At 43.7% G+C, this 115,343-nt stretch carries 90 protein-coding genes, 2 tRNA genes and 3 rRNA genes (2 of these 95 running past the window's edge); 47 read left to right on the top strand and 48 right to left on the bottom strand.

Annotated features, from left to right (window positions below; translation table 11 throughout):
* The 4 genes from ACXACS_RS04935 to ACXACS_RS04950 all read right to left on the bottom strand — a co-directional run.
* Positions 1 to 14: the 5' end (the start) of an MBL fold metallo-hydrolase gene (locus tag ACXACS_RS04935; RefSeq protein WP_474804741.1), read on the bottom strand. 628 nt of this gene lie to the left of the window's left edge; only the first 14 of its 642 coding nucleotides appear in the window; its start codon is at positions 12 to 14; the stop codon falls past the left edge of the window.
* Between the two features lie 3 nt (positions 15 to 17).
* A complete protein-coding gene (locus tag ACXACS_RS04940) occupies positions 18 to 1,352 on the bottom strand; it encodes an APC family permease (RefSeq protein WP_474804745.1) in 1,335 nt (444 codons plus the stop codon).
* On the bottom strand, positions 1,349 to 3,049 hold the full coding sequence (locus ACXACS_RS04945) for an amidohydrolase (protein WP_474804748.1): 1,701 nt from the start codon (positions 3,047 to 3,049) through the stop codon (positions 1,349 to 1,351). The genes ACXACS_RS04940 and ACXACS_RS04945 overlap by 4 nt, the downstream gene beginning before the upstream one ends.
* Positions 3,050 to 3,169: 120 nt before the next feature.
* Entirely contained in the window at positions 3,170 to 4,210 is a 1,041-nt protein-coding gene (locus ACXACS_RS04950) for a serine/threonine dehydratase (protein ID WP_474804751.1), read from the bottom strand.
* Between the two features lie 204 nt (positions 4,211 to 4,414).
* Between ACXACS_RS04950 and ACXACS_RS04955 the strand changes: the two genes are divergently transcribed.
* Together ACXACS_RS04955 and ACXACS_RS04960 are read left to right on the top strand one after the other, a co-directional pair.
* Entirely contained in the window at positions 4,415 to 7,393 is a 2,979-nt protein-coding gene (locus ACXACS_RS04955; RefSeq protein WP_474804754.1) for a putative bifunctional diguanylate cyclase/phosphodiesterase, read from the top strand.
* Positions 7,394 to 7,404: 11 nt separating this feature from the next.
* On the top strand, positions 7,405 to 7,779 hold the full coding sequence (locus ACXACS_RS04960) for a PH domain-containing protein (RefSeq protein ID WP_118492099.1): 375 nt from the start codon (positions 7,405 to 7,407) through the stop codon (positions 7,777 to 7,779).
* Positions 7,780 to 7,866: 87 nt separating this feature from the next.
* On the opposite strand, the gene ACXACS_RS04965 is transcribed toward ACXACS_RS04960, so the two are convergent.
* On the bottom strand, positions 7,867 to 10,080 hold the full coding sequence (locus ACXACS_RS04965; RefSeq protein ID WP_474804758.1) for a S9 family peptidase: 2,214 nt from the start codon (positions 10,078 to 10,080) through the stop codon (positions 7,867 to 7,869).
* 70 nt (positions 10,081 to 10,150) lie between these two features.
* Between ACXACS_RS04965 and ACXACS_RS04970 the strand changes: the two genes are divergently transcribed.
* From ACXACS_RS04970 to ACXACS_RS05005, 8 genes are all read left to right on the top strand, one after another.
* Positions 10,151 to 10,774 carry an NAD(P)H-binding protein gene (locus ACXACS_RS04970; RefSeq protein ID WP_474804761.1) on the top strand — a complete coding sequence of 208 codons (624 nt, stop codon included), beginning with the start codon at positions 10,151 to 10,153 and terminating at the stop codon, positions 10,772 to 10,774.
* A gap of 108 nt (positions 10,775 to 10,882) precedes the next feature.
* Positions 10,883 to 11,716, top strand: coding sequence for a tRNA1(Val) (adenine(37)-N6)-methyltransferase (locus tag ACXACS_RS04975; protein ID WP_474804764.1), 834 nt, complete (start codon positions 10,883 to 10,885; stop codon positions 11,714 to 11,716).
* Positions 11,717 to 11,729: 13 nt separating this feature from the next.
* The gene (locus ACXACS_RS04980) at positions 11,730 to 12,218 is read left to right on the top strand and encodes a YgjV family protein (RefSeq protein WP_474804767.1); all 489 of its coding nucleotides are present in this window, start codon (positions 11,730 to 11,732) and stop codon (positions 12,216 to 12,218) included.
* A gap of 292 nt (positions 12,219 to 12,510) precedes the next feature.
* Positions 12,511 to 13,083 carry a hypothetical protein gene (locus tag ACXACS_RS04985; RefSeq protein ID WP_474804770.1) on the top strand — a complete coding sequence of 191 codons (573 nt, stop codon included), beginning with the start codon at positions 12,511 to 12,513 and terminating at the stop codon, positions 13,081 to 13,083.
* Positions 13,061 to 15,286 carry a UDP-forming cellulose synthase catalytic subunit gene (gene bcsA / locus ACXACS_RS04990; protein ID WP_474804773.1) on the top strand — a complete coding sequence of 742 codons (2,226 nt, stop codon included), beginning with the start codon at positions 13,061 to 13,063 and terminating at the stop codon, positions 15,284 to 15,286. Before ACXACS_RS04985 ends, bcsA begins: the two co-directional genes overlap by 23 nt.
* Positions 15,283 to 17,559, top strand: a complete 2,277-nt coding sequence (locus tag ACXACS_RS04995; protein ID WP_474804776.1) for a cellulose biosynthesis cyclic di-GMP-binding regulatory protein BcsB — start codon at positions 15,283 to 15,285, stop codon at positions 17,557 to 17,559. Before bcsA ends, ACXACS_RS04995 begins: the two co-directional genes overlap by 4 nt.
* A complete protein-coding gene (locus tag ACXACS_RS05000; RefSeq protein ID WP_474804779.1) occupies positions 17,553 to 18,659 on the top strand; it encodes a family 8 glycosyl hydrolase in 1,107 nt (368 codons plus the stop codon). The genes ACXACS_RS04995 and ACXACS_RS05000 overlap by 7 nt, the downstream gene beginning before the upstream one ends.
* Complete coding sequence (locus ACXACS_RS05005; RefSeq protein ID WP_474804782.1) at positions 18,656 to 21,121, top strand: cellulose synthase subunit BcsC-related outer membrane protein; 2,466 nt, start codon at positions 18,656 to 18,658, stop codon at positions 21,119 to 21,121. Before ACXACS_RS05000 ends, ACXACS_RS05005 begins: the two co-directional genes overlap by 4 nt.
* 33 nt (positions 21,122 to 21,154) lie before the next feature.
* Here ACXACS_RS05005 and ACXACS_RS05010 read toward each other — a convergent pair whose 3' ends face one another.
* From ACXACS_RS05010 to ACXACS_RS05030, 5 genes are all read right to left on the bottom strand, one after another.
* Positions 21,155 to 22,471 (bottom strand): choice-of-anchor A family protein, encoded by a 1,317-nt coding sequence (locus ACXACS_RS05010; RefSeq protein ID WP_474804785.1) that lies wholly within the window; start codon positions 22,469 to 22,471, stop codon positions 21,155 to 21,157.
* Between the two features lie 183 nt (positions 22,472 to 22,654).
* Positions 22,655 to 23,065 (bottom strand): ExbD/TolR family protein, encoded by a 411-nt coding sequence (locus tag ACXACS_RS05015; RefSeq protein ID WP_014950746.1) that lies wholly within the window; start codon positions 23,063 to 23,065, stop codon positions 22,655 to 22,657.
* A 142-nt stretch (positions 23,066 to 23,207) separates the two neighbouring features.
* Positions 23,208 to 23,996, bottom strand: a complete 789-nt coding sequence (locus ACXACS_RS05020; RefSeq protein WP_474804788.1) for a CLCA_X family protein — start codon at positions 23,994 to 23,996, stop codon at positions 23,208 to 23,210.
* Positions 23,997 to 24,022: 26 nt separating this feature from the next.
* A complete protein-coding gene (gene fldB, locus ACXACS_RS05025) occupies positions 24,023 to 24,559 on the bottom strand; it encodes a flavodoxin FldB (RefSeq protein WP_474804791.1) in 537 nt (178 codons plus the stop codon).
* Between the two features lie 17 nt (positions 24,560 to 24,576).
* Positions 24,577 to 26,457: a metallophosphoesterase family protein gene (locus ACXACS_RS05030; RefSeq protein ID WP_474809209.1), complete on the bottom strand. Its 1,881-nt coding sequence runs from the start codon at positions 26,455 to 26,457 to the stop codon at positions 24,577 to 24,579.
* A gap of 248 nt (positions 26,458 to 26,705) precedes the next feature.
* On the opposite strand from ACXACS_RS05030, the gene ACXACS_RS05035 reads away from it, so the two are divergent.
* On the top strand, positions 26,706 to 27,827 hold the full coding sequence (locus ACXACS_RS05035) for a hypothetical protein (protein ID WP_474804794.1): 1,122 nt from the start codon (positions 26,706 to 26,708) through the stop codon (positions 27,825 to 27,827).
* A gap of 104 nt (positions 27,828 to 27,931) precedes the next feature.
* On the opposite strand, the gene msrA is transcribed toward ACXACS_RS05035, so the two are convergent.
* A complete protein-coding gene (msrA, locus tag ACXACS_RS05040; protein ID WP_474804797.1) occupies positions 27,932 to 28,477 on the bottom strand; it encodes a peptide-methionine (S)-S-oxide reductase MsrA in 546 nt (181 codons plus the stop codon).
* 258 nt (positions 28,478 to 28,735) lie between these two features.
* Here msrA and ACXACS_RS05045 point away from each other — a divergent pair, with 258 nt between their 5' ends.
* The 3 genes from ACXACS_RS05045 (at position 28,736) to ACXACS_RS05055 (ending at position 31,597) form a co-directional block, all read left to right on the top strand.
* Positions 28,736 to 29,131, top strand: a complete 396-nt coding sequence (locus tag ACXACS_RS05045; protein ID WP_474804800.1) for a thiol-disulfide oxidoreductase DCC family protein — start codon at positions 28,736 to 28,738, stop codon at positions 29,129 to 29,131.
* Complete coding sequence (locus tag ACXACS_RS05050) at positions 29,121 to 29,846, top strand: SDR family NAD(P)-dependent oxidoreductase (RefSeq protein WP_474804803.1); 726 nt, start codon at positions 29,121 to 29,123, stop codon at positions 29,844 to 29,846. Before ACXACS_RS05045 ends, ACXACS_RS05050 begins: the two co-directional genes overlap by 11 nt.
* A 329-nt stretch (positions 29,847 to 30,175) precedes the next feature.
* Positions 30,176 to 31,597, top strand: coding sequence for a sodium-dependent transporter (locus ACXACS_RS05055; protein WP_474804806.1), 1,422 nt, complete (start codon positions 30,176 to 30,178; stop codon positions 31,595 to 31,597).
* Between the two features lie 207 nt (positions 31,598 to 31,804).
* Here the strand turns inward: ACXACS_RS05055 and ACXACS_RS05060 are convergent, their stop codons facing one another.
* On the bottom strand, positions 31,805 to 32,617 hold the full coding sequence (locus ACXACS_RS05060; protein WP_474804808.1) for an NAD-dependent epimerase/dehydratase family protein: 813 nt from the start codon (positions 32,615 to 32,617) through the stop codon (positions 31,805 to 31,807).
* Positions 32,618 to 32,848: 231 nt separating this feature from the next.
* Entirely contained in the window at positions 32,849 to 33,688 is an 840-nt protein-coding gene (locus ACXACS_RS05065) for a DUF2884 family protein (RefSeq protein WP_474804810.1), read from the bottom strand.
* 341 nt (positions 33,689 to 34,029) lie between these two features.
* Here ACXACS_RS05065 and ACXACS_RS05070 point away from each other — a divergent pair, with 341 nt between their 5' ends.
* Entirely contained in the window at positions 34,030 to 34,221 is a 192-nt protein-coding gene (locus ACXACS_RS05070) for a hypothetical protein (protein ID WP_014950735.1), read from the top strand.
* A gap of 75 nt (positions 34,222 to 34,296) precedes the next feature.
* Here ACXACS_RS05070 and ACXACS_RS05075 read toward each other — a convergent pair whose 3' ends face one another.
* Genes ACXACS_RS05075 through ACXACS_RS05085 form a run of 3 tightly spaced genes read right to left on the bottom strand, consistent with a single transcriptional unit; the run spans position 34,297 to position 37,499 of the window.
* Positions 34,297 to 35,691, bottom strand: a complete 1,395-nt coding sequence (locus ACXACS_RS05075) for a mechanosensitive ion channel family protein (protein WP_474804814.1) — start codon at positions 35,689 to 35,691, stop codon at positions 34,297 to 34,299.
* A gap of 3 nt (positions 35,692 to 35,694) precedes the next feature.
* Positions 35,695 to 36,588: an acyltransferase gene (locus tag ACXACS_RS05080; protein ID WP_474804817.1), complete on the bottom strand. Its 894-nt coding sequence runs from the start codon at positions 36,586 to 36,588 to the stop codon at positions 35,695 to 35,697.
* Positions 36,585 to 37,499 carry an acyltransferase gene (locus tag ACXACS_RS05085; protein ID WP_474804820.1) on the bottom strand — a complete coding sequence of 305 codons (915 nt, stop codon included), beginning with the start codon at positions 37,497 to 37,499 and terminating at the stop codon, positions 36,585 to 36,587. Before ACXACS_RS05085 ends, ACXACS_RS05080 begins: the two co-directional genes overlap by 4 nt.
* Positions 37,500 to 37,612: 113 nt before the next feature.
* On the opposite strand from ACXACS_RS05085, the gene fghA reads away from it, so the two are divergent.
* On the top strand, positions 37,613 to 38,455 hold the full coding sequence (gene fghA, locus ACXACS_RS05090; RefSeq protein WP_474804823.1) for an S-formylglutathione hydrolase: 843 nt from the start codon (positions 37,613 to 37,615) through the stop codon (positions 38,453 to 38,455).
* 135 nt (positions 38,456 to 38,590) lie between these two features.
* Here the strand turns inward: fghA and ACXACS_RS05095 are convergent, their stop codons facing one another.
* The 4 genes from ACXACS_RS05095 to ACXACS_RS05110 are packed head-to-tail and all read right to left on the bottom strand — an operon-like array spanning position 38,591 to position 43,540.
* Positions 38,591 to 40,711 (bottom strand): putative bifunctional diguanylate cyclase/phosphodiesterase, encoded by a 2,121-nt coding sequence (locus ACXACS_RS05095; RefSeq protein WP_474804826.1) that lies wholly within the window; start codon positions 40,709 to 40,711, stop codon positions 38,591 to 38,593.
* Positions 40,712 to 40,720: 9 nt separating this feature from the next.
* Positions 40,721 to 41,206: a Rab family GTPase gene (locus ACXACS_RS05100; RefSeq protein WP_474804829.1), complete on the bottom strand. Its 486-nt coding sequence runs from the start codon at positions 41,204 to 41,206 to the stop codon at positions 40,721 to 40,723.
* An 18-nt stretch (positions 41,207 to 41,224) separates the two neighbouring features.
* Entirely contained in the window at positions 41,225 to 42,985 is a 1,761-nt protein-coding gene (locus tag ACXACS_RS05105; RefSeq protein ID WP_474804831.1) for an OmpA family protein, read from the bottom strand.
* A gap of 3 nt (positions 42,986 to 42,988) precedes the next feature.
* Positions 42,989 to 43,540 carry a hypothetical protein gene (locus tag ACXACS_RS05110; protein ID WP_474804833.1) on the bottom strand — a complete coding sequence of 184 codons (552 nt, stop codon included), beginning with the start codon at positions 43,538 to 43,540 and terminating at the stop codon, positions 42,989 to 42,991.
* Between the two features lie 658 nt (positions 43,541 to 44,198).
* On the opposite strand from ACXACS_RS05110, the gene dusA reads away from it, so the two are divergent.
* From dusA to ACXACS_RS05160, 10 genes are all read left to right on the top strand, one after another.
* Positions 44,199 to 45,221, top strand: a complete 1,023-nt coding sequence (dusA, locus tag ACXACS_RS05115) for a tRNA dihydrouridine(20/20a) synthase DusA (RefSeq protein ID WP_474804835.1) — start codon at positions 44,199 to 44,201, stop codon at positions 45,219 to 45,221.
* 192 nt (positions 45,222 to 45,413) lie between these two features.
* Positions 45,414 to 45,698: a hypothetical protein gene (locus ACXACS_RS05120; RefSeq protein WP_474804837.1), complete on the top strand. Its 285-nt coding sequence runs from the start codon at positions 45,414 to 45,416 to the stop codon at positions 45,696 to 45,698.
* Between the two features lie 344 nt (positions 45,699 to 46,042).
* Complete coding sequence (gene pspA, locus ACXACS_RS05125; protein WP_474804840.1) at positions 46,043 to 46,711, top strand: phage shock protein PspA; 669 nt, start codon at positions 46,043 to 46,045, stop codon at positions 46,709 to 46,711.
* A 62-nt stretch (positions 46,712 to 46,773) separates the two neighbouring features.
* Positions 46,774 to 46,974: a PspC domain-containing protein gene (locus ACXACS_RS05130; protein ID WP_025254029.1), complete on the top strand. Its 201-nt coding sequence runs from the start codon at positions 46,774 to 46,776 to the stop codon at positions 46,972 to 46,974.
* Positions 46,974 to 47,336, top strand: coding sequence for a hypothetical protein (locus tag ACXACS_RS05135; RefSeq protein WP_474804843.1), 363 nt, complete (start codon positions 46,974 to 46,976; stop codon positions 47,334 to 47,336). The genes ACXACS_RS05130 and ACXACS_RS05135 overlap by 1 nt, the downstream gene beginning before the upstream one ends.
* A 156-nt stretch (positions 47,337 to 47,492) precedes the next feature.
* Entirely contained in the window at positions 47,493 to 48,485 is a 993-nt protein-coding gene (locus ACXACS_RS05140; RefSeq protein ID WP_474804845.1) for a DUF2333 family protein, read from the top strand.
* Positions 48,486 to 48,488: 3 nt separating this feature from the next.
* Positions 48,489 to 49,244, top strand: a complete 756-nt coding sequence (locus ACXACS_RS05145; protein WP_474804847.1) for a TIGR04219 family outer membrane beta-barrel protein — start codon at positions 48,489 to 48,491, stop codon at positions 49,242 to 49,244.
* 199 nt (positions 49,245 to 49,443) lie between these two features.
* On the top strand, positions 49,444 to 51,267 hold the full coding sequence (locus ACXACS_RS05150; protein ID WP_474804849.1) for an assimilatory sulfite reductase (NADPH) flavoprotein subunit: 1,824 nt from the start codon (positions 49,444 to 49,446) through the stop codon (positions 51,265 to 51,267).
* Positions 51,267 to 52,988 carry an assimilatory sulfite reductase (NADPH) hemoprotein subunit gene (cysI, locus tag ACXACS_RS05155; protein ID WP_474804851.1) on the top strand — a complete coding sequence of 574 codons (1,722 nt, stop codon included), beginning with the start codon at positions 51,267 to 51,269 and terminating at the stop codon, positions 52,986 to 52,988. Before ACXACS_RS05150 ends, cysI begins: the two co-directional genes overlap by 1 nt.
* The gene (locus tag ACXACS_RS05160) at positions 52,978 to 53,724 is read left to right on the top strand and encodes a phosphoadenylyl-sulfate reductase (protein WP_474804853.1); all 747 of its coding nucleotides are present in this window, start codon (positions 52,978 to 52,980) and stop codon (positions 53,722 to 53,724) included. The genes cysI and ACXACS_RS05160 overlap by 11 nt, the downstream gene beginning before the upstream one ends.
* On the opposite strand, the gene ACXACS_RS05165 is transcribed toward ACXACS_RS05160, so the two are convergent.
* Positions 53,721 to 54,626 (bottom strand): TIGR03899 family protein, encoded by a 906-nt coding sequence (locus ACXACS_RS05165; protein WP_474804856.1) that lies wholly within the window; start codon positions 54,624 to 54,626, stop codon positions 53,721 to 53,723. The two genes, ACXACS_RS05160 and ACXACS_RS05165, sit on opposite strands and share 4 nt — an antisense overlap.
* A 142-nt stretch (positions 54,627 to 54,768) precedes the next feature.
* On the opposite strand from ACXACS_RS05165, the gene ACXACS_RS05170 reads away from it, so the two are divergent.
* On the top strand, positions 54,769 to 56,994 hold the full coding sequence (locus ACXACS_RS05170; RefSeq protein WP_474804858.1) for a bifunctional diguanylate cyclase/phosphodiesterase: 2,226 nt from the start codon (positions 54,769 to 54,771) through the stop codon (positions 56,992 to 56,994).
* On the opposite strand, the gene ACXACS_RS05175 is transcribed toward ACXACS_RS05170, so the two are convergent.
* A complete protein-coding gene (locus tag ACXACS_RS05175) occupies positions 56,991 to 57,569 on the bottom strand; it encodes a uracil-DNA glycosylase family protein (RefSeq protein ID WP_474804860.1) in 579 nt (192 codons plus the stop codon). The two genes, ACXACS_RS05170 and ACXACS_RS05175, sit on opposite strands and share 4 nt — an antisense overlap.
* 113 nt (positions 57,570 to 57,682) lie before the next feature.
* Between ACXACS_RS05175 and ACXACS_RS05180 the strand changes: the two genes are divergently transcribed.
* Complete coding sequence (locus ACXACS_RS05180; RefSeq protein WP_025254039.1) at positions 57,683 to 57,988, top strand: hypothetical protein; 306 nt, start codon at positions 57,683 to 57,685, stop codon at positions 57,986 to 57,988.
* A gap of 54 nt (positions 57,989 to 58,042) precedes the next feature.
* Here the strand turns inward: ACXACS_RS05180 and sthA are convergent, their stop codons facing one another.
* Positions 58,043 to 59,464, bottom strand: coding sequence for a Si-specific NAD(P)(+) transhydrogenase (gene sthA, locus ACXACS_RS05185; RefSeq protein ID WP_269918392.1), 1,422 nt, complete (start codon positions 59,462 to 59,464; stop codon positions 58,043 to 58,045).
* A 247-nt stretch (positions 59,465 to 59,711) separates the two neighbouring features.
* A complete protein-coding gene (locus ACXACS_RS05190; RefSeq protein ID WP_474804863.1) occupies positions 59,712 to 60,839 on the bottom strand; it encodes an acyl-CoA desaturase in 1,128 nt (375 codons plus the stop codon).
* 340 nt (positions 60,840 to 61,179) lie between these two features.
* On the opposite strand from ACXACS_RS05190, the gene fabR reads away from it, so the two are divergent.
* Positions 61,180 to 61,773: an HTH-type transcriptional repressor FabR gene (fabR, locus tag ACXACS_RS05195; RefSeq protein ID WP_461853095.1), complete on the top strand. Its 594-nt coding sequence runs from the start codon at positions 61,180 to 61,182 to the stop codon at positions 61,771 to 61,773.
* Between the two features lie 135 nt (positions 61,774 to 61,908).
* A complete protein-coding gene (locus ACXACS_RS05200; RefSeq protein ID WP_474804866.1) occupies positions 61,909 to 62,199 on the top strand; it encodes a DUF1330 domain-containing protein in 291 nt (96 codons plus the stop codon).
* 22 nt (positions 62,200 to 62,221) lie between these two features.
* Here the strand turns inward: ACXACS_RS05200 and trmA are convergent, their stop codons facing one another.
* Positions 62,222 to 63,319 (bottom strand): tRNA (uridine(54)-C5)-methyltransferase TrmA, encoded by a 1,098-nt coding sequence (trmA, locus tag ACXACS_RS05205; RefSeq protein ID WP_474804868.1) that lies wholly within the window; start codon positions 63,317 to 63,319, stop codon positions 62,222 to 62,224.
* A 190-nt stretch (positions 63,320 to 63,509) separates the two neighbouring features.
* On the opposite strand from trmA, the gene ACXACS_RS05210 reads away from it, so the two are divergent.
* Positions 63,510 to 64,826, top strand: a complete 1,317-nt coding sequence (locus ACXACS_RS05210) for a DUF5610 domain-containing protein (RefSeq protein WP_474804870.1) — start codon at positions 63,510 to 63,512, stop codon at positions 64,824 to 64,826.
* Between the two features lie 75 nt (positions 64,827 to 64,901).
* Here ACXACS_RS05210 and ACXACS_RS05215 read toward each other — a convergent pair whose 3' ends face one another.
* Entirely contained in the window at positions 64,902 to 65,366 is a 465-nt protein-coding gene (locus ACXACS_RS05215) for an RNA recognition motif domain-containing protein (protein ID WP_269918397.1), read from the bottom strand.
* Positions 65,367 to 65,856: 490 nt separating this feature from the next.
* On the opposite strand from ACXACS_RS05215, the gene ACXACS_RS05220 reads away from it, so the two are divergent.
* The 5 genes from ACXACS_RS05220 (at position 65,857) to rrf (ending at position 71,124) form a co-directional block, all read left to right on the top strand.
* Positions 65,857 to 67,389 (top strand): 16S ribosomal RNA (locus ACXACS_RS05220).
* A 78-nt stretch (positions 67,390 to 67,467) separates the two neighbouring features.
* Positions 67,468 to 67,543 (top strand) — tRNA-Ala (locus tag ACXACS_RS05225).
* Positions 67,544 to 67,586: 43 nt separating this feature from the next.
* Positions 67,587 to 67,663: transfer RNA gene (locus ACXACS_RS05230), tRNA-Ile, on the top strand.
* Between the two features lie 349 nt (positions 67,664 to 68,012).
* Positions 68,013 to 70,888 (top strand): 23S ribosomal RNA (locus ACXACS_RS05235).
* A 120-nt stretch (positions 70,889 to 71,008) separates the two neighbouring features.
* Positions 71,009 to 71,124, top strand: a 5S ribosomal RNA gene (rrf, locus tag ACXACS_RS05240).
* The 16S, 23S and 5S rRNA genes sit together here with 2 tRNA genes alongside, the layout of an rRNA operon.
* 117 nt (positions 71,125 to 71,241) lie before the next feature.
* Here the strand turns inward: rrf and ACXACS_RS05245 are convergent.
* The 3 genes from ACXACS_RS05245 to ACXACS_RS05255 form a co-directional block, all read right to left on the bottom strand.
* Positions 71,242 to 72,981: an AMP-binding protein gene (locus ACXACS_RS05245; RefSeq protein WP_474809210.1), complete on the bottom strand. Its 1,740-nt coding sequence runs from the start codon at positions 72,979 to 72,981 to the stop codon at positions 71,242 to 71,244.
* Between the two features lie 354 nt (positions 72,982 to 73,335).
* A complete protein-coding gene (locus ACXACS_RS05250; RefSeq protein ID WP_474804873.1) occupies positions 73,336 to 73,914 on the bottom strand; it encodes an EF-hand domain-containing protein in 579 nt (192 codons plus the stop codon).
* Between the two features lie 256 nt (positions 73,915 to 74,170).
* Entirely contained in the window at positions 74,171 to 76,540 is a 2,370-nt protein-coding gene (locus ACXACS_RS05255) for a DNA polymerase II (protein WP_474804875.1), read from the bottom strand.
* 445 nt (positions 76,541 to 76,985) lie between these two features.
* On the opposite strand from ACXACS_RS05255, the gene ACXACS_RS05260 reads away from it, so the two are divergent.
* A complete protein-coding gene (locus tag ACXACS_RS05260) occupies positions 76,986 to 78,017 on the top strand; it encodes an MBL fold metallo-hydrolase (protein ID WP_474809211.1) in 1,032 nt (343 codons plus the stop codon).
* On the opposite strand, the gene ACXACS_RS05265 is transcribed toward ACXACS_RS05260, so the two are convergent.
* From ACXACS_RS05265 to ACXACS_RS05290, 6 genes are all read right to left on the bottom strand, one after another.
* Positions 78,014 to 79,291: a sensor histidine kinase gene (locus ACXACS_RS05265; protein WP_474804877.1), complete on the bottom strand. Its 1,278-nt coding sequence runs from the start codon at positions 79,289 to 79,291 to the stop codon at positions 78,014 to 78,016. The two genes, ACXACS_RS05260 and ACXACS_RS05265, sit on opposite strands and share 4 nt — an antisense overlap.
* A complete protein-coding gene (locus ACXACS_RS05270; RefSeq protein ID WP_474804879.1) occupies positions 79,291 to 79,875 on the bottom strand; it encodes a chemotaxis protein CheX in 585 nt (194 codons plus the stop codon). Before ACXACS_RS05270 ends, ACXACS_RS05265 begins: the two co-directional genes overlap by 1 nt.
* A complete protein-coding gene (locus tag ACXACS_RS05275; protein ID WP_474804881.1) occupies positions 79,872 to 80,237 on the bottom strand; it encodes a response regulator in 366 nt (121 codons plus the stop codon). The genes ACXACS_RS05270 and ACXACS_RS05275 overlap by 4 nt, the downstream gene beginning before the upstream one ends.
* A 250-nt stretch (positions 80,238 to 80,487) precedes the next feature.
* The gene (locus ACXACS_RS05280; protein ID WP_474804883.1) at positions 80,488 to 81,666 is read right to left on the bottom strand and encodes a pyridoxal phosphate-dependent aminotransferase; all 1,179 of its coding nucleotides are present in this window, start codon (positions 81,664 to 81,666) and stop codon (positions 80,488 to 80,490) included.
* 19 nt (positions 81,667 to 81,685) lie between these two features.
* Positions 81,686 to 82,507 carry a sulfite exporter TauE/SafE family protein gene (locus ACXACS_RS05285; protein ID WP_474804885.1) on the bottom strand — a complete coding sequence of 274 codons (822 nt, stop codon included), beginning with the start codon at positions 82,505 to 82,507 and terminating at the stop codon, positions 81,686 to 81,688.
* Between the two features lie 118 nt (positions 82,508 to 82,625).
* A complete protein-coding gene (locus ACXACS_RS05290) occupies positions 82,626 to 85,220 on the bottom strand; it encodes a TonB-dependent receptor plug domain-containing protein (RefSeq protein WP_474804886.1) in 2,595 nt (864 codons plus the stop codon).
* Positions 85,221 to 85,618: 398 nt separating this feature from the next.
* Here ACXACS_RS05290 and ACXACS_RS05295 point away from each other — a divergent pair, with 398 nt between their 5' ends.
* Positions 85,619 to 86,599, top strand: a complete 981-nt coding sequence (locus ACXACS_RS05295) for a LysR family transcriptional regulator (protein WP_474804887.1) — start codon at positions 85,619 to 85,621, stop codon at positions 86,597 to 86,599.
* Positions 86,600 to 86,643: 44 nt separating this feature from the next.
* On the opposite strand, the gene ACXACS_RS05300 is transcribed toward ACXACS_RS05295, so the two are convergent.
* Positions 86,644 to 87,351 (bottom strand): endonuclease/exonuclease/phosphatase family protein, encoded by a 708-nt coding sequence (locus ACXACS_RS05300; protein WP_474804888.1) that lies wholly within the window; start codon positions 87,349 to 87,351, stop codon positions 86,644 to 86,646.
* Positions 87,339 to 89,555: a VTT domain-containing protein gene (locus ACXACS_RS05305; RefSeq protein WP_474804890.1), complete on the bottom strand. Its 2,217-nt coding sequence runs from the start codon at positions 89,553 to 89,555 to the stop codon at positions 87,339 to 87,341. The genes ACXACS_RS05300 and ACXACS_RS05305 overlap by 13 nt, the downstream gene beginning before the upstream one ends.
* Before the next feature lie 252 nt (positions 89,556 to 89,807).
* Between ACXACS_RS05305 and ACXACS_RS05310 the strand changes: the two genes are divergently transcribed.
* Positions 89,808 to 91,550, top strand: coding sequence for a PAS domain S-box protein (locus ACXACS_RS05310; protein ID WP_474804892.1), 1,743 nt, complete (start codon positions 89,808 to 89,810; stop codon positions 91,548 to 91,550).
* Between the two features lie 75 nt (positions 91,551 to 91,625).
* Here ACXACS_RS05310 and ACXACS_RS05315 read toward each other — a convergent pair whose 3' ends face one another.
* A complete protein-coding gene (locus tag ACXACS_RS05315; protein ID WP_474804894.1) occupies positions 91,626 to 92,222 on the bottom strand; it encodes a porin family protein in 597 nt (198 codons plus the stop codon).
* A 510-nt stretch (positions 92,223 to 92,732) separates the two neighbouring features.
* Between ACXACS_RS05315 and katG the strand changes: the two genes are divergently transcribed.
* Together katG and ACXACS_RS05325 are read left to right on the top strand one after the other, a co-directional pair.
* Complete coding sequence (katG, locus tag ACXACS_RS05320) at positions 92,733 to 95,033, top strand: catalase/peroxidase HPI (protein ID WP_474804896.1); 2,301 nt, start codon at positions 92,733 to 92,735, stop codon at positions 95,031 to 95,033.
* 119 nt (positions 95,034 to 95,152) lie between these two features.
* Positions 95,153 to 95,719, top strand: coding sequence for a hypothetical protein (locus tag ACXACS_RS05325; protein WP_474804898.1), 567 nt, complete (start codon positions 95,153 to 95,155; stop codon positions 95,717 to 95,719).
* 52 nt (positions 95,720 to 95,771) lie between these two features.
* Here the strand turns inward: ACXACS_RS05325 and ACXACS_RS05330 are convergent, their stop codons facing one another.
* Positions 95,772 to 97,097 carry a mechanosensitive ion channel family protein gene (locus tag ACXACS_RS05330; RefSeq protein WP_474804900.1) on the bottom strand — a complete coding sequence of 442 codons (1,326 nt, stop codon included), beginning with the start codon at positions 97,095 to 97,097 and terminating at the stop codon, positions 95,772 to 95,774.
* Positions 97,098 to 97,739: 642 nt separating this feature from the next.
* Complete coding sequence (locus tag ACXACS_RS05335; RefSeq protein WP_179984532.1) at positions 97,740 to 98,471, bottom strand: FadR/GntR family transcriptional regulator; 732 nt, start codon at positions 98,469 to 98,471, stop codon at positions 97,740 to 97,742.
* 372 nt (positions 98,472 to 98,843) lie between these two features.
* Between ACXACS_RS05335 and ACXACS_RS05340 the strand changes: the two genes are divergently transcribed.
* From ACXACS_RS05340 to ACXACS_RS05360, 5 genes are all read left to right on the top strand, one after another.
* Positions 98,844 to 101,072 carry a polysaccharide lyase 6 family protein gene (locus ACXACS_RS05340; protein ID WP_474804903.1) on the top strand — a complete coding sequence of 743 codons (2,229 nt, stop codon included), beginning with the start codon at positions 98,844 to 98,846 and terminating at the stop codon, positions 101,070 to 101,072.
* 84 nt (positions 101,073 to 101,156) lie between these two features.
* Positions 101,157 to 102,083 carry a sugar kinase gene (locus tag ACXACS_RS05345; protein ID WP_474804905.1) on the top strand — a complete coding sequence of 309 codons (927 nt, stop codon included), beginning with the start codon at positions 101,157 to 101,159 and terminating at the stop codon, positions 102,081 to 102,083.
* Between the two features lie 89 nt (positions 102,084 to 102,172).
* Positions 102,173 to 102,784, top strand: a complete 612-nt coding sequence (gene eda / locus ACXACS_RS05350) for a bifunctional 4-hydroxy-2-oxoglutarate aldolase/2-dehydro-3-deoxy-phosphogluconate aldolase (RefSeq protein WP_474804907.1) — start codon at positions 102,173 to 102,175, stop codon at positions 102,782 to 102,784.
* A gap of 174 nt (positions 102,785 to 102,958) precedes the next feature.
* On the top strand, positions 102,959 to 104,149 hold the full coding sequence (locus tag ACXACS_RS05355; protein ID WP_474804909.1) for a hypothetical protein: 1,191 nt from the start codon (positions 102,959 to 102,961) through the stop codon (positions 104,147 to 104,149).
* Complete coding sequence (locus ACXACS_RS05360; protein ID WP_474804911.1) at positions 104,149 to 104,568, top strand: hypothetical protein; 420 nt, start codon at positions 104,149 to 104,151, stop codon at positions 104,566 to 104,568. The genes ACXACS_RS05355 and ACXACS_RS05360 overlap by 1 nt, the downstream gene beginning before the upstream one ends.
* Before the next feature lie 13 nt (positions 104,569 to 104,581).
* Here the strand turns inward: ACXACS_RS05360 and ACXACS_RS05365 are convergent, their stop codons facing one another.
* Entirely contained in the window at positions 104,582 to 105,907 is a 1,326-nt protein-coding gene (locus tag ACXACS_RS05365) for a putative bifunctional diguanylate cyclase/phosphodiesterase (RefSeq protein WP_474804913.1), read from the bottom strand.
* The gene (locus ACXACS_RS05370) at positions 105,901 to 106,677 is read right to left on the bottom strand and encodes a HAMP domain-containing protein (protein WP_474804915.1); all 777 of its coding nucleotides are present in this window, start codon (positions 106,675 to 106,677) and stop codon (positions 105,901 to 105,903) included. The genes ACXACS_RS05365 and ACXACS_RS05370 overlap by 7 nt, the downstream gene beginning before the upstream one ends.
* 409 nt (positions 106,678 to 107,086) lie before the next feature.
* Between ACXACS_RS05370 and ACXACS_RS05375 the strand changes: the two genes are divergently transcribed.
* Positions 107,087 to 108,535: a DEAD/DEAH box helicase gene (locus tag ACXACS_RS05375; RefSeq protein ID WP_474804917.1), complete on the top strand. Its 1,449-nt coding sequence runs from the start codon at positions 107,087 to 107,089 to the stop codon at positions 108,533 to 108,535.
* A gap of 121 nt (positions 108,536 to 108,656) precedes the next feature.
* On the opposite strand, the gene ACXACS_RS05380 is transcribed toward ACXACS_RS05375, so the two are convergent.
* The 6 genes from ACXACS_RS05380 to ACXACS_RS05405 all read right to left on the bottom strand — a co-directional run.
* Positions 108,657 to 109,475 (bottom strand): thioredoxin family protein, encoded by an 819-nt coding sequence (locus ACXACS_RS05380; RefSeq protein ID WP_474804919.1) that lies wholly within the window; start codon positions 109,473 to 109,475, stop codon positions 108,657 to 108,659.
* A gap of 101 nt (positions 109,476 to 109,576) precedes the next feature.
* Positions 109,577 to 110,401, bottom strand: coding sequence for a 2-keto-4-pentenoate hydratase (locus ACXACS_RS05385; protein WP_474804921.1), 825 nt, complete (start codon positions 110,399 to 110,401; stop codon positions 109,577 to 109,579).
* A gap of 8 nt (positions 110,402 to 110,409) precedes the next feature.
* Positions 110,410 to 111,165, bottom strand: a complete 756-nt coding sequence (locus ACXACS_RS05390) for an SDR family NAD(P)-dependent oxidoreductase (protein WP_474804923.1) — start codon at positions 111,163 to 111,165, stop codon at positions 110,410 to 110,412.
* A gap of 293 nt (positions 111,166 to 111,458) precedes the next feature.
* Positions 111,459 to 113,030: a sensor histidine kinase gene (locus tag ACXACS_RS05395; RefSeq protein ID WP_474804925.1), complete on the bottom strand. Its 1,572-nt coding sequence runs from the start codon at positions 113,028 to 113,030 to the stop codon at positions 111,459 to 111,461.
* Positions 113,030 to 113,686, bottom strand: coding sequence for a response regulator (locus tag ACXACS_RS05400; protein WP_474804927.1), 657 nt, complete (start codon positions 113,684 to 113,686; stop codon positions 113,030 to 113,032). Before ACXACS_RS05400 ends, ACXACS_RS05395 begins: the two co-directional genes overlap by 1 nt.
* Positions 113,687 to 113,899: 213 nt before the next feature.
* Positions 113,900 to 115,343, bottom strand: the 3' portion of a protein-coding gene (locus tag ACXACS_RS05405) for a S8 family serine peptidase (protein ID WP_474804929.1). 1,079 nt of this gene lie beyond the right edge of the window; 1,444 of the gene's 2,523 nt are visible here — the last part of the coding sequence; its start codon lies off the right edge, out of view; it ends in the stop codon at positions 113,900 to 113,902.

Below are 115,343 nucleotides of genomic sequence, written 5' to 3' on the forward strand. Positions count from 1 at the left end.
ACTTGAATTTCCACTGTTTAACCTTTTAATGTTTTATTTCTAAAAAGCGCGAAATAAAGCAGCGCGCCAATCGCTAATTCACCTAATAAAAATAGCCATGCGTTAGTAGACGATTGTGCAATAGACCATGCGCAAACCGCTAATGCAGCAAAGGGTATCAAACGTTTTAAAGGGTTTATAGCGTTAGCGGATGAGCCTGTAGAACTCCCTCGTAAATAAGCCCTCTGCGCTTTCATTAGCACCACTACACACATTGCATATACTACTAGCCGCGCCAGCACGCTTGAAATTGCTAGCCATACAAAACTGCCGGTAAGTGCCATGGTCCCGGCAAAAATCCCCAATATCGTTATGGAAACGGCTGGGGTAGCAAAGGTCGAGTGAATCTCTCCTAGCCTATGTCCTAGTCTACCTGGAATAAGCGACTGCCGCGCCATAGAAAACGTAAGCCGAGAGGTAGATATCATATTCGCCAACAAATTACCGGCAACCGACACCACGGCAGTAAATGTCATAACAAGCGCCCCGGTTTCGCCAAATATCACATTAGCAAGAGCAATAAGAGGAGCGCTATCAGGCTTTGCAGGCCCTACGGTATGCCAATAAAGCCACTGCACGCAAAAGTAGAATATGGCAATGCCTGAAACCGTAAGCATCAACGCCCGAGGGATGGTCTTTTTCGGTGAATTAGTCTCGCCGCTGGTTACCACTACCGTTTCAAAACCAATAAAGGCGTAAAGTGTAAGTAAAGCACCTGCAGATATAGTGTCGAATGCAGGTACAACGGTAGCCGAAGAGCTTGTCAGCGCAGTAGAAAAATCCAGCTGCCAATAACCCACAGCAATAAGCGCCACAAAAGGCACGAGTTTTAGCACCGATATAGTATCTAGCGAACGCATAGCGGCCTTAAGACCAACAATATTTACTACAATTAATGCTGTTGTCAGCCCTATAATCGCAAATGACTTGCCTGCGTTTGCATTGAGTTCGGGCCAAATATAGCCGGCGTATAGCAACAGAACGTGCATATTTGCGGCAATTGCCGTGGCTCGAGCCAAGTAATACACAAACCCCGTTTGAAACGCGGCTGCATTGCCAAATCCTTTTTGGGCGTAAATTACTGGTCCGCCAGTTTCTTGATAGCGCACAGCTAACTGCCCAAAACACCAGACGATGGCCAGCATAAGTGCGCCAAAGATCAGAAAGATGTAGGGGCTGAAAGCACCAAGCTCAGCGGCCATTTTAGCGGGCAGTGCAAAAATGCCTGCCCCAATAAGACCGTTTAATACTAAAAGGGCGGCGCCAATGCCGCCAATCCCTTTGGTTAAAAGGCTTTTGTTTTCGCTATTCATTTAGAGAAAACTTCTTCTCCAGCCACATAGGTGGCGTGAACTTCGGTTTTCCAAATGTCTTTGGCGTCTATGCTGAAAATATCTTGGTCTACCAAAATGAAATCAGCCCACTTTCCTGGGGTTAACGTACCTAACGTATCTTCCATATGCCCTGCGTAGGCTGCATCTAAAGTAAACCCTTTGAAGGCTTGCTCGATAGTTAATGCTTCGTGGGCATACCAGCCTTTTACCGGTTGGTTGTTTCTGTCTTGACGCGTAACCGCAGCGTGAAGACCATAAAACGGGTTAGCAAGCTCTACAGGAAAATCTGAACCTAAGGGTAGGGCAATGCCTGAATCAAGCAGCGTTTTCCATGCGTAAGCGCCTTTCATTCGGTCTTTGCCTAAACGATCTTCCGCCATGTTTTTATCGCTGGTGGCGTGAGTAGGCTGCATGGAAGGAAGCACTTTTAGCGACGCAAAGCGGGCTAGGTCGTCAGGCGCTATAACTTGCGCATGTTCTATGCGGTTGCGCAACTCGCTGCCGCCAATATTTTTAAACGTAGTTTCAAACTCGTTTAGCGCAACATGATTCGCCTTATCGCCAATAGCGTGATAGTTAAGCTGGAAGCCCGCACCAATAACCGTGGTGAAAAGTTGGGTCATATCTTCTGGCTGAGTTAACAGCAATCCATGTTGATGGGGCGCATCTGAGTACGGTTCGAGTAATGCTGCACCCCGACTACCTAGCGCACCATCGCCATAAGCTTTCACTGAACGAATATACAAAAAGTCATCTTCATCACGAATTGCACCGTTGCTCAACATTGTTGAAAGTTCAGGGTCAGTCGCGCTCACCATTGCATAAATACGTACAGGTAAGTCGCCTTCTACCGCTTCTTTTAAATAGAAGTCGTAAACGTCTCTGCCCACACCAGCGTCGTGCATTGACGTAATCCCATTTGCTAGTAAGTGCTCACCTGCGGCATTTAATTGCTGCTCGTATATCGCGTTACTGGCTTTCGGTAAGTGTTCTTCAATTAACAGTGATGCGTTATCAATAAATACGCCTGTAGGATTGCCGTTGGCGTCTTTGATAATTTCACCGCCAACAGGTGCCTGGGTGTCTTTTGTGATGCCAGCTAGCTCCATGGCTTTTGTGTTAACCCATGCCGCATGACCGTCTACGCGAGTAAGCATTACAGGTTTATCAGAAACAACTTTGTCCAAATCCGCAGCGGTTGGAAAGGCTCGGTCAGACCATAACTCTTGGTTCCATCCCCGCCCGGTGATCCAAGCTTGTTGTCCGTTTGCGAAAGTGTATTCGGCAACCATTTTAGCTGCGTCTTGGGCACTTTTACTTTCTCGCAAGTCTACTTCTAGTAAGTTTGCCCCTAGGCCGAGAAGGTGACCATGAGCGTCGATAAGACCAGGCAGCATGACTTTACCTTCGCCGTCTATGGTGTCATCAACAGAGGTTTTACCTTTATCTACATCTAGTGCAACGACCTTACCTTCGTCCAAGAGAAGGTTTTTAAAAGTAGTGAGTTCACCCTTTTCATTTAAGGTGTAGCCTTTTACGTTCTCAACCAGGGTGGCTGCCTCAACACTAAGCGCAGTGGTCGTGGCGGCCAGTGTTGCCGCTGTGGCAAATGTTGCTGCGAGTAGTTTTGAAAGCGAATGCTTTTTAAATGTCAGCGTAGACAATGTAGAGTTCATAGTGAGTTTCTGCCTGTTTGTTTTTCTATTCTTAGTATTAAATCGTACTATTCGCTTAAGTTCTCTTTAAAACGAAAAAAGCGAAATACCGCTTTGCTAAGTCTGAGCTTGGACCTGCGACTATGCCTCAGCGTCTTTAAGTTCTTCTAATTCGTCAGCGTCTTCAAAATCCAGGATAGGAGGCTGCAATAAAAAGTCTCTTTCCCAAATTTTTGCCATATTCGATTGGCTAATGTTGCCACCACTTAATATTACAAGAGCGGTTTGCCCAGGAGGAGTGTTCGCCGCCCAAGCTGCTACAGCGGCCATCGTCATTGCACATGTTGGCTCTATATGAAGCTTTAGTAGGTGGTGCAACCATTGCGTCCAATAAGCAATTTGTAGCTCGTCTACTTCATAAAAATCGTCAAGCTCCTGCAGTATAGGAAAGGTTACATCGCCCACTGAAGGGGTGGCTGCGCCATCAGCTAGCGTATTTGGCGTGTGCTGCAGCGATACTATCTCGCCCGCCTGTAGCGACATGGATGCGTCGTTTGCTTCGGCTGGTTCTGCGCCTATAACCAAAGCATCGGGCTGCAATTCACGGGTTGCCAGCAAGGTACCAGATAGCAGACCGCCACCGCCGCAAGGTGCAAAAACGGCGTCCACATCGCCTATTTCATTTAACGCTTCTAATGCCACTGTGCCTTGCCCCGCCACTATGTCTTCATAATTGAACGGCGGTATCCATACAGTGTCTGGTGCCTTTGATGCTTGCTCAACCGCTGCGTCGGCCTCTGGGCGAGTAGGATATAACTTTAATTCTGCGCCATAGCTTTGCGTTGCTGCAGCTTTGATTGGCGAAATGGTCTCGCTCGCGAAAATTGTAGCACTACAACCGAAATGTGCGGCTGCATAAGCAACAGCTTGTGCATGATTTCCAGAGCTATTGGCAACCACATGTTTTGGTAGGCGGCCTTCCTCTTTCAAACGTGCCAGAAAATTCATTGCGCCGCGAATTTTGAATGCCCCAATGGTTTGTAAGCATTCTGCTTTAAACAAAATGCGGTTGCCCATCCATGTATTCAGTAACGAAGATTCTACTATTGGTGTTTTCTTTACGTCGTTCTTTATACGTTCATAGGCTTGTTTTATATCTTCAAAATTTGGGGAGTTACTCATTAAGAAACGCTCTTTTAATTGTGTGTTTTTAACGCGTTAAAGTAAGCATGCCCTTTTTCGCGCTAAAGAAAAAATTAAATCTATACACTGCCAGATACTTTTCAATTACGCCAGTGTGCTGAAACTTAATCGTGTATAAGGCAATTCATATTTATTTCATAATTCTACTTTAGTCTAACTGCGCCAGTTTCCGGAGATAGGCACATGTTAAGCAAACTCAATCATCGTATTTACGCCTTACCAACGGTTTTGTTTCTCTTTCTCACTTTACTATTCGTTTCTGCGGGCGTTTTTATTCAAAACGACGAACGCCAAGCACGGATTTCTAAAGCCCAGTCAGTAGCAGAGCAGGTAAAGATAAGCCTAGAGGTTTTCTCGAGTGAACGCATTCAAGCGCTGCATAACCTGATGCAAAACTGGCCCACCTTTGAGCCAAACCAAGTAGACTGGTTTAACGCGCAGGCCTTGTCATTGATGGGTATGCAGCGTGGTTTTTCATCGCTGGTGTTTGTTGATGCTAATGGGAAGATAGCGTGGGTGGCCACGCCATCTTCCGGCATTAAAACCCGCATAGACAACAGCTTAGTTGGTAAGCCTATGGAAGCGTTGGGCCTGAACATATCGCGCTTTTCTGAGGACTTGGAAAGTACGCTATTGTATTCAGAGGCCGTAAAACACCACTTTATCATTATGGGTAGATCGATAAGCCCTCAGGAGCCTGAGCATGGCTTTCTAGTGGCGAGTTTTGATGTACAAACTATTCTAGGCGTGATGTTAGGCGAGTTAGTGGGGCCGCAGTTTAATTTTCAGCTCAAAGCCGACAATCAAACCTTATTTCAAAGCGGAGAATTAGTACAAGATGGCACTATTGTGCCGCTTGCACCCTTTACATTTCTAGAGCGGGACTTCATTCTTACCATGCAGTCCCAGCTTAGCCCTTACAACGCAGGGCTTTTGATTATGCTAACGGGCTTATTAATGTCAGCGCTGGTTAGCTATGTACTACACAAACAATTAAAGGGTGCCGTCAGTTTATCGCTTAGCCATCAGCGTTACTTAACAGCCAGCGAAGCTTCTTTAGATGCTTTGCTTATTTACCAACCTACTGAAGGCGATTTTTCACTCGTTGAAGCCAATTCATATACCCGTTATCTATTTCGTGGGGCGTGTGACGTACTGCGATCCATGACATTGGCGGAGCAAATGCGGTATCTAGGATTGGGTAACGAATTCATAAATGCGCAAAACGTATATAAAGATGGCGTACCTTATGAGTCGCATATCGCTATTGAAAATGATCAAGTTAGCCCAGAATGGATAAAAGTTCAGGTGGTAAAGGCGGGGGAAAATATCGCCTTAACAATTAGGGATGTTACCGAGCGTTTTCGGGCTCAAAATGATCTTAAACGCAGCGAGGAAAAATACCGTCGCTTAGTTGATGGTATGCACCGTCACTTTGTTTACACCAAAACCGTCGAGCATAACTTTATGTATGTGAGCGCGGGTATTGAAAAAATTTTAGGGTTTAGCGCCGAAGACTTCTGTGCGAACGAGTCGAGATACGTGCGCCAAGTACCTGACGAGACCTTTGAAATACGCCAAACCATTGCCCGTGGCGAAAAGCCCGAGCCTTATGTTGTGCATTATCAAGGCAAAGTAGGCGAGCCATTAGCCATTGAGTTCTCAGACACCCCTATCCTCGACGAGCAAGGACTACTCGTAGCCGTTGAAGGCATTGCCCGCGATGTGACGAAAGAGCTAGCGCTGCAGGAAGAAGTGTATTTTCAAGCAAACCATGACCAGTTAACCGGGTTGTTTAATCGCTACGCGTTTGATGAAAAACTGCGAGAGATCCTTGATGAAACGCATAAAGAAGCTGTTCAGCACAGTAGCCAAGAGGCGTTACACCAAGTTGGTTTTAAAAAAGTGGCAAACATTAGCTCGCCTCGCGCTTACCACAAGCAAAGCGTGATGTGCTTTATCGATATGGACCGTTTTAAATTGGTTAATGATAGCTGTGGTCACCCCGCGGGCGACAAGCTTTTAAAAGAGATATCTACAATATTCAGACAATACGTAAACGGCCAAGATTTGCTTGCCCGAATAGGCGGGGATGAATTCTGCATTATATTTCGCAATCAAAGTTTGGATGAGGTAACAAACCGCCTAGACAAGTTATTGGTGGCAATTTCAAATTATCGTTTTGTTTATGACGACAAGTTATTCTTTGTAGGCGCAAGTATCGGCGTTATCGAAATCAATGAAAGTACACAAAGTGCAGAAGCATTGATTAAAGCTGCAGACAATGCGTGTTACAAAGCCAAACACCTAGGTCGAAACCGTTACTTTGTGTTCCATGATAACGACTCGCAAATGGCCATTGACGACAGCGAAAATCAGGTTCTACATGCTTTACACCACGCGTTACAAAACGATGGTTTTGAGTTGTATAGCCAAGCTATTATGCCACTCAACGTGCCCAGCCAAGATAAGGCCGCCCAATTACAGCATTACGAAATTCTGCTGCGTCTGAATGCAAAAGACAGCGGCCTTATTAGCCCGGGGCTTTTCATCCCGTTGGCAGAGCGCCACGGATTAATGAACAAAGTGGATATGTGGGTGGTAGATAACACTCTTAAAACTCTTGAGAGTAACCCAGCTCATATTGATAACGTTGGTAAAGTTGCGATAAATTTATCTGGGATTACACTGGGCGATGAAATGGCGCTTCACAACATTACGAAGCGCATGCAAAGTACCTCTGTGCCAGCTGAGAAGATTTGCTTTGAAATAACAGAAACAACGGCGGTAACTAACTTAAGTGCAGCTAAGCATTTCATTTCTACCTTACGGGCCCTCGGCTGCAGCTTCGCTTTAGATGACTTTGGTGCAGGTATGTCCTCGTTCACCTACCTTAAAAACCTTGATGTTGATTACGTTAAGATTGATGGTTCTTTTGTGCGAAACATTGTTCACGATCCAATTGATCATGCTACAGTTACTGCGATTAATAATATTGCGCACAGTATGGGTAAACAAACGGTAGCTGAGTTTGTGGTCGATAACGCGACCGCAGAGGTCTTACAAGAGCTTAAAGTGGACTATGGTCAAGGCTTTGCTTTAGATAAACCTAAACCGCTGGCGCATAGAGTTCAATGGCGAGTTAAACTTGCCTCTGCCTAAAGGAAATGATTATGGGTTTATTTGATACCATCATGGGTAATGCAAGCGAGACAAGCGCTTCGGACGTACAAGAAGAGCTTACGCCAATACTCGCAGCTAACGAGACCGTTACCTCCGCGTTTAAACTAGTGCGCGATTTAAGCGTATTTACAAACAAACGCTTAATCCTTATCGATAAGCAAGGCCTAACCGGGCGCAAAGTGAACTATCACTCCATTCCTTACAAATCTATTACCCAGTTTATCGTTGAGACGGCAGGGCACTTTGATACTGACGCCGAGCTTAAAATTTGGTTGTCGGGTAAAGCTGACCCTGTTGAAATTGAGTTAAGTGCATCGTCTGCTCAGGCGGTACAGCAAAACCTAGCAACCCAGATGTTTAGTTAGTAAGAATCAAAAAGACCAAATAAAAAAGCGATGCTTTCACAAGCATCGCTTTTTTGTTTATTACAACTTGCCTAGGCCCTAACCCGATTAGTCTTTCAAGTTACGGTTAAAGAAGTTAGTAATCGTTTTGTATAAGTGAATGCCCGTTTGCTTACCACGAATACTATGCTTCTTACCTGGGTAATCCATGGTTTCAAATGGAATCGCCAAATCTTGAAGGTGCTTGTATAGCATGGTCGAGTGCGTAAACAATACGTTGTCATCTGCCATGCCGTGGTAAATCAAAAGGTCGCCTTTCAAGTCTTTTGCGTAAGGGAATACTGAAGATGCTGTGTAGGCATCATCATCTGTATTAGGGTTACCCATATAGCGCTCGGTGTAATGAGTATCGTACAAGCGCCAGTCGGTTACCGGCGCACCTGAGACACCTGCTGCGAAGTAGTCGCCCGCTTTGAACATAGTCATAAGCGTCATGTAGCCGCCATAGCTGTGACCGTGAACACCGATACGCTTAGCATCAACGTAGTCAAGTGTGCGCAAGAACTCTACGCCCGCAACCTGATCGTCTACTTCAATAAAGCCCATTTTTTTGTAAATAGGATCTTCAAAGCTTTTACCGCGATAGTTAGAGCCACGGTTATCTAACGTGAATACTACGTAACCTTGGTCAACCCAGTGTTGGAACAGCAAACCACGGTTACCCGCCCAGCTGTTTGTTACCACTTGTGCGTGTGGACCGCCGTAAAGGTAAACAATAACAGGGTGCTTCTGTTTAGGGTTTTGCTTAGCGCTGTCTGGCGTGTAGATACGATACTTAAGCGTTGCGCCATCCTTAGTGGTAATGTCACCAAACTCAGGTGCCGTCCAGCTGTCCATATAAGCGTGTAGCGGGTGGCCTTCTTCAACCTTATTTTCTTCAAGCCAAGTAATTCGCTCGCCGTTTGCACTGTTTAAGCTTACCTGTGCAGGGGAATTGATAGTTGAAAAACGGTCAATAAAAATTGAAGCATCTTTGCTAAACGCAGCACTATGATACGCGCCTAACTCAGTTACTCGTGAAATCTCGCCGCCATCTAAAGGTACGCTGTAAACATGACTTTCTAGCGGCGTATCTTTGCGACCAGAGAAATACAAACGGTTGTTTGCGGTATCAATAGCTTCAACGCTGTCAACAACCCAATCACCTTTGGTTAATTGCTTAACTAACTTGCCGTTGTTGTCGAAAAGGTAAAGGTGTTTAAAACCGTCGCGCTCAGACGCCCAAATAAATTGGCCTTTTTCTTTTAGAAAGTAAAGGTCGTTGTGCAGGTTTACCCAGGTATTACTTGTTTCTGTAAGCAATACGTTTTCTTTTTTACTGTTAAGGTCGAACGCGCGAAGCTCTAAGGTTTGCTGATCTCGCGTTTGCCATTGGTAAGTAAAGGTAGTGCTGTTTGGCATCCACTTACCGCGAGCAAAATAAATGTCTTTATCTTCACCTAAGTCAACCCAAGTGCGATCGCCAGAGTTGATGTCTTGAATAGCAAGTTCCACTAACACGTTTGGTGTGCCCGCTTTCGGGTATTTCTGTTCGATAAGCTTGATGTCGTCAGCATAGATTTCAGAGCGAGTAATTACATCTACCGGGCTTTCATCAACTTTGGTGAAGGCAATTTTACTTTCATCTGGCGACCACCAGTATCCAGTCATGCGGCCCATTTCTTCTTGAGCTACAAACTCGGCCATACCAAATTTAATGTTGTCGCCACCTTCTTTGGTAATTGCTGTCTCTTTACCTGATTCTATGTGTTTAACATAAAGGTTCTGGTCGCGGATAAACGAAATGTAGTTACCTTTTGGTGATAATTTAATATCGGTTTCAAACGCTTCGGTATCTAGAAGCTGTTTTGCGCCTTTTTCACCTAGCTTGTGATAGAAAACGTCTCCGCCCAGCGGGAACAACAATGCTTTACCATCGTCTGACCATTGGTAGCTAACGATGCCGCTACCAGATAAGCGCATACGCTCACGTCGCGCTTTTTCTTCATCAGACAGGACTTCTTCGCCGCTTTGAAGGTCGTTTGAGTCGAACAGCATGCGAGTTTGACCGCTTTCAATATGGTATTCCCATAGATCTAGGCGTTCGTAGTCAGTTTGTTTGCCTTTAAGAAATGTAACGCGTTGACCGTCCGGGGATACTTTTAACGAACGGGGTGCATTGCCATCAAGTGAAGGAGAAGAGAAAATGCGCTCAATAGTGAGCGTTTCAGCGTTTAAAGCAGTAGAGAGCATAGCGGCTCCAATTAAAAGGGCTTTTTTCATTTTTATCTGCATATTTGACTGTCGAAGGTTTGATTGTAGTTATATCAATTTATGATACAAGGTGCGACGTATGAAATCCGCAATGGTGCTAGGAGCGACAGGTTTAGTAGGACGAACGCTTGTAAATATGCTGTTACAGGACAGACGGTACAATGAAGTAACCTGCTTAGTCAGAAAACCGCTTTCTTCTAGCATGTTTAATGACCCCTACAACAGACTAAAGCCTGTGGTTATCGACTTTGACAACCTGCAAGACTACCAAGGTTACTTCAGTGTAAACCATGTGTATTGCTGCCTGGGTACTACGCTTAAAAAAGCGGGGTCTAAGCAAGCCTTTCGCCGTGTCGACTTCGAGTACGTTCACGTAGCGGCGCAGCTTACCCGCGCTCAGCGCGCAGACAGCTTTGTATGGATATCTTCGGTAGGGGCTGATGCTAAAAGCAGTAACTTTTATTTGCGGGTGAAAGGAGAACTGGAGAACGCCATTATGCGTATGCCGCAATTACCCCATGCCTCGGCAGTTCGACCTTCATTACTACTGGGCGAGCGCAATGAATCGCGAATGCTAGAAGACATAGCGCAGAAAACGGCGCCTATATGGCAAAGCATAATGAAAGGCCCGTTAAAAAAGTACCGACCTGTTCATGCCGTGGATGTGGCCAGAAATATGATGTCGCTTCAGCGCTGGAAATAGACCCGGGGGATGAGCGTGTACAATATATGTCACCAGCTTAACGTGAAGCGCAATCCAACTTGGTATAGAATGCGCGCCTTTTAATGCACCAGGTAATATGACTTCCCCATGTTCCGCTGTAAACAATTCACCGTAGCGCAAGATAAATGCGCCATGAAAGTGAACACCGACAGCCTAATTCTAGGAAGTTGGGCTAAGCATCGTGCAGACATTAGCCGCGCCCCGCGTATTTTAGATATTGGCACCGGCAGTGGCATTTTAGCCCTAATGATGGCGCAAAAAGCCGAAAGCTTTTTTCCGTTAAATCATAACAATGATGCACCTCAAGTCGAGGCTATCAAAATCGATGCCATCGAAATTGATAAGGATGCAGCGGCGCAGGCAGCAATTAACTTTGAAAATTCAAAGTGGGCAGGGCAGCTACATATCCACAACTGCGATTTGGCGGGGTTTGAACCAGCCTATTTGTATGACACCATTATTTCCAACCCGCCGTATTTCGAATCGCCAGCGAAACTTTCTAATGCCTACAGTAAGCAAAGCCACAATCGTTCAGTAGCAAGACAAACATCTACATTAAGCCCAGATGATCTTTTTAACGCTAGCAGTGCATTATTGATAGAAAGTGGGCAAATGTACTGCGTTTACCCTGCTTCGATGGAAACTGACATTATCAAAACCGCCGCTGGTCATGGCTTATTGTTGGAAACGATGCTTTATGTAAAGCATACATCGGATAAAGACCCTTACCTTTGTGCATTTCGCTTTAACAAAGTAATGAAGAATGCTGACGGCGGACATGCAGATTGCACTGCGTATGCAGACCAGCAGCTTTTTACCACAAAAGTTGCGAATGAAAATGCGCTGGTTATTAGAGACCATGAGGGTAATTACACAAATGAATACAAAGCCCTTTGTCAGCCTTTTTACCTTAAATTTTAATGAGCTTATATAAATGAATATAGTTGCAGAAGGTTTTGGCGCGATAGCCGTTGTTTTAAATTTTATTGGGTATCGCCAAACCAATGTCGACAAATATCTGCTTATTTCAGCGTTTGCTTTGAGTGCATTAAGCGCTCATTTTTTTATGTTGGACGCCATGGCCGCTGGCATTGGTACATTGCTCGCAAGCGTGCGTAACTTTATTGCTATTAAACACAGAAGCAATGCTATTTTGTTTTTCTTCGTAGCGGTGAATTTAGGCTTTCTCGCCTATGAATGGTTTGTGCTAGAGCACAGCTGGATAATTTTTATTGCCTACACTTCGTCACTTATTTTTACCGTAGGTTCACTAGTTATTCGAAACACACATACCATCAGAAAAGTGTTTCTAGCGGCTGAAACATTAGGGCTGTTATACGCTTTATCCGTAGGCAGTATTTTCGGTACTGTTTTCAATATCAGTAACTTGATCAGTATTTTAAGTAAGCTTAGAAAGCCTTAATACTATTCTTACCACACTTATCTAATCAATTAGTCTAATTTAGCTCAAAAAATGGGCTGCTTTGGGCTTTCAAAAGGCCAGATAGCACTCCTCCAAACGGTCAAGTATTGGCATGCGAATCTGCTTTAAGCCTTGTTTTTAAAGGCTTATACCAAAGTTTAATGAGCTAAAGTCCAATTTTCTTTTGCGTATGTAAGCGTATCATTATCAATCAGTAAGTATGGTTTCAGCAATTTTTCCTCCGGATGTGCAGAAGTAGACTTGTCGTGTAGTAGTCAGGAGAGCGTGCGCAGTGAAATTAGTCGATAACAAACAACAAATTAATCAAACTGATCTGCTTGAGCAGTCTTTTCAAAGCGCTATCAACAGCGGTTCTGCGGTAAATGTGTTTGAACGAGCACAACATTTCAAAAATACAGCGCCAGCTGGCAACAAGCCGCGTTTGGTAGAAGTAAGCACCAGTCTTGAAACAGAGAACCTTTGGAAAAAGCGTCTTAAAATGCTACTGGATGCGGAGAATAATCTTATAAAAGTTATACGTTTACGTAAAATTACTGCTATATTTACGGTCCTGAGTATCGCTATGTTTTTATTTTCCCTGTACGTGGCTCCTTCCATGTCTCCAGCAGTTTTCTACAGTTTGATTACTGTTGCAGCTTTCGGTTTGGCGACTTACCCAGCATGGTTCTTAGTTTCGAAAAGTAATAGAAAACGCAGAGACCATATCTCTAGCTTGTTCTACAAAAGCAACCACGAAGTTGAGATTGTTGACGGAACCATGAAGTTAATAAACAGGGCGAACTATGCAAGTGTAACTCAAATACACATATTGGATCGCAAACTTGGATTATTCACAAACCCATAGACATCACTATACCTCCAAGCTAATTTTGTTGCTTCTGGTAGCCTCTTGTTTGTTAGGAGGCTTACTTTTAGCGCCAATGGACGCACTAGGCCAACTATTGGCCTCTATTACTATCCTAGTTTTCATCTCTCTTTGTAGTAAAGAAGCGCGTCATACTCAGAAATACCAGCATTTATTCCGCATCTTTGCGCTCGTTTTGGCCATAGCACTTAGCGTAAGGTATTTGCTGTGGCGAGGTATCTATACACTCACCTATTCAGATATTTTTTCGATGATTGCAGTATGGCTGCTGTTCGCAGCTGAAATATATGCGGGTATCACTTCGGTATTGGGGGCTATTGTTAATGCTTTCCCGTTAAGTCGACCATTGCTCTCATTAGAAGGTATGGATAAATCTGCGCTGCCAAGCGTAGACGTTATGATCCCAAGCTATAACGAAGATGAAGAGATATTAGAGGTCACGATTCGTGCCGCACAAATGTTGGACTACCCAAAAGATAAGCTTCATATTCATCTGCTTGACGACGGTGGTACAGATCAAAAAATCAATGCGGATAACCCTACCTCGGCAGCGTCAGCCAGACAGCGTCGACAAGACTTACAATCACTTTGTTCGCGCTTAGGCATTACCTATCACACTCGGGCGAAAAATGAGTTTGCTAAGGCGGGCAACGTTAATAGTGCAATACAAAATACGACGGGAGATTTGATTGTAATTCTCGATGCCGATCACGTGCCTACTTCTGACTTTCTCGACAGAACTGTCCCTTGGATGCTTAAAAATGAAAAAGTTTTCTTGGTTCAAACGCCCCATTTCATGGCTAACCCCGATCCAGTAGAAAGAAACTATTTCTCTGCGTTTACGCGCATGCCTTCAGAGAACGATATGTTCTATGGCACTATCCAAAAAGGGTTAGATTATTGGGGTAGTTCGTTTTTTTGTGGCTCAGCCGCATTAATGCGTCGAAAGCACTTGGACTTGGTTGGCGGCATTTCTGGTGACTCTATTACCGAAGACGCAGAAACCGCGCTAGACCTGCATAAAATGGGCTATGAGTCTGTGTATGTTGACAGACCTATGGTAAGCGGACTTGCTCCTGAAACCTTCGATGCGTTTATTCAACAGCGTATGCGTTGGGCGCAGGGAATGACACAAATTTTACTACTTAAAAAACCATTTAAAGCGGAAGGTTTAAAGTGGTACCAGCGGGTGGGCTACATGAGTTCAATCATGTTTTGGCTGTTTCCTTTCGCCCGCATTATCTTTTTACTCATGCCTTTAGCATATCTTGTGTTCGGGCTTCAGGTTTACCATGCCTCTATACTAGAGATATTCGCGTTTACACTACCCCATGTGTTCGCAACTTATATGATCTCCACAATGCTCTTTGGGCGAACGCGATGGCCCTTGGTATCCGAACTTTACGAAATATTGCAATGCGCATTCACATTAAACGCATTAGTGAAAGTTTTCTTGAAGCCGCGAGCCCCCTCTTTTGTCGTAACGCCGAAAGGAGAAAGCTTAGAAAAAACCTTTGTATCGCCGCTTTCTAACGTTTTTTACTGGGGAATACTTCTTATTACTTTCGCGCTAGGGTGTGGAGTTTATAAATTAATAACTGAACCACTAACCCGAGAGCTTACGGTAGTCGTATTGCTTTGGAATGTCTTTAATTTAATTTTATTGCTGTCAGTGTTGAGTGTTCTACTCGAGCGAAAACAGGTACGCAGCCAAGCTCGGTTGCCAGCCACCAATAGTGTAGTAATTAAAACTAAAAGTGATGAAGCTTGGGTGGGTGACTTAGTCGACCTTTCATTAGGTGGAGCAAGGTTACGATTGAAAGGTAAAGGGGCATTCGTTCCTGAAAAGGCAACACTTTCGTCATGGAGTCATGCTTTAAATAAGAATGTACATATCGCTATTGTTGTACTGAACTACGATAGCAAATCTAAAATACTAAGAGTTCGTTTTGTTCCCGAAACGGACGAACAAGAAAACGAAGTCATCGCCTTCGCTCTTTGTGACAGCTTGCGTTGGTTATCGTTTCAACGTCGCAGAACCAGACCCATTTCTTACTGGTTTGGAGCTAAACACGTATTAAAAGTTGGATTAAAGCCAGCTTTATTGCATATGCTTGTATTAATAGGCAAATTCGCCGATAAATTAGGTCTATTGCCTAAATCGGTAAAGGACAAACAATGATTAAAAAATACTTTATCTTCATGTTGTGTTTGTGCGTATCATGCAGCCTCGCGGCCCAAACCGATACTTACAGGCTAACAGAGTTTTTCGGCGGTGACGAAACCCTGCGCCTACAAGGTAAAGCGGCAACGCTAGACATACCTATACCTCTTAGTTCGCTTGCGAAAGTAAACAGCGCTCGACTGCGGTTAGAGGTAATGAGCTCCCAAGCGTTGATCAAAAAACGCTCTCAACTTTATGTTAGGTTCAACAACGCGACTATCGGTCAGGTGGCTTTTGACCCTCAAAGGCCGTCTTTAGTCTCTGAGATAGAAATACCCCAGTCTCTTTGGCGAGCAGGCTTTAATTCACTGACGTTAGCAGTAAGCCAGCACTATGCCGAGCAGTGCGTAGATGGCAGTGCGCCAGAGCTATGGAGTGAAATTAATGCCTATACGTCAACGTTACAATTAGATACATCAATCGATAACAAACCTTTTAAATTAGAAGATTTAAGCGGTTTCTTTAATCCAGGCATTGGCGGACAGAGAGACGTACAGCTTTACACTGCACGCGAGATCGAAAGTGAGCTAAAGCAACAAACTTTGCCTTTAGTGGCACAAGCTCTAGCGCTTAGAAACCAATACCAACCGTTAATTGTAGAGCATGACACCTTCGATGATGGTTATGTTTTGCCTCAATTAAAAGAGACTGAGGATAGCTATTGGGGGGAGGAAAACGTAGCGCGTTATGAACGCACTGCTTGGTATTTGGAACGAAAAGAAAAGCAGCCCGTTCACGTATTAATTGGCACCGTAGATGCTTTATCCCCTGTGTTATCTGACGAAGTAATAAACGATATTGACGGTGCATTTTTGAAAACCCAGCGAACTCCAGCGTTTGTAAAAGATGGTGAAGTAATTGTACCGGCGAGCTATCGGCTTATTGTTAGTGGCACAACACCAACTGAAGTGCTTGAAGCGGCAAAAGCGTTGGCGGTAATGGATGACGCTATCAATCCAGTCTCTCAGGTCACCATACTTTCCCAAACCCAAATGAAAGCAGACACGCTTCAGCGCAATTTTGTACTGGCTCCTGATAATCATTACACACTTCAAGATCTAGGCGTGTCCACATCGCAATTTAGAGACGAAGGCACCTTCAACAAACGAGTATCGTTTAGATTGCCCGCTGACTTTTACGTACCAGAGAATGCCAGCGTTAACTTGTTCTTAGATTTTGGGTATGGCGCGGGTTTCGGACCTGGCTCTGTAATGAATGTGAGCGTGAATGATGAATTAGTCCACGGCCTAGCGCTTAATAATGACAACGGCCAGTCGTTTAGGGATTATCAACTCAGAGTGCCGGCACGCTTTTTTAAAGGAGGCATCAACAATGTAGACTTTGATTTAAGTTTACGCGCGCCACTTGCGGGAGTGCCCTGTGACGATGTTTCAGGCAAGCATTTAGTTTTTCAGTTGGCCGATTCTTCTGCTATCGAATTTCCGGAAGCAGGAAATGTTGCTGTGCAGCCGAATTTGGCATTATTGTCTGAAACTGCCTACCCGTTTGCACGATTTAAATCGGCACCTGTTTCCACAATTGTCATTCCATCAGATAACTATCTAGGCACTGCGCTCACGCTAGCGGCTAAACTAGCTCAAGTAGCGCAGGTTCCTTTGTTAAACCTGCATATAAGAGAAGGAAATAACGTCTCTACTGATGGCTCTGCTATTGTTTTAGGCACGCCAGAATCCCTCTCGCAAATTGAGCAAACCGAATTTAGCACTGCGATAGAGGCAACAAAACGCTGGTCTTATCGATTGCAAAATAATTTGTACAACCGCGTACGTACGCTTACTGACGACATGTCTTTCAAGGTAATGCATGTAGATGGGCACACAGTACAAGAGAGTGATTTAGGTGAACAGGCAGTGTTGACCGCCCAAGAGCATCCAACTTCATCCCAGACGGATACTATGTTCATTATTGCCGCGCAAAGTCCTGAATTGCTTCAGGCGAGAGTTACCGACCTGGTTAGCTTGTCAATGTGGGGGCAAATGGCTGGCGACTTCTTTGCTTGGAAAAATGCTTTATCGCCATCTTTGGTTATGCAAGTAAGCGATAAATATGAGGTTGGCGAAGCTGATGATACTTGGTTGCACTTAAGGTTATGGCTATCTAATAACCCGTGGTATTGGCTAATAGGTTTCGTAGCTATAGTGTTTGTGGTCAGCCTGTTCATATATCTACTATTGAAACGCAGAAACAAACAAGTACAAGACTCATGGTAAATATACATAGCGTTTTAAGAGCAACATTTTTATTCGGTATCACGCTTTTGTTAATGTCATGTTCTACTGAAGAAGATAGCGAATTTAAGTCTCAGTACATTGCGTATAAGGCGCTGTTTATTGATGGTGGGCGGGTAGTTGATACCGGAAATGATGAGGTATCACATAGCGAGGGGCAGGGGTACGGCATGCTCTTTGCCGTTGCCGCAAACGATAAAGACACCTTCAACGCACTGTGGCATTGGACTAAAAGCACACTAATGCGTGACGACGGCTTGTTTAGCTGGCGCTATCGCCCTTGTATTGATAATTCAGCCGCTTGTATTGATGACCCTAATAACGCCTCTGATGGCGAAATTCTTATCGCGTGGGCGTTATTACGTGCGAATGAACGGTGGGGCGTAAGCAACTATCTGGAAGACGCTAAAGCAATTGTGGGTGCTGTCGAACAGAAGTTGTTGATAACCCAAAGCAACAGCGTTGTATTGTTACCTGGTGAATACGGATTTACGTCCGAACAAGCAGGCAATAACAGTTTGCAGCTGAATTTGTCTTACTGGGTTTTTCCCGCTATCACTGATTTGGCAAAAATATCGGCTACGCCCGCACGCTGGGAGAAACTCTATAATTCGGGCTTAGCTTTGCTGTCTAAAATGCAATTTTCTTCTTATAAGTTACCAAGTGACTGGGTGCGTTTTACGCCCAACAGTACTGACTCAGACAATAAGAATATTGGCGCAGTAAGCTTAGACAATGTGATATCGCCCGAATTCGGCTTTAATGCCATCCGCATTCCACTGCAGCTTTCATGGTCAATGCAATTTCGTGAAAACACTCAGCTAACCGAAAAGCTTCTGGCGCCGTATTACACATGGTGGGCTGTTACACCTACGCCAGCTACTATCAACCTATTAAGTGAGGAAACAGCTGAGTACGAGATGTCTAAGGGCATGAAGTCGGTTCAGATTGCGGTAAACAGCCTAATGAAACCAGAATCGCCACAAAAACCTAAGTGGCCTTCTATCGACCGTAACATGGATTATTACTCTGCAAGCCTAACGCTGCTCTCTATGTTGGCTGTTTTGGATAATGCATCGTGAAAGAAAGGTTTACACGCACGTCACTCTGTCTAGCCATTGGCGCATTGCTCACATCCTTTGGGTCGATGCAGGCGTACGGGCAAACTAAAACGACCTACAAAGAAAAAGATCTAGGCATACTTCCGGCACAACAGGAACAGCCCGATTTAACCGGGCTTTGGTATCACATTAACGAGCGACAGATTAAGCGAGCGAACGAAGAATTTACGCGTTTAAAAGCCCGTTACCCCCAGTGGAAGGTGCCGGAAGAAGTCGAAGCTGAGCTAAATAGAATTAATGGCCGAGTTAAAGGTACTATTAAGCCTGTAGTTTCAGTACAGAGAGTAGATAAGTCAGGCAAACCTGAGGCTGACTCTATGCCCAATGGTTCGCTCGAAACACCCCAAAAACAGGTTGCCAAACCTGCCTCAAAAGCGCTTCCATTAGAGAGGTTTGCGCAATTAACGCCTAAAGCTAGAGCGACAACGCCAAAGCAAAAAGTAGAAAGGCTTGTTGCGTTAAGTAATCAGTTAAAGCGCACTGACTTTTACTTGCTCATGGGGTGGACTGCTATCGACAAAGGCATGTTAGAGGTCGCTAGCCAACAGTTTACTGCAGCTTTGCAATCGTCTGTTCGCGATATCGATAAACAATCAGCACAGCAAGGTCTTAACGGCGTTACAGGTATCAAGCTCCAGCAAGCGTTGTCGCTGCGTGATACAGCAAGGCTGGCTCAGTTTCTTAAGTCTGACGACAATGGCTACGTAAAAGAGGTACTACAAGGCGCGGCGTGGCAGCAATATGATTTAAAAAATTATGACTTTGCCGAAGCGCTGTTTAGTATATTAGAAGATAATGAAGGCCGGTATCTGGTACTCAGCGCGCAAAACAGCGATGTTGCTGAGCAAAACGCTTTCGACTTGGCGTGCAGTATTGATACAGAAGTCTTCATCAGGCGCTGTGCAGATGGCCTTGCTGGCAGGCAGGCCCAGTTTTACGATACAAGGCGTTACAAAGAAAGTATACAAGCTGGCGAAGCCCTCGGACGTTTGCGGGCTTTAAGCATAGAGGAACGTGCGTTAATTGGCTGGGCTGCAAAAGAAATACAAGATATTTCCACCGCAACGGCGGCATTCGAGCAAGTGCTATCGAAAACGCCAACCAATACGGTTATTGCGAATGAATTGGTTTCATTGAATCAAAGTAATGACGCTACATTAAATCGCTTGGCCTTAAAACACAGTGCAGTGAAAAGCATTTTGCAAGCGCGAACAATACGCAACGCGTGGCCTAGAAAACAGTTTTGGTTGGCATATCAAAACGACGATCATCAAGCAGTGACCGCACAAACTAAAGATGGCCTAAGTGCCCTCTACGGGATAAATACCCGCAGCCGAAGTGGTGGCGAGGGGCTTGGGAATTTTGATGTATTGTCACAGTACATCGGCATTGGCAGCGGTTATAAAAACTGGCTTTGGCAAGTTTCATTAGACTACAAACAGTTCTACAGTGGTTCTCCTCAAGCTGGTGATTGGTTCGGTGACAGGCAATTAGAAAGTTCATCTGTGGGCATAAGCGGTTTCGAAGATACAGGTGTTCGAGCTGAAGCCTATTATCAAGCGCCAGACTTCAACTTTTACGCGAATTTGGAATATGCCATGTTCGAGCAACCCGTTGGCGCTAAAGTAACCGGGCAAGTCTCGGCGACCAAGTTTTTAGCAAATACAACCGTTGCGGCTACGCTATTTAGAAAAGCGAAAGAAGACAGTCTATTGAGTCAGACCGGAACTTTTTATGCCAACCGGGGTAGGTCTTGGGGCTATGTGATAGAAAGCGGTATTCGTGGATTGGTCGCCCATTCCATTGCTGACAATATGTCGGTTGCGGGAACTGCACAAATAAGCCGATTGGAAGGCGAACTCGTTGCTGATAACAGCGCGTTGTCACTTCGTGGTGACGTGAGCTACGACATAGCGAGTTATGTATCTCCTCGCCTTGATTATTGGCGTGTAGGGCCATTCTTAAGCTATACGAGCTACGATAAAAATTTAAGCGGTTTTACTGTAGGCAACGGGGGCTACTTTAGCCCGAGTCAGTTTGTCAGTATTGGCGGCTATTCTGAGCTGCTAACCCTAGAGGCACATAATTGGCAGGTTAAACTACGTAGTTCACTTGCACTCTCTCGTGTTAAACAAGACGATGATTTACGTTTTCCAACAGGAGAAGCGTTTCGTCTTGAAGACTTAGATGAGACCCTTGGAGAAAACTCAGACACAGGTTTAAGCGGCAATTTTATGGCTGAAGGGCAATATCGTATTGACCACAACTGGATTGTGGCTGGCTATATTGGAAAAGCGTTTGCGGTCGAATATCAAGCGTTTGAAGCGGGTATTCAGATAAGGTGGCGACAAGGGCAGGGTACCGGAGTAACAAGCGATGAGTTTTTGCTGTCTTCGCCAAGATTAAGCGGCTTTGCACTATAATGCCGCTTTCTTTAAAGACCAAGCTATCCTTTTTTAGACCTTGCTAACCTGTCGACGCCTAGCCAGCATGAAGCATCCTGCACCAAATAGAAGGGCGATTGAAGCAGGCTCGCTAACGTTAATAGCGCCAAACTGATAGTTATTAATTTGGCCTGTTGGCGCGTTGTAAGTTTCACCTTGGTCGTTAACTAATTCCACAAGCGGCGTGACCAAACTATTAGCAATAACGTTGCCGTCTACGTGGCCATTGTAGAAGCTTAGTTCTGCATATGGCGCCAACACACTACCTTTTACGCCTACACTGTGCAGAGTGAGATCTTTAGCATCAACGAAGTTAAACAAGATGTTGTTGGTATAAAGACCGTCATGACGTTGACCTTCATTGTTGTCATTATCTCTGTACTGGCCGGTTTCTGTGAAATACTCGTTTTCCTGCGTAAAGGCTGTATTAAAGAACCCAGTATTAAACAACTCTACCGAATCTCCATACACATTGATAATGTTATAGCTGGTGGTAGAGAAGTCGTAAACAATGTCTTTGTCGGCAGCACTGAACCAGTCAGAACTAATCGAATAGATATTCACATCATCGGAGCCGGAAAATACGATGGTGTCGAGAGTATCAATATTACTGTCATTACAACTGACTAACGCATTTGGATCTGAAGCGTCGGTACAGGTCAGGGTTGTTGTTCCATTCACGCTCATCGAGGCAAAGTCTTGAGACTGTGCCGTTACTTCAGTTGCGATGGAATTAAAATCGAGATTGTCGACGTTTACTGTATTGCTGGAAGACTGCACGGCGCTACCAGTATAGCCAGCATTATCCACGGTGAGCGTTGTACCGTAGGTTATGGAGCCATTCACACCCGCTTCACGGATGGTAACGGCTTGCTCAGACTGGATGTCCCCGTTATTAACGCCAGCCTTCTCTAATGTCACGTCACCTTTACTGAATATACCGCCATTTTCCACACTACCGTAGGTTACTGTGGTAGCACTGGTACTGTTTAGTGCTCCATCGAACATTACGCTATTAGCAGTAACCATACCTGAAACTGTGGTTTGTCCTGCGTGAACATGGCCTCGGGTATAAGAAAGATCGCCACCTACATAAAGTGCACTAGAAGAAAGATCGGTAGGGAGTAGAAGACCTACATCAAAGTCTTCAACCGTTAGGTTTCCACCTACGGCTAACGTACCTTCAACGTCAGAACGCTCACCTGCGTAATCTTCAAAGATGAAAGCGTTGTAGTTAAAGGCTTCGCTTAATTCGATTTTTGCTGCAGACACCTGGGGTGCTGACATTACTGCTGCAAGTACAGCAGTGTAAATAAGTTTTTTGTGCATAATGGCTCCAGTGACATCCGAGTCTGGAACCGAGTTTCAACATGGTTTATCCAGACACACCGAATGGTACGATCTGAACAAAATTCGTGCGATAGCACAAGAGATACTTTGGTATAAGAGAGGATACGAAAAAGCCACCCGAAGGTGGCTTTTACTTAATTAGTATTTGATTAATAAAGCGTTTTAGCTGCTCTTTTTAACCAAAACAGATACTTTGTCGATACCAGCAATTTTAACTTGGTTCATTACTTCAACCACTGTGCCGTGCTCGCTGTCTTCGTGAGCCTGGATAGCAGCAGAATCAGTGTTGTTTTCTGCTAGGTATGTTTGCGTGTTCGCAACCACACGACGAATATCAACCTCACGGCCACCCATCATGATAGTGCCATCAGCATCAATACGGATAGAAAGCGCTTTAGAAGGCTTGTCGTTTTTCGCTTGATTATCTTCTGGACGGTTTACGTCTAAACCTTTCTCTTTCACGAACGAGGTCGTTACGATGAAGAAAATCAACATGATGAACACGATGTCCAACATGGGGGTCATATCAATCTGAGCCTCGTCTTCAGCCGAGGTATGCTTCTTTCTTTTCATCTCGTCTTCTTTCTTCTGTTACGTTCGAGCCATTTAGTATACTGCTTGTTACAAAAATATACAGACTTTTGTATAAAAACAGTGTGCTCATTAACACTTGTTGTTGAAAAAATACTCAGTTTCACGGTGATAAAACAACAATTCAGGGTTGTTTGCGTGAAATAGCGACACCTAATTGGTAAAAATACAACATCAATGCCTGATTGAGTGATGTACGCAAGTTACCATGAGGGTAAATGCCAAGTCTAGCTTCCGTTGATTTTTTTGTGCCTTGTACCAAAAACGCATTTTTGATCTCGTGATCTTGTATACAGGCTTCAAATGCTCGGGCAGCCATCTCCTGAGGCATAGCATAATAATACATTTTTAGCGCGCGATCAGCTTCTACGGATCGCACAAAGTACTCATTAGGCCTTTTTCGATCATTTAAGAACAATAGCGAGAAGCAATCGCTTAATTTTTGATTCAATGGATGGGCGTTCATAGGTGCGTTATCTAGCCATGCCTGCGTGGCGAAGCTGCCGGCAGCAATGCCTTCGAACATACGAGGCGCAATGTAGTGATCAAATGCGTGAAACCACTCGTGAGCTAGCGCCCCGGCTCCTGCGTTTTTTGCTAGCGCAAGCTGCCTTTTCGCGCTGTTGTAGTGGGCGCTACTGTGTTTTTGCCCCCCACTGCCAAAAGCAAGGTATAGAGAGCCGTTTAAAGACAGCACTTGCTCATTGATATTAAGGATCGCAACCAGATCGTACAACGCATCAAAAAATAAATTGGCAGCGATCTGCTGCTCTTCCGCGGTCACCCACCTGCCAACCGTGATCGTTGCGAAGTTAAACAGTTTACGAATATCTTGAAACGACACGTCGGCACCGTCTCGGTGGCTCGGACCGTTGCGATAGAACTGCTGATGAAGACGACCTTTATTTTCCAACGCTGATATCCAAGTGGATTAAAGTTTTATGCCATTGAGACCAGTAGCTGTTCACACCAGGCTTCAATGCGAGCATCGGTTTTGTCGTATTGGTTTTCATCATCAAGGGATAAACCTACGAACTTGGTTTTATCTTCGGTCAAGGCTTTAGAGGCGGTAAACTCGTAGCCTTCGTTAGGCCAGTACCCCACAATATTACAACCCGAGGGCATAATTGCATCGTGAAGCATGCCTAACGCATCTTGAAACCATTCGCCGTAACCAAGTTGATCGCCAAGGCCGAATAGTGCAATGGTTTTACCTGCTAAATCTAAGCCGTGAACCTCTTCCCAATGAGACTCCCAATCTTCTTGAAGCTCGCCAAAATCCCACGTTGAAATACCAAAAATGATGATGTCGTATTCGGCTGTGCGCGTAAGGTTTACATCTTTTATGTTGTGAAGGTCAACAATGTCTTCGTCAAAAAGGCTATTGAGCTGCGCTTGGATTTTTTCTGCCGCCATTTCGGTATAGCAGGTTGTTGAGCCGTAAAATAATCCGATGGACAGTGCGCTATCACTCATTAGATACCTCTTTTGAACTAATCGTCTTTTGAAGCTGGGAATTCTACCTCTTTACCGTTGCTCAACAAAGCTTTGCACTGAACATCGGCGTTTTTCTGTGAAATTTTTAATACACCGATGGCGCAACCGTTGAATAATTCGCCATAACCCTTGCTAGGCTCTCGTGCTTTTACCGACATGTTTCGACGTCTTGTGAAAAGGTTCAAGGGAGACTTGGAGCGATACAGCACGCGGTTTAATCTATCTAGCCATTTAATTAGCCCATCCGGGAACGCGTTTTTCAATCCGCTGCAGGTGAATTGGGTGATGTGAGGGCTGTTGCGCCTAAAGCGCAGGCGTACATCGTACACAAAGGAATAGTGCACATCTCCCGACAAAATAATGAATTCAGGTGGAGTTTTATAGTGCCTAAAAATGTTTAACATAACGTTGGCAGTACCTTTATGTGCCATCCAGTTTTCTGCATCTACCGTTAGCGCTTTGCCAAAAAACGTAAATATTTTTTGAATGGCCTCAATAACTTTAACCCCATAGATGGGGGCGGCAGAGACAACAATGACAGATTCTTTGCCAATAATAGAATGCTGGAAATCACACAGTGCTTCCCAGTCCATTAGCCCCGAGGGCTTGTTCATATCTGATTCACTGCGCCAACGCTGCGTGCGGGTGTCTAAAACCTCAATAGGAGGTGTGGTATCTAAACGGTAATGCCACTGATCAAAATCCAACAGATCGTCAATGATTTCATCGTGCGAGTTTAAACCGCTTTCTCCCATTGACTCTTGTACTTTAGCGATTAGTGGCGCTACTTTTTTTGGTGCATTCCCCCAGCCTTGGCAAAGCAAATAGCCGATAAGCGCATTGCCGATCATGCGTTTTGATAAAGGGTTTCCATAGACTTCTTGTTCCCAGCCCCGAGTTAAATTCCAGTCGTCGGTAACATCGTGATCGTCAAAGATCATATAGGTGGGAATGTGTGCCAGGGCTCTACGTACCTGCGGTAGTTGTTTCACAAAGCCGTTAAGCGCCTCGTGTTCTTTGTCGAAAATAGCGAGGTATTTTGGGTGGAGTCCCTCTTTATCTATAGAGCCATCAGAGCGCAACGTATCAGCCCAAAGCGTGTCGGACCATACCAGCAAATACATAGCGATAATCTCTGCACTGCCAATTAAATGGTTTTGTGCATTTACCGACGTAAACACAGGCTTTTTCTTGGCGCCAAAGAATATTGAAGATAGTACTGTGTTGGTCGCTATTTGCGGCAGAAGCTGTTCACGTTCATAAAACCCAAATTCATGGGTTGCAAGTTCACTCGTATTGCTCACCACTGCGCCCTCAAGCGCTTCGTGGTAAAGGCCTAAGCGCTCTATCACTCTGTGAATGGCTTTAAGCATAGGGCCAGCGACATCATCTGCGTAAATTTGATCCCCCGTCATCAACAAAAGATCGGGAAAGCCGTCATCCTTTTCAAACGCCTTCTTGTGAAGCTCGTCAACCTGCGCGAGCGCATCATCGTCATGAAAGTGGGGTTTGCGGCATGAGCCGTGCAAAATAGTTTCAGGCGTTTCTGTGTAGTGAAAGCTTGGCGAAGTTTGACCATCGTAGAGTATTGCGTGCTGTTCATTTTCCCAGGTGGTTTGGGAAGACGAATTGTCGAATAACAGTTTATAGCTAATTCGTGCTCTGTCTTTAAAAGTATCAGCCGCGTAAAAAGAGATAAGGTGGATGAAAGCATAAGTGCCTACGCGTACCGTTTCACTCTGACACTCACCCGCTATTGTCTGGTCACAGACCGACAGTGTCAGTGATGGTGCCTCGGCGTTACTGGTGACTACCCATATATGGCATTCAGTAGGCGTCACTTTTCTTACTATTGGCCCTGCTATGACTTGGGGCAAGTGCTGCGTAGGAATGACTTTCTCCTTCAATACTCGATTTACTATCTAAAACTTTTCTGCCTCAATACTAAGAAGCTTTATAATATTTATAGTGTCTTTTACAAGCCACAAACGCAGTCGCAATGTAAATAACCGTTATAACCTTACTCTTTTTTGTGCGTAAACGGTATGCTCGATATACTCCCTTACAATTTTTTCAGTTTTAGCTTTTGCTCTCGATACGCCGAGTCGAGAGAGGACTTCATATTATGCTTAAGTATTTATCCGCCACCGTTTTAACCGCCATGCTGGTCACCGCATGCAGCGAGCCCAAAGATGTCATTATCAGTCCAGAACCTACCGATTTGACAGAAACAACAGTAGGGAAGTGGATCCTTGGTGAATCTGGAAAAGTTATGTTTGACCCCCAAACATCCGGGCTAGTCGTGCTAGACGAACAGCTAGTTACCATTGCAGATGCAAGTGCGGATGTTACGCAGCAGTTGAAGTTACATAGCATTTCACCAGAAACGGCAACGCTAAGCGCGTCTAGTAAGCGTTTTTCATTCTCAAGAGATGTGCGTCGAAGCTGCTTCTATAGCTACTTGAGCGAACAACCAGATTTAGAAGCGTTAGCGGTAGACCCTAGAGATGCTAATGTCATTTACACCGTCACAGAGGATGCAACCCGTACTGGGGCCTTGAGCCCTCGTTGTGAAACCAAGTACGAAGATACAGGCTCTACAGACTACCCAAGCCTATTGGTTAAATTAACCCGCAAGGACAATGGTGACGTTGAAATGTCAGATGTGCGTCCGCTCCAGTTTCCGAAAGAGTTCGAAGTAGGTAACTTTCCTAACGATGGTATTGAAGGCCTGACTATGGCGGAAGACGGCACTTTGTATTTGGCATTAGAAAAAGACAAAGCAGGGCAGCCAAGGATCTTTACATTGTCTGTTGATGAAAACTTTTTCTCATCGAGCGATTTTGCAACTGTAAGTGAACCAGACCTTCAGCTTCCTTCGTTTACCTCGGGTAATCACCCTATAAATGGCTTGGCTTTATATACGCACTCAACGGGCGCATCATATTTATTTGGCGCGGCAAGAAACGACAATGAATTATGGGTAATTGATACCACTGGTAGCAAACCGACAAAGCGCATTCCCATTATTTTTGATGTTGCCAGTGATCAGAGTTGCGAACAGTACACAATGGATAACTCGTCGATGGAAGGGTTAGTCACTATTGATAGTACGCTATGGATCATTAACGATCCGTGGGAAAAGAATTATATGAAAAACGCGACATGTGAGGCGCATAAGACGCGTTATGAAGATTTAGCGCCCTTGCTATTTTCGATAGAAATCAATGACGCTTGGTTTGATTAGCGTCTATCTACTTACGATGTTATTAAAACCGAAAAAGGGTTGCTACCAAGCAACCCTTTCGTTTCTAGCCAACCTGTAAACGTCGCTAAAAAAGCTGACTTTACCTATGCATCGCTGCGAAGGCGAGAAGCAAAAGTCTTTTTGAATTTTGCAAGTTTAGGTGCAACCACCATAGAACAATACTGGTTCTGCGGATTATTTTTGAAATAATCCTGATGATAGTCTTCGGCGTCATAGTAGTTATTCAAGGCTACTACTTCAGTGACTACCGGGTCAGGCCAGATTTCTTCTTCTGTGATTTGTGCAATAATTTTTTCAGCTTCCGCTTTTTGTGCATCGTCGTGATAGAAGATTGCGCTGCGATACTGAGTACCCAAATCATTACCCTGTCTGTTTAGCTGAGTAGGGTTATGTAGCGCGAAGAAAATCTCTAGAATTTCACGGTAGCTGATGCTGTCTGCATCAAAGGTTACTTGTACCACTTCTGCATGACCAGTGTTTCCCGTACATACCTCTTCATAGGTTGGATCGGCTTTTTCACCTCCAGCATAGCCAGAAATTGCTTTTTCTACACCTTCGACAGTGTTAAATGCAGACTCGATACACCAAAAGCATCCGCCTGCTAAAGTGGCTACTTGTAAATTTGCCATAATAAAACCTCTCATGATCTTTGCTTGTAGTGTGGGTGCGGGTAGGGCACAACACAAGTCATCCAAGCGTGTTTTTTTATCGTATAAACGAATATTAAATAAGAATAACGTGCGACGGCTTAAAACGGTTTTAAACTGGCCGCGACAAGAGTGCTGATAGTGCACGGCAAACGCGATGTATTTTTTGTTTTTCCATGTTTGCATGGGCGAAATCGTCTTTTAAGCGATAAGCGTCTTATTTAGCAGAGGTAGGTAGAAGTGATTATTTTTTACGATGGTTATTGCCCTTTGTGCATAGCCGAAATGCGTCATTTACGCAAAAGAGACAAGGATAACAAACTCACCCTGGTCGACATTCAGGCCCCTGATTTTGCAACTCGCTATCCTGCCATGGATTGGCATGCGCTTAACGCCAGAATTCACGGACTTCGCGAGGATGGTACCCTAATTACCGGACTTGATGTTACCCATGAAGCGTGGAAGGCAGTAGGTATGGGATGGATCTACGCACCGCTTCGCTGGCCTGTTATCCGTTATGCCGCTGATGCTTTCTACAATGTATTCGCAAAACATAGATATACCATTTCTTACCTTTTAACGGGAAAAAAACGTCAGTGCGACCGCTGTGTACCGGGAGAGCCGAATGGAAAATAACGTACTTATCGTGGGCGCATCTGGTGGCATAGCGTCTGCGCTTATAGAGCAATATCGCAGTGCGGGCGCAAAAGTGTTCGCTGTAAGTCGTGCAGCTGCAACTGAAAGTAATAATTCAGAGAACGTCTCCTATCATCAAATTGCTGAACAGAATGATAAGCACATCAGCGGCTTTGTTAAGCAACTTGCTAAGCAAGAGGTTGTGTTAAATACGGTAGTAATAACAACCGGTTTTTTGCATAACGAAAGCGAAGATATTCACCCCGAAAAGCGCTTAGAAGATGTCAGCGAGGAAGCCTTGACTGCGTATTTTGCGACAAACAGCATTATTCCCGCTATATGGCTTAAGCATTTAGTCAACGTTATGAGTAAAGAAGGCTCAACCCTTGTTTGCCTAAGCGCGAGAGTTGGGAGTATATCAGACAACGGGCTTGGCGGATGGTATGGCTACCGTGCCTCGAAAGCCGCGCTCAATATGTTTGTCAAAACAGCGTCTGTAGAGTACAAGCGCAGATTGAAAGATGTCATGCTGGTATGTTACCACCCAGGTACCGTTGATACTGGGCTGTCGAAGCCATTTCAAAAAAATGTAGCGGCTAAAAAACTCTTTACGCCAGAGTTCACTGCAAAGCAACTTATTCACCACCTTTCAGCGCTCAATCGGGACCAGACTTGCCATTTTATCGACTGGAATGGTGAAGTGGTAACTTGGTGATACGGTCTAACCTCATTTCTGCAAGTCCAACATCAAGACTTTTTATTTCACTGCTGTTACCATGTTATTTTGGGAATGGTGCAGCGTATTGATACGCCCATAGAGGTAGCAATACAACGCGTTGACGCCACATGTGAGTCATTACAACAAACGCCATCCTAATAATAAATAATACCAGTTCGCTCGGCTTGATTCCGACGAGAATCAAGAACGAACAACAAGTACAAATTGTGATTTCAAAAAGTGATTGTTGTATACAAGGCTAATTTGAATGTCGCAAGGCGTGATAAGCGAACTGCTATAACAATAACTCAACAAGAGGAAGGGATATGAGCGGGGCCAGAGAACAGTTCGGATCGCGCATAGGTTTTATATTGGCTGCTGCAGGCTCTGCAGTGGGCATTGGTAATTTGGTGGGGTTCCCAGTCGGCGCAGCTAAAAACGGCGGTGGTGCATTCCTTTTAATGTACGCTATTTTCGTTTTTGCCATTTGTTTACCGGTTATGTTGGCAGAGATGTCGGTAGGTCGCCATGCTAAAAAAGACCCGTTAGGCGCATACAGCGCTATCAGTGGTAACGAAAAGAAGTGGAAACTTGCAGGCTGGCTCGCGATTGCCACGCCGTTTATGATTGCCGTTTTCTACATGGTTATTACTGTATGGCTTTTTGGCTATTTATTTGAAGCAGTTAGCGGAAACTTAGACAAACTAGCAGACCCCGATACCTTTGGGGTGTTTATTAATTCAGAGTCTATTTTCGTCTACATGGCTGCTGTTGTTGGTGTGGTTTACCTTATCCTTCAAGGTGGTGTAAAAGAGGGGATAGAAAAAGCGGCGAAGCTGCTTATGCCAGCACTTTTCGTGATGCTTATCGGCCTTGTTATCTTTGTACTAACTCGCGAAAACGCAATGGCAGGCGTAGAGTTTTATATTGTTCCTGAATTTTCAAAAATTACAGCAGAAGTAGTGAACGGCGCACTGTCACAAGCCTTTTTCTCACTGTCGCTGGGTATGGGTATTCTTATTACCTACGGTAGTTACATCGATAAACGAGCGGATGTACCAAGCGCTGCAAAGCTTGTTGCATTAACCGATACTGCTGTGGCTTTTACCGCAGGTTTAATGATTCTTCCTGCCATATTCTCTTTCAACCCAGATATTAACCCTGATGAGTTAAGTGAATCGTCTGTAGGTATGATTTTTACTTATCTGCCTAGTATCTTCCTGGCACTACAAGACTCCATTGGCTATATGGGCGCTTCGATTGTCGCGAGCCTGTTCTTCCTACTAGTATTCTTTGCGGCAATAACGTCTCTAGTGTCTATCTTTGAAGTACCTGTTGCGGCGCTTATGGATGAAAAAGGCGTAAGCCGTAAATGGGCGCTAGGCTCTTTAGGTAGCATTATGATTGTGCTGGCAATTCTAAGTGCATTGTCGTTTGGTAAAGTTGATATGCTGACGTCATTTATGCACTACGCAGGTGCCGATAAATCGCTGTTTGACGTAATTTACGATGTATTTTACGACACTATTTTGCCGTTAAACGGCCTGCTAATCTGCTTGTTCGTTATTTATCGCTGGAAGAGTGCTAATTTTAATGCTTCTTTGGAAGAAGGCAGCAGCGGCTATAAAGGCAGCTGGTTTGAAAAGTATGTGGATGTTTCATTGAAGACGTTTATTCCGCTAATTCTACTTGTGATTTTTGTAAACACGGTGGCGGTGAAATACTTCGGGTTGAGCCTTTTTGGTTAATAAGGTTCACGACAAAAATTACTAAATTTACCGTGCAATAGCAGTAACGTTAGATGAGAAAACGGCAAGCGTGAAGCTTGCCGTTTTTGTTTTCAACAGAATCTTTATTTTTCACTCACTGTTCTTGAATAGTGACTCGCTTAACACATTAGGTTAAACGCACTTCATCCCAAGAGAACTGTGTTAGAAAATGAGTCAATATAAGACTTAAAACATGCTATAGGGGTCACCATAGGTAGGCGTAATGTTAAGCCTTTCCCAGCTTTGCGTAGCGTCGATGACCTTGCCGCCAGGCTGAGCTTCTGTACCAGAAAAGTGTGGTGTGTCTATACCCAGAGCGTTAGCTGCATCTACATAATAAATACCGCGTTTAGGGTGAGATAAGCTGCAAAGGTGTATAACGTCGTTTAGTGGCTTGTCGCAAATAATTGAGGTTAACGCAGACACAATGTCGTGCACATGGACAAGGTTAATTCGTTTATTTCCTGCATCCAACTGTCTTCCACTTAGCGAACGGGCGGGATGACGGTCTGGACCTACTAAACCGGCTAAGCGAACAATACTGATATTAGTTTGGTCTCGCTTAGACATTAAATGGTTTTCAATAGTCACGTGTGCCTTGGCCGAAGCTGTTTGCGGCTGTGTAGTGCTAACTTCGGTAACTACTTCGTTCGTGGCATCGCCATAAACTGATGTAGTACTGATAAAAACAATGTGCGCGACGCCTGCGCTTAGTGCAGCATCAATAAGTCGCAGCATATTTTCAGTAAATGATTCGAGGTTGGTGTTTCTTCTACCAGGGGGAATATTCAACAATAACGTCGCGTTTTGTAAGTTGCTACATAGTACTGATGTATCATCGCCTAGTGCATATTCAATAGCGGTGACACCTTGTTCCTTTAACGCGAGGCGTTTCTGTTGGCTTCGAGTAGTGCCAATAATGTTGACCTTACCTGACAGTGCGTTGCCTACATAGCCGGCTAACCAGCCATAGCCACTAATTATTACATTCTGAGTCATCGATTAAATTCCCCCTTTATTTAGGGCTTAAGAGTACATCAATCGGGGGGCGGATGTCGTTAATACGCCTACCATTAACTGAAAAAGCAGAAATCTGAGTGAGGAGAAATATTAAAAAGTTAGATAGCGAGCGCTAAAAAAACCGACTGTTTTTTCAGTCGGTTTTCAAAGTAAGTGATACAGAAAGGTAAGTCGTTTATTGTAGCAGGCTTAATTCGCTAAATTATTCGACTACATTTTCATTTCGTCATTGTGCTCGTTGTGACCATGATGGTCGTTGGGGTCAATATCCAGCAGGTTCAAGTCATCAAGCCCTGATATAGATGCCTGCATTTGACCTTCGGCATAGTCGGCTTTCTTCAGCACTTTACACAAAGCATCGCCTTTTTCTTCCAGCGAAGCGGCTTGGCTTTCCAAGCGATATTCTAAATCTTCACCCCAGCGCTCCATCTTTTGCTCAAACTCAGACATATCCCCGCCTTCCCACAGCATTTGCGTACCAACCGCGATAAGAATTCTGCCCATAGATTCACTGATCAAAGATTCAATTTGTGTTTCAAACTCTTGCTCCCAGCTTTCGTCAAACCAACCTGGCTCGTCAAATTTCGTAGAATCTACGCGGATATTACCCGCGTCATCATAAAATGAGGTGTTTAGTTTGGTCTCTAGTGAGTTGAACAATTCATTGAAATCATCACCCATTTGATCGCCGCCCAACAGTTCAGTAAACACTTCAGTTACTGCTACATTGGCAATTTGTAGGCCTTCACTGGCAATAGTAAGGGTCATAGGAATAGCAATATCAATGTTGTTGTAGTATTCACTTACCCAATGCTGTTGTTCGCTATTTAGCGAAATTGACTCACCGTTGATGGTCATATTGTGTTGAGCATCAATTGTCATTACCGAACCATTGTCCATCTGAACCGTAAGGTCGCCTTGGTAATACTGAATATGGCCATCAAGCTCCATGTCGCAGCTGTTGTTCTGAAAACTTGTGTCATGCGCGAATGCGTGGCCGCTTATCAAAGCACTGGTAACAGCAACTGAAAGTAATAGTTTGTTAGACATTGTTCATTCCTTAATTTAGGTGTAACACATCAACCTTGTTCTAAGAGCTACGACGGGTTGTAGAGTCACTATCAAATAAACACTAGCGTTATTTGCTGGTATATCTTTAGTTGAGCAATGGCCTTGCCAAGATTTAAAATTTATATTTTTCAGTTGGTTAGGTTATGTGTGCGTTTTTTTAGAGCAATTTCCAATTCACTATTTAGTGAAATTGCTAACTAATTAGTAGATTTGACTAAGATCAATTAATACCAATAGCGATAGATTTAAGCCAATCCAAGCATGGTTAAATCTTATTTATTGGTGCATAATACCGCCAATATTTTTAAGGGGTTATCACAATGGCTGATTGGATTAATGCAATTATGTTTGGTGTTGCGCTAATTGCCTTTACGCTAGGGCTAAGCAGCATCGTTATGGGCTTTATGACTGCTAAAGCAGGTGCTGAAGGTATGCAGGAAAAAATCGAGTACGGTTTTTTTGGCGTTACTGGTTTAGTACTTTGCTTACTGATGGCCTACGCACTGGCTTAAGCGATAAGCATTATGAAAAAACCGGCTATTACAGCCGGTTTTTTTCGCCTTTAAACAATAGTGATATCAGTTCTACTAGTCGTTGTCTTTGCGGTCGTGTTCGTTTTTGTCCTGAGCTTCTCTTGGCGTATTAGCACTCTTATCATCAATACGGTCTTGGGCCGGTTTCTGTTGAACATCGTTTCCTTCAGTGCTGTTAAACACGCTATGTTCCCGATGGGCAAGCAAGGATAAATGACCATCACGCTGATAAGCGCGTAAGTCGAACAGGTCTAGCATAGCCATGACATGGTCAAAAATATCTGCCTGAACTTTCTCGTATTTGACCCACTCTTTTTGAACACTAAAGCAGTAAATTTCTAAAGGCAAACCGAGCTCATTAGGCGGTAACTGCCTAACCATGAGGGTTAGTTCTTGGTTAATGTCTGGGTGCTTACGTAGGTAAGCTTCTAAATAGGCCCTAAAAGTACCAATGTTAGTAAGGCGGCGATTGTTTAACAGGTCCGACTCATCGATAGAATAATCTCTGTGATAGGCGCGGAGCTCATTTTTCTTTTTGTCGATATATTCGTTGATATAACGAATTTTGGAAAAGCGCTCTAGCATGTCGTTGTCGCAAAGCTTGATCGAGTGCACATCAATATAAATAGCGCGCTTAATTCTACGCCCACCAGATTCCTGCATGCCCCGCCAATTTTTAACCGCTTCAGTGGTAAGGCTATAGGTCGGCAACGTTGAAATAGTCTTGTCCCAGTTTTGTACCTTAACGTTAGTAAGGCCTATTTCGAGTATTTCACCATCTACTTCATACTTAGGCATGGCAATCCAGTCGCCCGTATTAAACATGCGGTTGGCGGCAATTTGAATACCGGCAACAAAGCCTAAAATGGTGTCTCTGAATATTAATAGCAGTACAGCAGCAATGGCTGTTAAGCCAGACACAATAAGCAGCGGGCTTCTGTCTACAATTAAAGAAATACTAAGCAGTATGGTAATAATAGCGAAGGCAAGTTTCGTTACTTGAATGAAGCCTGTAATAGGAGCGCGCCGAGATAAGGCTGAAGCATTGTAAACATCTTCTACCGTGCTTAGCATGGCATACAAAGCCAATAGCCCACTATACAGCATGTATAGTTGGGCACTCTTAATCATCATTCCGTGTATGACAGCTTCATCGTCAATGAGAACGGGGGTGGTAACGTAAATAAAGAGCGCCGGAAAAAGGTGCATCAAACGCCTAAAGAAGCCGTGTTCTTGTAGCGCGTTATCCCACTTATTATTCGACTTATATACCCAGTTAGCAATTTGAGGGCGCACTAGCAGGCGCGCAATCACGTAGATTAGGATTGCTACGAATAGTATAGAGCCTAGAGCGAGCAAATTATAAAGCGGATCTTCAGTGGTTAAATTAGGAAAAACGTCTTTAACCAAATGAATGAAATGATCGCGTACTGAAGCACTGACTTCCATTATTTACGACTCCAACAGTTTCTTTATACGGTTGTCTTTATTTTCCCACAGACCATTTAACCAGTTTTGGAAATAAAGACGAAACTCAGACTCAGTGCGTTCTGATTCTTGTTGGAGCTCTGGTACAGGAGTCACGTTTACGTCAATAACGATTTTTGTCATCTGACCGCTTAGCATTGCCATCATGGGATGACGTTTATTTTCTGGGTAAAGTAACGAGATATCTAGCACGTTAGTGAATAGCTCACCCATAGCTGAAAGCGTGAAAGAAACCCCGCCCGCTTTTGGTGGCAGTAGGTTTTCGTAAGGGCTTTGCTTAGACAAGTGCTTTTGGGTTGTAAAACGCGTTCCTTCCACAAAGTTTATGACGGTAGTAGGAACCGTTCTAAACTTTTCACAATACGCTTTAGTGGTTTCTAAGTCCTTGCCTTTCTTGTCCGGATTTTTTTCCAAATATGCGCGGGTGTATCTATGCATAAAGGGCATATCAAGCGCCCAAGCGCCTAATCCAACAAAGGGTAACCAGATGAGCTCTTTCTTAAGAAAGAACTTAGGCGCGGGAATGCGGTGTGTGGCAAATTCAATAAGCAGAATAATATCTAAATAACTCAGATGATTAGCGATAATTAGATACCAACTGTTTTTTGAAAGCTCACCATGAACCGAACACTCAATATTAACCTTATTAAATAGCCTGATTAACAGCACACTAATACGCCCAAAGCTAAACATTAGGGCATGCATAACCTTGTTCCAGGCAGTTCTAATTCTTCCATTTGGCAAAAGCAGCTTTACCAAGCCAAGTAGAATAATTAGTCCGCCCCATAGAGCGAGATTGAGAATTTGCAGCGTGGTGTGCAAAACAAAAATAAAAGGCGCGAGTACTACACGGATCATAATGGTTTCTGAGTTGCGTTAAGTGAATCTAAAAGCTGATCTTTGGCGTGCCATTGTTCATTCAGCCATGTTTGAAAACGGGCACGAACTTGCGGATCATCAAAGTAACTATCGTTAAATACGCCATTTTCCATAATGTCTTTAATAGGCATAACCTTTATATTTACGCGGATGTCGCGCACTTTTCCACTCACGAAGTCCCAAAAAGAAGGAACACCGTTAGGGTAGTCTATTGTGACATCTATCAATTTATGTAGCTGGTCACCCATGGCCGATAATACAAAGGCAATTCCGCCTGCTTTGGGCTTAAGAAGGTGCTGAAAAGGCGAGTTCTGCCTATCGTGTTTTCCCTGCGTAAAGCGGGTGCCTTCTACAAAGTTCATAATACTAACGGGCTTGTTGCGAAACTTCTCGCACGCTTTACGTGTAGTTTCCATGTCCTTTCCCTTGAGATGCGGGTTTTTAGCCAAGAAAGACTTTGAATACCGCTGCATAAATGGGAAGTCGAGCGCCCACCATGCCAACCCAAGAATTGGCACATAAATTAGTTCTTTTTTAAGGAAAAACTTCAAAAAAGGGATTTTTCGGTTGAATACACGTTGAAGAACAAGGATATCGACCCAAGATTGATGGTTAGCAACGACGAGATACCAATCATCTCGGGTGAGTTTTTCTAGTCCGTTTACCTGCCATTTGGTTCGGCCGCTGATGCGCTGATTAAGGTTGTTTACACCAATCCATGCGGTAGCGCAGGCATCGAGCAAATAAGAGATGAAGCGTCGCCACGGGGCTATAGGAATTAACTTAAATATCGCTAAGATGAATATAGGCGTTGACCACAAAACTGTATTCAGGAAATAGCAGATAACCGAAATAGTGCCAACAATATGATGCAACAGGGCTTTTACCATTGTACTTACCTCAAAAATTAGGCGCTTAGTGTAAACGAACTTGATCTAAAATCCGATAGAGCCTTTACTGATTCCACAATAAAGGTGCAATTTTACGAATTTAAGGAGCTGAAATGGAGCTTATTGGCGAAAATAAAGCATTTGGGGGCCAGCATTTGCGCTACACCCACAAAGCTGAAACCACACAGTGCGATATGACTTTCGCAATTTTTTTACCCCCATTTGCCTCTAAAGAAAAGCCGGTGCCGGTATTATATTGGCTATCTGGATTAACCTGCACCGATCAAAACTTTATGCAAAAAGCGGGGGCAATGAAGCTTGCAGCAGAATTGGGTATGGCCATTGTTGCACCTGATACTTCGCCTCGTGGAGAAGGAGTGCCGGATGATGAAGAAGGGTCTTACGATTTCGGTTTAGGAGCGGGCTTCTATGTAGATGCAACGCAAGCTCCGTGGGACAAACACTACAACATGTATAGCTATATTGTTGATGAACTGCCAGCGCTTATCGAAAGCGAATTTCCTGTAACTAAAGAGCGGGCAATTAGCGGACATTCTATGGGCGGACACGGTGCGTTAGTCATCGGCATGCGTAACCCAAACAAATTCGTTTCGGTATCAGCGTTTAGTCCTATTTCGAATCCGTCAGATTGTCCATGGGGTGAAAAAGCACTAGGCGGATACCTAGGTGATGACAAGGCAGCGTGGAAGTACTACGACGCATCTTTGCTGTTAGCAAGCAAAACCCATAGTGTGCCTTTGTTGGTTGAGCAGGGTACAAAAGATGAGTTCTTGCACGAACAGCTAAAGCCTCAGTCTTTGGTTCATGCTGCACAACAATCCGATACGCAACTTACGCTTAATATGCACGAAGGTTACGATCACAGTTATTTTTTCATCGCATCGTTTATTGAAGAGCATTTAGAGTTCCATGCGGGACATATGGGCTTAATTTAAACGTGCTTGTTTCAGCAATTAGCATGTAGCTAATTGCTGGATCACGAAGTGCCCCCAATAGTTGGGCTATCCGATAACAGAGAGCACTTCAATAGACTCCGGCTTTTTGTATCGTCTTAAATGAAAAGCTGTAGGTTACTTTAACTTTTGCGCAAGTGAGATGAATTCATCAATCGCAACGGGTCGTTGATATAAATACCCTTGACCGTAAGCGCATTGATGATTTTTTAGAAACAGCTGTTGCTGTGGCGTTTCAATGCCTTCTGCAATGATTTTGATATTCAGATTATTTGCAAGCCCAAGGATAGCCTGAACGATAGCTTGATCGTCGGTGTTTTTCTCTAGTTCACTCACAAAAGAACGGTCAATCTTAAGCTCATCAATGGGTAGTTTTTTCAGATATACGAGTGAGCTAAAACCCGTGCCGAAATCGTCAATCGATACAGTAATTCCCATAGCTCTAAGCTCGTTAAGCAAAACAGATACTGTGTCTAGGCTATCAACGAATACGCTCTCAGTTAATTCGATAGACAAGTTCGAACCTTGTAGTTGGTGTTCTTCCAGTGCGCTTTTAATTTGATTTAGCAGAGTTAAATCTGATACTTGGCGACCTGATATATTAATTGCCAATCTAATGTTTAGATTAGCTGCCTGTAACGCTTCAATAGCATTACAGGCTTCATTAATTAGCCATTCGCCAAAGGGGAAAATGAGTTCACTTTTTTCTGCCAACGGAATAAATACTTCTGGCGAGATAAACTTACCTTCAGGCGTTATCCACCTAGCGAGCGCTTCACACTTTACGACTTTACCAGAAGAGAGAGCGACGATGGGCTGTAAGAAGAGTTTTAGCTCGCTATTTTTTATGGCACCGCGAAGCTTCGTTTCAAGCTCATTAATGGCACGATGCTGCTCGTGAAGTTCCTCGCTGTAAGCGAGGGCGATGTTCCTTCCCTGATATTTAGCGGCTTGAAGTGCAATATCTGAACATTGCAACAGCGTTTCTGATGAAAAGCTGTCCTGTGGAAAACTCGCCTCACCAATATTAACACCTAAGTTGGGCTCGTTGCCGTTAAGTACGGTGTAGGGCTGAGTTAGCTTAGTTACAAGCTGTCTAGCATACTCGGTAGTGCTTACATCTTTAAAAGTATCTATTCGTTTTACGAGGGCAAACTCGTTACTGCCGATTCTTGCAATGAATCCGCTGTTACCAACGAAGGTTTGTAGCCGTAAAGCAAATGACTTTAAAATCTCATCCCCAGATTGGTAGCTCAGCATCTCATTAATCTTTTTGAAACCGCAAATATCAATGATAAACAACTTAAAAGGGGTATCTTCCTGTATCAGCCGCCTTACCGTGCTGGTAAACGAATTGCGGTTGGCAACTTTCGTTAGTGAATCCATACCACTGGCGGTAAGCACACCTTCTTCTTTATTGTGTATATGCGTAATGTCAGTAAATAAGTAAACCCAGTGAGTAAGTTCATCTGCATGCATTACAGGATGGATAGTTACCTGAAGCCAAACTTTGTAATCGTCTATTGGCTGCCAGTATATTTCGCCTTGCCAGGGGGCTTTCCTCTGTACCAAAGTCGGTAAAAAAGTAGACGGCGCGTCAATGTCTTTAATCAACTCACCGATGCGAATAGAGCTTGGCGTTGTGCTATTGCAAAGTAAAAGCCTATGTGAAGCTTTGTTATCAAGTATCAAGGCACCTTCATTATCTAAAATAACTACGCCTGTTTCTAAATTATGAATAGCTTGTTGTATAGGCGGTACTAGCTTTTGAAGACGGGTGTTTTTGCGCAGTACATTATTTAATTTATGCCTAATGTATTCATGCTGCCCCACAATTTCATGGTGGCGTAACAGTAATTCACGAGCTGCCTGGAGCGTCTGCTGTTTTTCATCAAACTGCTCTTCAACGTTTTTAACCACTAGATAGCGGAGCTGGTGGTCGCCATTGATCGCCAAGGCTTCAAGACGCAAAAGCTGATTTTCGTTTTGTTCGGTCCAAAAACCGGAAGATAGGGTGAATGACGTTTCTCCTTTCCATACCTCATCGGCGTCGAAAAAGAAATCGTCTAAAAAAATAGATGAGATGTGTTTTTTTTGCAGTTTGTTGTTATCGTCAAGCGCAACAACATTATTTAACCATGGAAGTTCCGGTGTTAAACACGTGATATCGTTCTCAGAATTGCACTTAAACAGCGCGCAGTTAGTTATGCCTAGCGCATTTAATAAATGGATATCCATGGCAATCTCCTACCAAAACGCAATTGTACTGAATAAGTTTTCTACATTTTCACCGGTCTTCGCACTTGTTTTCGTAAGTGAAGAAAATCTTCGTGCGTAATTATTCAATTCTTCCTCACTCCAATGCCAGCTAGTTGGGAGGTCAGTTTTATTCACTACGAAAAATGCGGGAATGTCAGGGTAGTGCTCTTGGGCGAGCTCGAGAATTTCTATACCCTCAAGTAAAGACTGAGAGCGAGTTTGGTCAACCACGATAATATAAGCACTGGCGCCGCGAAGGTAGCGAGGATTAAAGCCACAGTATCTATCGATACCCTCTAAATCCCAGAGGAGAAGCTGGACACCGCGCCCTTCTTTATTGACTTGTTTTTTGTCTATTTTTACGCCAATAGTAGTCTTGTACTTTTCAGAAAAAATACCTTCGACAAACTGCTTTACTAGGCTTGTTTTACCAACACCAGTGGGCCCTAGAATACAAACTTTTTTCTGTATCACCGCAAAGCTTCCTTACTATTACTCACTGGATATTAAAACATTTAACATAACTGAACGCCCCATCGATGCTTTCTGCAATGGTAGCTCTCCTAAGCTTACGGGTATAAGAATATCACTTTCTACACCAAGTGAAATTAATGAATTCACAACATTCTCTGCTCGTTTTTGGCTTAAGGCGCGATTGCGTGCGCTTGAGCCCGAATTGTCACTGGCCCCCATCACAACGATACTCACAATAGTATTTGTTCTATCTGCGAGCATTAATAATTGTTTTATGTCATTTGCTAGGGCTTCTAATTTTGCTAACTGTACTTCAGAAAGCGCCTCTTGGTTAGTAGCAAAAAGTACACTTTGTGAAGAAACCTTATTAACGAGTCGATTTAAAGTCGCTTTTTGAACCACAGCTTGATCAACATCGTATACCTGTTTCACTTTAAGGGCATTAGTGTCCATAGAAATCGACGATATACCAGGGATTGCACTTATTTGCCGAGTAAGCTCTATCGCGGTGGTGTTAAATACAGTTCCTGATATCAAGAATCTGCCGTTATCACCTTTATCAACTGAAATGCTTTCTGCTTCGCTGAGTGGATAGCTGGTAATGAGCCTTTCGAGCTTTTGTTCAACCATGCTGGTTTTTAGAGAGACAAAGGGCTCTTCAATTATTGTGACCTTTTCCGTATCAATGTCATTTTCATTTAGCCACTTTTCTATGTCGGTGGCTATGGGGTCCCGTAGCACTTTGGCATGTATTCTCCCGTGAGAAATATAAGTATCTGTAACTACGATACCTGGCGGAGGAGTAAGCTCGTGCATATCGCTTTTGATAACACTTAGAGACAATCTCATAAACGACAGCACTGCTAGCACGGCAAAGATTACCACTAGCACGACAGCGCCTATCATGCGTTTCGATTTTTTACCTTCACCTTCTTTCCTTTCACTGATCAAGCAATCCGCAAGAATAGTTTCGCATCCCTCAAAAGGAGCATTGTCGCCTTCATAATGAATTAAAGGTTGTTGGTAAAACTGATGAAATTCCTCCAGAGCCTGCTGAAGTTTACCCCGTACTTCAGGCGGAATACTTCCAGTAACTGCAGCAACCAGCAGTGCTTGCGGACCAATTTTAATCAGTAGTGTAAAATCTTCTGTTTTTATCTCGCCTAGCTCGTTTTCAGATTCGGTAGCTGTTACGCCAAACGCATCCGCAACGAAGTCATTGATGGCGACAAGCATCGAAGAAATGAGATCTGCATCTTTTTCTTTTTCCGGATCGGACGAGATACTGTGAAGTAAAGTGCCGGTTTCACGGTGAATGACCAGCAGCTGTTGCACTTGATACTGATATATTTGCGACGCTACATATTCAGAGTACTTAACGCCAGACTGCCAGGCTTTAAAGCGCCACGAGATACTTTTGGGGCTAAAGCTATTTTCGATTAATGCATTGGTTCGCTCAACAAACTCTACAAGAAATGATGAAACGGCTTTTCTTACTAATGTACCTACTAATGGGTAAAGTGTGCCTACAATCTTTTCACTATTAGCTTCGATAGAGCGGTGCAGGGATTTTTCGACAAGGGGAACAAGAACTTTGTTAACCGAGCCATCTTTAGTCTCTCGTTCAAGTAACGCTTCAGAAACAACATTGCTCACAAAGCCCTTTGCGTCGCGATCAAGCTTCTGTTGAACGAACTTGTCATCTCGTCCAATAAGTAGCTCTCTGACTTTTTCAAGAGAGTTGTCCGGCAATTCAGACGGCGGCACTTTGTCACTCATTAATTAATGATCGGTAGCGAGGTTGGTAGCCATGGTTGAAAGTAAGTTTGCCAGTGTTTTTCTGTCTGTCTTACTCTCTGAAAGCTCGCTAGTAACTTGCTGAAGCTTTTCTAACAATTCTTGATGACGCTTGCTAAACAAGTTGTCCAGTGACTCCAATTCTTTCACTACATGAGCTTCTAAAGCGTCGTTGTCGTTCTTTGCTGATGTTTCAGCAATTTCCAGTTCACTTTGCAGCTTATCGGTAGTGTGCTGAAGCTGTTCTTGCACGTTACTGTTGTTGTCATTAGCGCTGGCTAGCTGATTAGAGAGTTCAGTGATCTGATTATCGATAAGTTTACGTATATCATTGAACTGGTTATCAAGGTGTGTGTTTAATTTAGCGAAGCTATCATTTACTCGCGACTCAAGGGCAGAGAGATCTGCACGGAAAGCACGATTTGTTTGACCAAATAATATTTCTCTAAGTTGAGCAAGTTCGTCAGCTGGTTGAGGAGCGTTTTGTGCTTCATTAACGCTTTGCGCTTGCTGATCCTTCGGCTTCTTGTCCGCCATAAAATGTCTCCGGAAGGTGCAGTACTTTTGCTTTTAATAGCGAGTATTCTGCGATCACATTTTTAATTGTGCTGATAATTACGGTTATTACCTTATACAATAGCCACTAATTGCTCATTTTGAAATACGCTAAAAGCATAATAGTGGTAAATATCTATCTAAAAAAAGCAAATTTTTCAGAGGGTTGTTAATAATTTAATAGTGCAAGGATACTAAAAGCACTATTAAGTGAGGCTGAGGCAGCGCTTCGAATCTAAGAAAAAGTTAAGGCGTTAACTAGTAGGATTTTGTAGACAGCGCTAACTCGATATCTAAGGGGTGCGGCAACCGCAAGACTGCAATATTCGTTCATTTTTTATGTGTTCACTTTTTGTGAACATCGGCTTTTAATGAACATGAAGGCAGCCTCAATGTAATTGAAAAAGTAATAACTCCCGACTCTTTGTTTCTTACTCTCACGCGATAGACATTGATATTTTTTCTCGTCGTCTTAGTAATGCTATAATACGCCATCTTATTTTCCGCCTAAAAACTTGGGCCTCCAAAAGGCTCTTTTTGGACCCCGATGCAGTGAAAATAAGGAATAAAAGGGATAAGTACCGCTTTTGGTACTTACTCAAAAAAGTTAAATATTATCTATACAAAACATGGGCTTAAATTGAATACTACTGTTCAAACTCTTGACCGCAGATTCTCTGTCGCTCCAATGCTGGATTGGACAGACAGGCATTGTCGCTACTTTTTACGATTAATGTCTAAGCACACGCTGCTTTACACTGAAATGGTCACTACAGGCGCGATTATTTACGGTAAAGGCGATTACCTTGGCTACAACCAAGAAGAACACCCAATCGCTGTTCAGCTAGGTGGCAGCGATCCCGCTGACATGGCTAAGTGTGCTGAATTATCACAAGAGCGCGGCTACGATGAAGTCAACATAAACGTAGGCTGCCCAAGCGATAGAGTAAAAAACGGTAGTTTCGGTGCCTGTTTGATGGCGCAACCTGAAGTGGTAGCTAGCTGCGTTAAGGCTATGCAGGCTGCAGTAGATATTCCCGTAACTGTGAAATGCCGTATTGGTATTGACGACATGGACGAAGATGAAGACTTTGCTCGTTTTATCGATATAGTGGCAGACGCAGGCTGTGACACCTTTATTGTTCATGCAAGAAAAGCATGGCTACAAGGTTTAAGCCCAAAAGAAAATCGAGAAATTCCGCCTTTAAATTACCCTAGGGTTCACAGACTAAAACAGGCGCGTCCTGAATTATCAATTAGCATTAACGGTGGTATTAAAACACTCGCCGAAACCCAGCAACAGCTAGAGACCGTTGACGGTGTTATGGTTGGCCGCGAGGTTTACGCAAACCCCTATATCATGTCTACCGTTGATAAAGACATATTTGGCGATGCTAATGCACAGAGTCTGTCACGTCGTGAAATAGTACTTCAAATGCAGCAGTACATTGAGCGCCAAGAGGACCCCTATTTTAAACCTTGGCATGCAGCTCGCCACATTCTGGGCCTTTATCAAGGGCAAGCGGGTGGACGAATTTGGCGAAGATACTTAAGCCAAAATGGTACAGGTAAGAATCCAGATCCTAATTTACTTCTAAATGCTTTAGATGCTGTAGAGAGTGCGCAAAAAGAAGTTGCTGAGTACAATAGTCAAAAAGGCTAATAACTTAGTGCTTTTGACCAAAGTTTAATATTTGTTCAATTGTATCCGAAGCTCGCATTTTTGCGGGCTTTTCTTTAAGTTTATATAAATCAAATGTTTAAGTTCTTTTTAAGGAGTTGGCACACCTCTCGCAATCCTCTAAGTATCGCGACGACAACGTGTTGTTGCACTGACTAAATTTAGAGGGATAACATGAAAACTTCACTAATCGCAGCAACTTTACTGACAGCAAGCATGGCAAGCGGTGTAGCAAATGCAGAAGAGTCAGTGCTTCAAACATTTTTGACGCATGTAGTTTCAAATGCAGTAACTACAACTACACAAGAAATAAAGTCTGATGTGTACCAAGCAGTGGCTAACGCTACCTATCATTTTGAGTTGAGCCCTCAAGAGGTACGTGGAAACGGGAAAGTAAGTGTTACCGACTTAGCTGTAACAGAAGCGGACAACCAAGATACAGATAAAGACGCTGATTAACGGTTAATCAGCATCGATAAAAGCGCCTACGGGCGCTTTTTTTATGCGTGTTTAGTAATGAAATAAGTTTATAAGGGCAAAGTGTAAATGCCGTCAAACCGGAAGTGGTCAATTTAACAATAGGGTTGGTTAAATACACTAATTTATCGTATCTAAACGTAAAGTTAAAAAGCAGTTTTAAGCTCAAAATTTAATAAAACACATATGTATCAATAATTTAAATAAATGGCATAGTCATTGTAATACTAAAAGTGTTGAGGAGAACTCAGTCAGCGGCAACTAGCAGTGTGTACAAGAGAATAAATGCTGGAAGCCACAACACTACTTTTAACGGAGAAAGAATCATGGGTATGTTTTCACGCATTAACGATATTGTTCAAGCAAACATCAACGCGATGTTAGATAAAGCTGAAGATCCTGAAAAAATCATTCGTTTGATTATTCAAGAAATGGAAGAAACCCTGGTTGAAGTTCGCACCGACGCGGCGCGCTTTATTGCTCAGCAAAAAACGCTAGCGCGTCATATGGAAGCAGCGAACAGACAAGTTGATAGTTGGCAGCATAAAGCGCAGATCGCGATGAACAATGACAAAGAGTCTTTGGCAAAAGCGGCGCTTATAGAAAAGCAGAAGTATGTTTCGAAACTTGACTCTCTTAAAGAGCAAGAAGCGCAACTAGCAGAAAGCATCGAAAAGATTCAAGGCGATACTGCAAGACTGAACAGTAAATTGGCAGAAGCCAAAGCTAAGCAAAAAACCTTAGTTCAGCGCAAAAATTCAGCGCAAACACGCTTGAAAGTGAAGCAAGCTGATCACGAAGGAAAAATAGACGATGCAATGATGCGTTTTGAAAGCTACGAACAGCGCATTGACCACCTTGAAGCGCAAGTAGATGCATATGACTTAGCGAAGTCGAGTGAGGCAACATCATTACAAGCTGAGTTCGATGCAATGGAAGCAGACGAAGCGATAGAAAAGGAACTGGCAGAGCTTAAGAAGAAAAAGGTCGCCTAAGCGACCTTAGGCGCCGCCAACTTATATTGTAGATATCGAAAGAAACATTTTTGGAGAAGATGATGAAAGTACCATCACAGAAGCGAATTTATAGAGACCTTGATTCTGGCATTATTTCAGGTGTGTGTGCAGGTGTTGCACGTTATTTTGATATCGATGCAGTATGGGTAAGAGCAGCGGCGGTAGCGGGTTTATTTATCGCAACCCCCATCACGCTAGTGGCTTACGTGGCTGCCGTTATCCTACTACCGAGATTAGTGTAATGAAAAACTTTCTAATTGCACTGGTTATTGCCATTGTACTGGTTAACTGTTTGGGTAGCCTTGTAGATAGCTGGCTAGGTATGCATCTTGTCATGTCTGACGAACTGCTTAGCCCTTGGGAAAACGTGGCCGTGCTTTCGCTAATTGGGGTTGCCCTTGCTGTTGTTGGCTTTGTTGTCGCAATAAGTGTTGTTGGAACGATTCTGTTAGCGCTTGGCGCCGGCTTCCTAGCGCTACTTGTTATGGGCGTTAGCGCTTTCTGGCCAATTATTCTTATCGGTATTGCACTATATGCGCTGAAAAATCGCAACTCTGCTGCTTATAAGCAGCAAAATGATACAAACATGCATCATACTTTATAATTAGCATAAATAAATTTATATTGTGTTAACGTAGTAAAAGATGGTGTTATGTCGATAACCGTCATAAAGGTTTCGCATTTTTCACATAATATTAGTTGTTTCAAATAGCTGACCATCGTCGGCTATTTGTTATTTAAAAGGAAGGTTGGTGTTTATATGAGACAATCTATTAACTCAAAACGAATAGCGATTGTCGCTGTGGTGATTTTTTTACTTTTCTGGTTAATTGGTTGGTATTGGAGTTTATCTCCAGATACATTTGATGTCAGAAAGCGTTTGGAGCAGAACTCACCCGTTGAAAACCCCACAAATATAGCGGGTTACACACTAACTACCACCATGATTGATGTGTCGGAAACCTTGCTAGATAAGCCTGGTGGGTATCTTTCAAATGATGTCATTCCACCCGGTGTTTTTTTAGATAATATGCCGGCTTGGGAGTTTGGAGCATTAGAAATGGTGCGAGACCTCGCGCTATCAATGCGTAAGGATTTTAGCCGTTCTCAATCTCAATCAATTGAAAACCCATACCTGACAAAAGCTCACCCTAAATTCAATATGGACCATAAAAGCTGGGCATTACCTTCGTCTGAATCTAGCTATGCTGAGGGTATCGAACTTCTTAAAAAGTACCGAGAAGAGTTGGCAAACACACGTAATTCAGACAGTCAGTTCTATACCCGAGCAGATAACCTGCGAGAATGGTTGAAGCAGGTTGAAAAACGGTTGGGTAGCTATTCACAAAGATTAAGCGCCAGCGTAGGATCTGCTAGAGTTAATACAGATTTAGCTGGTGACGCTAACGCAAAGCAATCTACACCTAGCACCAGTCAACGCGTTGTACAAACAAGCTGGTGGAAGTTAGACGATAATTTTTATGAAGCGCGTGGCGCAACATGGGCTCTTCTACACTTTCTTAAAGCTGTAGAAATTGAGTTTAACGATGTGCTTGAAGATAAGAATGCATTAGTTAGTCTTCAGCAAATCATTCGCGAACTGGAAGCAACACAACAGTCTGTTTACAGTCCGATGATTTTAAATGGCAGTGGCTTTGGTATGTTAGCTAATCACTCTTTAGTTATGGCTAACTATATTTCTCGCGCAAACGCTGCTTTAATTGAAATATCAGAACTTCTTAATCAAGGATAATTAATGAAAAAAGGTCTTATAGCTGCCGCATTGGGATGCGCATTATTTTCAGTTTCATCTCAAGCAGACACTATCGCAGGCGTTTATGTTGGAGCTCAAGTTTGGCAAACCGACACGCAAGGCGGTTTTGCAGATAGCAACAACACTGCTGATTTCAACTTTGACGATGAAACCAATACGGCGTTATATATTGCCTTTGAACACCCAGTGCCTTTTTTACCGAATGTGAAGGTAAATCACACTACGCTAGATAATTCAGGCACTACCGCGCTTGATGCCAACTTTACTTTTGATGATCAGTTGTTTACAGAAAGTACTGTGGTCAATACTGATATCGAGCTTGATGCAACGGATTTCATCTTGTACTACGAGTTATTCGATAACGACTTGGTAAGCTTTGATCTTGGTGTAAATGCTAAGTACATCGATGGTGCATTGTTTGTTGTCGATACAGCAAGTGATACCAGTGGCTCGGCTGAATTTTCGGGCATAGTGCCTATGGCATATTCGAAAGTTCAGCTAGGGCTTCCGTTCACTGGGCTATCTGCATATTTTGAAGGTAGCTATTTGTCATTCGATGACCACGAGCTAAGTGATTATCAAGCGGCAGTTCAATATTCATTTATTGAAAGTTTAGCAGTCGATATGACCCTTCAAGTTGGTTACAGAAACGTAACAGTTGATATTGAAGATCTTGATGATGTTTACGCTGACATGGAATTTGACGGTGTATTCGCAGGCTTAGAACTTCATTTTTAAGCACTAACTATCTGTTTTTAAAGGCGTGGCTGCTTGTGCAGTTCACGCCTTTTTTATTTTTCGAGGGTAACGTTTAGGTGCGTTATTACTTATTCACTTAGTCATTAGCACTTTCAGTAATAAAAAAGTTTCATTTATTCTTTTCTCTTCTTGAAGAAAGCCGTTAGCCTTAGCGCCATTGATAAAAGGCTAAAAGACTATGTCACAAGATTCTAATTCGAACTCAGCGCCAGGCGCGGTATTAAACGAACAGCAGTGGAATGCCATTACGCAAGCCATTGCAGGCTTAAATCGTGATCAACTTACTTGGGTAAGTGGCTATGCAGCAGGCATGGCGGCTGCGCAAGGCGGCTCGGTTGCCCCTGCTTTACAAAGCGCGCCTGCCGTAGCGGGTGATGCGCCAACGCTAACTATACTGTATGGTTCACAAACAGGTAATGCGAAAGGTGTGGCTGCGCAGTGTCAAGCCAAAGCAGAGGAAGCAGGCTTTAACAGCAAGCTTGTTAGCATGGCTGATTACAAGCCTCGCAACTTAAAAGCAGAAACCCACGTAGCGGTATTTGTAAGTACCCACGGTGAAGGCGATGCACCTGATGATGCCATCGAACTGCACGAATTCTTAGCGGGTAAAAAAGCCCCGAAGCTTGCGAACACTAAATACGCCGTTGTGGGGTTAGGTGATAGCAGTTACGAGTTTTTCTGCCAAACAGGTAAAGACTTCGATGAGCGCTTAGGTAAGTTAGGTGGTAAGCCTATTGTTGAGCGCCTTGATTGTGATGTTGACTATGAAGCGGAAGCCGAAGCATGGTTAAACAAGCTTATTGAATCATTAAAAGATGATTTTAGTGCGGCACCACAGGCAGCGGTAGCGGCGCAAACTGGCGCAGCAGTGCAGGGTGTAGCAGCACAGACTTACACCAAAAAGGCACCGTTCAAGGCAACGTTGATTGATGCCCAGAAGATTACGGGTCGCGATTCAGTTAAAGATATCCGTCACATTGAAATAAGCCTTGAAGATAGTGGAATTACCTACAAACCAGGTGACGCGCTAGGCGTTTGGTTCAAGAACGCTGCTTCTTTAGTATCAGAGCTTATTAGTATTTTGTCGTTAGATGGCAATGCTGAAGTATCTGTAGGTGATGCGACAATGTCGTTAACTGATGCATTAACGTCCAAGCTTGAATTAACCTTAAGCTACCCTAATTTCATTAAGTCTTATCAAGAAGCGACCGGCTCTGAATCGTTAGCGACCTTGATGGAAGATAAAGCGCAGCTGCGTACTTATATGGCTGAGCGTCAAATCATTGATATCGTGCGTGACCACCCAGGTAAGCTGTCGGAACAGCAGCTTGTAGATGCATTGCGCCCATTAACACCTCGCTTGTACTCTATAGCATCAGCCCAAGCTGACGTAGAAGACGAAGTGCACTTAACGGTAGCTCACGTTGACTACGAAGCGTTTGGTCACCGCCATCAAGGTGGTGCGTCTGGCTTCTTGTGCGAATATTTAGAAGAAAATGGTGAGGTAGAAGTTTTCGTTGAAAACAACGATAACTTCCGTTTGCCGGAAGATCCGAATACACCTGTCATCATGGTTGGCCCAGGCACGGGTATTGCGCCATTTAGATCTTTCATGCAAGAGCGTGATGTGCAAGGCGCTGAAGGCAAAAACTGGTTGTTCTTCGGCAATCCTAACTTTACGCAAGATTTCCTATACCAGGTAGAGTGGCAAGGTTACGTTAAAGAAGGTCTGCTAGATAAAATTACGCTTGCATTCTCTCGTGACCAAGAAGAAAAAGTATATGTTCAGCACCGCTTATTAGAAAACGGTAAAGAAGTGTACGAATGGTTAGAGCAGGGCGCACACTTTTATGTGTGTGGTGATGCAATGCACATGGCGAAAGATGTAGAAAACGCCTTAATCAATATTGTGCAGGAGCACGGCGGAAAATCTGAAGCCGATGCTAAAGCCTATATTGTAGAGTTACGAAAAGCGAAACGTTATCAGAAGGATGTCTATTAATGAGTAACGAAAAATCACCATTTATCGTTGAGGGCAAACTGGCTGACAACGAGCGCCTAAAGCGCGAGAGTAATAATTTGCGCGGTACCATCACTACCGATCTTAAAGATGATCTTACCGGTGGTTTCACAGCTGATAACTTCCAGCTTATTCGCTTCCACGGTATGTACCAGCAAGACGATCGTGACATTCGAGCAGAACGTGCAAAGCAAAAACTTGAGCCGCTTCATAATGTGATGCTTCGCGCGCGTTTACCAGGTGGTGTTATCACGCCTGACCAATGGTTAGCTATCGATAAGTTTGCAGCTGACCACACCATGTATGGCAGTATTCGTTTAACCACTCGTCAAACTTTCCAGTTTCACGGTGTGTTAAAGCCTAAGATCAAGTCTATGCATCTAATGCTAAACAAAGCTGGCATTGACTCAATTGCGACGGCAGGTGATGTAAACCGAAACGTACTATGTACGTCTAATCCAGTTGAATCTGAGCTTCACCTTCAGGCATTTGAATGGGCTAAAAAGATAAGTGAACACTTACTTCCCAAAACTCGCGCGTATGCTGAAATTTGGTTAGATGGTGAAAAAGTTGAGACCACTGAAAAGCCAGTTGAGCCTATTTTGGGTGATAACTATCTGCCGCGTAAGTTTAAAACCACCGTGGTTATTCCTCCGCAAAACGATGTTGATGTTCACGCAAACGACCTTAACTTTGTTGCGATTGCAGAAAATGGTCAGCTAATTGGCTTTAACGTACTTGTTGGTGGCGGTCTTGCAATGACTCACGGTGATAAAAGTACTTATCCGCGTAAAGCCTCTGACTTTGGTTTTATACCGCTGGAAAACACGCTAGACGTTGCCGCTGCGGTTGTTACCACGCAGCGTGATTGGGGTAATCGTGTTAATCGTAAGAACGCGAAAACCAAATACACCTTAGAGCGTGTTGGCGTAGACAACTTCAAAGCTGAAGTTGAGAAACGCGCGGGCGTGGCATTCCAAGATAGCCGCCCTTACGAATTTACCGACCGTGGTGACCGTTTTGGCTGGGTTGAAGGCATTGACGGCAAATACCACCTGACTGTGTTTATCGAAAATGGTCGTATTTTGGATTACCCAGGTAAAACGCTAAAAACAGGTTGCGCAGAAATTGCCAAAATACATAAAGGCGATTTCCGTTTAACCGCAAACCAGAACTTGATTATTGCTGGTGTACCACCCCAAGACAAAGACAAAGTAGAAGCCTTAGCTCGTGAGCATGGCCTCATTGCGCCAAGTGTTTCTAATCAGCGCCTTGATTCAATGGCCTGTGTTGCATTGCCAACTTGTCCGCTAGCGATGGCAGAAGCTGAGCGTTACCTGCCAGATGCTGTTACCGAGCTAGAAGGCTTGCTTGCCAAACACGGTTTAGAAGAAGACAGCGTTATCTTCCGCGTAACTGGCTGTCCTAACGGCTGTGGTCGCGCGATGTTGTCTGAAGTTGGCTTGGTAGGTAAAGGTCCAGGCAAGTACAACTTGCACTTAGGTGGCAACCGAGAAGGTACGCGTATCCCACGTATGTATCGAGAAAACATTAGCGAACAAGAAATCATGGCAGAGTTAGATACGCTACTTGGTCAATGGGCTAAAGAGCGTGAGAGTGGCGAGGCCTTTGGTGATTATGTTGTTCGCGCTGGTGTTGTAAAACCAGTAGTAGACTCCGCACGGGATTTCTATGACGAATAATACAGCAGAAAAGCAGCAATCACTTACGCTTGATATCAGCAAGGAAGACCTTGCTGATATCAACGATATGTTGGAAAAAATGACAGCGCAAGAGCGAGTAGCTTGGGCGCTGGACAACTTGCCCGATACTCATATTGTGTCTTCGAGTTTCGGAGCGCAGTCGGCAGTTATGCTGCACATGCTTACTCAAGCACAACCGGATATCCCCGTTGTGCTCACTGATACTGGGTATTTGTTTCCAGAAACGTACAAATTTATTGATGAGCTGGTTGAAAAGCTTAATTTAAACTTGCACGTTTACAGCGCAAAAATGTCATCTGCGTGGCAAGAAGCGCGCTTTGGTAGGCTTTGGGAACAAGGCATCGAAGGTATTGAAAAATACAACAAGATGAACAAAGTTGAACCAATGCAGCGTGCGTTGGGTGAACTGAATGCGGGTACCTGGTTCGCAGGTTTGCGCAGAAGTCAATCTGATACCCGTGGCAAACTGCCTGTTCTTCAAAAAGTGGGACAGCAGTTCAAGCTATACCCAATTATCGATTGGAGCAACAAAGACCTCCACTACTACCTTAAAGATAACGGCTTGTCTTATCACCCGCTTTGGGAGCAAGGTTATGTTTCAATTGGCGATTGGCATACAACGCAGTCGCTGCAAGAAGGTATGAGTGAGCAAGATACCCGCTTCTTCGGGTTAAAGCGCGAATGTGGATTACACGAGTTTGGTGACGGTATTTAACTTATGTTGAATACCTCGCCCAATACTTTTTTTAATTCTTGTAAATACCTTTCGTTAGAAGATTTAGTAACCAATTTGTAAAGCTCACTGCCTACAGAAGTAAACTTGTAATAAACCAAAGCAGCCCCAGAAGTTTTACATGTAAGCGTTATATTCTCATTAACACATCGCCACGTAACCTGTTGCCCCTCTACATATTCTCCACTCTCGATTTCACTGGCATAAATTAACTTCATTTCCTGCAGCGACAATAGGTCTGGGTAACTAAGTCCAACAGAAGCTAAATTTAATTGTTCTGGAATGGGTTTTCGAAGAAACGAAAGCAGGCCTTTACGTTTGTGATACCCCACCAATATGCGCGGTACGGAATCATTACTTTTTCGACTCGCTACGTTAACCGCTTTATTAAATACTTTTGCATCTCTGTGCGTGAGCGTTTTAAGCAACTGCAGAGTGCGAAGTGAAAAACTACCGGGATGGGCGACCTCAACGGCAAAAATCTTGCCCCACAATTCTTGCATTGGTTGGCTGTAAATTTCCTCGGCCATGGTACTAAAGGCAAAAAACCAATCTGCATCAAGATTATCGTTAGTTTTTTCGTTGATTGAAACATTTAGTGCTATATTTAAAACAGATTGAAGATTGCTCGCTTTTTGAGTTTCTAGAATTTGTTTCCTTCGTTCCAGCGCATGTTTTTGCTTTTTAGGATCAGGAGACATCATAGAAGGGCTAATACCCACTCTAGCGAACCATGACAACATGCGTTGGCGGCTTGCATCCGCTTTGATAGAGCTCGCCATTTTCTCAGCAGCGGGTTGGTCACTGGGCGCTTTTGCGCTACTGACTTCCGTGTTTTGAGCTTTTTTAATCTCAGGGGGCAAGTGCTGAGGTGTAATCTTCATATTGATTTAAATTATTGAATGTAAATTAGCATGTAACATGAGAGCACTATTGCATTGCGTAACCCATTTATCAATGCGATTGTCTCCTTAATACAGTAAGTCGTGCATTCTTGTTTTGTATGTATCGGGGAAATAAGCGGTAATGTCGGCAATGGATTACGATAACGACGAGTTAATTTTTTTAGATGATGATGATTCAGTTACAGAGCCTGTATTATTAGGCAAAGACTGGAACATTCTTATCGTCGATGATGATGAAGAAATTCACACGGTAACGCGTCTGGCGCTATCTGATCTCATCGTAAACGATCGCAAGTTGAACTTCATCCACGCTTATTCTGCAAAGCAAGCCAAAGAAAAACTTCACGAATTCGGTAACAGTATCGCTATCATTTTGCTTGATGTTGTTATGGAAACCGACGATGCAGGCTTTGATGTCGTTAAATATATTCGTGAAGACATGAAACTGTACGAGCCTCGTATCATTTTGCGTACAGGTCAGCCAGGTTATGCACCTGAAGAGCAAGTCATTAAAGTTTACGATATTAACGACTACAAAACGAAAACTGAACTTACGCGCTCCAAGCTACTTACGACCATTATTTCTTCGTTGCGCTCTTACCAGCAGATTATAACCATAAGTCAAAGTCGCGCTGGCTTAGAAAAGATAATTACTTCGTCGGCTAATTTGTTTGAAGAGCATTCGGTTAAAGAGTTTTGCGAAGGGGTTGTCACGCAAATTAGCTCTCTTATTGGTCTCGATTCTGAAGGGCTATTATGTGCCAGAGCCGGTTCCCTTTTAGATCAAGACGACGAGCAAGTATATATTCTTGGTGCCGCGGGTGAATATGCGAAATTTATCAATCACCCGGTTGTAGACGTTAACAACATTGACATTGAAGAAAATATAAGCCGTTGTTTACGGCTTAAAAAGCACATATTTGAGGCGAGTTGTTCTGTACTTTATATAAGTCGCGCTGGGTTCGAAGCCGCCGTATACGTCAGGCAAACTCACGAAATCAGTGAATTGGATAAAAACCTTCTAGAAGTATTCTTATCTAGCATTTCGGTAGGTTATGAAAACGTCAATCTCTTCCACGAATTAAGAAATGCAGCGTTCAGAGATTGGTTAACCCGATTACCAAACCGTAATGAATTCATTAATATGCTAGACAAGCCTCACTTGTTTGCAGGTGATCATTTTAGTGTTGCGCTAATCGACGTTAATCATTTTTCCGATGTTAATGATGGGTTAGGACAAGAAGTTGGCAACGAGTTATTACGTGCAATCAGCGATCGTTTTCAAACCTCATTTGACGGCCGAGTCAAGAAAGGACGTATTGGTGCTGATGTTTTTGGTCTTATCGGCCCCGATGAGCTTGTCTGTCCCGAGGCAATCAACGCACTTTTCCAATCATCCTTTAAAGTGGGTGACCACACGCTACCCGTGAATGTTACCGTCGGGTTTTGCAAGCTAGAGAATAAGCGCCATATTGGTATTGAGATTTTAAAGCGCACCAATATTGCGTTAAACCGCGCTAAGAAAAACCTAACAGACAACTTCGAGTATTACGCTAAAGATATTGAGGATCAGACCACGTGGCGTTTGGATATGATCCGTCAATTAAGAAACGACTTTGCGGCGAGAAAGCTAGAACTATGGTTTCAGCCCCAAGTAGACCTGCTCAATGAAAAAGTAGTGGGTATGGAAGGCCTACTTCGCTGGCCAGATGGAGAGGGGGGCTATATCTCTCCAGCTGTTTTTGTGCCACTTGCTGAATACTCTGGTCTTATTGTTGATATTGGTGAATGGGTGCTTGAGGAATCATGTCGCCGTTTGCAAGAGCTTAAAGAAAAGGGGTACGGGCATCTTAGGGTTGCTGTTAATATATCAATTCCCCAGTTTCGCGATAGATTATTTGTCGAAAAAGTTAAACAAGCACTTTCCAAAGCCAACTGTGACCCCAGTCTATTAGAGCTTGAAATAACCGAAAGTGTGGTAATGGACGAGCCGCAAATAGTGATTGATGCTTTGCGTACGTTGAAAGAATTTGGCGTTCAAATTGCTATCGATGACTTTGGTACAGGCTTTTCTTCCATGAGCTATCTGCAGCAATTGCCATTAGATCGTTTGAAAGTCGATCGTTCCTTCGTTAAAGACATCAAACCGGGTGCTAGTGCAGTGCTCGCCGAAACCATAGTAACGTTAGGAAACAAGCTGGGGTTACTCACCATTGCCGAAGGTGTGGAAAAAAGAGAGCAGGCAAGCTACATGATTAAACTAGGGTGTGATGAGGCCCAAGGTTATTTATACGCAAAGCCCATGCCTTTCGATGCACTTCTAGCGTTTCTTGAGGCGCACGATTAATCAGACAAAGCTGACGAGGTAGCGCACTGCAGTTTGGGAAGTATAGTTTGCTCGAACCACGGATTTTTAGCGAGCCACCTGTTATTCCTTCCTGACGGGTGAGGTAAAACAAAGTGTGTATTAGTCGGCGCGCCTACTGCTTCAGTCAAAGTTTTGTACTGGGGTAAATAATACTGCTGTGAGTATCGACCTACGTAAAGCGTGATTTTAGGCTTTAAGTAGGCGAGAAACTCATTGTGCCATGTAGGTGCACACTCTTTTCTAGGAGGGGCATCAGCGCCGTTTTTGTACCCTGGAAAGCAAAAGCCCATGGGCAGCACCGAGATTAAGCGCGGGTTGTAAAAAGTTTCTTTAGATACAGCCAGCCATTCTCGCAAGCGATCTCCGCTGGGATCGTCAAACGCAATACTTCTTTCGTGAGCTTTAAGCCCTGGCGCTTGCCCAATAATAAGAATTTTTGTGGATGGTGAAGTATTAAAAATGGGGTTAGGTTCGTGAGGTAGGTGAGGCGCGCATATTGTGCAATTCTTTGCTTTGGCCACCAATGCATCGTGCCCTTTCAAAATTTTCTCCAATTATTTCTCTTTGTCATACTTCTGTCATATTAGTGTGATCTAAATTTGACTATCGAATGTATATACAGTATCTTTAATACTACAGTATTAGACTGTAACACAGGAGAAGAAACATGCGTAAAGTAGTACTAACATTAGCTCTATCAGCAGCCTTTGGTATTGCGCATGCGGAATCTGGTGAGAACCAGCTTTTCGATTGCATGGATGCGAAAACATTCGAAATGAATAACCAATGTATGTCGGATCAAATCGGCAATAACATTCGTTTCCGTGATGCACAAGCAAAGCTGATCGACATTGCAAGCGAAAGTCAGGGTGACTACGCTATTGCAACAATGACATTCGATCAAGAAAATATGCACATCGACATCGTAGCACATAAAGACTCGCTTAATGCGCTTGCTGCGAACCGTAACTAATTTTTAGTTAACGCATATAAGCCGGCGACGATTTCGCCGGCTTTTTTGTATCTGTTAAAAAATCCTATTTAGTCCGTTGATGGCAGCAACTCGATAGGCTTCAGCCATGGTCGGATAGTTAAATGTGGTGTTGACGAAATAGTCGATCGTGTTGCCTTCGCCTTTTTGCTGCATGATGGCTTGGCCGATATGAACAATTTCAGAGGCACGTTCACCAAAGCAGTGAATGCCCAGTATTTCTTTCGTTTCCCGGTGAAATAGAATTTTAAGGCTACCCGTTTGCGTTGATGCAATCTGCGCTCTGGCCAAATGCTTGAACTGGGCTCTTCCCACCTCATAAGGTACTTTGGCTGCGGTAAGTTCTTGTTCTGTCTTACCTACTGAACTAATTTCAGGAATAGTATAGATACCAGACGGAATATCCTCTACTAACGCTGAATGTGTATTGATGCCGAGCATGGCTTCAGCGGCAAATCGACCTTGGTTATATGCTGCAGATGCCAAACTTGGGTAACCAATCACATCGCCAACAGCAAATACGTTATCTACTTCAGTTTGATAACTTTCGTTAACCTTGAGTTGGCCTCTACCATCAGCTTTTAAACCAATATTCTCAAGTTTCAGGGTATCTGTGTTGCCCGTACGCCCGTTGGCAAACAATAAGCAATCAGCCCGCATGCGCTTACCTGACTCTAAGTTTAAAATTACTGAATCATCGGTAGCTTCGACAGAAGAGTAGGTTTCATTATGACGAATAAGTACGCCGTTGTTCCATAAGTGGTAACTTAGCGCATCAGAGATTTCGTCATCTAAGAATGACAATAGACGGTCTCGCATATTAACCAGATCGACTTTTACTCCCAAGCCTCTAAAGATACTGGCATATTCCGACCCAATTACACCTGCACCATAAATTATGATGGACTTTGGATCGTGATCTAGAGATAAGATGGTGTCAGAGTTATAAATACGGGGGTGATTAAAATCGATATCTTTCGGGCAATAGGGGCGCGAACCTGTGGCTATCGCTATTTGTGCTGCCGTGACTGTGTCCTTCGAGCCATCTTCTCGTGTTATTTCCAAGGTGTGTGCATCGACAAAGCTGGCTTCGCCATGAAACAGCGTAACGCGGTTCCTATCATAAAAAGAAGAACGCAGGCGAGTTTGGCTTTTAACTACACCACTAGCATGGCTCATGATGTCTGAAAACGTAAGGCTCTTACTTAAGTGGTTGTCGGCAAACAGGGGAGACGTATTGTATTCAATAAGACGACTGACCGAGTGACGAAGCGCTTTAGACGGAATAGTGCCCCAATGAGTACAGCCACCGCCAACAGCTTCGTAGCGTTCTACCACTGCCACTTTTTTACCGGCCTTGGCAAGCTGCATTGCAACACCCTCTCCACCGGGGCCAGTGCCTATAACAATCGCATCGTAATGATACGACGGAGCTTTAGTTTTTTGCTTCGTTGCCATGTTATCTTCCCGTATTATTACTTCTATGATGTGGCGTCTGAAATCACAATAACCGCCATAATTCAGTTTATGATGTAGCTTGAACACCGAACTTAGTCTAAAGCTAAGCTGTTTATGCCAACCTTACAAACTCTAGTATAACTACCTTACTTGAAGTGTCATCCCAACTATAGATCAAAAAAAACCACATAAGCAGATACTTATGTGGTTTTTGGTTTAATCAGATCAGCTAAAAGAATAGGTAATGCTACGCCATTTGAAGCGACAAACTCTGCAATTGGGTCCATTTTTCTTTCTGAACAGCAAAAGCGTGCTTCATCTCTTTATATTTGTAAGCTAGCTCTAACCCTTCAATGCTACGTTTTAATGTACGCTTCTTAACGCGCATAACGCGCTTTTTCGTTGCGTAGTACTCACTCATCCGCTGCATTAGCAGGTCGTACTCTTCTTGAATAGTGTGCATCATTTCTTCCGCATTCGGTAGTAACGACACTTTTTCACTTGCCCTTTGAAGCTGCATGGCCGCCAGAGCTTTTTCGATGCGCTCTTCAGGTACTTTGCGAAGGTTCGACGTTAAACCTACATAAGACAGCCCTTTGATAAGCCATTTAGTAGGATCAAACTGATACCAACGAATGCCATTGCGGTAGTCGTACTCAAAAATATGGTGATAGTTGTGATAACCCTCACCAAAAGTAAAGAATGCTAAAACGCCATTATCACGTGCTGTATTCTTATCGGTATAAGGCTGACTACCCCAGAAGTGAGCAAGTGAGTTGATAAAGAAGGTTACGTGGTGAACTAGCACTAGACGAAGTACGCCGGCCACCAAGATCATGCCCATAACGTCGCCGTTCAGGTAACCCAACAGACCAGTAATACCAAAGTTAGCAGCGAGTACGATAGGCAAGTAGTATTTGTGCTGCCACATCACAACGCTATCTTTTTGTAGATCTTTACAGTTGCTGTAATCATCGTAACGCTTAGCTTGATACTCGCGTAACATCCAGCCGATGTGCGCAAACCAAAGCCCTTTCTTTGCAGAGTAGGGGTCTTTGTCGTTGTCATCTACATGGCGATGGTGAACGCGGTGATCTGACGACCAGTGCAAAATACTATTTTGTAGGGCCATCGCGCCACCAATCGCTAATATGACTCGAACTACAATGTTGGCATCATAGGTTTTATGCGACCACAAGCGATGATACCCAGCAGTTATCGACATACCGGTGAAATAGAATAGGAATATGGCGGTACCGATTTCTGCCCAATCGATACCCTGATATGCCACCCAAAGCGGCACACCTATAAATGCAATTGCGCCTGATATTATAAATACCAGCACATTCGTTAGGATAAGAGGAGGTTTTTTCATTTTATACAACTTGGCTTACAACTGTTCGCTAATTTATCGTTTTACGAGGCTTCAGGCAAGCAAAACCCAGATAAGTTCTGCTTACATGTGTAAAGTTTAATTATAGCCGAGGGTGGCAAAAACGTAGCTAAAACGTGAGAATTAACGCTTAACCCTTGTTTATAAAAGAGATGATTTTGTTTCCCTTTCCCCATCAGTGCGTGTTGCGATAAACTAGACGTGCTAGTCTTTGATGTATGAGGTTCGATTGCGTTAATGGTTATTCAGATGACGTTGAAAGTAGACTCTAAAGTTAAAAAATCATCAAACCATTAAAAGTTAATGAACACAGGGTGCGAACGTGAGCCGACAAGAACAGAAATTAAAAACCCGCCAAAATATCATCCATGCTGCATTTTCACTGCTAGATGAAAACCGCAGTTTATCGGCAATAAGCTTGCGTGAAGTTGCCCGAGAAGCTGGCATTGCTCCCACATCGTTTTATCGACACTTTAAAGATATGGACGAGTTGGGTTTAACGCTGGTGGATGAAGCGGGTTTAGCGCTGCGTCAGCTTATGCGTCAGGCTAGAAGGCGCATAGCTTCAGGGGGCGGCGTCATCCATACCTCTGTTGAAACCTTCATGGAGTTCATCGCGGCCAACACAAACGTATTTCGGTTATTACTGCGAGAGCATACCGGAACGTCGTCTGCTTACCGACTTGCAGTATTCAGAGAAATTCAACATTTCATCGATGAACTTACTGACTACATTATCGAACAGCAAGGCGTGGAATACGCCTGCGCCCAGTTACAAGCCGATGCCATGGTAAGACTAGTATTCAGTGCCGGAGCGGAAGCATTAGAAGCGGATGATAAGCTTAGAAGTGAAATTGGTGAAAGAGTGAAAGCGCAACTTCGCTTTGTTCAAATAGGCGCTACCCAGAAAGCGTAGCGCTGAAGTATTATCAAATATTTTACGAAACAGATTCTAGCGTAAGCCTTCTTATTACACGAAATATAGCTTGTTAAGCTCTCAATACGATAACGCTGGGTTCAACCAGTTAATTTCAAGAGAAGAGAGCAAGATATGTATTATTCAGTTTTAGAAGTTACACCTACCAATGAAACGTGGATCCCGCACTATGTAAAACTTGCCGCGGATATCGTGTCGAAACACGGTGGAAAATATCTAGCGAACAGTGCGAATCATCAAACTTTAGAAGGCGAGAGAGAAGAACCCGCTATTCGCGCTATTATCCAATGGCCTTCAAAACAAAGCGCACTCGATTTTATGTCTGACCCAGATTACCTTCCACTACTAAAACTAAGAACTGACGGTTCAGTAAGCCATCACGTTCTTGTAGAAGGCAAGGAGTAGTAGAAAATGACTTACACGCAAACTAGACTTTGCGTGTAAGTAGAACGCCTGCCTCAATATGATGAGTGAAAGGAAATTGGTCGAATAGCGCCGATTGAGAAACGTCGTGAGTTTCACTCAAAAGCTCAAGGTTCTGCGCCAAAGTTTCAGGATTACACGAGATATACACAATATTATCGTAATCCTGAATCATTCTTAGTGAATCTTCATCTAACCCAGCTCTTGGTGGGTCGACCAATACAGTGGTGAAATTGTAAGTGCTTAAATCAATGCCTTCTAAGCGACTAAACGTACGCTCGCCCTTCATAGCCTGAGTGAATTCTTCGGCGGCTAACCTTACAATTTTTACATTGCTCAGCTCGTTTTGCTCAATATTAAACTGAGCTGCTTGCACTGAAGGTTTAGCTATTTCGGTACCCACCACATTATCAAAGTGAAGTGCTAGCGGAAGTGAAAAGTTACCGGCACCACAATACATTTCTAGTAAGTCTCCAGAGAGTGGTTTAACACAATCTAAAGCCCATTCAATCATGCTACAGTTCACTTCGGCATTGGGCTGAGTGAAGCTATTTTCTATATGCTTGAATACGAATTCTCGTCCGTTTACTGGTAAACGCTCAATTACAAAATCGTTGTCGATAATAAGCTTTTGCTTTCTAGCGCGACCAATGATGTTTACTTTAGGAAAGTGAGATTCAAGTGTCGCTTTTAATTCTCTTGCTGCCACTTGCCATTCTTCATCTAATTGACGATGGTATAAAAGGCTTATAACAAGTTCACCAGACAACGCAGAAAGGTAATCGATTTGAAATAACTTTTTTCTTAGAGTTTCGTTTGGTCTTACTTCTTCAAGCAAAAGTGTCATCGCATCGTTTATTGCTTTACATGCAGGGGCAAAGCTATCGACACGATATTTTTCTTTCGTTTCCTGATTAAACATGATGTGAAATAAGTCATCGGCCTCGTGCCACACTCTAAACTCTGCGCGCATGCGGTAGTGTGTTGGCTGAGATGGGAATACAGAAAGTTCTGGTGCATTGAATGGAGAAAGCAACGCGGTGAGACGATTTACTTTTTCGTCTAACTGATCTTGATAGCGTTGTTGTTCAGTGGTGGTCATAAAATTCTCCATTCATTGTTGAGGTCGCGAATTGTAGTCCCTTAAAAAATAACTGCAACAAGCGCTCCCGACTTCTTCATTATTAATACGCATGATTGCCTAAATAGCTTTTAGAAAAAAATACTGTATTAAAATTAAACAATATTGATTCTTTGCCGATAATAAGAGTGAGGATAGTGAGGATCAAATTATGAACGTGGGTCAAATTAAAGCTTTTATGGGAGACCAAAAGGTTGATCAGAAAGCGGATCAAAAGGCAACGGTTCACCCAAATGAAGCGCTTAAAAAGCAGTTGCAGCAAGACGGATTGCAGCAAGCCGCTGAGTTCTCGAAGCAACAAGCGGCTTCAGTATCTGTTTCAAGTAGCCAAACGAGTATCGGCTTGCGCGTGGTAAGTAGCAATATTAATCAAGCGTTGGAAATAGATGGGCAAAGACCACAAGAAACGAAAGAGAAAAATCTTGAAGAAAAGTCGAACGGTTTATTCGATTTTGAAAAAGTAGCCCGAAACGTACTTAAGTTCGTGGGCAGCGTTATTCGCGGCGCAGCCGATGGAGGTGCCAGCGAAGAAAAGCTGACCGGGCTATTTAGCCAAGCAAGAGAAGGAGTAAGCCGCGGCTTCGCGATGGCTGAAAAAGATCTTGCTGGGTTTATGAATGAAGAGATTGAGCAAGGTATAACGAAAAGCCGGGATCTTATTGATACGGGTATTGATGATCTAGAAACCGATATCTTTGGACGCCAGCAGCCTAATGCTGTCCAGCTGTCTTCGTTGGAAGCTGTTGCAGCATCGGACGAAAAAAGCGGTAGTTTGATGATTCGAACTAAAGATGGTGATGAAGTGAGCTTTAGTTTTGAAAGCCTGCGTTCTTTCCAGGCTTCTCAGCAACTTAATTTTCAGGCTCAGGCATCTCAAGGCCAATCTGACGGTAGTGGTGAGCAAAGTGAAAGTGGCTTTTCGGCAAGCTATTCTCAACAAACGTCTTATCAATACTATGAACGAAGCGGTATTAGCTTTTCATTGAAAGGAGAACTTGATGAAGATGAGTTGGAATCGATAGCTGATTTAGTTGGGCAAGTGCAGGATCTAGCCGATACCTTCTATAGTGGTGACATCGACAAGGCATTTGAAGAAGCACTGAGTTTAGGCTTTGATGATAAAGAGTTGGTTGGTTACGCACTACAACTAAATAGAACAACACAAACAGAAGTGCTAAAGACATACGAAAATATTCAGCACTATAACGAAGATAAAAGCGACAACGCGAAGTTTGGTAATGTGGTTAGTCCAATCGCTCAGTACTTAGAGAAAATGATGGATACTTTTGCTAATGCAGAAAGTTCATTAGAAAGTAGTGAAGACTATAATACTTTAATAGCTGGTATTATTAACGAAATGGAAGATGTCCAGGTTCCTGATCTAATATCCGCCATAAATAGATTTCGTTCTTTTAACCAAACTTTATTAGATGGCCTTCCTCAATCAGCTGAAGCCAGCGAGAGTTAATGCTTATGATAATAAAAAGCCCGGAAGCGAGAGCTTACCGGGCTTTTTTACATAACTAAAAACTACGAATAAGAATTACGCGTGTTCTACTTTGTCTTTTGCAGGTCGAACTTTCAACGTTCGTTCCTGGAAGATAGAGTCGTTAGTCTTATCAATAACACTACTAAGATCGTCTGTGACAACCTCGATAAAACCGTAACCTTTTCTTTTTCCAGTTTTACGATCCTTCATTAAACGAACCGACTGCACTTCAATAAAGCTACTGAAGTACTCCTTTACTGCGTTCTCGTTTGCTCTATAGGGTAAGTTACCCACATATAAAGTTTCAACTGATCCGTTATTGGTGTGTGCTCTGGCATCTGAGGAAGATGGACTTTGAATAAGAGACGCTAGCCAAGGAGTAACGATACCGCTTATCAGCAGAGCTGCAGATACGGTAAGTGGAACATGGACGTTTAAACTAGCAGAAGAAAATAACAAATACCCTGCAATTGCAAAAATAGCGCTAATTACAGCGCATTGAATAAAGCCTACTTTCATATACCTACCTTTCTATTGTTTATTATGGTGTTGGAGGCTGTATATAGTTTACTCATTTGTAACAATTAGAACAATAAAATGTGAAAAAACTAGTCGAAAGATGCATTGAGCCAATGGAAATGATGCAGAAATGAACGGTTAACACCAAAAGTGCCTTAAAATGCAAAAAAATCCAATTTAAGTGTTGATCTTTCTCAAGAGGTATCTATAATGCGCTCCACGTTCTGAGGGGGCTTCGAGAAAAACAAAGCCAACTTAGCAACAAGTGCGAAACCAAGTTTTCAAGCAAATAAAAAGTTTAAAAACATGGTTGACATCGAAAATAAACGATGTAAAATGCGCACCTCACTCGAGCAGGGTGAGTCACTAAGAAGCAACGGCTTCTAGTGAATAGCAGCGAAGCTGCTACGTTCTTTAACAATTTAGACAAGACAATCTGTGTGGGCACTCGTTAAGAGTGTCACAACGACGATTCATATTTCGATATATTTAATTGAAGAGTTTGATCATGGCTCAGATTGAACGCTGGCGGCAGGCCTAACACATGCAAGTCGAACGGTAACAGGAAGTGCTTGCACTTCGCTGACGAGTGGCGGACGGGTGAGTAATGCTTGGGAACTTGCCTTTGCGAGGGGGATAACAGTTGGAAACGACTGCTAATACCGCATAATGTCTACGGACCAAACGGGGCTTAGGCTCCGGCGCAAAGAGAGGCCCAAGTGAGATTAGCTAGTTGGTAAGGTAAAGGCTTACCAAGGCAACGATCTCTAGCTGTTCTGAGAGGAAGATCAGCCACACTGGGACTGAGACACGGCCCAGACTCCTACGGGAGGCAGCAGTGGGGAATATTGCACAATGGGGGAAACCCTGATGCAGCCATGCCGCGTGTGTGAAGAAGGCCTTCGGGTTGTAAAGCACTTTCAGTTGTGAGGAAAAGTTAGTAGTTAATACCTGCTAGCCGTGACGTTAACAACAGAAGAAGCACCGGCTAACTCCGTGCCAGCAGCCGCGGTAATACGGAGGGTGCGAGCGTTAATCGGAATTACTGGGCGTAAAGCGCACGCAGGCGGTTTGTTAAGCTAGATGTGAAAGCCCCGGGCTCAACCTGGGATGGTCATTTAGAACTGGCAGACTAGAGTCTTGGAGAGGGGAGTGGAATTCCAGGTGTAGCGGTGAAATGCGTAGATATCTGGAGGAACATCAGTGGCGAAGGCGACTCCCTGGCCAAAGACTGACGCTCATGTGCGAAAGTGTGGGTAGCGAACAGGATTAGATACCCTGGTAGTCCACACCGTAAACGCTGTCTACTAGCTGTTTGTGACTTTAAGTCGTGAGTAGCGAAGCTAACGCGCTAAGTAGACCGCCTGGGGAGTACGGCCGCAAGGTTAAAACTCAAATGAATTGACGGGGGCCCGCACAAGCGGTGGAGCATGTGGTTTAATTCGATGCAACGCGAAGAACCTTACCTACACTTGACATGCAGAGAACTTTCCAGAGATGGATTGGTGCCTTCGGGAACTCTGACACAGGTGCTGCATGGCTGTCGTCAGCTCGTGTCGTGAGATGTTGGGTTAAGTCCCGCAACGAGCGCAACCCTTGTCCTTAGTTGCCAGCATTAAGTTGGGCACTCTAAGGAGACTGCCGGTGACAAACCGGAGGAAGGTGGGGACGACGTCAAGTCATCATGGCCCTTACGTGTAGGGCTACACACGTGCTACAATGGCATTTACAGAGGGAAGCGAGACAGTGATGTGGAGCGGACCCCTTAAAGAATGTCGTAGTCCGGATTGGAGTCTGCAACTCGACTCCATGAAGTCGGAATCGCTAGTAATCGCAGGTCAGAATACTGCGGTGAATACGTTCCCGGGCCTTGTACACACCGCCCGTCACACCATGGGAGTGGGATGCAAAAGAAGTAGTTAGTCTAACCTTCGGGAGGACGATTACCACTTTGTGTTTCATGACTGGGGTGAAGTCGTAACAAGGTAACCCTAGGGGAACCTGGGGTTGGATCACCTCCTTACCATTACGTCGACAGACGCACTTGATGCAGTGTCTACACAGATAGTCTTGTTTAAAATGAAGAACGACACAAGTTTATGGGGCTATAGCTCAGCTGGGAGAGCGCCTGATTTGCATTCAGGAGGTCAGCAGTTCGATCCTGCTTAGCTCCACCATCTACTTGAAACTGAGTTTGTTGTTAACAAGCTTAGAAACTGAAGGCTTGTAGCTCAGCTGGTTAGAGCGCACCCCTGATAAGGGTGAGGTCGGCAGTTCAAGTCTGCCCAAGCCTACCATTTCCTTGCTTTAAGAAAGGAAGGTAACAAAGGTAGAAACGTGTCACGTTGGACCCGAAATCCTAATGAATATTTACTGTTTCAGTAAGCATTGATTAGGGTTTTTTACTCTAAAGATGAAAGTACTGCTTTTGCAGGAAACATCGAATGTTCTTTAACAATTTGGAAAGCTGATATTAATAGTAATCAATCAAAATTGAGTAACTGAGAAATCGAAAGATGAACTTTTTACTCTACTTGACTGAATTGCTTGTTGTCAATTTATTGATAGCAAGGCAATTCTTCCGATTAGCTTGTCATTCATGCGACATAACTTAGACAGAAGTCAAAAGGCTGTTTGGGGTTGTATGGTTAAGTGACGAAGCGTATACGGTGGATGCCTTGGCAGTTAGAGGCGATGAAGGACGTGTAAGTCTGCGAAAAGCTGTGGTGAGCCGACAAAATGCATTTGAGCCACAGATGTCCGAATGGGGAAACCCACCTATTTATAGGTATCGTTACGTGAATACATAGCGTAACGAGGCGAACGAGGGGAACTGAAACATCTAAGTACCCTTAGGAAAAGAAATCAATTGAGATTCCCCTAGTAGCGGCGAGCGAACGGGGAACAGCCCTTAAGCTGTATTGAATGTAGTGGAATCCTTTGGGAAGAGGAGCGATACAAGGTGATAGCCCTGTACACGACGCAATCTTTACAGTGAAATCGAGTAGGTCGGGACACGTGTTATCTTGACTGAATATGGGGGGACCATCCTCCAAGGCTAAATACTCCTAACTGACCGATAGTGAACCAGTACCGTGAGGGAAAGGCGAAAAGAACCCCTGTGAGGGGAGTGAAATAGAACCTGAAACCGTATACGTACAAGCAGTGGGAGCCCTTCGGGGTGACTGCGTACCTTTTGTATAATGGGTCAGCGACTTATATTTAGTAGCAAGGTTAAGCGAATAGCGGAGCCGTAGCGAAAGCGAGTGTTAACTGCGCGTTTAGTTGCTAGGTATAGACCCGAAACCCGGTGATCTAGCCATGAGCAGGTTGAAGGTTGAGTAACATCAACTGGAGGACCGAACCCACTGACGTTGAAAAGTCAGGGGATGACTTGTGGCTGGGGGTGAAAGGCCAATCAAACCGGGAGATAGCTGGTTCTCCCCGAAATCTATTTAGGTAGAGCCTCGGACGAATTCCATTGGGGGTAGAGCACTGTTAAGGCTAGGGGGTCATCCCGACTTACCAACCCTTTGCAAACTCCGAATACCAATGAGAACTATCCGGGAGACACACGGCGGGTGCTAACGTCCGTCGTGGAGAGGGAAACAACCCAGACCGCCAGCTAAGGTCCCAAAATATTGCTAAGTGGGAAACGATGTGGGAAGGCATAGACAGCTAGGAGGTTGGCTTAGAAGCAGCCACCCTTTAAAGAAAGCGTAATAGCTCACTAGTCGAGTCGGCCTGCGCGGAAGATGTAACGGGGCTAAGCAATATACCGAAGCTGCGGCAGCACGTTTACGTGCTGGGTAGGGGAGCGTTGTGTAAGTGGATGAAGGTGAGTTGTAAAGCTTGCTGGACATATCACAAGTGCGAATGCTGACATGAGTAACGATAATGGGAGTGAAAAACTCCCACGCCGGAAGACCAAGGTTTCCTGTCCCATGCTAATCAGGGCAGGGTAAGTCGGCCCCTAAGGCGAGGCAGAAATGCGTAGTCGATGGGAAACGGATTAATATTTCCGTACTTATATAATCAGTGATGGAGGGACGGAGAAGGCTAGGCAAGCTTGGCGTTGGTTGTCCAAGTGAAAGTGCGTAGGCTGAAAACTTAGGTAAATCCGGGTTTTCAAGGCCGAGACACGAGACGAGCTCCCAAGGGAGTGAAGTTGTTGATGCCCTGCTTCCAGGAAAAGCTTCTAAACTTATGATTATATGAACCGTACCCCAAACCGACACAGGTGGTCAGGTAGAGAATACTAAGGCGCTTGAGAGAACTCGGGTGAAGGAACTCGGCAAAATTGTACCGTAACTTCGGGAGAAGGTACGCCTCTGTTTGTGAACACTTCGCGTGGTAAGCAAATGGAGGCCGCAGTGACCAGGTGGCTGGGACTGTTTATTAAAAACACAGCACTCTGCAAACTCGTAAGAGGACGTATAGGGTGTGACACCTGCCCGGTGCCGGAAGGTTAATTGATGGGGTTAGTTTTCGGACGAAGCTCTTGATCGAAGCCCCGGTAAACGGCGGCCGTAACTATAACGGTCCTAAGGTAGCGAAATTCCTTGTCGGGTAAGTTCCGACCTGCACGAATGGTGTAACCATGGCCACGCTGTCTCCACCCGAGACTCAGTGAAATTGAAATCGCAGTGAAGATGCTGTGTACCCGCACCTAGACGGAAAGACCCCGTGAACCTTTACTACAGCTTGGCACTGAACATTGAACCTACATGTGTAGGATAGGTGGGAGGCTTTGAAGCACAGTCGCTAGATTGTGTGGAGCCGTCCTTGAAATACCACCCTTGTATGTTTGATGTTCTAACATTGGTCCCTTATCGGGATTGTGGACAGTGTCTGGTGGGTAGTTTGACTGGGGCGGTCTCCTCCCAAATAGTAACGGAGGAGCACGAAGGTTAGCTAATCACGGTCGGACATCGTGAGGTTAGTGCAATGGCATAAGCTAGCTTAACTGCGAGACAGACACGTCGAGCAGGTACGAAAGTAGGTCATAGTGATCCGGTGGTTCTGTATGGAAGGGCCATCGCTCAACGGATAAAAGGTACTCCGGGGATAACAGGCTGATACCGCCCAAGAGTTCATATCGACGGCGGTGTTTGGCACCTCGATGTCGGCTCATCACATCCTGGGGCTGAAGTCGGTCCCAAGGGTATGGCTGTTCGCCATTTAAAGTGGTACGCGAGCTGGGTTTAGAACGTCGTGAGACAGTTCGGTCCCTATCTGGTGTGGGCGTTGGATGATTGATGGGAGCTGCTCCTAGTACGAGAGGACCGGAGTGGACGAACCGCTGGTGTTCGGGTTGTGATGCCAATCGCATTGCCCGGTAGCTATGTTCGGAACGGATAACCGCTGAAAGCATCTAAGCGGGAAGCCGGCCCAAAGATGAGTCATCCCTGAACTTTAAGTTCTGGAAGGGTTGTTATAGACGATGACGTTGATAGGCAGGGTGTGGAAGCGTTGTAAGGCGTTAAGCTAACCTGTACTAATTGCCCGAGAGGCTTAACCATACAACGCCCAAAAAGCTTTAGGCTTTTGCGTGTTGTAGACAAGCTAAAGTAAGTAGAGTGAAAAGTAGTTACTCACTGATTGAATTAATATTATCTTTCCCAAATTGTTACCAGTTTTTTCCTGGCAGCCATAGCGATACGGTACCACCTGAATCCATTCCGAACTCAGAAGTGAAACGTATTAGCGCCGATGGTAGTGTGGGGCTTCCCCATGTGAGAGTAGGACACTGCCAGGTCCCATTAAGAGAAACCCGCCTAACGGCGGGTTTTTTGCTTTCTGAAGCAAAGAAAAATAATGGGGTCAGAGTCACGACACTGACCCTCAACTCTGACCCCATTTGTTTGCCGTAGGTTTACGCCTCGGTCTGTAGTGCTTGTTTTTTCAGGGTTTCTATCATGTGTTCACGCATTTTAAACTTCTGTAGCTTGCCTGTTACTGTCATTGGGTACTCTTTTACTACACTGATGTATTTAGGTACTTTAAAATAAGCAAGTTTTGATGTTAAGTAGTCTCGTATTTGATCTTCATCTACATGCCTATTGTCTTTTGCTTTGATCCAAAGGCACACTTGCTCGCCATATTTGTTATCGGGTATGCCAAATACAGCAGCGTCAGATACATCGTCATGTTGGTACAGCACCTCTTCGATTTCTCGTGGATAGATATTTTCGCCCCCGCGAATGATCATGTCCTTTATTCTGCCTACAATAGTGACATAGCCTTCTTCGTCCATTTCGCCTAGATCGCCAGAATGAAGCCAACCTTCGTCGTCTATGGTAGCTCTAGTTTTAGCTTCATCTCCCCAGTAACCTTTCATTACGCAATAGCCTCTCGCACAAATCTCACCTGGCTCTCCAATTGGAACAGTACTGCCTTGTGCGTCGATAATTTTTACTTCGGTATGAGGCATAGCTCGGCCGACCGTTTTAACCTGTTTCTCAAATGGTGATTCAATATCGGTAATATGATTGATAGGGCTGCACTCTGTTTGACCGTAACCTATAACGACTTCGGTCATATGAAACTCACTATGGACTTTACGCATTAGTTCCTCAGGACATGTACTTCCCGCCATAACGCCAGTTCTCAAGCTCGATAAATCGAAGCTTCTAAAGTTAGGAAGCTCTAGCTCGGCGATGAACATGGTAGGCACGCCGTGCAAGCCAGTACACTTTTCTTCTTCTACTGTGCGAAGCGTTTGTTCAGGGTCAAAAGACTCCCCAGGAAATACTGCGCATGCACCAGATGCTAAACAGACTAAGTTGCCCAACACCATACCGAAACAATGATAGAGTGGTACGGGAATACAAAGCTTGTCTTGGTGCGTAAATCTCATTGCTTCTGATACTAATAAACCATTATTTAAAATATTACGATGAGTGAGTGTTGCGCCTTTCGGGTTACCAGTCGTACCTGAGGTGAATTGAATGTTGATGTTATCATCAGCATTTAGCGTTCTTTCGATGTCTTTTAACTGCGATTTTAAAGCCTTAGTAGGCTCTACTTGGAGTTTTGAAAATGCCTGTAAGCCGTCTACAGACGTTTCACCGATAGTATATACGTGTTTAAGAGAAGGGAGCTTCGAGAGCGATAGCGCCGCGTCCGTTTGGCTCTGTTCGTCAGAATCTAGTTCCGGAGTTAGTTCTTTCAAAATGGCGATGTAGTTTGAGTGTTTAAAAGACTGTGCCATCACCAAGTGCTTTACCCCGACATTGTTAATAGCAAAGGCTAATTCATCTGGGCGGTAAGCTGGGTTAAGACATACCATGATCGCACCAATTCTTGCCGTGGCCATTTGTACAAGTGACCACTCGATGTTATTGGGGGACCATATCCCAACTCGATCACCTGGCTCTACGCCATTGGCAAGTAAACCACAAGCCACACGTTCTACTTCACGCCAGTATTGCTGATAGGTCCAGTGAATACTTTGATGTTTTACGATGATCGCTGGGTTATCGCCATAATTGTCGACAACCTTTTTGAAGTATTGACCGATTGTTAATGATGTCAGTTCAGCATTATTAGGACCGTTAAACTCACTCTTTTGAAGTGGGAGTAGAGTATTTGGCTGCATCTTTGATTCCATTATTCCTTGCCTCCATGCGCGTACGCATATGATTATAATGTGATTTTAGATAATCGCTATCATGATTTTTTAATCGGCTTACACAATAGCGACCTTTGCGCTAATTACAGAATGCGCAATTGAGTAAACAAAATATTTAACCTTTATTAACAATATGGTTGCAAATGCGTTTTGTCGACAAGATGTTGGTCGTATACGGCGCTGTTTAACGAAAAATATTAGTATTTCGTCGCAGACCATTTATAAGGAGGGCGAACTCATGAGTTTCGTGGGATGGATTGTCTGAGGTAAAATAAAAAAGCCCCGCACTTTAAGCGGGGCTACATAGTTGAGAATACTATGAATTATTTAGTTTAACTATTCTGATTCAATCTCTTCAAAATAGGTACGGTATTCCATACGAGTTATGTACGAATCACCATCTTCATCCATTGAGTCAAAGTCGCCTTCAACGTCGGCCATTTCTAGCTCCTTCTCACTGATTTTACCATCGCTATCCTTGTCGATTTTAGTGAACTTAGTATTGGCTGTTGCAGACATCTCAGTGCGCAACTCTTTATTCTTTTCTGAAATCATTTCATTATCAGCTTTAGAAAATAGTGCTGGATTGCCTTCTTCAGTGAGTACAGCGTCTGTTGTACCTTCAGCTTTAACCTGCGTGATAACCTCATCGCTGAACATCGATGGTTTTTCATCGACAAATGAATTAAATTCTGCACGGCTAACCATACTGTCGCCGTCAGTATCCATTTTAGATACTAATTTACTGTCGATTGTACCTGACGATTCTGAACCGACTATGTAGCCATTACCGTCTTGATCGAGCGCGTTAAAGCTCTTGGAAATTTTTTCTTCATGGTGACCTGCGAGTGCTGACGCTGAAAGTGTAGCGGCAACAACGGCACTAGTAATCATACTTAACTTTGTGATCTTCATAATCAAATTCCTTCTGTTTCTCATTGCGAACACGGGCTATCAATTGCCCTAATCACTAAATTGAACGCATGTTGATTGAAGTTAATTCCTCAAACAAACCTATTTAGCTACTCACAAATATCTTATTCACTTGTCGTGCCAACGATCTAAATTATTGAAAATGTGAGCAATTGCTTAAGGTGGGAATAGGTTTAGTGTGTAATTTTTTTGTTAATTTGTCACGAAGCCTGAAAGATCTTCATACAAATAAACATAGTTAAAATAAGGAAAGCTGAGCGTTAGCTATGCGCTCAAAATTAAGGGATATCAATGGCAATATACTATCAGCAATAGGCTTTATCTGTTTCTCTATATAGTGGTCATAGTCAAGCGGCGCAGAGATTGTTTCTACTGTTTGCGGCCCTTGAACGGTAATTACATAGGCTATGGATGTATTAGATTGGTAGCGAAGTGGTAAGCCCTGTTCTTCAAATAACTTGTCGGCCCTTCTTGCCGCTTTTACGTGTGGGGGAAGAGATTTAACATACGAAGAAAGTGGTTTTCTGAGTCGCTTTTTATACACCAACTCGCCATCCATTTTTCCCGCCTTTACTGCGTTTAGCGTTTTATTGATGTACTGTTTTACAGGTTCATTGTTAAAGACTCTTTTGTATAGCTCGTATTGAAACACTTTAGCAAGCACTGTCCAATCCGAACGCACGTTCTCTAGGCCTTTAAAGATAAGCTCACCGTCTTTCATCCCTGCGTAGCGCTTTTTACTACCTTCAGAAGAGCCACGAATTGTTGGCATAAAGAAGGTAGAAAAGTGAGATTCGAACTCAATCTCTAAATGGCAATCAATATTGAATTGACGCTTAAGTAACTCAGTCCATTTCTGGTTAATAATTTTGGCAAGCTCACGACCTGTTTCAGAAGGTGTACCCAGTGCAGTAATTCCTTCAACATGCACAAAGGTTGAATCAGTATCACCGTAAATAACCGTATAGCCTAGTTCCTCAATCCAACTCGCAGTGGTTTGCATGATCTCATGCCCACGCAATGTAATTGAACTGGCAAGACGAGGATCGTAAAAAGGACAGCCTCCGCTACCAAGTACTCCATAGAAAGAGTTCATTAATATTTTAATGGCTTGAGAGCGTGGTGCGTCTTTCTGTTTTTTGGCTTCGTCGCGCTGAAGCCATAGGTTTTCGATAATTGAAGGTAGAAAATGTGATTCGCGGCTAAATACTGCGCCTTTAAACCCCTCTATTGCCGTATCAGGAGACTTAAGTCCTTCTGCAAGCCCTAACGGGTCGATTTTAAACGTGCGAATAATGGACGGGTAAAGGCTCTTAAAATCGAGGACTAAAACATCTTTATATAAACCTGGTTGCGAGCGCATGACATAACCGCCCGGACTAGCTAAACCGCCATTTTCTGGCCTCACTCCAGCGACATAAGACTTGCGGTGTAGCTTAGGTAAATAAACGTTTAAAAACGCCGCTACCGAGCCTCCCGGGCGGCTCATATCTAAGCCGGTAAGAATGCTCCGTAATGCCAGAAAATCAATAAACTGGGTTTTATCCTGAATGCGGTTTACTAGTTCGGTGTCTTTAAAGTTGTAGTTCGCGAGTGCAACAGGGTCGCTATGATAAAGATGTTTTATCGCTTCAAGTTTGTCGGCAGCTTGAATAAGCTTATTTTCACCAAGCAGTTCTTCGGAAACATGGTCAAGAGAGAAGGACTCAAACTGATAGGTCATGGTTTTAAGTGCTTCAATACCATCAATCACGCATCGGCCAGGTACATCAACAAGTGTTTGGTCTTCCCACTGTCTTACTGAAGCCTCTCGGCCATGGCGGCCAATAGCATACTTGAGCGAATTTGCCTTAGCACGGCGGCCCAGCACAGCCATATCAAACTGCTTAACGTTCCAACCCAAAATAATGTCTGGGTCGTGGGAGGTTAGGTGTGAAAAAAAAGCTTCTAGCAGTTCTTTTTCAGACTCGACCGTAATAAGCGTGTATGGACTGTCTTCTTGCTCCTGTAATGTCTGACCAATAAAACTCGGTGGACAAACAAGCAGCACTACACTTTTTCCGTCGCCTGCCAGTGCAATGCTGAACAGCTCTTCGTGTTCATTACACTCAATATCTATACTTAATGACGTAAAAGTAGTTCTGAAATGGCAGGGTCTAATTTGCGCATTTTCTATAACAAGTTGTGACGTATCATCGACAACTTGTGGGGTAACGAACTCCACTGCGCCATACACAAAGCGCTCCATTAGATAGCGATCGGCCACGCGAATATCAGCTTCATACAATACAATACTTTGCTCTTGCGCGCGTTGGCGAAGCTGGTGCATATGCGATTCGGTGGCGGTCTTGACCGTAGCCACAGGAACTTGTTCTAGCGTGTGAAAACCATCTTCTGAAATTATGATCTTAACTGGCATACGAGCAGCAATGTCGCGCAATGCAGCAGATTGTTCGAGGGACACAAAGCAAGTGGGGTTCTGAGGTGACGATACTAATCTAGCGGTGTTATTGGCGGTTTTAACCCAGAGTTCAACATATACTTTGCCTCGCTGGGTAAACGTACTTTTGTTGAGTATGAACCCTTGCTGTATTACTGGGGCTGACATGAATTTGTTTTTACTAACCGCTTTTTAAAGGTGTCAATTTATTAGGAAAGCCCTAAGTGCGTGGGCGTTGATTGAATTTTTCTAACCATCTATAACCAGCATTTTACGTATTCAGTCAAAAGCGCAAAAGGTACAAAATACGTCGGCTATCAACTTCAACAACCACAGTATAGCGTTTGTTATCACCAAGTCCTATAGATCTCTATTCGACAGATATGTTTGTTTTTGTTAACGGAGCGAGTTAGAACGAGACTGGTACTAATTATCTTGCATGAGAACGAAGGTATCAGACCAATAAGATTATGCTGCGTTTGCACACTAGCATTATCGACTTACGGTTTTATCAAAAAAGGCGGTCGTACCTAGGCTATTTTAGCAGCCATTGGAAACAGTGGAACGACTCAGTGAATATTAAAAGATGCAGGCTAGAAAAGGTGAGGGCGATATGGAGTATCTATACGACAAACAGGTAGAACCGGGTGAGCTAATTGAAGTAGCCGAAGATGTACTTTGGCTAACTATGCCCCTTCCTTTTGAACTCGATCATATAAACCTGTACTTAATTCGCGATGAAGGCGGCTGGGTAGTAATTGACACTGGCATTGGAACGTCTACTACCAAATCACTCTGGAAGCGTATATTTGAACAATTAGATGCACCAATTGTCGGTGTTATTGTTACGCACTTACATCCTGATCACGTAGGGTTAGCAGGTTGGATAGCTGATACATTTAACGTGCCTTTTTATATGACCCAAACTGAGTATTTTACTGCGCGAGCCTTCGCAGCAGGCAGAAACGGCGCTACTAACGCAAGAGATGTTCTGTATTACCAGCGGGTAGGGCTTGATGAATCAATGATTGCAAAGCTGACCTCTGGCGAGGGCAATGGTTACAGCAGTGTAGTCTCGCCACTTCCCATAAGCTATACCCGTTTAAAGCATGGCATGACATTATCGCTTGGCGATAATGAATGGGTAATTATGATTGGCCGCGGCCATTCTCCCGAACATGCCTGCCTTTACAATGAAAAGAAAAATATTCTTATATCTGGCGATCATATTCTACCTATCATCACACCCAATATCGGCGCCTATTCAACAGAGCCTGACGCCAACACCCTAGACGACTACCTGAACACCTTGCCCCAGTTTAAAAGCTTGCCGAAAAATACAACCGTGTTACCCGCACACAAACTTCCCTTTATTGGTCTTCACGAGCGGGTAGACTCGCTCATTGCACATCACCACGAACATCTTAAAGCGTTGTTAAAGGCTTGTGAGAAACCTCAAACGGTAGTCGAGCTGTTACCCGTTATGTTTAAGCGCAAGCTTTCAAGCCGTAACATGGTGTTCGCTGTGGCGGAGTGTTTATCTCACCTTAACTATTTAATAAATGAAGGGAGTATTTCGCGAACACTCAATGAGGAAGGTGTATTTATATTTAAGGGGTGCGAAGCGAGTAAACTAGCAAGCTAGGAATCACTGGTGGGCTCTGCAGGGGCTTTAGGTATGGTGATTTCTACAACAGTTCCTTTAGCCTCTTTACTGCTAATGGATATTTTACCTTGGTGTTGTTCTATGGCGGTGTAAGCCACAGAAAGGCCCAGCCCTTGACCTTGCCCTTCAGCTTTGGTGGTAAAAAAAGGTTCGAACACGCGTTTTAAGTGTTTTGTTGGGATGCCACAGCCTGAGTCCAGTATTTTAATCGTTACTGATTGCGCGGCATCAATTACGGTGAGTTTAACAAAGCCCTTATCTTCTATCGCCTGCGCAGCATTTATCATTACGTTCATCAGGGCTTGTTTCAGTGGCCCTGGATTTCCCATAACCTCCACCTTTTCTTGCTCACATTCAATTTTATATTGGGGGGCGCTGTATTGAGCGGAAATGAGCGTGATGAGCTGATTACATATGGCGCATATATCTACTGTTTGCATCCCTTCGGCAGTTTCTAGTGAGAAGTTTTTAAGGTTCTCGACAATATCTTTTACCCGTGTAAGCCCTTCAGTAGACTCCGCAATTAGCTCGGTGATATCGTCTTTCAGTAGGTCATAGTGATTCGACTCAAATAAGGCATCTATTTGTTCCTTAAGCTCGTCATTAAAGAGCTCAATTTGCCCTTTCACGCCGTCACAAATCGCAAGAAGGTGCGATGCGTATTGATCTAGCGTATTGAGGTTAGCATTTACAAAGCCAATTGGATTGTTAATTTCATGAGCTATACCTGCTGCAAGTTGCCCCGTAGAGGCCATCTTTTCAGCTTGAATAAGCTGGCTTTGGGCGGTATCGAGTTTGCGAATGAGCTTTCGCTGCGCTTCGTGCTCTTTTTTTAGGGCTTCGGAAAGTTTTTGCTGGGCTCTGAAATAGCTCGCTTGGGCGGTTACATCTTGCAAGAATATACAGGCTAAACGCTGCCCGGTTTTTTTATCTTTAATAGGCAAAATTTCCATATTTTGGTACATCTGTGTCTCTTCGCCCGTAATAGGCCGAGAGCTTTTGAATGGAAATATATGCGGTCTTTGCTCCCAATAGCTAAAGCTTGGGTGCTGTAGTACGAATACCGACTTTAGCCTTCGCTTAAGGAACTTACCTTGCCCTTGAAACAACTCAACCACAGGCGTGTCTTTATAACAGTTGCGCATTTTGTGGGGGAGGCGATCTAAAAAGAAGTCGTTGAGATAAACGACGTTGAAGCTTTCATCGACTACACCAATTCCGACAGGTAACTTACCTACCAGCTGTTCAAACATTATGCGAGTAACTCATCCAATGTGTTTTTCATGCGAGCAAGAGATTCATCGTCTAAACAAAACACAACGCGCATGCTAAATGAGGAAATTGCGATAATGAACTGTACTTCCATCACCAAGCTATGCTGCCACTGGAGCTCATCAAAGTTCGCTTTATCGGGTAAAAACAACGTAGGCATGTTCAAGTTGGTGGTAAGCTCTAACTGATCAGAAAGGCCAGCTAAGCATGCGCCCGCTAAGATATTGCAAAGCTCTAAAATAATTTCTTGAATGTCTTCCTTGCTCAATGGTTCGTCGTAATCCATTAACGTAGCGACCTCACTCAACCCAGCTTGAGATAGCACAGACATGACTTCACCGTGCACATCGCCTAAGAAAGACTGACGGGTATAAAAGGCATCTTCGGTTTCAAATAAAAGGCTATAGAGCTGAGTTGGCGTGACGGCTGAAATTTTAGGAATAGAAATATCGATTTTTGTTTCGATAAGTTGAGCGAGGGAATTTGCAGCCTGCCCCATTGAAATATTAAGCAGCTCTTGAAGGGCATCTCTTTGCTCTTCATCCAGTGGTAGTACAATGCTCATAAATACCCCAACTCAAACAGTGCCATTGCTAATTCTTCTTTGTCTAAAGGTTTGCGAAGAAAACGCTTTGCGCCTAAAGACATCACAATTTTTTGTTTTTCAGGCTGAAAATCAGCGCTTATCACAATTACGTTTGGCATATTGGATCTTGCATGTAAAAACTCCAGCACGCCGACGCCATCCACTTCTGGCATGGTAAGGTCTAAGAGAACGAGCGCAAAATCGCTCTCAGAAAGTGCATTAATCGCCTCTTGCCCGTTTGTTGCCTCGGTTATGTCGTACTCCAAGTCTTGGGGGAGGGAGCGTATAACACTGCGCCTCGACAACTTGGAGTCATCAGCAACTAGTACAGAAAGTGACATTTAAAGCCTCCTTGAGCGGCATTTAACGTAATGCCTTCTTGATAAAGTATGTGCAACTTTTGCGTTACTGCAACAATACCTACGAAAATTATTGTTGTAGTGTGCTCTATCTGTTTATTGAGTGATTAGAGTATATGACAAAGGTGACTTTTGTGCGTATTAGACTTTAAGTTGAATTGATAAGTCGCGGAGAAGGAAGTTGCAGCTAAAAACACGGGGGTGCACCGACTTTGGCACACACCCTCAATAATTAACTTTGTTGCATTAACTGCATTTTTTCTAAAGCGGCAGGAATCGCATCAACATAACGTTTAACGTCTGCTATTTTCCCCATGCTCACTCGAGACCAATTATTATAAGTACGATAAATGCCTCGGATAAGTACGTCTTTTTCAGCCATAGCTTGTCTAAAATACTCGGCATTGCCATCACCAAGATTAACAAAAATAAAATTAGTACTAGAGGGGAGGGCTGTCAAACCGTTAGCCTTAACGGCGTCCATAACCATAGATTTACCTTCATAAATTTTTTCTTTAGAAAACGTTAAAAAGGCATCGTCATTGTAGCTGGCGATAGCAGCGGCAAGGCCTGCTTGGTTCAATGTGTAGCCGCCCATACCGTAGCGGTTAATCCATTCAGTATTTTCCTCAGAGGCAATAAGATAGCCTACTCGCATACCCGCTAAACCATAAATCTTCGAGAAGGTTCTCGCTACGATGACATTGTGGCCTGCTTTCACAAGTGGAATCATTGAGTGTTTTGGTGGCTCATCGATAAGTTCGTTATAGGCCTCATCAACTAAAACAAGCGTCTTTTTCGAGGCTTTGATACAAAACTCGCGAAGCTTATCTGGGTCAAGCACTTTGCCCGTGGGATTATTAGGGTTACAGATATGTACCATACCGATAGAGTCATCAATAGCGGCATACATGGCGTCAAGGTCAATGTCGAGATCTGCTGTATTAGCAATTCTTACTATTTCAGGCGCACCTTGTTTCTCGGGTGCTTTTGAGGTGGTGTCCCAAAAAAGATCCGGTCCAAGAATTTTCCCATTCTTACTGGCAGCCACGGCAGCGTAGGAAAGGATAGGGCTAGACCCTGCGCTTAGGGAAATATTCTTACGCGTTATGCCGTGACGCTCGGCAATCATATCTAACAGGGTCATCGCTGCGGGATAAGCGTAATATGCACCGCCTTGAGCAGAGGCTTGAGCAATGGCGTCCAACGCTTTGGGGCTAGGGCCAAACGGGTTTTCGTTAGCGTTTAGTTTCGCTACACCAGGTTTTGGGCCATAAATGACTGATGCAGCTTCAGTCATTGCAGCACTTGTAGATTGAGCGCTAACTAAGTTACTAAAACCTGTTGCACCTACGGCTGATGCTGCTACCGAGCCACCTAAAAACAAACGTCTTGAACGGTTATAACTCACAGATATTCTCCTATTTATTTTAAATGGCTTTATAGAACATTGCGCTTGAAACAATGACGAGATAAATGCCAAACAATCGCTTTAGCTTTTTTTCACTAAAGTTATGCGCCATCTTCGCTCCAATAGGTGCAGTAAAAATTGCGCCTATACTGATAGCGATGAGCGCTGGAATGTTGATGTATCCGATAGTGCCAACAGGAAGAGAGGCTGTTTCTGGATGCTTCATAAATAGAAAGCCGATGGCGCCAGGAAGACCTATCAGGAAGCCTACGCCGGCAGCGGTAGCAACAGCTTGCTGAATAGTACGTTGGCACATGACCATCGTTATGACGGTTGGCGTGCCGCCTCCTATACCAAGTAACGCCGAGAAGCCGCCCAATACAAATGCTAATACCGCCTTGCCTATGCCCTTCGGCATATCGAAAACAAGGCCAGGGCGCACGACAAATTCAGGGAAAAGAAAATATACAGAGTACAGCAGTACACCTGCAGCAAATACTACGGTTAAGCCATTCGCACTAGAGTTATTAGCTATTAATAAGCCTCCGCCAACACCAAGGATAAGCCAAATACTCCAAGACTTAAGGATGTCAAAATCTACGGCACCTTTGGCTCGATGCGCCATAACAGAACGCGCGCTAGATACGACAATTGATGCCAATGATGTACCTATGGCAACTTTCACTAGCGATTCAGAAGGGGGAGTAAAGAAAGGAAAAACAGCGAGTAGGGCAGGAACAACAACAAAGCCTCCACCATTGCCGAATAGACCTGCGGTAATACCAGCAACGGCACCGGTTATACACAAGGTAACTACAAACCACAGTAGTTCTATTTCCATCAGCTTTCCACCCCACACAATACAGCTTTAAACATTGAATGACCTTTTTAGTTTTATTACTTATATACAGTTATTTAAAAACGTAAACACCGGCTTGCGCCGGTGTTTTTTCTCCCGGTTAGAAGCGAGCGGCTAGGCGTGTGTAATAGTACCCACCCTGCCAGTCGACTATCGATCCAGAGTCATACAGCTCGCCACAGCAAGCGTCACCGTTAGTACTCAGGTCTGGGTAGTTATCAAATAGATTTCTAACACCGACTGAAAGAGTAAGGTTTTCGCTAATTAAGTAAGAGCCTTCGATATCAAACATAAATTCGTCGCCGAAGGTTTGAATGCTTGTTGGATCTACACCATCATCGCTACCCGCGTTTTCGTATTCGCCGAAATAGCTAAGTCGAGCTACCGCAGACCAAACGTCATAACTATGTGTGACTGAGAACACACCGCGCATTTCAGGTCGGCTATTTTCAAAATCGAACTGATCTTCTGCATCCAGATATTCGCTGGGGTCAGAGTCAAACTCAGTTTTATTATAGTTAACCGAGCCGGTTAAAACGGTTGAGCCATACTTGGATTCCATCTTGTAGGTAGCTACGACATCCAAGCCTTCTGTTACAGTATCGAATGCGTTTTGGAAGAAGAAAACACCACCGATTGACTCAGCGCCCGACACGTTTGCTCCAGCAAGGGCTAAGTAATTCTGGTAAGCATCATAACCATCAGCATCTGGGTCGGTGACCACCGTTGTTGAAACATCACGTGTGGAAACAGAGTAAAGGCGGTCCTCTAATTTGATATTGTAATAGTCTACGGTAAGGGTTAAGTCACCATAATTAGCCGTCATACCTAACGTGAAGTTGGTCGACTTTTCTGGTGAAAGCTCTTCTGCACCAAGTGCCTGCGCAACTTCACCGCCTGCAGGGAATAAGCCTGTAGCTACAGGGAAGCCATCAGGTAAGCGAGTCGATACATTAGTGGTACCCTGCTGACCTGGGGTTGGCGCTCTGAAGCCTGTACCAAATGAAGATCTAAAGCCTACATCATCATTTAATTGATAGAACGCCGCGACTTTGTACACTACCTCAGAGCCAAAGTCTGAATAGTCCTCATAGCGCAATGCTGCTTGGGCAAATAGCTCGTCAGTAATGTCTCCCGAAATATCTGTGTACACTGCATAAGAGTCGCGTTCGTATGAACCTGAATAGTCAGGTGAGTAACCTGGGAATCCGTTAGAGCCAACGCCAACGACTGTATAAACAGCATCATCTGGGTCAGCACAATTTAATGTCGAGCCGTTTGCGATAACAGCGAGCCCTTCGGCGGTAGCGGTAGCTCCGTCACAGAAACCATACGGGTCAGAGGTAGCGTAAGGGCCTGCAAAATAAGAGCTTTCCTCTCCTTCAGATATTTCATAAGACTCATCTAGGTAGCTAGCGCCAAAAGCGAGTACGTACTCACTCAGGTCGTAGGTAAAGTCAGCTTGGATTTGAGTTTCTTCGTTAGTAAGGTCGCCTGGCTCAAATGACGTAGGCGACTCATTGCCCAGAGAAGGGTTAATGGTATTTGCTAGCGTGTAAGAAATTTCGTTGTTGCCATAACGTCCACTGATATCGTAGGTAAGGTCGCCAGACATACCCTTTATGCCACCCACCATTGAATAATCAGTGACATCACCAAAGAAACGCGGTGTAAACCCGCCAGGGAAAAACTCTGTAGGATTCCAAATAGAACCGTCTTCAAGGCGGATATCTTCAATAGTCCCGTTGCCTGGATAGCGATAGTAAAAAGACCCGTCGCCTTCACTTTCAGAATAGTTACCAAAAGCGTATAACTCCGCTTCAGCGCTTAGTGCGTACCCCGCGTTGAAAAAGACGCGTTTACCGCTGGTATTAGGTTGCCCCCAAGGTTGTACTACGTCAGAACCATGCACACTGTTGGCCATAGCGGTAGCATCAGCGATATACTCGGCAGATTGCTCGTCTACGCAAAACCAGGGTTCACAATATTGTTCGCCTCTATAGGTCGCTTCACTATCTGAATATTCAGCTGAAATGCTGAAAAAGCCATCGTCACCAAGGGCGAAACCTTTGTTTCCTGTAACGGTAATCTGGTCGCCATCACCTTCAAAGTAGCTACCGTAATCGATGGTGAAAGAGCCGCCTTCGGTATTGTTTTTAAGTTGGAAGTTAATTACCCCCGCGATGGCATCCGAGCCATACTGAGCTGCGGCACCGTCTCGCAACACCTCAACACTTTGGATTGCTGCTGTAGGAATAGTTGCGATATCTGGACCTTGAGTACCAGAGCCACCGATTGAAACAAGCGCTGCTCTGTGACGGCGTTTTGAGTTCACCAAAACCAAAGTCTTGTCTGTAGGCATGCCTCGAAGCGTGGCAGGACGAATAAAGGTGCCGCCGTCTGAAATAGGCTGTCTGCCAACAGAGTAGGAAGGTACAAGGGTCATTAGAACGTTGTTCATGTCGGTAAACGCAACGGCTTCAACGTCTTCTGCGGTTAACACGTCAACGGGAACGGGCGAACTTGTTACTGAGCGCGGCGCACCACGAGCGCCTACAACGGCTATACGCTCTAAATCTTTAGCTTCTGTAGTTTCCTCGCTGGCTTCTTGCGCCTGTACGAGCATTGAGGTAGTAAAAAGGGTTAATCCGGTAAGTGCGTAACGTACTGCAGTGTGGAGTTTCTTTTGATTCATTAGTGTTCCCAATCGTGCTTATTGCTACTTAATTTATGAATGCGGATTAATTTGATCTGCACTCTTTCTAGGCACGCACGAGCACCACATTGATGCATACACATCTTGTAATTGTTATTGTGTAACTCGTGTACAGGGACTAGGCTAAAAACTCTTTGCCGCTGGTGGAAGAAAGAAGAATATTCAGGGGTATAAGAAAAATATTGACCCCTTCGGAAACTCACGGTTTTCTTGATATTAGACTTAAGTAGCATCTAATGTGAGATTTTTTTAACCCGTCTGTGGGCGCTTTTATTTACATTTTTGCTTCATATAACCTATTGGAATGGCATATACCTTGCTGACTTCAGATGCAGTTACGCTGGGCTATTCTCTATTGCCTTCCAAAAGGGGGTTAAGTGCACTCTAAACAGCTACATTACTTTATAACCACAGTACAGCGAGGCAGTATTGCTGCGGCGGCAAGAGCCTTAGATATCGCTCAGCCTGCTATTAGTCAGCAACTCGCAAGCTTGGAGCGAGAAGTCAAAGCAACGCTGCTAGAACGAAGTTTTTCGGGTATAAGCTTAACGCCCGCTGGAGAAGTATTTTACAAACACGCAGAGAAAATAATGGGTGAAATTGACAACGTGAAATCAGCGTTGCAAGCATTTCAGGGAGAACAGCAAAAAGTCATAAAAATAGGAATGCTTCCGTCAATTGGCAACGTACTTTCCCTGCCGTTGTTAACTGAAATAACGAGTAACCATAAAGCGTTGAAAGTAGAGATCAGCACTGGGCCTTCATACACCATCAACGATTGGCTCGAATCAAAACAGGTAGATATTGCTTTAACTTACCAGCAGGCGATAGAACCTAAATTTATGAGCGTGACCCCTCTTATTCAAGAAGAGCTACATCTCGTTTTTACTGGTTCCCCAGCTTATCCCGAATACGCCAAGCTTAAAGATAAATCAACGATAAAATTCTGGGAAATAAGTGAACTACCTCTTTTATCGCCTGGAAACAAAGATGCACTCGGTCAGCTTATTGCTGATTACGAGAAAGCTACAGGAGTGAGCCTTAAGCATGATCTTGCATATTCTGGGCAGTTAATGACAGGGCTAAGGCAAGTAATGCAAGGGGAGGGGGTAATGATATTGCCCACTTCAGCTATTTTTCATTTAAGAGAATCAGGGCTGGTCTCTACCCTAAAAATCACCCAGCCTGAAATGCATCGAACTGTGCTAGCTGCTACAAACAAACAGAGAAAAGCTACGCACGAATATCAGCAAATTATCGATATCATTCGAAAAGTGGTAGCTAAGGAGAATGCGCTCAAACATTGGTGTGGTACCTTAGAGTTTGCGGCATCATCCTTTGTAGCGAAATCAGCGTAATCGTAAAAATCCCACTTTTCGTTTAATGGAAATAGCATTTTTACTTACGCTTCAGGTAGAACAATATCTACCAATACGGGTAAATGATCAGATAGAACCTTAGTTTTTTCGTTCTTAATTTTCCTGCACGACCTTACTTTAATATCTTCTGTCACCCATACGCGGTCGAGAGAAAATATGGGAAAGTTGCTAGGAAACGTGGCACCAATTTTTTGCTGCAATAGCAAATCATTTAAAGCCTTAAAGGCCTTTGAAAAAAATTGCCATTCATTAAAATCACCCGCTAAAAATAGCGGAGTTTGTTTATCTTTTAAACGCCGCGACAGATGTTCATGGAGCAGAGAAAACTGCGAACGACGCTCAAGTTTCTTGAGACCTTTGTGGGTATTCACCACCGTCAGAGGCGTTTTCTCAGTTTTTAATTCAACAATCTGCACATTTCTTGGCTGTCGTCCTGTTTGACTCACATCTATGGTGTCGTGCTCCAACACATCAAAACGGGTCAAAATTGCATTGCCGTACCACCCATCAGATTCTCTAATTGCTGGGGAGGGAATTAATTTAAACGTATTACCAGCGCAGATGTCTTTTACATCTTGCGCTGTATCTCGTTCGGGAGGGCGCGTATCCATTTCTTGAAGCAAAACTACGTCAGCACCGCTGTTCGCAAGAAACTGCCCGATACGTTTGTAGTCGTGCTTCTTATCCCTGCCAACTCCGCTATGGATATTGTAGGTTACTATGCGGCACATTTTTCAGACTCATCCTTACAGTTGTTACTGTCTTCTTCCGTGTCGGTATTACCCTCTTTTCGAGCTTGGTAGTAGCGCGCGAATTTTTGCGACCCCCAAATCATTAAGCCCCATAAAATGATGCCTCCCACTAGGTAACTAATAGTTTTAACAGATGGATCCTGCCAAATTTGCGCAATAGAATCGCCAACAAGGCCTTTGGCTATCATTGGAGGGAACATGCCTAAAAACGTACCTACCAAAAATTGAAAAATGCCTATAGATGAAATGCCCGCGACCAAATTTACCAAACTAAATGGTGCAATCGGCAACATTCGTATGGCTGCTACGCCAACTACACCACTGCGTTTCAGCTTTTCATCAACTGCGGCAACCTTTGGCCCACCAATCTTTCTAAGTCCTGCGTTACCCGATAACTTGCCGATACCAAACATAATTGCTGAACTCATTAGTGCTCCCATGATGCCGTAAATAGGCCCCCAAATTGGGCCAAAGATAGCGGCTACTGCCAGAGATAGTACAGTCACAGGGAAGAACAAAACGCCGCCAACTACATACACGAGCAAAACAGTTGGAAGGGCAAAATAAGTGCCTCTACTTTTTTCTAAAAAGGCGTTGATGCTTTCTGAACTTAACCATGGGATTGACTGGCTAGCCCAAAACATCAGCCCGCCAAGTACTGCAATAATGGCAATGCCAATTAAAATCATTATGCTGCGTCGCTTAGGGTTACGAGCGGGTAGCGCGTCACCATCAAATGTAGGTACTGAAATAAGCGGTTCTTCTGGGTCTGATAAGGCGCGAAATACATTTTTAACCGAGTGCTCTGTAAATACTTCGTCGCGAACTTCGGTAAGCACGTAACCATGTGCTATTTGATCTTGCATCAATGCTTCTACAGGGTACTGGCTGTTAAATATCTCCGGCATCGCATCTATATCACGACCTGTATGCTCAGCAAGTAGGTCGTTTCTCACTTGCTCTATACATGCTTGGTTATCTTTACTATTGCCGAACAAAACCGTATCAATTTCAGTGTCGAGGGTCATTGAACGGTTACTTAGGTTTGAAGACCCAATAACAAGGTACTTGTTATCAATGGTCATCACCTTAGAGTGAATGCGTTTGTATGCTTTTCGCCCCTGCATGTCTTCTATTGAAGAGTAAGTCAGTTTTACTCGTCTGGGGTCTATACCTTTTTCCAAAATCGCCTTGAACTCAATACGGCTAGCCCAAAATGCCTCACACTCAAACTTACCTTTGGGTTCGTAAGAACTAACAATAACAACGGAAAGATTTGGCTTTAACTTAAGTTGTTTATTAAGCGCTTCAGCGATTTCTTGACGGGTCGTGAACTGATTTTCGATATAAATAACCGATTCTGCTTCGCCAATTAGGTCGAGCAGCATATGACGTACTTCTTGTGCTGGCTCTGCTTCATCCATAAAAGGGATGGTTCGAGCAAGTGCACACTCTACGTTTTCAAAAAGTGGAGGGTAGTCTTCTGGCCATGCTTCAGGCAAAGGCGCATTCTCACCATTACGCGCATCTTCACGAATATTAATAGGAGTGTCTTCAGCTACTCGCTGCCATCTCCACCTTACAAGTTGTGCAAAATCAGCAACAACAGGCCCGCTTGAAACCATTTGAACATCGTGTAACGGGCCATACTCGCCATCGGGACCATCTCTTTCCTCGGAGACCACGGGATGGTCTCGGGTATCCCAACGGTTAGTCGAAACATCCATACCGCCTGAAAAAACAAGTTCGTCATCAATAACTACAATTTTTTGATGCTGGCTGCCGCCCATTGGAATGGTATCGTCTAGCTCTGTTTGAACATTGTCAGGCGTTTTCTCTTCCCACACTTCTTTTGCCCACATTTCACGTTGAGCGAAGAAGGCCAAAGAAGAATCCCAGCGCAGTAAGTAAATTTTGATGTCTGGGTTTTGCTCAGCTTTCCATTTAAGCAAGTCACTGATAACACTAGGCGCTTCGCTAGAGGCTTCATCATCACCTCGTAACAAGCGGATACGACTATCAATATCCCAACCAACAATAAAAATGCTGTGCTTTGCTTTAACAATTGAGCTATGCAAGGCTTTGTAATAGTTTCCGCAATCTATCAGAGGAGTAGAGAAGCGAGCTTTGCTCTCTACCCAACAGTTTTGACCTCGTTGAAAAACACTCTTACCTGATTGCATGGTTCCTTACCTATTATATTAAATCTATCTATTCACGTGTTGTTGCAGAATCCGTACCTCAATACTTGATGAATTTCCTTGTTTTAAGTGGTTGATTTAAATGTTTAATTTACTTTTAAAGAAAGTTGTGTGTATTTTTCATGGTCTAGTTTGTGTAATTTTTTCACGATAGAACGCGTTTCATGTTTAGTATTGGCAAAAGGTCGTAATGTCTTCTATATAACTTTAGGGTTATATAAAAGGTTAGGGGCAATGAAGTTTTTTTCCAAAGAAAACGCATCTAAGCAGGCACTAGAACAGTCGATACTCGCGGTCGTGACTATTGATGAGAAAAATAACATCACGTTTTATAATGACGCAGCTCAAAAACTATGGGGTTATACGCCTAGCGAGGTAATGGGAAAGAATATAAAAATACTTGTACCTCAGGAACACAAAGCGAATCACGATAGCTACGTCAACTCACACAGACAAACCAACGTAAATAAGATTGTTGGAAGTTCACGAGAGGTTGAACTGGAAACCAAAAACGGTGAGCGAATTTGGGTTCAACTCGCCTTGTCACAAGTCGTTGTGCAAGGCAAAAAGCATTACACGGCGTTTGTACGCGATGTTACAGAAGAGCGTGAATCTCGTGAAATTGTGGAGCAAACCCTAGAGCAAGCGTTAGATGCAGTAGTGTGTATAGATGAGAACAATAATGTCACTCTATTTAACGCATCGGCTGAAAAGCTTTGGGGGTACGGGCGACATGAAGTTATTGGCCAAAATGTAAAGATGCTTGTTCCCCAGGCGATACAGGCGAACCACGACAATTATGTGAACGCAAATAGAGAAACTGGTCAAGATAAGATTGTCGGCACGAGCCGCGAAGTAAAAGTCGAGAGAAAAGACGGAAAAAGCTTGTGGGGAAGGCTCTCGTTATCGAAAGTAAGACTCGCTGATAGAACACTTTATACGGCCTTTATAAAGGATGTTACCGAAGAGGTCGAACAGCGAGAGATGCAGAGAATGCTTTCTCTTGTTGCTAACGAAACGGATAACGCGGTGATTATCTCCGACGCCAACGGATTAATAGAATATGTGAATAATGGATTTTACCGGCTAACGGGCTGGCAGCTTGAAGAAGTTAAAGGTAAAAAGCCGGGCTCATTCTTACAAGGCGAAGAGACGGATCAGCGGACCGTTAGTGTTATCCGACAGAAAATCAAAAACTGCGAAGCGTTTTATGACGAAATCCTCAACTACCGCAAAGATGGTTCTCCCTATTGGACTTCACTTTCAATAAACCCTGTTTTCAAAGAGGGCAACTTAGTTAACTTTATCGCAGTTCAGGCTGATATTACCCGTGTTAAACAGATGGCGCTAGACTTTACAAATAAATTAAAAGCCATCGGCAGTGCACTTGTCTTGCTTGAAATGGAGCCTAACGGAAAAATCATCGAGGCAAACAAATTATTGCGCGAAACCTTGAATGGTGTAATGAATACAAAGGCATTTGCTGATGAGGTTATGGGGGGGTTAAGTGCAGAGGACAAATCGACATTAGAAACGTCAGGATTCGTTTCAAAAATTATCGAATTGGATCTTGGGGATAATTACCTAGCCTTTGATGCTCGAATAAGTGCGCTCAAAAATTTCAATGGGCAAGTAACGCGCTACGTATTTTTCGCTATTAATGTTACGTCTAGAAAGCAAGCCGTGAACGATACGCAAGAAGCAATGAAAGAGCTATTGGTAACCAGTCAAACTATTAGTAATATTGTTGGCACAATTAACTCCATTTCCGAACAGACTAACCTGTTAGCGTTAAATGCAGCTATTGAGGCGGCCAGAGCAGGAGAAATGGGGCGAGGGTTTGCTGTCGTTGCTGATGAGGTAAGAACGCTTGCGGGCAACTCACAATCATCGTCAAATGAAATTGATAACCTTGTAAAAACGACGGTATCTAAGATAGAAGAGTTAGCGCAACTTATTCAGCGCATAGACGGTTAATTAAAAAGCCTTCGTCGTACGACGAAGGCTTTTTATTCACATCAATTCAAGTTAAAACTGTAACGCTGCAAGTAATTAAAAACGGTATTCTACACCGATGCTTGCTTGTTTAAGATCAGTTTCAAAGTCTGTGTCATCAATATCATCAAACGCTTCGTCTGCATCTAGTTCTGTGTCGTATACAGTGTACTCGGCGTTTACTAGGAAGTTGCTAGTAACTGCATAGCTTAGACCTGCACCCACGAAAAGACTTTCGTCATCGTTGTCACGAGAAACACCCGCAAAGTTGTATTCTGTTTCAGACCATAGCTGACCTGCTTTAGCATAAAGAGAGAAGCGTTCGGTTAGCGGAAGGATACCTTTAATAGCGGCTGTATAACCATCTGTTTCAGCACCTGCGATGTCGTTACCGTAATCACCAAAATCGATATAGCCACCTTCAATAGCGACCCATTCGTTAAACTTGTAGCCTACAAGACCTTGCCATACGTCTTTGTCGTCATCGAAATCATCTTCGCCTTCAACGCGCAGGTAACCGTAATTACCACCTACATAAAAACCACTGTCTTTTGCTTCAATTTGATTGGACTGAGCGTGTGCGCCGAACGATGCCATCGCACTAATAGAGGCAACAGCAGCAAGTCCAGAAAGTGTTTTAAGTGTGTTTTTCATAAGTTCATCCTCATTACTTCTTAATAAATCATCGACTTCTCACTTGAAGCCGACGTGTCCTGATTACACACTTTCTGTTTCAACTGCTGTGCCATGGTAGAAATTTCAGTATTCATTTCAAACTAGAGCAAAATTTACAGATGTGGCCACATAATTGTTTGTTATTTAGGCATTTTCGATTTGTAGTAAAAACTACGGGCAAACACCGTAAGAAAATTTTTCCTAGCGTCTGAAAGAGATTCATAAATATGCGTTGCGGGTAGAAATGCATCGACTATATTTTAGACAGTGATGGCGCTGATAATCGAGAATTTTATTAAGTTGCTGAAATTAAACAAGTTTATTTTGATTAGATTTTCCAATCATTTGAATTCATTTTATCAACTGTAAATATTGCGTAAGCGTGTCTATCTTTTAACGGCTTATGAGGTAAACAAAATGTTAACAAGTGGTGGCGCTTAGAAGTGTCTATCACGTGATAACTAAAACAAACTCAGATGGGAAAAGACCATGACTTTAAATAGGTTTAAAAAAACTACGTTATCGGCGCTAGTGGCGCTTTCGCTAGGCGCGTCAGGTGCTATTGCCAATGATCAGATAAGTAAGCCCGCTGGTGCTAAAGGCACAGGGATGACTAAAGCTTTCCAAGCGAAGACGAATCAGTTTTGGTGGCCCGACCAACTCGACCTCTCACCACTTCGAGATCATGACAACCGTTCTAACCCGTTAGGTGAGGATTTTAGCTACGCTAAAGCGTTTGCAAAACTTGACCTTGATGAAGTCAAAAAAGACGTAAACGAACTGCTTACCACATCTCAAGACTGGTGGCCTGCAGACTTTGGCAACTACGGTCCTTTCTTTATCCGTCTTTCATGGCACAGCGCTGGTACCTACCGTACATTAGATGGTCGCGGCGGCGGTGATGGTGGTCAAATGCGTTTTGACCCGCTTAACAGCTGGCCTGACAACGGCAACTTAGACAAGGCACGTCGCCTACTTTGGCCAATTAAGCAAAAGTACGGTGAAAGTTTATCTTGGGGCGACTTAATGATCCTTGCCGGAACAGTAGGCATGGAAAACATGGGCTTTGATACCTATGGTTTTGCAGGTGGTCGTACTGACGACTGGGAACCAGATATGGTGTACTGGGGACCGGAAGTAGAAATGCTAGCTAGTGACCGTGAAGAGCGCGACGGCAAGCTTCAGCGTCCACTTGGTGCCACGCACATGGGCCTAATATATGTTAACCCTGAAGGTCCTAAAGGTGTACCTGATCCAATGGGATCAGCGAAAAACATTCGTACTGCATTTGGTCGCATGGCGATGAACGATGAAGAGACTGTAGCGCTAATTGCTGGTGGTCATACATTCGGTAAAATGCACGGTGCGCACAAACCTGCTGACTGTTTAGAAGCTGAGCCTGGCGGCGCAGGCGTAGAAGAGCAAGGTCTAGGCTGGAAAAATAACTGTGGTAAGGGTAATGCTGAAGACACAGTAACCAGTGGTTTAGAAGGGGCGTGGACACAGTTGCCGACTAAATGGACAAGCTTATACCTTCAAAACCTACTTGGTTTTGAGTGGAAGCAAACGCGCAGTCCAGCCGGTGCCATTCAGTGGGTCCCTACTGATGAATCACTTCACAAGTCAGTGCCAGATGCACACGTGGAAGGTAAGAAAAACCCTCCTGTAATGACTACAGCGGACCTTGCGCTTAAGTATGACCCTGAGTATCGCAAAATTGCCGAACGCTTTTTGGCTGACCCTAAAGAGTATCAAACGGCATTCGCTAAAGCATGGTTTAAGCTAACACACCGTGATATGGGGCCAAAAGCACGTTACCTAGGTAACGATATCCCGGAAGAAAACTTTATCTGGCAAGATCCTGTGCCTAAAGCTGATTACAAAATGATTTCTGCTAAAGACGTTAACAAGCTTAAAGCAGACATTTTAGATAGTGGACTTACGGTTCAGCAGCTTGTAAAAACAGCGTGGGCAGCGGCGGCAAGTTTCCGTGCTTCAGACCTACGTGGTGGTGCAAATGGCGCCCGTATCACGCTAGAGCCTCAAATGAGCTGGGAAGCTAACGAGCCAGAAACAGTGAAAGCGGTAGTGTCTAAGCTTAAAGAACTACAGGAAGGCTACAACGAGCGCATGTTCTCTAAGAAGAAAGTGTCACTTGCCGATTTGATTGTTATTGGTGGTGCTGCAGCTATCGAAAAAGCAGCGGCTGACGCCGGTGTTGAAGTAACTGTACCAGTAGTACCAGGTCGTACAGATGCAACTCAAGAGCAGACAGACGTTAACTCTTTCTCTTTGCTAGAGCCGACAGCTGATGCGTTCAGAAACTACTACAACGCTGAAGGTAGCTATCGTTCGCCAACTGACATGTTGGTAGACAAAGCTGATCAACTAAACCTGACGGTACCTGAAATGACCGTATTATTAGGTGGGTTACGTTCATTAGGGGCTAACGTAGGCGATGTCAAACACGGTGTATTTACTGACGAAGTAGGCACGCTTAACAATGATTTCTTTGTGACGCTACTTGATATGGGCGTTAAGTGGAGAAAAACTGACAATCCATCGGTATATGAAGGCGTGAATAGAAGCACAGGTGAAGTTATGTACACAGGTACACCTGTAGACCTCATCTTTGGTTCGAACAGTGAGTTGCGTGCCGTAGCCGAAGTTTATGCTTACGACAATGCGAAGAAACGTTTTGTTGAAGACTTTGTGGATGCATGGACTAAAGTGATGACGCTAGACCGCTTTGACTTACGTCATGACCTAAATGCCAGCCTAGGTAAATAGATAAGGCGAGTCTGCTATCGCGAACTTGTTAGCGATAGTATCAAAGTTTAAAAGGGCGCTTCGGCGCCCTTTTTCTATGCTGAACTCAAAGTACTTTATAAATTGTTAATGTAGCTAAAATGGCCTTGGGAGCGTCGCAAAGCTTTCTTTATTTCGATACACTGAATCTTTACTTTACGCCTCATCAGACAAATATCGCGATGGCTAGCCTTCAACGAACCTTGGTAAACTTAGAAATGCTAAGTGAGGATATTAATGCATTAAATGACAATGCTATTAATTCCGCCGCTCACATAAAACTTCTGCGTAATGTGTTAGAAGAACTCAAAAACGCAGAGTCATTTGTTGCCTTTGAGACAGAAGCAAGCTTTCATAAATTGTTATTTGGCTCTATGTTCGAGGACGTTTTCGAAAGAAAGGGTATGGTCAGGGTTTACATTAAGCTGGTGGGTTATGTGATCTCCGCATGGGAGGCTACCGATAAAGCGAACGCTATTATTAGTGAAAACTTCGATTCAAAAGCCGATAAACGGTTAGAGTTGCTTCAGGTTAAAGCTATAAAGGCGAAATCTCAGTTGAAAACGGTGGCGTCTGCAATGGGTAAAGAAGACTATAAAAAGTTTGTTAACACGCTAGGCCTGTTTGCTCAGGAGTGGCAGTGGGATACCCTTCGCGCCAGGTTCTAACCAGCGCGAAGGTACGGTTTTAATATGCACACCTTAATATACGCTTTAAGCGCTATGGCGTGGTATTTCTGATATTCATACTTTGCTCGTTGATAACCCGAACTTCTCGTTGAGGGAAAGGGATCTCAATATCGTGCTCACGTAGTGTTTCAAAGACAGTAAGCAGCAAATCACCCCCCACGCGGTTCTTGCCATCGTCTACACCTTCCATCCAAAACTCGACAAACATGTTTACGCCAGAGTCACCAAAACTGTCTATTTCACAGTCTGGTAGTTCTTCAAAAGGGATATTGTCGCCACTGATAACTTGCGGGTGCTCTGATACCGCTTCCTTAATGATTTCTACCATTGCGCGTATATCTGTTTTGTAGGCCACCGAAAAATCGATACGGTAACGCTGCTTAGGATCTTTATGCGTCCAGTTTATCAGCAAAGAACTGATAAACTTCTCGTTTGGGACTAGGATGTCCTTGCCGTCATAGGTTTCTAACACGGCATAGCGCATCTTAAACTCTCTAACGATACCTTTTTGCCCGTCTTCCAATTCAACGAAATCGCCAACGGTCAACGATTTATCCAACAGAATAATAATGCCGGAGATAAAGTTTGAAGCAATAGACTGCAAGCCTAGGCCTAAACCCACACCCAAGGCTCCGCCGAAAACGGCTAATGCGGTAAGGTTAATGCCCATAACGTTAAGTAATAGAAGAAACACAATACAGAACAGAGCTACTTCAAACAGTTTGGCGAACACTTCCTTGGTAGATACATCAAGCGATTTGTGGTTTCGAATAATATCTTGCCCTATCGCATTAGAGCTGCGACCGAGCCAGAACAGCAAACCACCAAACAATAAGACTCTTGTTACGCCATACGCAGAAATTTCAACATTACCCACTGATATTGCTATCGACTCTAAAGCTGAAGTAATGAGGGGAAGCACGTCTATAAGATGTAAAAACAGGATAGGGAGGCCTATCCAACGCATAAACGCAGCGATGGTTTTATTTTCAACGAAGCCTATGATTAAAGAGTTTACGAACAGCATAAGCGCTACGACCACTGCAATTTCCAGTAGCCATGCGTCGAACTGGAATTGCGCACCTAACACAGTGGTAAGCTTTAATAAGCTTATAGTGATAAGTGGAAACAGTGCCTCGCCAAGATTATATAGAAAGCCGTGCATGGTATGTGCGCCTTGCTGTGGCTTTTCTCGAGTAAACTTAAAAGGCTTTTTTACCTGCTTGGCAAGTAAAAACGCTACGCAGTATATTACCGCGATAGTTGTAAGCTGGATAATAAAGCTATCAGACATTACTGACGCTTTGACTAACGCCAATTTCTCTTCGAAGTGCTGGGTTAAACTATCAACATTCATGTGTTCTACTTAATTTAATTACCGCGCAACGTAAGTGCGGGTGTTGCTTAATGAGCGTGGAATCCCTGCGCGCTTTTTATCTTTATTATCAACTAGGGTAAAGCTTTTTTCACCGAATCAACATATGTCGATTGTTTATTCATCACTGGTCATACAGATTTCGGCTGTTTTTACAGCGAATAGAGGATGGATTTAACTCGATATAACCTTTCAGATATATACTAATCGATATGGGTTGACTTTATTGTATTGAAATAGAAGATTTTTTTGTTTTTGTGGCAGTTAAATACTCAAGCAAAGATGATATTCCTACCGAATGAATTTTGTCGACTAGATAGAAAAATTAAATCCTCCCAATTATTGGTAATAATAATTGGTTGACATCTGGTAAGACCGAATTGTAATATGGATTTGTTTTCTGCTGCTTGTTTAAGCAGAGTGTGGACTAGCTTATCTATGCGCTTATGCGAAAATCGGCATGTTGAAGAGTGTAAACTTAATAGCAAACCGCAGTTTTTGTTTTGCGCTTTGAAGCAAAGATAATAAAAACAGTTACTCTCAAGAGTACCCTACAAAGCAAACAGGCTTCTTAGAAATAAGAAGCCTGTTTTATTTTGTAATAAGAAATGTACGTAGTCGTAACTACTGTCTTAGATGAGCGATAGAGTAGAGCCCACGGGTTTCATCAGTTTTACGTTTTATCTCTTCTAACGCTTTTGCCTCACTCGCATCGAAAAGCGCGTTGATAAGGCGATTAAAGTGCTGATGCATTGCTCGCCTTGCGCCTGCGGTATCCTTACTAGCAATAGCATCATAGATAAGCGTATGTTCTCTCAGCCTTTGCTCTTCACCTTGTGAGCACACATCGCTGTAGGCAGATATAACCTGAGGGACAGTTCTTCGCAATTCCCATAAATTTTCAACTGAAAGCATAATGGCGTTATTTCGTGTCGCTTGAGAAATAATCTGATGGAAGCGCTGGTCTGCCTCGTCGGCTTTTTGAGGAGTCTGCATCTCAACTAAGGTTTGTTTTAGCGCTTCTAACTCTTCATCTGAAATAGTTGCGGCAGCAAGCGCAGCAGCTTCACCTTCAACAAGCGCGCGCGCCTGGGTAAGCTCAAATGCGCTGATTGGCTTGGTTGCTTGGCCTTGTTTTTTCTGATGCAAGACGTATACACCAGAACCGGTTTTTACTTCTACACGCTCTCGTACTTCCAGCGCGATAATGGCTTCACGGATAGTAGGGCGACTAACGTTATACGTCTCCGCGAGTTCCCTTTCTGCGGGTAAGCGGCTACCTTCAGGATAAATTCCTTGGTCGATTAGCGCTTCAAGTTTTTCAACTATGCTCCAGAAGAGACGACGAGTCTTCATATTTACAGCCCTTGTTTGCCTGTTGCTTACCTAAAAAGAAGAGACAATTGGTAAATTAATTCTATCTGACCATTGTATATCGAAACTAGCATAAAGCGCAAAGTCCCGAGTAGTGTGCTTTGAAACACTTTATAAGCAGAAAAGTTCTTTCAATTGGTAATACATTTTATTGTTATTGGTAAAATAAATTGGTTGTTTTTGGTCTGTTTATTGGTTAGATTCTAAAACAGTCAGTAACAAATAAATAACAGCATAATTGCGTTTTTGCAAAAGAAGATTGGCAATTTATGTGCGATTTATACGATTTAGCAAGGTCAGTGGCACTATCACGGTAGATATCACCGAAGATCTTGCCAGCGAAATGGGGAAAGTATGAAAGTAGCAAATATCTGTAAGTCAGCGATCGGAATTATTACGCTCTTGGCGTTTAATACAACGGCATACGCCGAAGACTACTTAGTTGACTCTAAGAAAAGCTACCTCAACGCGTTAGAGAAAGTAGTCCCTGGCGACGATATCGTACTGAAAAATGGTACTTACCATGATTTTGAAATTAAGTTCAAAGCGCAAGGAAGTGAGCAAGAGCCAATTACATTGAGAGCGCAAAGCAAAGGCGGTGTTATTCTCTCTGGTCAATCAAACCTATCTATTGCGGGGAGCCACTTAATTGTATCTGGGCTTGTATTTAAAGACGGCTATTCTCCATCAGGTTCAGTAATTAGCTATAGAACGAGTAAGGACGAACTCGCGAATTATACCCGCGTCACTGAAGTCGTAATCGAAGACTATTCTAAGCCAGACAAATTTGAAAGTGACTATTGGGTTGCGCTGTATGGAAAGCATAACAGGCTAGATAGTTCGTACTTAGCAGGCAAGCGAAACCGAGGTGTAACGGTCGCAGTAAGGTTAGATTCAAAAGATAGCGTAGAAAACTATCACAAAATAGACAATAACTATTTTGGCTTCCGACCTGAGTTAGGTTCAAATGGTGGAGAAACCTTAAGAATTGGTACCAGCCATTATTCACTTGAAAACTCTTTTACCCGAGTCGAAAACAATGTGTTTGACCGTAGTAATGGCGAAGTTGAAATTATCAGCGTTAAATCGGGTGGCAACGTTCTTCATGGCAATACCTTCATTGAGTCTCGCGGTACGCTAACGCTAAGGCATGGCAACGGTAACACAATCACCAATAACGTGTTTCTGGGTAATGGTGTTCCAAATACGGGTGGAGTACGCGTCATTAATGCCGATCAAGAAGTAGCAAATAACGTGTTTAAAGGGCTTACTGGCTACCGCTTTGGCAGTGGGTTTACAGTAATGAATGGCGTGCCCAACTCACCTCAAAATCGCTACCACCAAGTAAAAAATGCCAACATACATCACAACACTTTCATTGACGTTTCACACATTCAATTGGCTGCTGGAGCAGATGAAGAGCGTTCAGCGCCACCTGTGGATAGTGTTTTTGCTAACAACCTTGTTATCGCTAAAATGGTGCCTACTACATTTAGCTTTTTTGATGACATTAGCGGTATAGCATTTATCAACAATGTGGCTAACTACAGCGTAGAAAGTCAGATTGAAAAAGGCTTTACGAAGCGAAGCGATATACAGCTATCTTCATCGAACAGTATTTCTTCGGAGGAGATGAAAGTAGGGGCGGACGACAGTGTTAAGCCACTTAAAAAAGCAGAGGTAGGGCCAAGTTGGTATCAGAAAAAAGAATACGAAACGCCGTTTGGTTCAGGAGATGAAATTACTGTAGAGCCAGGTGTAAATTCGCTTTTTGAAGCGGTCGCGAAAGCGAATGATGGTGATGTTCTTATACTTAATGATGGCGTATATAGCGAGCAAAAAATTGTTAAGGTAACTAAAACTCTCTCTGTAAAAGCAAGCAAAAACGCAAAAGTCATTATCCGTCCTCAGCGCTCTGCACTTTTTGAAATAAGTGACAATGGTTCACTGGAAATTGAAGACATAACGCTTTCAGGTAGTGATGCACCAGATGCGGCTGGAAATACATTCATCCGCACTAAAAAGTGGGGCATGTTAACTAATTACCGATTCACTATGGATAAGGTGACAGTAACTGATCTAGACATAAATCATAGCTATCACTTCTTTTCAGCAGGCGCCCGAAGCTTTGCGACTTTGTTATCTATCACTAATAGCCAATTTGACACTGTCTCAGGTCACGTACTGGCGTTGAATAAAGAAAAAGATGATTTAGGTATCTACAACGTTGAAGTGTTGAATTTAGAAAACAATACATTTAGCGATGTTCAAGGGGCACTAGCACTTATCTATCGCGGTGGCACCGACGAAAGTACTTTTGGGCCTAAGGTAACGATAGCTAAAAACGTGTTAACGAATGTAGGTTTGGGTAAAAGAAACAAGCGTAAAGCAAGCATATTTCTTCATGGCGTACAAAAAACACAGATTCGAAATAACGAGTTTAGCGCAAGTGCGCCAGTCAAAATTGAACATACCGTTGGAGAGCCGCAAACATCGCATAGCGGCAATACATTTAAAAGTACAAAAGGTATCGACATTGTCGATTTCTTGAAAGCGAAAGACGAATGTCGCTGCTCTGAGTAAGAATGCTCAAACTAGCGCGCAACTTATGCAACGAAAAGTAATTACAGTAAAAATTAAAGACTACGAGTTCGTAGGGTGGATGATATGAGAGTTGGTTTTATTGGTGAGTGCATGGCCGAACTTAAAAAAGTAAACGGTGTACTAGAAGAAGGGTTTGCTGGCGATACCTTCAATTCTGCCGTCTATCTAAAGCGCACGTTCCCTCAATTAGATAGCTATTTTGTCAGTGCAGTAGGCAGGGACGCATTGTCAAAGGAGATGCTCGACTTTGCGCAAAGCGAGTCGATTAATACACGCTTCTTATTCACTCACCCAGACAAGCATATTGGGCTTTATAAAATTTATACCGATGCAGAAGGCGAGCGCTCTTTTACATACTGGCGCAATGATTCTGCTGCGAAGTGCTTGATGTCTTTAATTACTGATGGCGATAAAGCGTCGATGACAGCGTTAGACTTAGTGCTGTTTTCGGGCATTTCACTCGCTATTCTAAATACTGAAGACTTACCAAAGCTTTGGCGTTTACTTGCAACGCTTAAAGAAAGTGGAACCAAAATTGTTTTTGATATGAATCATCGGCCAGCCCTGTGGAAGGGTAGGGATGATGCCACTGCATTGTATGAAAAAGCGTTTGAAATTGCAGATGTTGCGTTACCTGGATTAGAAGACTTTAACTTCTTGTATGGGTTTGAAACGGTAGAAGAGATAGTAAACTTTTTAGCGCCTTTCTCATTTAAGCAGCTCGTTATTAAAAATGGCGCAAGCGCTGTAACGCTAGTGGATGAAAGCGGAGAGGTTTCAGAAGTAGGGCTAACCCCCGTTACTAATGTTGTTGACACTACCTCTGCTGGTGATGCCTTTAACGGTGTTTTTCTAGGGGCGTACCTTACGGGCGAGAGTCCTGAGGCCTGCGTAAACAAAGCCGCTAAGTGTGCAGGTTTTGTGATTCAGCACCCTGGCGCCATTGTAGATAAAAAGGCCTATGCAGACCTAGTGACATCTATCGCTTAAGTAAGTTAAAGCGAAGTATTCAAATACCAAATAAAACACTATATCGAACTTATAAGGGCATCCGCCCCTCGTATTACAAGAGACAAACCATGAAAAAAATATCAGACATTATGGGCGGCCAAACCCTGCTCCCAATCATTCAAGCCGATAATGTAGAAGACGGTGTGGCCATTGCGAAAGCAATGTCAGCTGCGGGCCTTAACACAGTTGAAGTTGTATTGCGTTCACAAAATTCAGCGAAATGCATTACAGCTATTAAAGAGGCGCTGCCAGATATGATAGTTAGCGCTGGTACCGTAATCGATAAAGCATCTTTAGATGCCGCTATCAATGCTGGAGCGGATTTTATCGTGACGCCTGCGGTAACCGAGCGCCTGCTAACTATGCTAGTAGACTCAGGTTTACCTGTGCTGCCAGGTGTATCAAACGTATCAGATATCGTGTTAGCACGGGAACACGGGTTCAGAGAAATGAAGCTGTTTCCAGCATCTTTGTCAGGTGGTGCGTCTTTCCTGAAAGCGGTAGGTGGTTTATTTAAAGATACAAAGTTCTGTCCAACGGGAGGCGTGTCGCCAGAGAATTTCAACGACTATCTGTCGCTAGGTAATGTGTTTGCAGCAGGCGGTACTTGGGTTGCGAAACCTCAATGGGTAGCAGATAAACAGTGGAACCTCATCACAGAGGCATGTTCGCAAGTGTAGCGAACGCGACACCTTCCTAATTTTCATTCCTTAAAAAGCTGGCACATTCGCCAGCTTTTTGATTTTTCAGCGTATTAATTGGTGTTATAGCTTAACCGAGCTATCATTAGTGAAATAGTTTGCGCATACAACGCTGTGGCGCTGGCTTTATACAATCAGAATGAAAACGTGACTATGAGCAAATTGATAGTGCTGCCTTTCACCATTGCAGCCGCCCTACTTTTGTCTGTCGCCGAAAGCCGTGCTAATGAACTTGAGTTTTCAGGTTTTGCAAGGGCGGTTGCAGGTCAACTAGATACAAAAAAAGCTACCTATGAAGGGTATGACGACAGCATCAGCTTTTCTGAAAAATCCCTTATAGCTTTGCAGGCTGACTATACTTATTCATCATCGTTCTCCGCTTCAGCTCAACTTCTCTTGCATACCGACGACGATAGAGAGTCAGGTATAGAGTGGCTGTATTTAACCTATGCACCTAGTGAAAGTTTTCAAATTAATGTTGGCCGGTTGCGCACGCCTTTTTTAAAGTATTCTGATGTTATTGATGTTGGGTTTGCCTACCCATGGATTAATGCACCGCAGCAACTCTACAGTAGTTATTTGTTCTCTCAGTATGAAGGTGGTAATGCTAGGTTGAGAAGGTCTTTTGGCGATGTTGTAGTTGATTTTGAGGCTTACTACGGAAAGTATGAAGATGCGCTAGCTTCAAGCGGTATCAACGTAGATGTTGAAGTGAAAAACTTATTCGGCGGCGTTATTGAAATCAACTATGGTGGCTTGCAGCTAAGAACAGCCACTATCAATGCCCCCAAAGTTAAAACTACCATTGATGAAATTGCCCCATTTTTACAGGGGCTTAGAGCTGCTGGATTTGACTCCATAGCTGAACAGTTTGATATTAACGATCGCGCGGGCTCTTTTTTACTGGGCGCCAGCTATGACACGCTTAGTTGGTATGTAAGCGGTGAGTGGATGAAGGTCTCGTCTGATATCGATGTACTTGCGAATTTAGAAAGTTTTTATGTTTCATATGGCTACTATTTTGATGAGGTTCTTTTACACTTAACTTATGCTTCATCCAGACAATCACTCAATACCATCGACAATGTAATACCTGTAGGTGTGTCGCCTGAACTCGATCAGCTTTATTTCGCAGTCGAGCAGCTAAATAGCTTTTTTCCGACGGATGATCTTGATACTTGGACTCTTGGCGCTAGGTGGGATGTGAAAACCAATATTGCACTTAAAGCTGAGCTGTCGATTCTTGATGGTAAAGAAGGTAAAACATCGTTTTACGACATAAAAGAGAGTAGTTTCGATAGAAATGCGGCCCTGTATCAAGTGGCAGTAGAGTGGGTATTTTAATGCAAAAATACTTGCTCATTTTCTTTCTCTTATTTTGTTCTCGTATAGCCGTTGCCCAAGATGGCATTTGGGTCGTTGCAAACCTTCCTGGTCAAAATTTCGCACTAACAAAAGCGGAAGTGCGCAACCTTTTCATGAGCAGTGGAACATCTTCCGACGATGCATTAATACCCGTAGCTATGAGCCCTGGCAATAGAGCACGAGCAATTTTCAATACCAAGATAATTGCTCTGCCCGAATCACGAATTCAATCCTATTGGGCACAGATGCGCTTTAGTGGACGTCAAAAACGGCCAATCGAGTTCAATAATTCAAACGCCTTGCTTGAACACGTAACAAATACTGAAGGTGCGATAGGTTATGTTCCCGCTGGGACTGCGCTACCTGAAAATGTAAAGGTGGTTTATCGAAGTCTTTAAGCAATCATTAATCTTAAGAGCTTTGTGATTGCTTTGTAGTACTATTAACCAATGCCATCAGTGGAATTGGTTTACTGTAAAGATAACCTTGAAGCGTGTTACACCCTTGGCGTATTAGAAAGTTGGCTTGCTCTTGCGTTTCAACACCCTCTGCACACACCGAAAAGTTCAGGCTTTTAGCCATATCAATAATAGTCTTGGTAATCATTTCTGATTGCTTAGATTTACCTATTTTGTTTACAAAACTTCGGTCTATTTTTAGTGTGTCTATATCAAACTGCGTTAAATAACTCAGAGAAGAGTAGCCTGTACCGAAATCATCAAGGGCAAGTCTACAGCCTAATTGCTTCAGCGATGCAAAAAACGGGTTCGCCGCATTGAAATTGTTTATATATGCAGATTCCGTAACTTCAATTTCTAAGTTTGAAGCGGGGAGTCTACCATTATCTAATTCATGCAGTAAAAATTGCGTGACATTGTGGTTATTTAAATCGTGGGGGCTCAAGTTCACCGATATAACTAAGTGGCTGCCAAAGGCTTCAAGGAGTACGGGAAATTCGTAGCGAAGTTGTTTTAATACCCATAGGCTTATTTGTGATATTTTATCAGTCTGCTCTGCAATAGGAATAAACTCAGCAGGCGAAACTGGACCTAACACTTCGTCTTGCCAGCGAAGCAGAGTCTCAAACCCAGTTATGTTCTTATCTGAGTCTACTTTAGCCTGATAAGTTAGGTAAAACGCATCGTTTTCAAGAGCTTCAGTAATGCGAGTAGATATGAGCACTTTGCGCTGCGTATGCGCCAGCATTTCATCGGTAAACCATACATATCTAGATTTGCCATCGTCCTTAGCCTTATACATGGCAACGTCAGCGTTAGTTATGAGGTTGGTTAGTGAGTATTCACAGTCACTTGCAAGTGCAAGACCTATGCTAGCACTTGAGTCTAGCCTCAGTCGGTTAATGATATGAGGTTGAGATACTGCTTCTACGAGTTTTAGCGCTGTTTCTTCTAAAAAACTAGGGGATGTAAGCTCGGGTACAATAACAATAAACTCGTCACCGCCTAAACGCCCCAGTGTGCAGTTATCCTCAAGTGTACTGTCCATCAACAAACTGATATGAAGGAGAAACTTATCTCCCGTGTCGTGCCCAAACGAATCGTTGATAGTCTTAAAACCGTCTAAATCGATAAACAACAAACCCAGTTCGTGAGCATTCTTCTGCGCTATAGCGAGTTCATTTGATAAAAGCTTCATTAAGCATTGTCGATTAGGCAGCCCTGTTAAGGCGTCGAAATTAGCAAGCCGCTCCATCTGAGATTGTTGCTTCTCTAGCATTTCGTTTTTTTGCCGGTTGCTTCAGACTGGTTTTTTATATTCTCCATCATATTGTTAAAGGCTCGAGACAAAGCAAGCATTTCCTCTTTGTCTACTTCCTCAACCTTGACATCATAAGCGTTGTCATCCACGACACTGTCCATTGTTTTAATTAGGGTGTTTAGCGGACGCATTGCTCTGCGCTGCGCTCGTGATGATACAAATAACGAGATGATAATGAGAAGTACCACGGAAGGCGTGACCAAGATAATGTATCTTTGCCGACTTACTTTTAATGCTTCTTCAAGGTTGAAGACCAGGGCAAGTTTTCCCAACGGAAAAACGTCTTCGCCCACTGTTTTTATTACTATTACTTTGCTAGAAGTGCGATGTAAGCCAATGGGTAGCGTCGCGATATTACGATCAATGTTGGTTCCACTGAGTTGCGGGGACGTTTGTTCTTGCGGTTTAGTGAGCCTCCCTTCAAAGCCGGCAGGGCCCACATAATGATTCAACAGCGTACCGCTATTACTGAAAATATAAGCTGCTTCAGCATATTCATATTCATCTAAGCGAAGCAGAATTTCCGTTTGATTGAAACTGCCGGATGGCTCTTCTATATAGTCAATGAGATCGACAGCCATGTTTACGCTTAATGCGTCGACCTCTTCTGAGACAAATTCAATATAAAGCTTTTCATAAACGTATATAGACAGGCCGATAATAAGAGCACTGACTATAGCGATAGATGCAAGTGTATTGAAGGATATCTCTGACCTAAGACTTTTCAAAAAATGCTCTTTTAAGTTGAATGGGCTCGCAGTAACGACTTCGAATAAAATGTAGGAAAGGACCGTCACCTATTCACAAATCTAGTATAGACGGTTTTCGTCATTTCTTAATTAGTAATTAGATTGAAATTGTATGAAGGGGTAGAGCTATGCTTTATTTAGATGTCTTTTGAACAAAAAATGCGCTGGTGGCCTAAGGTGTTTAGTGGTAGACTCCGCACGCAATTTGTAAGAGTAAACACCTACGTTCTTTTCTTGATGTCAAACACCAATAAGCCAAGTTGGCAATGGCGTGTCTCTTTAGGTTTTCCCAGTAATCTATAACCCCCCACGGTTAGCAATAAAGCACTAACGCTTATACCTTTGCGGTATGCAACTTTTTATAAATACCTATGACAGGAGTTTATTAATGTCATTTACCCAATTAGGGCTCGCTGAACCCTTGTTAAAAGCTATTGAAAAACGAGGGTTTAGTACGCCATCACCGATCCAGGAAAAGGCAATACCAGAAGTATTGCAAGGAAAGGATGTGCTGGCGGCTGCGCAAACGGGAACAGGGAAAACCGCGGGATTTGGACTTCCTATTTTACAAAGACTGATGTCTGGCAAGCCAGTATCTGGCAATAATGTTCGCGCGCTTATCTTAACACCAACTCGCGAGCTTGCTGCTCAGGTGGAAGAAAGCATTCGAGCATTTAGTGAGTTTTTACCATTAAAGACCGCTGTGGTATTCGGTGGGGTGGGCATAAACCCTCAAATGATGAAGCTTCGTAAGGGCGTGGACGTACTAATTGCGACCCCTGGACGATTACTCGATTTGTATCAGCAAAACGCCGTGAAGTTTTCACAGCTTGAGGTATTGGTATTAGATGAAGCTGACAGAATGCTTGATATGGGCTTTATTCACGACATTAAAAAGGTGTTGAAGCTATTGCCACAGGAGCGTCAGAGCCTACTTTTCTCAGCTACGTTTTCTGATGAGATTACGGCGCTGGCGAAAACGATAACTCGTGATCCTGTAAGTATTTCTACCGCTCCTGCTAATACAACGGTGGACGCTGTCGAGCAGCACTTGGTGACCATTGATAAGTCTAAAAAGACGACTGCGCTGATTTGTTTGATTAAACAGCAAAAGTGGCAGCAAGTATTAGTTTTCAGCCGTACCAAGCATGGCGCTAACCGAATTGCGGAAAAGCTGACTCGCTCGAAAATTCCAAGTGCAGCCATTCACGGAAACAAAAGTCAGGGGGCAAGAACTAAAGCCCTTGCTGATTTTAAAAGTGGCGAGATTAAAGTTCTGGTGGCTACCGATATCGCTGCACGCGGTATAGATATCAGCGAACTGCCGATAGTGGTTAACCTGGATTTGCCGAACACAGCGGCTGACTACGTTCACAGAATCGGTCGTACTGGGCGCGCTGGTGCGAGTGGACAAGCTTGGTCGTTTGCTTCTGCCGAAGAGTTACAGAACCTAAAAGATATTGAAACACTCATTCAAAAGCTGCTCCCTCGCAAAACCCTTGAAGGTTTTGAGCCTCAGCAAGCCGTACCTGTTACCACGCTTTCTAAGCCGAAAAAGCCTAAAAAACCGAAAAAACCAAAAGTATCTCAAGGTGATAACGGTGCAGGCAGGTCAACTGGCGGTAATAAGAAAGCGGGACAACGACAGGGCAACCGTAGTGGAAATGGTAGCTCTCACGGGGGCAAGCCAAATACTCGTAACAGTGGCGGCGGTAAACCTGCAGGTCGAAGACACTCAGGAAGCGAAGGTAATGCTGCTAGACGACCCGCTAAACGTAGAAACAGTCCGTCCAACAGTTCAACTAGTAATAGGGTTGCAAACAGCGCTGATGCGTAAACAGTTATATTATTATCAGTAAAATGATAGCTGATTGATAAAGGGCCTTTTGTATAAAAGGCCCTTTTTTGATGTTCCTTAAAAACTAAAAACTAAAAACTAAAAACTAAAAACTAATGCTTTAGTTATGCTCCCATGAAAACGGGTTGTAATGGCGCAGCGCTGGCGTGGTGTTTACTCCGTTGTTATTCGCAGCGTCTAGCGTGAGCTCAGCACGTTTAATGAGTGTTTGTTGTAGCTCAGTACGAAAGCCTTTGGTTTCTTTCCATAGCTGGTTAAGCCCTTCTGGAGTATCACCTTGTAAATCTTGTGCAAGCAGGGGCCCAAGCTTGTCATACGCGCTTTGAAGCCTAATTGCCTGCTCCTTGTTATAGGCGGCTTCCTCACCCGTTGCTTTCCAATTAATAAGTGGAGCTTTTTGCGCAGCTGTCATAGCAGGAAAACGGGAAAAGTAAGTTATGTACTCTGATAAAGGGATGCTATCGGCCCGCCCCCAAATATCCATCGTCGTTCTGTTCAGCAAAGCACTGGTTTTAGGCTCAACTACCATCACAGTTGGCGTTGCGTAGTAGATCGGATAGTTGAATCGCTCGGTTATATTTCTTCTGTCTTCAAGCGTTCCTACATCAACAAACACGGTTTCATAATGAGCGCGTAGAATAAGATCCATTTCCTTTGTTGCAAAGCGCTCAGCTAAGCCTGTGCTGTCATGGCACCACTGTGCTCCCAAGACAACCAGAAGCAGCTTGCTTTCCTCCACAGCTCGTTGCTGCGCGTTAACCACGTCTTGATAAGGTGACGGAGAAGGGGCGTAAGTATAAGGGTTTTCATTCTGGGTGCTGACACAGCCATTTAGAGTAAAGAAAGCGGCTATGAAAGTAGCTATGGTTAAGCTGTGCTTAATCAACTGGGCTTGACGTTCAAAGAAAGTGTTTTGCATACAATGGTCAAAATAGTAGTTAAATCAACAACAATGTAGCATAAAAAGTAAAGAGAAAAGCGGTAATTGACCGTAGTAAACTACCGCTTTAGCAGGTCGGTTCAAGCTGATACAGGGATCAGCTTCATGTTGATATTCCCAACACCCTCGAAAGTAACTGTAGATGTGGCACCAGCCACTGTGTCATGTACGCCAGTAATAGCACCTGAGCAAATCATACAGCCTTTTGGAAGAGTAATATTCCGCGCTGCAGCTTGGTCAATTAAATAAGCTACAGCCGCCATAGGCCCGCGTAATACATTGTTTGATGGTGCAGTGTTGATGTGTTCTTTATTAATGAACACAGATGTCTGCATGTTTTCAATCACCGTATCCCACGACGCTATAGGGGCGCCAATTACCATACCTTGGTTTACACCAAAGTCACTGATGATGGCAGTGGGGCCATAGCTATTTAAATCAATAACAGGGCTACTTGCTATTTCTACGCCTGCATATACAGCTTTGATTAGGTGTTTCAATGGTCCCTTGGTATCAATTGAGCCGGGCGTAATTTCTTCTCCCAGTTCAAATACCAGTTCGGCTTCAACAGCAACCATACCGCCTGCGTAGACTTCTAGCTCAACGAATTCATCGTCTGCGTGGGAACGACCAATGAAATGGGTAACCTTTTTAAAAATTGGGCCCATTAAGCGCTCTGCGCCCATCTGATCGCGAAGTTCGGGGATCACCATGCCTACTTTCCAGCCGGTGAGCTCGTCGTTCCACTGTTCAAGCGACATGTCTTGAACGCGGTAGGCCGCGTCCAAGGTTGTCGGAACATCACCTGGAAAAGTTTCTAATACAGTGGCTTGCTTGCGTGCGTTAACCAGGGTATTCGAAAGCGTTTTCAGGTCGTCTTCTGTAAGTGGTTTATCAGGAAACATCGTGACGACTAAATCCCTAGTGCCTGACCGCCACCAATTTGAACGGTTTCGGCAGTAATAAATGACGCATCTTCACTTACCAAGAAAGACACTACAGACGCGACCTCTTCAGGCTGTCCTAGGCGACCAAGCATGATGTTATCTTTCCAAGAAGCAAATACTTCTGGCTTAGTCGCTTTAATTTGCGCATGGAAAGGCGTATCAATGGTGCCAGGAGAAACAGCATTTACACGAATACCAGCTGGTGCAAGTTCTTTAGCAAGTGCACGGGTCAAAGTATGTACCGCACCTTTTGAAACACCATAGATACCTGCACCAGGGCCACCAGCGTTCCAACCAGCATTAGATGTGTAATTTACGATAGAGCCGCTGTCAGATTTCTTTAAATAAGGAATAGCTGCACGAGAAACGAAGAACGCACTATCAAGGTTCAGTGCCATAACAAAGCGGTAAAACTCTGTTGTCATCTCTTCCATTGGGCTGCGTCCGCCAAGGCCGCCGGCGTTATTAATGACGGCGTCGATCTTACCGTATTTATCGCCAATCGCTTTTACGTTTTTATCAACGGCTTCATCGCTTGTAACGTCAAAGCCATAGTATTCTGCTTCAATACCTAAGTCGCTGAGCTCTTTTACACGCTCTGCGCCCTTATCGTCTTCAATGCCATTTAAAACAACAATGAAACCGTCTTGGCCAAGTCTTTTAGCAACTTCAAATCCGATGCCGCCTGTTGCTCCAGTTACCAGTGCTACTTTCTTCGTCATAACAATAACTCTTTGTGTTGTATTACATTGTGTATAACCAATCTTAGGTTAATAAAATTAATTGGTCTACCTGTTTTGTGTGTTTTTTGTCATGGTTTTATAAATTCATCTTCAAATGTATAGCGGTGTTAAACTTTACTCACATATAAATGCTTGAATTTTATTGCTTTTGGTTGCAATTCGAAAGAGGGTGGTTAGAGTGCCAACAAGAACGAATGAAATGACAATAATGCAGGTGTTATTATGCTTATTGGTAAGTCCAATTTGTGCTTGAGTTAAATTGGTAGAAAACGTTATTGGATTTTGTTTATAGGAATAGAAAGGCGTACCACAGTCCCCATTGGGTAATCGCGGCTTATATTGAGGGTTCCATCTATCAACTTAGCGCGCTCTCTCATGGAAAGCAGGCCGAGGGTGGGCTGAGCGTTAACTGAATCCTCAATGGTTTCGGGTATACCCGCACCATCATCTGCTACAGTGAAGGTAGCACTTTGCGACTCATAGGAAATATCAATAGAAAGTGTCTTCGCATCAGCGTACTTGATGCTATTAGTTACCGCTTCCTGAACTATGCGATAGATATGTATTTTCTGCTCGGGCTTAAAAGCAATAGGCGTACCGCTAAGATTGAAAGAAAAATCTATTTTTGCGCGCTTAAGCGTAGTTGTGATGTCGGAGCGTTCAATAACGCTCTCGATGGGAAGAGTGTCGATGCCAGAGGGGCGTAAACCGCCTAGGCTCTTTTTCATTGCCTGATACAAAGCATCTATCTTGCCGACTAATATCTCGTGGTCTTTGGTTGTGTCAATTAGTGATAACTGGAGTTTTAAATCAACGATGCGGTGGCCAAAATCGTCGTGCAGATCGCGAGATAAACGCTTTCTTTCATCCTCTTGTACTGCTACTAGCTTGGCCGCGAGGGCTTGTGCGTTTTGCACTGCAATTTCAAGGTCTTCGTTGTTTCGAGCCAGTTTTTTATTCAATTTATTCGACTGGTTGATAGAAGACCCTAGGATGAGGCAACTTACGCATAGCGCTAAAATATAAAATTGATGCTCTATGGGAGGTAAAGAGCTCTGACTGGCTACCACAAACGCTGTAATACCAATAAACAAACAAGATAGCGCACTACCGAATACAGCATAGCGATACGATAAGAAAAGGGCTGGAAATACCGCAATGTATTTAATTTGATAGCTGATATTAATATTTTGAGAGTAAAGATAACTACCGAAAACTAAAGTAAGTAACCATGTTCCTACGGTTATAAACAGTGTTGATTCGTTTTTATTAATATACTGGCGAGTGTATAGCGCAAATAGAAGGGGGCAAAGGACGATAATTCCTACAAAGTCACCAAGAGAGAAATCGAACAAAATAGAAAGAAAAGCCGCTACGTCAGTTTGTAATTCAATAGCCCGTCTGCCTAGAAACACTGTCCCTAGCGCTACGCTTATCAGCATGCCGAATGCCAAGGTGGCAAGGGTACTGCGGACATTATCGAAATAAGGTGCTGCAAAACGGCGTCTAAAGACATAAACACATCCGCAAACTACCGCGGGCGATATGAATAAGTGCACTAAATACCAGCCAACACTTCCGCTTAAAAAGGCAGTGTTATCAAGAACGCCCCCTGGGTGAAATAAAATGAAGTGGATTAACTTTTCTGAAAAAAGCAATAAGGGCCAGCTTGCTAACGGTAATAACAAAAAGGCGGCCAAGCGAACGCCAGCGGGTAAATACCAACTCACAGTCCCTGATATAATTTCAAATTGGGTGCTAAATAGCCATACGCTATGAAATAGACCGGTATATATCAAACCCATCATCAAATAGGTAGTGTTGATATACCGTGTAATATTCATTAATCCGCTTTGACTAAGGTGTCATCATAAATGACATCAGATACATCTAAGTATCCGGTTTCTAATGCTATGCGAAGCAAGCCAAATTGAGACGTAACATTCAGTTTTTTGTAAATATTAGTTCTGTGAACCATGACTGTCTTTGGCGCAGTATCTATGTGATAGGCAATTTGTTTAGGTTGGAAACCTTTAGCTAGTAGTAAAAAAACTTCCTTTTCTCTTTCTGTAAGAATGGAAGTCAGACGCTTATCGCCAAACGCTAATTTTTTACTGATATCTGAGCTGAGGTAGTTTTCATCTTTTTCTAGCGACTCCAGCGCGTCCATTAACTCTTTCGTAGCGGCACTTTTTGTAACATAGCCATCAGCGCCAAGTTCAAGTGCTTTACTAATATAACCTACGTGATCGTACATGCTTAGCATCAAGCATTTAACAAATGGCGCCTCTTTCTTAATTTTGATAAGCGTGTCAAAACCATTTTCTTGGGCTAAGGAAATATCCAAAACTGCCACATCTATATCGTCTAAAGATGCGAAGGCGGGGAGTGCGCTTAATGAACTTACAGCGTAAGCAACGTGCCAGCCATACTCTTGCTCGATGAGAGTCTTAATGCCGTCCCTTACAATTTCATGGTCATCAATGAGGAGTATGTGCATGAAAAAATCAATCTATTTCTTAATGCATCAAGTTTACGTTGTATTTGGCTTATAGGGAATAAGCCGATGGCTTAGATTGGTGGTGTATTCAATTTTGTGCATAAAAAAGCCGGCCTATCCATGGCCGGCAGTTACTTAAGCTTTAGTGTTTAGCATGCTAAATGCTAAATGCTAAGAGCTACTATGCGTGTAATAGCAATACCAAACGCGGTATTAAAGGTTTACCGTCACTGGCGCTGAACATGCAGAGGTTTCATCACACACCATATAGGTATATTCGCCAGGCTGAACGCCACGGCTTCTATCGCGATAACGACCAGTATTGCTTACTTCTTCAAGTAGTTCACCATTGCGATAAATCATTACAGTATCAGCCATTGAGCCGCTGTAAGATAAATCTACACGTAGTGAGCCGAAGCGAGAAAGCATAGCGCGGTCAATTTCTGCAACAATATTGCTGTCTGAAACCGACACTGTCTCTGTTGAAACGCCAGTTTGACCTTCTGAGTCGGTAACCGTAAGGGTTACATCATAGGCACCTGTACTTGCGTATACATGAGTTGGGTTTTCTTCCGTTGAAGTCGCACCATCACCGAAGTCCCAGCTGTAGCTAACAATGTCGTCATTAACGTCATTACTATTGTTAGTAAAGCTCACTGATAGACCTGAAGCGTCATAAGTAAATGCAGAGTTTGGCGGTGTTGGTCCTACTTCACCAATACCGGTAACTACTAGGCTCCATGTGTTAACGGTACCGTTATCTCCGTTAAAGGTATCAAGCACGTTCAAGGTCCAATCGCCAGTAGCCACTTCGCCGTTAAAGGCATCAGTGTTATAGCTTTCAACGATATCATCTGTACCGCCACCTTGGTTTTGGCGCAGAACGGTAGTTGTTCCTTGGGGAGAAGTAAGTGATAGCACTAAGTCACCGCTATATGTATGCGTAATATCTACCGAGGCTTGCATACCAAATACCGTTAAGTCATCCGGTACGTTTATCACTAGGTCAACGCCTACATCATCTGGATCTTCTTCATTCGGTAACGTAGGTACAGCATCGCCTGAATATGCGTAAGGGAATTCGTTTAGCCCTTGCGGGTAAACGTAAAGGTTGGCGGATTTAGACTTTTCAATTTCGCCACTTACACCATTAACAGTAAAGCTATAAGCGCCCCAAGGGGTATCTTCAGAGGTTTCTACTGTTAGCGAAACAGTGTCGCCAGGCATTGCGGTGCTAGCACTTAAATAGGCAATGTCACTTTCTTCGGCAAGAGAAAGCTGCACTTCTTCATCGTAGCCCGCTATAGAGCCTACTTCAATAGTGAAGGTATAAGCTTCACCCGCCTCAATTTCCGCTGAGCCTGGGGTGATGCCTAGTTTAAAGCCAGGGGTTGGGTCGGCTTCTTCTAACGCATTTAGCACATTAAGACGGTTGCCTGAAACAGTGCGACCATCAGCCCAAAGACTCGTTTCACCGGTAGTCATTAATAGCTCTTTCATTTCTGACGGCGTAAGCTCTGGGTTTAACGACCATACAAGGGCCGCTGCACCGGCAACATGTGGTGTTGCCATTGATGTACCAGAGTATGCGGCGTAGCCGTCGCCCGGTATAGTAGATAAAATAGCTGTACCTGGCGCTGCAATATCCACCGTTTCC

Source organism: Alteromonas sp. AWM4_230 (assembly GCF_056158305.1).

What these genes read in the sequence shown, in the direction of transcription:
- ACXACS_RS04940 (WP_474804745.1), bottom strand. Translation starts at nt 1,352, where the DNA reads ATGAATAGCGAAAACAAAAGCCTTTTAACCAAAGGGATTGGCGGCATT.
- ACXACS_RS04945 (WP_474804748.1), bottom strand. Translation starts at nt 3,049, where the DNA reads ATGAACTCTACATTGTCTACGCTGACATTTAAAAAGCATTCGCTTTCA.
- ACXACS_RS04950 (WP_474804751.1), bottom strand. Translation starts at nt 4,210, where the DNA reads ATGAGTAACTCCCCAAATTTTGAAGATATAAAACAAGCCTATGAACGT.
- ACXACS_RS04955 (WP_474804754.1), top strand. Translation starts at nt 4,415, where the DNA reads ATGTTAAGCAAACTCAATCATCGTATTTACGCCTTACCAACGGTTTTG.
- ACXACS_RS04960 (WP_118492099.1), top strand. Translation starts at nt 7,405, where the DNA reads ATGGGTTTATTTGATACCATCATGGGTAATGCAAGCGAGACAAGCGCT.
- ACXACS_RS04965 (WP_474804758.1), bottom strand. Translation starts at nt 10,080, where the DNA reads ATGAAAAAAGCCCTTTTAATTGGAGCCGCTATGCTCTCTACTGCTTTA.
- ACXACS_RS04970 (WP_474804761.1), top strand. Translation starts at nt 10,151, where the DNA reads ATGAAATCCGCAATGGTGCTAGGAGCGACAGGTTTAGTAGGACGAACG.
- ACXACS_RS04975 (WP_474804764.1), top strand. Translation starts at nt 10,883, where the DNA reads ATGTTCCGCTGTAAACAATTCACCGTAGCGCAAGATAAATGCGCCATG.
- ACXACS_RS04980 (WP_474804767.1), top strand. Translation starts at nt 11,730, where the DNA reads ATGAATATAGTTGCAGAAGGTTTTGGCGCGATAGCCGTTGTTTTAAAT.
- ACXACS_RS04995 (WP_474804776.1), top strand. Translation starts at nt 15,283, where the DNA reads ATGATTAAAAAATACTTTATCTTCATGTTGTGTTTGTGCGTATCATGC.
- ACXACS_RS05000 (WP_474804779.1), top strand. Translation starts at nt 17,553, where the DNA reads ATGGTAAATATACATAGCGTTTTAAGAGCAACATTTTTATTCGGTATC.
- ACXACS_RS05010 (WP_474804785.1), bottom strand. Translation starts at nt 22,471, where the DNA reads ATGCACAAAAAACTTATTTACACTGCTGTACTTGCAGCAGTAATGTCA.
- ACXACS_RS05015 (WP_014950746.1), bottom strand. Translation starts at nt 23,065, where the DNA reads ATGAAAAGAAAGAAGCATACCTCGGCTGAAGACGAGGCTCAGATTGAT.
- fldB (WP_474804791.1), bottom strand. Translation starts at nt 24,559, where the DNA reads ATGAGTGATAGCGCACTGTCCATCGGATTATTTTACGGCTCAACAACC.
- ACXACS_RS05035 (WP_474804794.1), top strand. Translation starts at nt 26,706, where the DNA reads ATGCTTAAGTATTTATCCGCCACCGTTTTAACCGCCATGCTGGTCACC.
- msrA (WP_474804797.1), bottom strand. Translation starts at nt 28,477, where the DNA reads ATGGCAAATTTACAAGTAGCCACTTTAGCAGGCGGATGCTTTTGGTGT.
- ACXACS_RS05050 (WP_474804803.1), top strand. Translation starts at nt 29,121, where the DNA reads ATGGAAAATAACGTACTTATCGTGGGCGCATCTGGTGGCATAGCGTCT.
- ACXACS_RS05055 (WP_474804806.1), top strand. Translation starts at nt 30,176, where the DNA reads ATGAGCGGGGCCAGAGAACAGTTCGGATCGCGCATAGGTTTTATATTG.
- ACXACS_RS05060 (WP_474804808.1), bottom strand. Translation starts at nt 32,617, where the DNA reads ATGACTCAGAATGTAATAATTAGTGGCTATGGCTGGTTAGCCGGCTAT.
- ACXACS_RS05065 (WP_474804810.1), bottom strand. Translation starts at nt 33,688, where the DNA reads ATGTCTAACAAACTATTACTTTCAGTTGCTGTTACCAGTGCTTTGATA.
- ACXACS_RS05070 (WP_014950735.1), top strand. Translation starts at nt 34,030, where the DNA reads ATGGCTGATTGGATTAATGCAATTATGTTTGGTGTTGCGCTAATTGCC.
- ACXACS_RS05075 (WP_474804814.1), bottom strand. Translation starts at nt 35,691, where the DNA reads ATGGAAGTCAGTGCTTCAGTACGCGATCATTTCATTCATTTGGTTAAA.
- ACXACS_RS05080 (WP_474804817.1), bottom strand. Translation starts at nt 36,588, where the DNA reads ATGATCCGTGTAGTACTCGCGCCTTTTATTTTTGTTTTGCACACCACG.
- ACXACS_RS05085 (WP_474804820.1), bottom strand. Translation starts at nt 37,499, where the DNA reads ATGGTAAAAGCCCTGTTGCATCATATTGTTGGCACTATTTCGGTTATC.
- fghA (WP_474804823.1), top strand. Translation starts at nt 37,613, where the DNA reads ATGGAGCTTATTGGCGAAAATAAAGCATTTGGGGGCCAGCATTTGCGC.
- ACXACS_RS05095 (WP_474804826.1), bottom strand. Translation starts at nt 40,711, where the DNA reads ATGGATATCCATTTATTAAATGCGCTAGGCATAACTAACTGCGCGCTG.
- ACXACS_RS05105 (WP_474804831.1), bottom strand. Translation starts at nt 42,985, where the DNA reads ATGAGTGACAAAGTGCCGCCGTCTGAATTGCCGGACAACTCTCTTGAA.
- ACXACS_RS05110 (WP_474804833.1), bottom strand. Translation starts at nt 43,540, where the DNA reads ATGGCGGACAAGAAGCCGAAGGATCAGCAAGCGCAAAGCGTTAATGAA.
- ACXACS_RS05120 (WP_474804837.1), top strand. Translation starts at nt 45,414, where the DNA reads ATGAAAACTTCACTAATCGCAGCAACTTTACTGACAGCAAGCATGGCA.
- pspA (WP_474804840.1), top strand. Translation starts at nt 46,043, where the DNA reads ATGGGTATGTTTTCACGCATTAACGATATTGTTCAAGCAAACATCAAC.
- ACXACS_RS05130 (WP_025254029.1), top strand. Translation starts at nt 46,774, where the DNA reads ATGAAAGTACCATCACAGAAGCGAATTTATAGAGACCTTGATTCTGGC.
- ACXACS_RS05135 (WP_474804843.1), top strand. Translation starts at nt 46,974, where the DNA reads ATGAAAAACTTTCTAATTGCACTGGTTATTGCCATTGTACTGGTTAAC.
- ACXACS_RS05140 (WP_474804845.1), top strand. Translation starts at nt 47,493, where the DNA reads ATGAGACAATCTATTAACTCAAAACGAATAGCGATTGTCGCTGTGGTG.
- ACXACS_RS05145 (WP_474804847.1), top strand. Translation starts at nt 48,489, where the DNA reads ATGAAAAAAGGTCTTATAGCTGCCGCATTGGGATGCGCATTATTTTCA.
- ACXACS_RS05150 (WP_474804849.1), top strand. Translation starts at nt 49,444, where the DNA reads ATGTCACAAGATTCTAATTCGAACTCAGCGCCAGGCGCGGTATTAAAC.
- cysI (WP_474804851.1), top strand. Translation starts at nt 51,267, where the DNA reads ATGAGTAACGAAAAATCACCATTTATCGTTGAGGGCAAACTGGCTGAC.
- ACXACS_RS05160 (WP_474804853.1), top strand. Translation starts at nt 52,978, where the DNA reads ATGACGAATAATACAGCAGAAAAGCAGCAATCACTTACGCTTGATATC.
- ACXACS_RS05165 (WP_474804856.1), bottom strand. Translation starts at nt 54,626, where the DNA reads ATGAAGATTACACCTCAGCACTTGCCCCCTGAGATTAAAAAAGCTCAA.
- ACXACS_RS05170 (WP_474804858.1), top strand. Translation starts at nt 54,769, where the DNA reads ATGTCGGCAATGGATTACGATAACGACGAGTTAATTTTTTTAGATGAT.
- ACXACS_RS05180 (WP_025254039.1), top strand. Translation starts at nt 57,683, where the DNA reads ATGCGTAAAGTAGTACTAACATTAGCTCTATCAGCAGCCTTTGGTATT.
- sthA (WP_269918392.1), bottom strand. Translation starts at nt 59,464, where the DNA reads ATGGCAACGAAGCAAAAAACTAAAGCTCCGTCGTATCATTACGATGCG.
- ACXACS_RS05190 (WP_474804863.1), bottom strand. Translation starts at nt 60,839, where the DNA reads ATGAAAAAACCTCCTCTTATCCTAACGAATGTGCTGGTATTTATAATA.
- ACXACS_RS05200 (WP_474804866.1), top strand. Translation starts at nt 61,909, where the DNA reads ATGTATTATTCAGTTTTAGAAGTTACACCTACCAATGAAACGTGGATC.
- trmA (WP_474804868.1), bottom strand. Translation starts at nt 63,319, where the DNA reads ATGACCACCACTGAACAACAACGCTATCAAGATCAGTTAGACGAAAAA.
- ACXACS_RS05210 (WP_474804870.1), top strand. Translation starts at nt 63,510, where the DNA reads ATGAACGTGGGTCAAATTAAAGCTTTTATGGGAGACCAAAAGGTTGAT.
- ACXACS_RS05215 (WP_269918397.1), bottom strand. Translation starts at nt 65,366, where the DNA reads ATGAAAGTAGGCTTTATTCAATGCGCTGTAATTAGCGCTATTTTTGCA.
- ACXACS_RS05250 (WP_474804873.1), bottom strand. Translation starts at nt 73,914, where the DNA reads ATGAAGATCACAAAGTTAAGTATGATTACTAGTGCCGTTGTTGCCGCT.
- ACXACS_RS05255 (WP_474804875.1), bottom strand. Translation starts at nt 76,540, where the DNA reads ATGTCAGCCCCAGTAATACAGCAAGGGTTCATACTCAACAAAAGTACG.
- ACXACS_RS05260 (WP_474809211.1), top strand. Translation starts at nt 76,986, where the DNA reads ATGGAGTATCTATACGACAAACAGGTAGAACCGGGTGAGCTAATTGAA.
- ACXACS_RS05265 (WP_474804877.1), bottom strand. Translation starts at nt 79,291, where the DNA reads ATGTTTGAACAGCTGGTAGGTAAGTTACCTGTCGGAATTGGTGTAGTC.
- ACXACS_RS05270 (WP_474804879.1), bottom strand. Translation starts at nt 79,875, where the DNA reads ATGAGCATTGTACTACCACTGGATGAAGAGCAAAGAGATGCCCTTCAA.
- ACXACS_RS05275 (WP_474804881.1), bottom strand. Translation starts at nt 80,237, where the DNA reads ATGTCACTTTCTGTACTAGTTGCTGATGACTCCAAGTTGTCGAGGCGC.
- ACXACS_RS05285 (WP_474804885.1), bottom strand. Translation starts at nt 82,507, where the DNA reads ATGGAAATAGAACTACTGTGGTTTGTAGTTACCTTGTGTATAACCGGT.
- ACXACS_RS05290 (WP_474804886.1), bottom strand. Translation starts at nt 85,220, where the DNA reads ATGAATCAAAAGAAACTCCACACTGCAGTACGTTACGCACTTACCGGA.
- ACXACS_RS05300 (WP_474804888.1), bottom strand. Translation starts at nt 87,351, where the DNA reads ATGTGCCGCATAGTAACCTACAATATCCATAGCGGAGTTGGCAGGGAT.
- ACXACS_RS05305 (WP_474804890.1), bottom strand. Translation starts at nt 89,555, where the DNA reads ATGCAATCAGGTAAGAGTGTTTTTCAACGAGGTCAAAACTGTTGGGTA.
- ACXACS_RS05310 (WP_474804892.1), top strand. Translation starts at nt 89,808, where the DNA reads ATGAAGTTTTTTTCCAAAGAAAACGCATCTAAGCAGGCACTAGAACAG.
- ACXACS_RS05315 (WP_474804894.1), bottom strand. Translation starts at nt 92,222, where the DNA reads ATGAAAAACACACTTAAAACACTTTCTGGACTTGCTGCTGTTGCCTCT.
- katG (WP_474804896.1), top strand. Translation starts at nt 92,733, where the DNA reads ATGACTTTAAATAGGTTTAAAAAAACTACGTTATCGGCGCTAGTGGCG.
- ACXACS_RS05325 (WP_474804898.1), top strand. Translation starts at nt 95,153, where the DNA reads ATGGCCTTGGGAGCGTCGCAAAGCTTTCTTTATTTCGATACACTGAAT.
- ACXACS_RS05330 (WP_474804900.1), bottom strand. Translation starts at nt 97,097, where the DNA reads ATGAATGTTGATAGTTTAACCCAGCACTTCGAAGAGAAATTGGCGTTA.
- ACXACS_RS05335 (WP_179984532.1), bottom strand. Translation starts at nt 98,471, where the DNA reads ATGAAGACTCGTCGTCTCTTCTGGAGCATAGTTGAAAAACTTGAAGCG.
- ACXACS_RS05340 (WP_474804903.1), top strand. Translation starts at nt 98,844, where the DNA reads ATGAAAGTAGCAAATATCTGTAAGTCAGCGATCGGAATTATTACGCTC.
- ACXACS_RS05345 (WP_474804905.1), top strand. Translation starts at nt 101,157, where the DNA reads ATGAGAGTTGGTTTTATTGGTGAGTGCATGGCCGAACTTAAAAAAGTA.
- eda (WP_474804907.1), top strand. Translation starts at nt 102,173, where the DNA reads ATGAAAAAAATATCAGACATTATGGGCGGCCAAACCCTGCTCCCAATC.
- ACXACS_RS05355 (WP_474804909.1), top strand. Translation starts at nt 102,959, where the DNA reads ATGAGCAAATTGATAGTGCTGCCTTTCACCATTGCAGCCGCCCTACTT.
- ACXACS_RS05360 (WP_474804911.1), top strand. Translation starts at nt 104,149, where the DNA reads ATGCAAAAATACTTGCTCATTTTCTTTCTCTTATTTTGTTCTCGTATA.
- ACXACS_RS05365 (WP_474804913.1), bottom strand. Translation starts at nt 105,907, where the DNA reads ATGCTAGAGAAGCAACAATCTCAGATGGAGCGGCTTGCTAATTTCGAC.
- ACXACS_RS05375 (WP_474804917.1), top strand. Translation starts at nt 107,087, where the DNA reads ATGTCATTTACCCAATTAGGGCTCGCTGAACCCTTGTTAAAAGCTATT.
- ACXACS_RS05380 (WP_474804919.1), bottom strand. Translation starts at nt 109,475, where the DNA reads ATGCAAAACACTTTCTTTGAACGTCAAGCCCAGTTGATTAAGCACAGC.
- ACXACS_RS05385 (WP_474804921.1), bottom strand. Translation starts at nt 110,401, where the DNA reads ATGTTTCCTGATAAACCACTTACAGAAGACGACCTGAAAACGCTTTCG.
- ACXACS_RS05390 (WP_474804923.1), bottom strand. Translation starts at nt 111,165, where the DNA reads ATGACGAAGAAAGTAGCACTGGTAACTGGAGCAACAGGCGGCATCGGA.
- ACXACS_RS05395 (WP_474804925.1), bottom strand. Translation starts at nt 113,030, where the DNA reads ATGAATATTACACGGTATATCAACACTACCTATTTGATGATGGGTTTG.
- ACXACS_RS05400 (WP_474804927.1), bottom strand. Translation starts at nt 113,686, where the DNA reads ATGCACATACTCCTCATTGATGACCATGAAATTGTAAGGGACGGCATT.